At 68.8% G+C, this 108,466-nt stretch carries 113 protein-coding genes and 1 tRNA gene (2 of these 114 cut by a window edge); 67 read left to right on the top strand and 47 right to left on the bottom strand.

The window, feature by feature from the left end; translation table 11 throughout:
- The 16 genes from ybgC to ACTIEW_RS06755 form a co-directional block, all read left to right on the top strand.
- A protein-coding gene (ybgC, locus tag ACTIEW_RS06830) for a tol-pal system-associated acyl-CoA thioesterase (protein ID WP_439477154.1) crosses the window boundary here: on the top strand, positions 1 to 329 show its 3' portion. Its footprint begins 121 nt before the window's first position; the window shows 329 of its 450 coding nt (coding positions 122-450); its start codon lies off the left edge, out of view; it ends in the stop codon at positions 327 to 329.
- Positions 330 to 459: 130 nt separating this feature from the next.
- Positions 460 to 1,188, top strand: coding sequence for a protein TolQ (gene tolQ, locus ACTIEW_RS06825; protein ID WP_439477153.1), 729 nt, complete (start codon positions 460 to 462; stop codon positions 1,186 to 1,188).
- Positions 1,189 to 1,190: 2 nt separating this feature from the next.
- On the top strand, positions 1,191 to 1,658 hold the full coding sequence (locus ACTIEW_RS06820) for an ExbD/TolR family protein (protein ID WP_439477152.1): 468 nt from the start codon (positions 1,191 to 1,193) through the stop codon (positions 1,656 to 1,658).
- A 4-nt stretch (positions 1,659 to 1,662) separates the two neighbouring features.
- Positions 1,663 to 2,436, top strand: coding sequence for a hypothetical protein (locus tag ACTIEW_RS06815; protein WP_439477151.1), 774 nt, complete (start codon positions 1,663 to 1,665; stop codon positions 2,434 to 2,436).
- Between the two features lie 127 nt (positions 2,437 to 2,563).
- Positions 2,564 to 3,934, top strand: a complete 1,371-nt coding sequence (tolB, locus tag ACTIEW_RS06810) for a Tol-Pal system beta propeller repeat protein TolB (protein WP_439477150.1) — start codon at positions 2,564 to 2,566, stop codon at positions 3,932 to 3,934.
- A 123-nt stretch (positions 3,935 to 4,057) separates the two neighbouring features.
- A complete protein-coding gene (pal, locus tag ACTIEW_RS06805) occupies positions 4,058 to 4,612 on the top strand; it encodes a peptidoglycan-associated lipoprotein Pal (protein WP_439477292.1) in 555 nt (184 codons plus the stop codon).
- Between the two features lie 91 nt (positions 4,613 to 4,703).
- Positions 4,704 to 5,600, top strand: a complete 897-nt coding sequence (locus tag ACTIEW_RS06800; protein WP_439477149.1) for a tetratricopeptide repeat protein — start codon at positions 4,704 to 4,706, stop codon at positions 5,598 to 5,600.
- Complete coding sequence (tilS, locus tag ACTIEW_RS06795) at positions 5,597 to 6,946, top strand: tRNA lysidine(34) synthetase TilS (protein WP_439477291.1); 1,350 nt, start codon at positions 5,597 to 5,599, stop codon at positions 6,944 to 6,946. The genes ACTIEW_RS06800 and tilS overlap by 4 nt, the downstream gene beginning before the upstream one ends.
- Positions 6,947 to 6,994: 48 nt before the next feature.
- Positions 6,995 to 8,926, top strand: a complete 1,932-nt coding sequence (ftsH, locus tag ACTIEW_RS06790; protein WP_439477148.1) for an ATP-dependent zinc metalloprotease FtsH — start codon at positions 6,995 to 6,997, stop codon at positions 8,924 to 8,926.
- A gap of 121 nt (positions 8,927 to 9,047) precedes the next feature.
- Positions 9,048 to 10,268, top strand: coding sequence for an acyltransferase family protein (locus tag ACTIEW_RS06785; protein WP_439477147.1), 1,221 nt, complete (start codon positions 9,048 to 9,050; stop codon positions 10,266 to 10,268).
- A 58-nt stretch (positions 10,269 to 10,326) separates the two neighbouring features.
- Entirely contained in the window at positions 10,327 to 10,971 is a 645-nt protein-coding gene (locus ACTIEW_RS06780) for a hypothetical protein (protein ID WP_439477146.1), read from the top strand.
- A gap of 7 nt (positions 10,972 to 10,978) precedes the next feature.
- Entirely contained in the window at positions 10,979 to 11,281 is a 303-nt protein-coding gene (locus tag ACTIEW_RS06775; protein ID WP_439477145.1) for a winged helix-turn-helix domain-containing protein, read from the top strand.
- Complete coding sequence (folP, locus tag ACTIEW_RS06770; RefSeq protein ID WP_439477144.1) at positions 11,281 to 12,096, top strand: dihydropteroate synthase; 816 nt, start codon at positions 11,281 to 11,283, stop codon at positions 12,094 to 12,096. The genes ACTIEW_RS06775 and folP overlap by 1 nt, the downstream gene beginning before the upstream one ends.
- A 36-nt stretch (positions 12,097 to 12,132) precedes the next feature.
- A complete protein-coding gene (thiD, locus tag ACTIEW_RS06765) occupies positions 12,133 to 12,945 on the top strand; it encodes a bifunctional hydroxymethylpyrimidine kinase/phosphomethylpyrimidine kinase (RefSeq protein WP_439477143.1) in 813 nt (270 codons plus the stop codon).
- Positions 12,942 to 13,523, top strand: coding sequence for a nucleotidyltransferase family protein (locus ACTIEW_RS06760; RefSeq protein ID WP_439477142.1), 582 nt, complete (start codon positions 12,942 to 12,944; stop codon positions 13,521 to 13,523). The genes thiD and ACTIEW_RS06760 overlap by 4 nt, the downstream gene beginning before the upstream one ends.
- A complete protein-coding gene (locus tag ACTIEW_RS06755; protein ID WP_439477141.1) occupies positions 13,523 to 14,332 on the top strand; it encodes a PhzF family phenazine biosynthesis protein in 810 nt (269 codons plus the stop codon). The genes ACTIEW_RS06760 and ACTIEW_RS06755 overlap by 1 nt, the downstream gene beginning before the upstream one ends.
- A 66-nt stretch (positions 14,333 to 14,398) precedes the next feature.
- On the opposite strand, the gene ACTIEW_RS06750 is transcribed toward ACTIEW_RS06755, so the two are convergent.
- The gene (locus ACTIEW_RS06750) at positions 14,399 to 14,878 is read right to left on the bottom strand and encodes a hypothetical protein (protein WP_439477140.1); all 480 of its coding nucleotides are present in this window, start codon (positions 14,876 to 14,878) and stop codon (positions 14,399 to 14,401) included.
- A gap of 255 nt (positions 14,879 to 15,133) precedes the next feature.
- On the opposite strand from ACTIEW_RS06750, the gene ACTIEW_RS06745 reads away from it, so the two are divergent.
- The 16 genes from ACTIEW_RS06745 to ACTIEW_RS06670 all read left to right on the top strand — a co-directional run bounded on the left by ACTIEW_RS06745 (position 15,134) and on the right by ACTIEW_RS06670 (position 31,942).
- Positions 15,134 to 15,430 (top strand): hypothetical protein, encoded by a 297-nt coding sequence (locus ACTIEW_RS06745; RefSeq protein ID WP_439477139.1) that lies wholly within the window; start codon positions 15,134 to 15,136, stop codon positions 15,428 to 15,430.
- A complete protein-coding gene (locus ACTIEW_RS06740; protein ID WP_439477138.1) occupies positions 15,431 to 16,111 on the top strand; it encodes a response regulator transcription factor in 681 nt (226 codons plus the stop codon).
- Positions 16,108 to 17,556 carry an ATP-binding protein gene (locus ACTIEW_RS06735; protein ID WP_439477137.1) on the top strand — a complete coding sequence of 483 codons (1,449 nt, stop codon included), beginning with the start codon at positions 16,108 to 16,110 and terminating at the stop codon, positions 17,554 to 17,556. The genes ACTIEW_RS06740 and ACTIEW_RS06735 overlap by 4 nt, the downstream gene beginning before the upstream one ends.
- An 82-nt stretch (positions 17,557 to 17,638) precedes the next feature.
- A complete protein-coding gene (locus ACTIEW_RS06730) occupies positions 17,639 to 19,000 on the top strand; it encodes a hypothetical protein (RefSeq protein WP_439477136.1) in 1,362 nt (453 codons plus the stop codon).
- A gap of 18 nt (positions 19,001 to 19,018) precedes the next feature.
- On the top strand, positions 19,019 to 19,828 hold the full coding sequence (gene ccmI / locus ACTIEW_RS06725; protein ID WP_439477135.1) for a c-type cytochrome biogenesis protein CcmI: 810 nt from the start codon (positions 19,019 to 19,021) through the stop codon (positions 19,826 to 19,828).
- The gene (gene ccmE / locus ACTIEW_RS06720) at positions 19,825 to 20,310 is read left to right on the top strand and encodes a cytochrome c maturation protein CcmE (RefSeq protein ID WP_439477134.1); all 486 of its coding nucleotides are present in this window, start codon (positions 19,825 to 19,827) and stop codon (positions 20,308 to 20,310) included. Before ccmI ends, ccmE begins: the two co-directional genes overlap by 4 nt.
- A complete protein-coding gene (locus tag ACTIEW_RS06715) occupies positions 20,307 to 22,292 on the top strand; it encodes a heme lyase CcmF/NrfE family subunit (RefSeq protein WP_439477133.1) in 1,986 nt (661 codons plus the stop codon). The genes ccmE and ACTIEW_RS06715 overlap by 4 nt, the downstream gene beginning before the upstream one ends.
- Before the next feature lie 167 nt (positions 22,293 to 22,459).
- Complete coding sequence (locus ACTIEW_RS06710; protein WP_439477132.1) at positions 22,460 to 22,951, top strand: cytochrome c-type biogenesis protein; 492 nt, start codon at positions 22,460 to 22,462, stop codon at positions 22,949 to 22,951.
- Between the two features lie 110 nt (positions 22,952 to 23,061).
- On the top strand, positions 23,062 to 24,606 hold the full coding sequence (locus ACTIEW_RS06705) for a S1C family serine protease (protein ID WP_439477131.1): 1,545 nt from the start codon (positions 23,062 to 23,064) through the stop codon (positions 24,604 to 24,606).
- 87 nt (positions 24,607 to 24,693) lie between these two features.
- Positions 24,694 to 25,365, top strand: a complete 672-nt coding sequence (locus ACTIEW_RS06700; RefSeq protein ID WP_439477130.1) for a response regulator transcription factor — start codon at positions 24,694 to 24,696, stop codon at positions 25,363 to 25,365.
- 9 nt (positions 25,366 to 25,374) lie between these two features.
- Positions 25,375 to 26,781: an ATP-binding protein gene (locus tag ACTIEW_RS06695; protein WP_439477129.1), complete on the top strand. Its 1,407-nt coding sequence runs from the start codon at positions 25,375 to 25,377 to the stop codon at positions 26,779 to 26,781.
- Entirely contained in the window at positions 26,778 to 29,666 is a 2,889-nt protein-coding gene (locus tag ACTIEW_RS06690) for a bifunctional [glutamine synthetase] adenylyltransferase/[glutamine synthetase]-adenylyl-L-tyrosine phosphorylase (RefSeq protein WP_439477128.1), read from the top strand. Before ACTIEW_RS06695 ends, ACTIEW_RS06690 begins: the two co-directional genes overlap by 4 nt.
- Positions 29,667 to 29,733: 67 nt before the next feature.
- Positions 29,734 to 30,363 carry an EF-hand domain-containing protein gene (locus ACTIEW_RS06685; RefSeq protein WP_439477127.1) on the top strand — a complete coding sequence of 210 codons (630 nt, stop codon included), beginning with the start codon at positions 29,734 to 29,736 and terminating at the stop codon, positions 30,361 to 30,363.
- Positions 30,364 to 30,429: 66 nt separating this feature from the next.
- Entirely contained in the window at positions 30,430 to 30,993 is a 564-nt protein-coding gene (locus ACTIEW_RS06680) for an RNA polymerase sigma factor (protein WP_439477126.1), read from the top strand.
- A gap of 5 nt (positions 30,994 to 30,998) precedes the next feature.
- Positions 30,999 to 31,427: a hypothetical protein gene (locus ACTIEW_RS06675; protein ID WP_439477125.1), complete on the top strand. Its 429-nt coding sequence runs from the start codon at positions 30,999 to 31,001 to the stop codon at positions 31,425 to 31,427.
- Positions 31,424 to 31,942, top strand: coding sequence for a periplasmic heavy metal sensor (locus ACTIEW_RS06670; protein ID WP_439477124.1), 519 nt, complete (start codon positions 31,424 to 31,426; stop codon positions 31,940 to 31,942). Before ACTIEW_RS06675 ends, ACTIEW_RS06670 begins: the two co-directional genes overlap by 4 nt.
- Before the next feature lie 2 nt (positions 31,943 to 31,944).
- Here ACTIEW_RS06670 and ACTIEW_RS06665 read toward each other — a convergent pair whose 3' ends face one another.
- The 3 genes from ACTIEW_RS06665 to ACTIEW_RS06655 all read right to left on the bottom strand — a co-directional run bounded on the left by ACTIEW_RS06665 (position 31,945) and on the right by ACTIEW_RS06655 (position 35,006).
- On the bottom strand, positions 31,945 to 33,822 hold the full coding sequence (locus tag ACTIEW_RS06665; RefSeq protein WP_439477123.1) for an ATP-binding protein: 1,878 nt from the start codon (positions 33,820 to 33,822) through the stop codon (positions 31,945 to 31,947).
- 106 nt (positions 33,823 to 33,928) lie between these two features.
- The gene (locus tag ACTIEW_RS06660) at positions 33,929 to 34,504 is read right to left on the bottom strand and encodes a hypothetical protein (protein ID WP_439477122.1); all 576 of its coding nucleotides are present in this window, start codon (positions 34,502 to 34,504) and stop codon (positions 33,929 to 33,931) included.
- 91 nt (positions 34,505 to 34,595) lie between these two features.
- A complete protein-coding gene (locus ACTIEW_RS06655; RefSeq protein WP_439477121.1) occupies positions 34,596 to 35,006 on the bottom strand; it encodes a CBS domain-containing protein in 411 nt (136 codons plus the stop codon).
- A 151-nt stretch (positions 35,007 to 35,157) separates the two neighbouring features.
- Between ACTIEW_RS06655 and ACTIEW_RS06650 the strand changes: the two genes are divergently transcribed.
- Complete coding sequence (locus ACTIEW_RS06650; RefSeq protein WP_439477120.1) at positions 35,158 to 35,562, top strand: hypothetical protein; 405 nt, start codon at positions 35,158 to 35,160, stop codon at positions 35,560 to 35,562.
- 101 nt (positions 35,563 to 35,663) lie between these two features.
- Positions 35,664 to 37,187 carry an L-piperidine-6-carboxylate dehydrogenase gene (gene amaB / locus ACTIEW_RS06645; protein ID WP_439477119.1) on the top strand — a complete coding sequence of 508 codons (1,524 nt, stop codon included), beginning with the start codon at positions 35,664 to 35,666 and terminating at the stop codon, positions 37,185 to 37,187.
- Positions 37,188 to 37,342: 155 nt separating this feature from the next.
- Here amaB and ACTIEW_RS06640 read toward each other — a convergent pair whose 3' ends face one another.
- The gene (locus tag ACTIEW_RS06640) at positions 37,343 to 38,533 is read right to left on the bottom strand and encodes a winged helix-turn-helix domain-containing protein (protein ID WP_439477118.1); all 1,191 of its coding nucleotides are present in this window, start codon (positions 38,531 to 38,533) and stop codon (positions 37,343 to 37,345) included.
- A 314-nt stretch (positions 38,534 to 38,847) separates the two neighbouring features.
- Positions 38,848 to 40,728 carry a vWA domain-containing protein gene (locus ACTIEW_RS06635; protein ID WP_439477117.1) on the bottom strand — a complete coding sequence of 627 codons (1,881 nt, stop codon included), beginning with the start codon at positions 40,726 to 40,728 and terminating at the stop codon, positions 38,848 to 38,850.
- A 159-nt stretch (positions 40,729 to 40,887) separates the two neighbouring features.
- Here ACTIEW_RS06635 and ACTIEW_RS06630 point away from each other — a divergent pair, with 159 nt between their 5' ends.
- Complete coding sequence (locus ACTIEW_RS06630) at positions 40,888 to 42,741, top strand: monovalent cation:proton antiporter-2 (CPA2) family protein (protein ID WP_439477116.1); 1,854 nt, start codon at positions 40,888 to 40,890, stop codon at positions 42,739 to 42,741.
- A 41-nt stretch (positions 42,742 to 42,782) separates the two neighbouring features.
- On the opposite strand, the gene ACTIEW_RS06625 is transcribed toward ACTIEW_RS06630, so the two are convergent.
- Complete coding sequence (locus ACTIEW_RS06625) at positions 42,783 to 43,358, bottom strand: DUF4142 domain-containing protein (protein WP_439477115.1); 576 nt, start codon at positions 43,356 to 43,358, stop codon at positions 42,783 to 42,785.
- A gap of 109 nt (positions 43,359 to 43,467) precedes the next feature.
- Between ACTIEW_RS06625 and dusA the strand changes: the two genes are divergently transcribed.
- Positions 43,468 to 44,481, top strand: a complete 1,014-nt coding sequence (gene dusA, locus ACTIEW_RS06620) for a tRNA dihydrouridine(20/20a) synthase DusA (protein ID WP_439477114.1) — start codon at positions 43,468 to 43,470, stop codon at positions 44,479 to 44,481.
- Between the two features lie 110 nt (positions 44,482 to 44,591).
- The gene (locus ACTIEW_RS06615; protein WP_439477113.1) at positions 44,592 to 44,903 is read left to right on the top strand and encodes a hypothetical protein; all 312 of its coding nucleotides are present in this window, start codon (positions 44,592 to 44,594) and stop codon (positions 44,901 to 44,903) included.
- On the opposite strand, the gene ACTIEW_RS06610 is transcribed toward ACTIEW_RS06615, so the two are convergent.
- The 6 genes from ACTIEW_RS06610 to ACTIEW_RS06585 form a co-directional block, all read right to left on the bottom strand.
- A complete protein-coding gene (locus ACTIEW_RS06610) occupies positions 44,900 to 45,526 on the bottom strand; it encodes a DUF4126 domain-containing protein (protein ID WP_439477112.1) in 627 nt (208 codons plus the stop codon). The genes ACTIEW_RS06615 and ACTIEW_RS06610 overlap by 4 nt on opposite strands.
- A gap of 158 nt (positions 45,527 to 45,684) precedes the next feature.
- The gene (locus tag ACTIEW_RS06605; protein WP_439477111.1) at positions 45,685 to 45,972 is read right to left on the bottom strand and encodes a GNAT family N-acetyltransferase; all 288 of its coding nucleotides are present in this window, start codon (positions 45,970 to 45,972) and stop codon (positions 45,685 to 45,687) included.
- 109 nt (positions 45,973 to 46,081) lie between these two features.
- On the bottom strand, positions 46,082 to 46,501 hold the full coding sequence (locus ACTIEW_RS06600) for a hypothetical protein (RefSeq protein WP_439477110.1): 420 nt from the start codon (positions 46,499 to 46,501) through the stop codon (positions 46,082 to 46,084).
- Between the two features lie 11 nt (positions 46,502 to 46,512).
- Positions 46,513 to 47,127: a hypothetical protein gene (locus ACTIEW_RS06595; RefSeq protein WP_439477109.1), complete on the bottom strand. Its 615-nt coding sequence runs from the start codon at positions 47,125 to 47,127 to the stop codon at positions 46,513 to 46,515.
- 70 nt (positions 47,128 to 47,197) lie between these two features.
- Positions 47,198 to 47,590, bottom strand: coding sequence for a dihydroneopterin aldolase (gene folB / locus ACTIEW_RS06590; protein WP_439477108.1), 393 nt, complete (start codon positions 47,588 to 47,590; stop codon positions 47,198 to 47,200).
- Between the two features lie 3 nt (positions 47,591 to 47,593).
- A complete protein-coding gene (locus tag ACTIEW_RS06585; RefSeq protein WP_439477107.1) occupies positions 47,594 to 48,364 on the bottom strand; it encodes an SDR family oxidoreductase in 771 nt (256 codons plus the stop codon).
- A gap of 152 nt (positions 48,365 to 48,516) precedes the next feature.
- On the opposite strand from ACTIEW_RS06585, the gene ACTIEW_RS06580 reads away from it, so the two are divergent.
- The 3 genes from ACTIEW_RS06580 to uvrC are packed head-to-tail and all read left to right on the top strand — an operon-like array spanning position 48,517 to position 51,373.
- On the top strand, positions 48,517 to 48,990 hold the full coding sequence (locus tag ACTIEW_RS06580; protein WP_439477106.1) for an NUDIX domain-containing protein: 474 nt from the start codon (positions 48,517 to 48,519) through the stop codon (positions 48,988 to 48,990).
- Between the two features lie 9 nt (positions 48,991 to 48,999).
- On the top strand, positions 49,000 to 49,446 hold the full coding sequence (locus ACTIEW_RS06575) for a DMT family transporter (RefSeq protein WP_439477105.1): 447 nt from the start codon (positions 49,000 to 49,002) through the stop codon (positions 49,444 to 49,446).
- 16 nt (positions 49,447 to 49,462) lie between these two features.
- Positions 49,463 to 51,373: an excinuclease ABC subunit UvrC gene (gene uvrC, locus ACTIEW_RS06570; protein ID WP_439477104.1), complete on the top strand. Its 1,911-nt coding sequence runs from the start codon at positions 49,463 to 49,465 to the stop codon at positions 51,371 to 51,373.
- A 19-nt stretch (positions 51,374 to 51,392) separates the two neighbouring features.
- Here the strand turns inward: uvrC and ACTIEW_RS06565 are convergent, their stop codons facing one another.
- On the bottom strand, positions 51,393 to 51,794 hold the full coding sequence (locus ACTIEW_RS06565; RefSeq protein ID WP_439477103.1) for a response regulator: 402 nt from the start codon (positions 51,792 to 51,794) through the stop codon (positions 51,393 to 51,395).
- Positions 51,795 to 51,858: 64 nt separating this feature from the next.
- Entirely contained in the window at positions 51,859 to 55,257 is a 3,399-nt protein-coding gene (locus ACTIEW_RS06560; RefSeq protein ID WP_439477102.1) for an EAL domain-containing protein, read from the bottom strand.
- Positions 55,258 to 55,372: 115 nt separating this feature from the next.
- Here ACTIEW_RS06560 and ACTIEW_RS06555 point away from each other — a divergent pair, with 115 nt between their 5' ends.
- From ACTIEW_RS06555 to pgsA, 5 genes are all read left to right on the top strand, one after another.
- A complete protein-coding gene (locus ACTIEW_RS06555; protein ID WP_439477101.1) occupies positions 55,373 to 55,825 on the top strand; it encodes a response regulator in 453 nt (150 codons plus the stop codon).
- On the top strand, positions 55,822 to 57,090 hold the full coding sequence (locus ACTIEW_RS06550) for a TadE/TadG family type IV pilus assembly protein (protein WP_439477100.1): 1,269 nt from the start codon (positions 55,822 to 55,824) through the stop codon (positions 57,088 to 57,090). Before ACTIEW_RS06555 ends, ACTIEW_RS06550 begins: the two co-directional genes overlap by 4 nt.
- Before the next feature lie 12 nt (positions 57,091 to 57,102).
- The gene (locus tag ACTIEW_RS06545) at positions 57,103 to 57,501 is read left to right on the top strand and encodes a hypothetical protein (protein WP_439477099.1); all 399 of its coding nucleotides are present in this window, start codon (positions 57,103 to 57,105) and stop codon (positions 57,499 to 57,501) included.
- 104 nt (positions 57,502 to 57,605) lie between these two features.
- Positions 57,606 to 58,232 (top strand): carbonic anhydrase, encoded by a 627-nt coding sequence (locus ACTIEW_RS06540; protein WP_439477098.1) that lies wholly within the window; start codon positions 57,606 to 57,608, stop codon positions 58,230 to 58,232.
- 68 nt (positions 58,233 to 58,300) lie between these two features.
- The gene (pgsA, locus tag ACTIEW_RS06535) at positions 58,301 to 58,936 is read left to right on the top strand and encodes a CDP-diacylglycerol--glycerol-3-phosphate 3-phosphatidyltransferase (protein WP_439477097.1); all 636 of its coding nucleotides are present in this window, start codon (positions 58,301 to 58,303) and stop codon (positions 58,934 to 58,936) included.
- A gap of 15 nt (positions 58,937 to 58,951) precedes the next feature.
- Here the strand turns inward: pgsA and ACTIEW_RS06530 are convergent, their stop codons facing one another.
- Both ACTIEW_RS06530 and ACTIEW_RS06525 read right to left on the bottom strand, forming a co-directional pair.
- Complete coding sequence (locus tag ACTIEW_RS06530) at positions 58,952 to 61,015, bottom strand: S46 family peptidase (RefSeq protein ID WP_439477096.1); 2,064 nt, start codon at positions 61,013 to 61,015, stop codon at positions 58,952 to 58,954.
- 195 nt (positions 61,016 to 61,210) lie between these two features.
- Positions 61,211 to 63,292 (bottom strand): S46 family peptidase, encoded by a 2,082-nt coding sequence (locus tag ACTIEW_RS06525; protein ID WP_439477095.1) that lies wholly within the window; start codon positions 63,290 to 63,292, stop codon positions 61,211 to 61,213.
- 194 nt (positions 63,293 to 63,486) lie between these two features.
- On the opposite strand from ACTIEW_RS06525, the gene ACTIEW_RS06520 reads away from it, so the two are divergent.
- Genes ACTIEW_RS06520 through ACTIEW_RS06510 form a run of 3 tightly spaced genes read left to right on the top strand, consistent with a single transcriptional unit; the run spans position 63,487 to position 66,445 of the window.
- Positions 63,487 to 64,659, top strand: a complete 1,173-nt coding sequence (locus tag ACTIEW_RS06520) for an ABC transporter permease (RefSeq protein WP_439477094.1) — start codon at positions 63,487 to 63,489, stop codon at positions 64,657 to 64,659.
- Complete coding sequence (locus ACTIEW_RS06515; RefSeq protein WP_439477093.1) at positions 64,656 to 65,408, top strand: ABC transporter ATP-binding protein; 753 nt, start codon at positions 64,656 to 64,658, stop codon at positions 65,406 to 65,408. The genes ACTIEW_RS06520 and ACTIEW_RS06515 overlap by 4 nt, the downstream gene beginning before the upstream one ends.
- Before the next feature lie 20 nt (positions 65,409 to 65,428).
- Positions 65,429 to 66,445, top strand: coding sequence for an HlyD family secretion protein (locus ACTIEW_RS06510; RefSeq protein WP_439477092.1), 1,017 nt, complete (start codon positions 65,429 to 65,431; stop codon positions 66,443 to 66,445).
- Positions 66,446 to 66,459: 14 nt separating this feature from the next.
- On the opposite strand, the gene ACTIEW_RS06505 is transcribed toward ACTIEW_RS06510, so the two are convergent.
- Positions 66,460 to 67,341, bottom strand: coding sequence for a LysR substrate-binding domain-containing protein (locus tag ACTIEW_RS06505; protein WP_439477091.1), 882 nt, complete (start codon positions 67,339 to 67,341; stop codon positions 66,460 to 66,462).
- A gap of 53 nt (positions 67,342 to 67,394) precedes the next feature.
- Here ACTIEW_RS06505 and ACTIEW_RS06500 point away from each other — a divergent pair, with 53 nt between their 5' ends.
- The gene (locus ACTIEW_RS06500) at positions 67,395 to 68,540 is read left to right on the top strand and encodes an MFS transporter (RefSeq protein ID WP_439477090.1); all 1,146 of its coding nucleotides are present in this window, start codon (positions 67,395 to 67,397) and stop codon (positions 68,538 to 68,540) included.
- Here the strand turns inward: ACTIEW_RS06500 and ACTIEW_RS06495 are convergent.
- The 3 genes from ACTIEW_RS06495 to ACTIEW_RS06485 all read right to left on the bottom strand — a co-directional run bounded on the left by ACTIEW_RS06495 (position 68,527) and on the right by ACTIEW_RS06485 (position 69,978).
- Positions 68,527 to 69,324 carry a crotonase/enoyl-CoA hydratase family protein gene (locus ACTIEW_RS06495; RefSeq protein WP_439477089.1) on the bottom strand — a complete coding sequence of 266 codons (798 nt, stop codon included), beginning with the start codon at positions 69,322 to 69,324 and terminating at the stop codon, positions 68,527 to 68,529. The two genes, ACTIEW_RS06500 and ACTIEW_RS06495, sit on opposite strands and share 14 nt — an antisense overlap.
- Before the next feature lie 37 nt (positions 69,325 to 69,361).
- Positions 69,362 to 69,691, bottom strand: coding sequence for a hypothetical protein (locus ACTIEW_RS06490; protein ID WP_439477088.1), 330 nt, complete (start codon positions 69,689 to 69,691; stop codon positions 69,362 to 69,364).
- A 131-nt stretch (positions 69,692 to 69,822) separates the two neighbouring features.
- Positions 69,823 to 69,978, bottom strand: a complete 156-nt coding sequence (locus ACTIEW_RS06485; RefSeq protein WP_292029036.1) for a hypothetical protein — start codon at positions 69,976 to 69,978, stop codon at positions 69,823 to 69,825.
- A 153-nt stretch (positions 69,979 to 70,131) separates the two neighbouring features.
- On the opposite strand from ACTIEW_RS06485, the gene ACTIEW_RS06480 reads away from it, so the two are divergent.
- Both ACTIEW_RS06480 and ACTIEW_RS06475 read left to right on the top strand, forming a co-directional pair.
- Complete coding sequence (locus tag ACTIEW_RS06480; RefSeq protein WP_439477087.1) at positions 70,132 to 70,350, top strand: DUF1289 domain-containing protein; 219 nt, start codon at positions 70,132 to 70,134, stop codon at positions 70,348 to 70,350.
- 161 nt (positions 70,351 to 70,511) lie between these two features.
- Complete coding sequence (locus tag ACTIEW_RS06475) at positions 70,512 to 71,060, top strand: TIGR02281 family clan AA aspartic protease (RefSeq protein ID WP_439477086.1); 549 nt, start codon at positions 70,512 to 70,514, stop codon at positions 71,058 to 71,060.
- A 94-nt stretch (positions 71,061 to 71,154) separates the two neighbouring features.
- Here the strand turns inward: ACTIEW_RS06475 and ACTIEW_RS06470 are convergent, their stop codons facing one another.
- Complete coding sequence (locus tag ACTIEW_RS06470) at positions 71,155 to 71,979, bottom strand: sulfite exporter TauE/SafE family protein (protein ID WP_439477085.1); 825 nt, start codon at positions 71,977 to 71,979, stop codon at positions 71,155 to 71,157.
- Between the two features lie 239 nt (positions 71,980 to 72,218).
- On the opposite strand from ACTIEW_RS06470, the gene ACTIEW_RS06465 reads away from it, so the two are divergent.
- Positions 72,219 to 73,292, top strand: a complete 1,074-nt coding sequence (locus ACTIEW_RS06465) for a hypothetical protein (RefSeq protein WP_439477084.1) — start codon at positions 72,219 to 72,221, stop codon at positions 73,290 to 73,292.
- Between the two features lie 152 nt (positions 73,293 to 73,444).
- Here ACTIEW_RS06465 and ACTIEW_RS06460 read toward each other — a convergent pair whose 3' ends face one another.
- Positions 73,445 to 73,978, bottom strand: a complete 534-nt coding sequence (locus tag ACTIEW_RS06460) for a methylated-DNA--[protein]-cysteine S-methyltransferase (protein WP_439477083.1) — start codon at positions 73,976 to 73,978, stop codon at positions 73,445 to 73,447.
- A gap of 2 nt (positions 73,979 to 73,980) precedes the next feature.
- Positions 73,981 to 74,769, bottom strand: coding sequence for an isocitrate lyase/PEP mutase family protein (locus tag ACTIEW_RS06455; protein ID WP_439477082.1), 789 nt, complete (start codon positions 74,767 to 74,769; stop codon positions 73,981 to 73,983).
- Between the two features lie 174 nt (positions 74,770 to 74,943).
- Here ACTIEW_RS06455 and uvrB point away from each other — a divergent pair, with 174 nt between their 5' ends.
- A complete protein-coding gene (uvrB, locus tag ACTIEW_RS06450; RefSeq protein ID WP_439477081.1) occupies positions 74,944 to 77,298 on the top strand; it encodes an excinuclease ABC subunit UvrB in 2,355 nt (784 codons plus the stop codon).
- Between the two features lie 27 nt (positions 77,299 to 77,325).
- Here uvrB and ACTIEW_RS06445 read toward each other — a convergent pair whose 3' ends face one another.
- The 5 genes from ACTIEW_RS06445 to ACTIEW_RS06425 all read right to left on the bottom strand — a co-directional run bounded on the left by ACTIEW_RS06445 (position 77,326) and on the right by ACTIEW_RS06425 (position 80,881).
- Positions 77,326 to 78,063: a hypothetical protein gene (locus tag ACTIEW_RS06445; RefSeq protein WP_439477080.1), complete on the bottom strand. Its 738-nt coding sequence runs from the start codon at positions 78,061 to 78,063 to the stop codon at positions 77,326 to 77,328.
- Positions 78,064 to 78,291: 228 nt separating this feature from the next.
- Positions 78,292 to 78,588: a hypothetical protein gene (locus tag ACTIEW_RS06440; protein ID WP_439477079.1), complete on the bottom strand. Its 297-nt coding sequence runs from the start codon at positions 78,586 to 78,588 to the stop codon at positions 78,292 to 78,294.
- Between the two features lie 8 nt (positions 78,589 to 78,596).
- Positions 78,597 to 79,976: a hypothetical protein gene (locus tag ACTIEW_RS06435; protein ID WP_439477078.1), complete on the bottom strand. Its 1,380-nt coding sequence runs from the start codon at positions 79,974 to 79,976 to the stop codon at positions 78,597 to 78,599.
- Between the two features lie 258 nt (positions 79,977 to 80,234).
- Positions 80,235 to 80,531, bottom strand: a complete 297-nt coding sequence (locus ACTIEW_RS06430; protein WP_439477077.1) for a helix-turn-helix domain-containing protein — start codon at positions 80,529 to 80,531, stop codon at positions 80,235 to 80,237.
- An 11-nt stretch (positions 80,532 to 80,542) separates the two neighbouring features.
- Positions 80,543 to 80,881: a type II toxin-antitoxin system RelE/ParE family toxin gene (locus ACTIEW_RS06425; RefSeq protein ID WP_439477076.1), complete on the bottom strand. Its 339-nt coding sequence runs from the start codon at positions 80,879 to 80,881 to the stop codon at positions 80,543 to 80,545.
- 467 nt (positions 80,882 to 81,348) lie between these two features.
- On the opposite strand from ACTIEW_RS06425, the gene ACTIEW_RS06420 reads away from it, so the two are divergent.
- Together ACTIEW_RS06420 and ACTIEW_RS06415 are read left to right on the top strand one after the other, a co-directional pair.
- On the top strand, positions 81,349 to 81,951 hold the full coding sequence (locus ACTIEW_RS06420) for a hypothetical protein (RefSeq protein ID WP_439477075.1): 603 nt from the start codon (positions 81,349 to 81,351) through the stop codon (positions 81,949 to 81,951).
- 108 nt (positions 81,952 to 82,059) lie between these two features.
- The gene (locus ACTIEW_RS06415; protein WP_439477074.1) at positions 82,060 to 83,004 is read left to right on the top strand and encodes a DMT family transporter; all 945 of its coding nucleotides are present in this window, start codon (positions 82,060 to 82,062) and stop codon (positions 83,002 to 83,004) included.
- A 17-nt stretch (positions 83,005 to 83,021) separates the two neighbouring features.
- On the opposite strand, the gene ACTIEW_RS06410 is transcribed toward ACTIEW_RS06415, so the two are convergent.
- Together ACTIEW_RS06410 and ACTIEW_RS06405 are read right to left on the bottom strand one after the other, a co-directional pair.
- Positions 83,022 to 83,225, bottom strand: a complete 204-nt coding sequence (locus ACTIEW_RS06410; protein ID WP_292062711.1) for a cold-shock protein — start codon at positions 83,223 to 83,225, stop codon at positions 83,022 to 83,024.
- 202 nt (positions 83,226 to 83,427) lie between these two features.
- Positions 83,428 to 84,186 (bottom strand): extensin-like domain-containing protein, encoded by a 759-nt coding sequence (locus tag ACTIEW_RS06405; RefSeq protein ID WP_439477073.1) that lies wholly within the window; start codon positions 84,184 to 84,186, stop codon positions 83,428 to 83,430.
- Between the two features lie 120 nt (positions 84,187 to 84,306).
- Here ACTIEW_RS06405 and ppk2 point away from each other — a divergent pair, with 120 nt between their 5' ends.
- On the top strand, positions 84,307 to 85,056 hold the full coding sequence (gene ppk2, locus ACTIEW_RS06400) for a polyphosphate kinase 2 (protein ID WP_439477072.1): 750 nt from the start codon (positions 84,307 to 84,309) through the stop codon (positions 85,054 to 85,056).
- On the opposite strand, the gene gluQRS is transcribed toward ppk2, so the two are convergent.
- From gluQRS to ACTIEW_RS06380, 4 genes are read right to left on the bottom strand one after another with little or no spacing between them, the layout of a single operon-like run.
- Entirely contained in the window at positions 85,053 to 85,904 is an 852-nt protein-coding gene (gluQRS, locus tag ACTIEW_RS06395) for a tRNA glutamyl-Q(34) synthetase GluQRS (RefSeq protein WP_439477071.1), read from the bottom strand. The two genes, ppk2 and gluQRS, sit on opposite strands and share 4 nt — an antisense overlap.
- Before the next feature lie 8 nt (positions 85,905 to 85,912).
- Positions 85,913 to 86,539 carry a hypothetical protein gene (locus ACTIEW_RS06390; protein WP_439477070.1) on the bottom strand — a complete coding sequence of 209 codons (627 nt, stop codon included), beginning with the start codon at positions 86,537 to 86,539 and terminating at the stop codon, positions 85,913 to 85,915.
- Positions 86,540 to 86,587: 48 nt separating this feature from the next.
- The gene (locus ACTIEW_RS06385) at positions 86,588 to 87,721 is read right to left on the bottom strand and encodes a JmjC domain-containing protein (protein WP_439477069.1); all 1,134 of its coding nucleotides are present in this window, start codon (positions 87,719 to 87,721) and stop codon (positions 86,588 to 86,590) included.
- A 48-nt stretch (positions 87,722 to 87,769) separates the two neighbouring features.
- Positions 87,770 to 88,900 carry a JmjC domain-containing protein gene (locus ACTIEW_RS06380; protein ID WP_439477068.1) on the bottom strand — a complete coding sequence of 377 codons (1,131 nt, stop codon included), beginning with the start codon at positions 88,898 to 88,900 and terminating at the stop codon, positions 87,770 to 87,772.
- Positions 88,901 to 88,944: 44 nt separating this feature from the next.
- Here ACTIEW_RS06380 and ACTIEW_RS06375 point away from each other — a divergent pair, with 44 nt between their 5' ends.
- From ACTIEW_RS06375 to ACTIEW_RS06360, 4 genes are all read left to right on the top strand, one after another.
- Positions 88,945 to 89,601 carry a DNA-3-methyladenine glycosylase family protein gene (locus ACTIEW_RS06375; RefSeq protein WP_439477067.1) on the top strand — a complete coding sequence of 219 codons (657 nt, stop codon included), beginning with the start codon at positions 88,945 to 88,947 and terminating at the stop codon, positions 89,599 to 89,601.
- Positions 89,598 to 90,248 carry a trimeric intracellular cation channel family protein gene (locus ACTIEW_RS06370; protein WP_439477066.1) on the top strand — a complete coding sequence of 217 codons (651 nt, stop codon included), beginning with the start codon at positions 89,598 to 89,600 and terminating at the stop codon, positions 90,246 to 90,248. Before ACTIEW_RS06375 ends, ACTIEW_RS06370 begins: the two co-directional genes overlap by 4 nt.
- A 133-nt stretch (positions 90,249 to 90,381) precedes the next feature.
- Positions 90,382 to 90,942, top strand: a complete 561-nt coding sequence (locus ACTIEW_RS06365) for an HNH endonuclease (RefSeq protein ID WP_439477065.1) — start codon at positions 90,382 to 90,384, stop codon at positions 90,940 to 90,942.
- Positions 90,943 to 91,353: 411 nt separating this feature from the next.
- Complete coding sequence (locus ACTIEW_RS06360; protein ID WP_439477064.1) at positions 91,354 to 92,130, top strand: transglutaminase-like domain-containing protein; 777 nt, start codon at positions 91,354 to 91,356, stop codon at positions 92,128 to 92,130.
- Here ACTIEW_RS06360 and ACTIEW_RS06355 read toward each other — a convergent pair.
- The 3 genes from ACTIEW_RS06355 to rpmB form a co-directional block, all read right to left on the bottom strand.
- Positions 92,127 to 93,911, bottom strand: a complete 1,785-nt coding sequence (locus ACTIEW_RS06355) for a M1 family metallopeptidase (RefSeq protein ID WP_439477063.1) — start codon at positions 93,909 to 93,911, stop codon at positions 92,127 to 92,129. The genes ACTIEW_RS06360 and ACTIEW_RS06355 overlap by 4 nt on opposite strands.
- Before the next feature lie 202 nt (positions 93,912 to 94,113).
- Complete coding sequence (locus tag ACTIEW_RS06350) at positions 94,114 to 94,728, bottom strand: class I SAM-dependent methyltransferase (RefSeq protein WP_439477062.1); 615 nt, start codon at positions 94,726 to 94,728, stop codon at positions 94,114 to 94,116.
- A 186-nt stretch (positions 94,729 to 94,914) separates the two neighbouring features.
- On the bottom strand, positions 94,915 to 95,214 hold the full coding sequence (rpmB, locus tag ACTIEW_RS06345; RefSeq protein WP_439477061.1) for a 50S ribosomal protein L28: 300 nt from the start codon (positions 95,212 to 95,214) through the stop codon (positions 94,915 to 94,917).
- 219 nt (positions 95,215 to 95,433) lie between these two features.
- On the opposite strand from rpmB, the gene ACTIEW_RS06340 reads away from it, so the two are divergent.
- Complete coding sequence (locus ACTIEW_RS06340) at positions 95,434 to 95,913, top strand: DUF3617 domain-containing protein (RefSeq protein ID WP_439477060.1); 480 nt, start codon at positions 95,434 to 95,436, stop codon at positions 95,911 to 95,913.
- A gap of 3 nt (positions 95,914 to 95,916) precedes the next feature.
- On the opposite strand, the gene ACTIEW_RS06335 is transcribed toward ACTIEW_RS06340, so the two are convergent.
- On the bottom strand, positions 95,917 to 96,303 hold the full coding sequence (locus ACTIEW_RS06335; RefSeq protein WP_439477059.1) for a hypothetical protein: 387 nt from the start codon (positions 96,301 to 96,303) through the stop codon (positions 95,917 to 95,919).
- 132 nt (positions 96,304 to 96,435) lie between these two features.
- Between ACTIEW_RS06335 and ACTIEW_RS06330 the strand changes: the two genes are divergently transcribed.
- Positions 96,436 to 96,798 (top strand): c-type cytochrome, encoded by a 363-nt coding sequence (locus ACTIEW_RS06330; protein ID WP_439477058.1) that lies wholly within the window; start codon positions 96,436 to 96,438, stop codon positions 96,796 to 96,798.
- A gap of 61 nt (positions 96,799 to 96,859) precedes the next feature.
- On the opposite strand, the gene ACTIEW_RS06325 is transcribed toward ACTIEW_RS06330, so the two are convergent.
- From ACTIEW_RS06325 to ACTIEW_RS06310, 4 genes are all read right to left on the bottom strand, one after another.
- Positions 96,860 to 97,423 carry a CarD family transcriptional regulator gene (locus ACTIEW_RS06325; RefSeq protein ID WP_439477057.1) on the bottom strand — a complete coding sequence of 188 codons (564 nt, stop codon included), beginning with the start codon at positions 97,421 to 97,423 and terminating at the stop codon, positions 96,860 to 96,862.
- A 317-nt stretch (positions 97,424 to 97,740) separates the two neighbouring features.
- Positions 97,741 to 98,082 carry a ferredoxin FdxA gene (fdxA, locus tag ACTIEW_RS06320; protein WP_284221922.1) on the bottom strand — a complete coding sequence of 114 codons (342 nt, stop codon included), beginning with the start codon at positions 98,080 to 98,082 and terminating at the stop codon, positions 97,741 to 97,743.
- Positions 98,083 to 98,188: 106 nt separating this feature from the next.
- Positions 98,189 to 98,473, bottom strand: a complete 285-nt coding sequence (locus ACTIEW_RS06315; protein WP_439477056.1) for an RNA-binding S4 domain-containing protein — start codon at positions 98,471 to 98,473, stop codon at positions 98,189 to 98,191.
- Positions 98,470 to 100,953, bottom strand: a complete 2,484-nt coding sequence (locus ACTIEW_RS06310; protein ID WP_439477055.1) for a helicase-related protein — start codon at positions 100,951 to 100,953, stop codon at positions 98,470 to 98,472. The genes ACTIEW_RS06315 and ACTIEW_RS06310 overlap by 4 nt, the downstream gene beginning before the upstream one ends.
- A 298-nt stretch (positions 100,954 to 101,251) precedes the next feature.
- Between ACTIEW_RS06310 and ACTIEW_RS06305 the strand changes: the two genes are divergently transcribed.
- Both ACTIEW_RS06305 and ACTIEW_RS06300 read left to right on the top strand, forming a co-directional pair.
- Positions 101,252 to 101,328, top strand: a tRNA-Arg gene (locus ACTIEW_RS06305).
- Between the two features lie 257 nt (positions 101,329 to 101,585).
- Entirely contained in the window at positions 101,586 to 102,827 is a 1,242-nt protein-coding gene (locus ACTIEW_RS06300) for a FecR domain-containing protein (RefSeq protein ID WP_439477054.1), read from the top strand.
- A gap of 10 nt (positions 102,828 to 102,837) precedes the next feature.
- On the opposite strand, the gene ACTIEW_RS06295 is transcribed toward ACTIEW_RS06300, so the two are convergent.
- The gene (locus ACTIEW_RS06295) at positions 102,838 to 103,245 is read right to left on the bottom strand and encodes a DUF983 domain-containing protein (RefSeq protein ID WP_439477053.1); all 408 of its coding nucleotides are present in this window, start codon (positions 103,243 to 103,245) and stop codon (positions 102,838 to 102,840) included.
- Positions 103,246 to 103,354: 109 nt separating this feature from the next.
- Here ACTIEW_RS06295 and ACTIEW_RS06290 point away from each other — a divergent pair, with 109 nt between their 5' ends.
- Both ACTIEW_RS06290 and ACTIEW_RS06285 read left to right on the top strand, forming a co-directional pair.
- The gene (locus ACTIEW_RS06290; RefSeq protein ID WP_439477052.1) at positions 103,355 to 103,867 is read left to right on the top strand and encodes a CinA family protein; all 513 of its coding nucleotides are present in this window, start codon (positions 103,355 to 103,357) and stop codon (positions 103,865 to 103,867) included.
- 37 nt (positions 103,868 to 103,904) lie between these two features.
- The gene (locus ACTIEW_RS06285; protein WP_439477051.1) at positions 103,905 to 106,751 is read left to right on the top strand and encodes a hypothetical protein; all 2,847 of its coding nucleotides are present in this window, start codon (positions 103,905 to 103,907) and stop codon (positions 106,749 to 106,751) included.
- A gap of 35 nt (positions 106,752 to 106,786) precedes the next feature.
- On the opposite strand, the gene ACTIEW_RS06280 is transcribed toward ACTIEW_RS06285, so the two are convergent.
- The 3 genes from ACTIEW_RS06280 to ACTIEW_RS06270 form a co-directional block, all read right to left on the bottom strand.
- Complete coding sequence (locus tag ACTIEW_RS06280; protein ID WP_439477050.1) at positions 106,787 to 107,068, bottom strand: HU family DNA-binding protein; 282 nt, start codon at positions 107,066 to 107,068, stop codon at positions 106,787 to 106,789.
- Between the two features lie 118 nt (positions 107,069 to 107,186).
- Positions 107,187 to 107,987: a flagellar type III secretion system pore protein FliP gene (gene fliP, locus ACTIEW_RS06275; RefSeq protein ID WP_439477290.1), complete on the bottom strand. Its 801-nt coding sequence runs from the start codon at positions 107,985 to 107,987 to the stop codon at positions 107,187 to 107,189.
- A gap of 20 nt (positions 107,988 to 108,007) precedes the next feature.
- Positions 108,008 to 108,283: a flagellar biosynthetic protein FliO gene (locus tag ACTIEW_RS06270; RefSeq protein ID WP_439477289.1), complete on the bottom strand. Its 276-nt coding sequence runs from the start codon at positions 108,281 to 108,283 to the stop codon at positions 108,008 to 108,010.
- A gap of 127 nt (positions 108,284 to 108,410) precedes the next feature.
- Between ACTIEW_RS06270 and flgB the strand changes: the two genes are divergently transcribed.
- Positions 108,411 to 108,466, top strand: the 5' portion of a protein-coding gene (flgB, locus tag ACTIEW_RS06265; protein ID WP_439477049.1) for a flagellar basal body rod protein FlgB. 352 nt of this gene lie beyond the right edge of the window; the window shows 56 of its 408 coding nt (coding positions 1-56); it begins with the start codon at positions 108,411 to 108,413; its stop codon lies beyond the right edge, outside the window.

Here is a 108,466-nt window from a genome sequence, read left to right as displayed (position 1 = left end):
TCGAGCGCGGGCGGTCCGACTGCCTGCGGCTGATGGGGATCGGCCACGCCGAACTGCTGGACGGCGACCGGCCGATGGCCTTCGTGGTCTCGAAGATGGGGCTGATCTTCCTCAAACCCGCGCGGATCGACGACCAGCTCGTGGTGCGCACCCACTATGACGCCGTGAAGGGGCCACGCCTGCTGATCTCCCAGGCCATCACCCGCGACGACGACCTGCTGTGCCGGGCCGAGGTCGAGGTGGTCTGCATCCATATGGACGGGCGGCCGCGCCGGCCGACGCAGGCCTTGCGGGACAAGATCGGGCCGTGGCTGGCGCGCGAAGCTTGACCATTTCGCCCGCCTGTCACGTGCAGACAGGTGACGTCGCGGCTACACCTCGCTAGACCCGGCTCATACCGCCACACAACGGCCACGCCCGTCCGGTGCACAGTGGACGGACAGACGGAAGGACGCCTGAATGACCACCGCCGCCGAAGCCTCGATGATGAACCCGGTAGCCCTGTTCATGGAGGCCGATATCGTCGTGCAGGCGATCATGATCGGCCTGACGATCGCCTCGCTGTGGTCCTGGGCCGTGATCATCGACAAGGCCATGCGTTTCAGCGCGCTGAACAGCCAGGCCAACACCTTTGAAGACGCCGTCGGTTCGGGCCGGTCGCTGGAGGACATCGCCGCCCAGGCCGGGCCGAATCCGGTGCATCCGCTGCCGCGCATGCTGGTCATCGCCCTGACCGACTGGCGCGAGGCGCGCACCCGCGGGCCGCTGACCGAGAACCAGGCCAATCTGCTGATGTCGCGCATCGACCGCGCGCTGGACAGCCTGATCGCCCGCGAGGGCCAGCGGGTCGAGAACGGTCTGGGCGTACTGTCGGTGGTGGCGACGTCCTCGCCCTTCATCGGCCTGTTCGGGACGGTCTGGGGCATCATGAACGCCTTCGGGGCCATCGCCTCGTCGGGCAACACCAATCTGACCACCGTGGCTCCGGCCATCGCCGAGGCCCTGTTCGCCACCGCCCTCGGCCTGGCCGCCGCCATTCCGGCCTATATCGCCTACAACAAATTCTCGATCGACGCGGGCAAGTTCACCGGCCGTCTGGAAAGCTTCGCCGACGATCTGCAGGCTGCCGTGGCGCGCCGTCTCGGCGGGCCGTCCAGCCCCGCGCCGCAGCCCACCCGGGAGCTCTGAGCATGGCCCTCGCAGGAGGCGGTGGCGGCGGACACGTCCGGGGGCGCAGGCGGCCGCGTAAACGGCCTCTGAGCGAAATCAACGTCACGCCGCTGGTCGATGTGATGCTGGTGCTGCTGATCATCTTCATGATCTCGGCGCCGCTGCTGAACGTGGCCGTGCCGGTTGAACTGCCCAAGACGGACGCCAGCGCGGTCGACGCCTCCGACGATCCGGTGATCATCTCGATCAAGCGCGACGGGGCCATCTATGTCGGCGAGCGCGAGGTCAGCTTCGACCGTCTTGTGCTGACCGTAGCCCAGGAAGGCGGCGATGACGCCCGCGAAAAGCCGGTGTCCGTGCGCGGCGACGGCCGGGCGCCCTATCAGGCTGTGGCCCGCGTCATGGCGCGGCTGTCCTCGGCCGGTTTCACCAGGCTGAACCTGATCACCGACACGGCCGGCGAAGCCGCGACGGACGAGGAGGGCTGACAGCTTGGAGAGGCCCGGTTCCTCCCTCGCTGCATCGATCGCCGTCCACGCGGCGGTGGTTCTGGGCGTGTTGGGCTACGGCCTGCTCGGCTTCACACGTGAGCCGATGAACGTCGAAACCGCCGTGCCGGTGTCGATCATCTCCGACACGATCATCGAGGCCGCCGCCGCCGACAATCCGGACGACGAACTGGTCACCGAGGACGCCTCAACGGCGCCGGTCGCCCCGACGCCGCCCGAGCCGGTTCCGCCCGAGCCCGTTCCACCGCTGCCGACCCCCGCGCCGGTCAAGAAGGCGACGCCTCCGCGTCCGACGCCACCGCGCCCCGCTCCGCCGCCCCGGCCGCAACCGCCGCGCCCGACCCCGCCGCGCGAGCCCACGCTGGATCTCGACTCACTGGCGGGTCCGCCCCGGCCCGGCCCGCGTCCAGGGCCGCGGCCGCCGACGGGACAGACCGGCGCAGGATCAGCGTCCCAGGCGACCGGGCCGCAGATCACGGCGATCTTCAACCAGGTCTATCCGAACTGGACCCTGCCCTGCGACATTCCCGGGGCGGACGATCTGCGCATCCAGATGGATGTGACTCTCGACGAGCAGGGTCGGATCACGGCCGGTCCGACCTTGATCGGCGCTCGTTCTGACCCTGTATGGCGCGCCGCCGCCGACGGCGCGGTCCGGGCGATTCGCCAGACAGCGCCCTTCGACGTTCCGACGGGCTTCCCCGGTGGTCGCTTCAGGCCCACCTTCATCACCGAACGCGCGTGCCGGGGACGGTAACGACCATGCCGCGGAACCTGACAAAGCGTGACAGGGCCTGAAAGTCGCCCCATTCACGGCCATGCTGGCCTTCTGCGCACGGTCTGGCGATAAGGACCGGCGAAGATTGAACTTGCGGGAGCCCTTGATGCGTCTGAACCGACTTCTGGCGAGTGTCGCCATTCTGGCGATGACGGTGAGCACGGCCACCGCCCAGACGCCTCCGGCGCCGCAGCCATCCGGCGATCCGGTCGAGGTCGAGATCGATCAGGGCGTTCTGCGGCCGATGCAGATCGCCGTCGTCAATTTCAACGGCCAGAACGGCGCCGATCTGGGCGGGGTGATCCGCGCCGACCTGCGCCGCTCAGGCTATTTCGAGCCGATGGACCCGGCCGGCTTCGTGGAGACCGGGCTGACGCTGGCCAACGCCCCCAACTTCCCCCAGTGGACCTCGATCGGCGCCCAGGCGGTGCTGTACGGCGCGGTGACGCCCCGGCCCGACGGCCGCAACGACTTCGGCTTCCGGCTCTACGACCCCTATCGCCAGTGCCAGCTGGCTTCGTACCAGTTCACCGCCACGCCCGAGCAGTGGCGCCGCATCGGCCACAAGATCGCCGACCTGATCTATCAGCGCATGACCGGCGAGAGCGGTCTGTTCGACAGCCGCGTGGTCTTCGTCTCGGAGAGCGGCACCCAGCTAAACCGGTTGTCGCGCCTCGCCATCTCGGATCAGGACGGCTTCAACCCCGTCTATCTGACCCAGGGCGACGAGGTGATCATGTCGCCCCGTTTCTCGCTGAACGACCCCAATGAGATCACCTATGTGGCGCTGGGCCGGGACTACAGCCGCATCTATCTGTTCAACCTGTCGACCGGCAGACGCGAAAGCCTGGGCGAGTTCGATGGCCAGGTGCTGGCCCCGCGTTTTTCCAACGACGGCTCGAAAATGGCCTTTTCGATCATCCGGGGCGGCAATACGGACGTCTATGTGATGGACCTGGCCAGCCGCAATCTGCGCCGCCTGACCAGCGACCCGGGCATCGACACCTCGCCCTCCTTCAGCCCCGACAACAGCCAGATCGTCTTCACCTCGGACCGGTCGGGCAGCGCCCGGCTCTACACGATGCGGGCCGACGGCACGGGCCAGCGGCCCATTTCGCGCGGCGGCGGCCTCTATACCGCTCCGAACTGGAGCCCGCGCGGCGACCTGATCGCCTTCACCAAACAGGGCGGCGGCCGCTTCTCGACCGGAGTCATGGCCACCGACGGCTCGGGCGAGCGCATCCTGTCGTCCAGCTATTTCGAGGAGGGGCCGTCCTGGGCCCCGAATGGCCGCTACATCATGTTCGCGCGCCAGTCGCCGGGCGGCGATACGCGCCTGTGGACCGTGGACCTGTCAGGCCGGGTGGTCTCCCAGGCCGGCTATCCGGGTCGCGGCACCGACCCGGCCTGGTCGCCCCTTCTCGACGAACAGCCCGCCAACCTCGGCGGCGGCGGCCCGGACGGCTGCCCCACCTGATAAAAAGGAGCCTTTCGGCTCAAACCCGCGTTATCGCGACTGGCGAAACCGCTGGCGCGTCAGTAGCAACCCTGTACAGCCAAGCTGGAGGCTTCGGCCCCCATTCAAGGAGACGACCCGATGATGAAGCCCTCGACCCTCGTCCGTCTGGCCGCCGTCGGCCTGGCCGTGACCGCGATCGCCGCCTGCACCCCGCGCACGCCGGCTGACAGCGGCGCCGGCAACACCGTTCCGCCCGCCGGGAACGACCAGTACACCGACAACAGCGCCGGTCCGGTTTCGGGCGGCGCCATCGGCGCCGCCGCGCCCGGCTCGGAACAGGACTTCGTCGTCAATGTCGGCGACCGCGTCTATTTCGACCTCGACAGCTATGCGATCCGTTCCGAAGCCTATCCCCGCATGGACGCGCAGGTGGCCTGGCTGCAGCGCTATCCGGGCGTGACCATCCGCATCGAGGGCAATGCCGACGAACGCGGCACCCGCGAATACAACCTGGCCCTCGGCGCCCGCCGCGCTGAATCGGTGCGCAGCTATCTGGTCGAGCGCGGCGTCTCCGCCGGCCGTATCGACACCATCAGCTACGGCAAGGAACGCCCGATCGCCGCCGGCTCCAACGAAGAGGCCTGGGCCCGCAACCGTAACGCCCACACCGCCATCGTCTCGGGCGCCGTGCGCTAGGACGGAATACAGCGAGGGGGCGGCCCGCCGCCCCCTCGTCGACCCTCCCCTTGTCTTGAACCGGCCTCAAATCGGTGGAACGACAACGACCATGCTGAAGTTTCCCGCCGCCCTCCGTTCGCGCAACGCCCTGATCTCCGTTCTGGGCGTGGTCCTGATCGCGGGCACGACCACGGTCGTGGCCCAGACCACGCCGCTCGAGCCGGTGCAGTGGGACAAGCGGCGGCTGGAGCAGCTGGACCGCAATGTGCGCCGCCTCGAGCGCGCCGTGACCCAGCGCAACGCCGCCGGCCAGCCGGTCATCATCGAGCCCGATCCCGAGGTCATCGCCCTGCAGGGCCGCGTCGGCCTGATGGATCGCCGGATCGACGACCTCGAGGCCACGGTCCGGCGCGTGAACGGCGATCTCGAACGCCTGACCTTCCAGCTGGACGAGGTCGGACGCGACAACACCGCGCTGGGAACCCGCGTCCGCGACGCCGAGGGCCGCATCCGCGCCATGGAAGCCGCGGCGGCGCGCGAGGCCGAGCTGAACTCGCCCATCCCAACCACCTCGCCGACCGGCGACGCCGCGCGCGACCTGACCGCCGCGGTCCGGCTGGCGGCTGCCGATCCGGCGCGCGGCGACCGCGCCTTGCAGACGGTCATCGCCGCATGGCCTGACACGCCCCAGGGCCGAGAGGCCTCCAGCCGTCTCGGCGACCTGCGCGTCTCCGCCGGCGATCCCGCCGGCGCCGTCTCCGCCTACGCCACCGCCCTGCAGGGCTGGCCGACAGCTCCCTGGGCCGCTTCGACGACGCTCGAACTGGCCAATGCGCTAAACGCCACGGACCGCAAGACCCAGGCCTGCACCGCCCTGACCGAATTCACCCGGCGCTACGCCGAGGCCGCCAGCCCGGCCTTGCGCACCCGGGCGACCGAGGCCCGCACCCGCATCGGCTGCGCCGCCGTCCCGCCGGCCGCGCCGCCGGCCCGGAGACCGGGCTGACGTCAGACCTCGCCGACTGGACCGGGCCCGTCCGGGCCGACCTGTCCGCGCGGCTGGAACCGAACATCGACCGCCCGCTGGCCCTGGCCCTGTCCGGCGGCGGCGATTCCATCGCCCTGCTGCGTCTCGCCGCTGACTGGGCCAGGGCGAATGGCCGACGCCTGTTGGCCTTGACCGTCGATCACGGGCTGAATGCCGACAGCGCCGAATGGACCGCCTTCGCCGGGCGCGTCGCCCGTGAGGCCGGGGCCGACTGGCGCGGCCTGCGCTGGAACGGCCCGAGACCCGCGACCGGCCTGCCCGCCGCGGCCCGCATGGCCCGCCATCGGCTGATCGCCGAGGCGGCGCGCGCGGCGGGCGCCCGCGTCGTCCTGTTGGCCCACACCGCCGATGACATTGCGGAGGGCGAGGTCATGCGCGCCGAGGGCTCGACCCTCGGCCGCCTGCGCGACTGGGCGCCGTCTCCGGCCTGGCCCGAGGGGCGCGGGCTGATGTTGCTGCGACCCATGCTGGGCGCCGGGCGGGATGAGGTCCGGGACTGGCTGACAGGGCAGGGGGCGGGCTGGATCGATGATCCGGCCAATGAGGATCCCAGGTTTGCGAGGAGCCGCGCCAGAGCTTCCCTTCTCCCGACGGGAGAAGGTGGCGCGCAGCGCCGGATGAGGGTCGATCAGTCGAACGGCGAAGCCGCCCCGGGACACCCGACCCTCACCCTTTCGCGCAAGGACGACGGCTGCGCCGCCGTGCGCTCAAGCCCTCTCCCAGCGGGAGAGGGATCGATCACTATCGACCGAAGCATCCCCCCCCAAACCCTCGCCGCCGTCCTCGTCTGCGTCGGCGGAGGTGACCGGCTTCCGCGCGGAGACCGGCTCTCGGCCATCCGATCACGTCTCCGATCCGGCGAGGCCTTCACCGCCGTCCTGTGCGGCGCCCGGGTCGAGGCCGGTTCCGATCAGGTCCTCGTGACCCGCGAAGCCGGGGAGTTCGTCCGCCGGCCCCGCCCGCCAATGCCGCTGACCGTCGGGGTCGAGTCCGTGTGGGACGGTCGCTGGGCGATCACGGTCGATTCGCCCGGCTGGTTCGTCGTTCCCGCCGCGGGCCGCATGGCCGCCCTGTCCGACACCGATCGGACGGCGCTGAAGCGCCTGCCGCCCGCCGCGCGCGGGTCCGTGCCTGTGCTGATCCGGAACGATGCGACTGCGCCGGTTCTTGCAGGGAAGGCGGGCAGGGCGGCGGCGCTGGTCGAGGAAAGACTGGCGCTGGCGCTGGACCGAATGACGCACGAACGGGACCTTGGCGGCGCCATCCATGGCGCATCGCCCCGGAACCACCTATTTTCGGGCTGATATCACTGACGACCGGGCGCTTCGGCGCACCCAAGGACCGAGACGAGAATGAACCTGCGCAATCTGGCCATCTGGGGCGTGATCATCCTGGGGGCCATGGCCTTCTATGTCGCCGCCAGCCGCCCGGGCGGCCTTACGGCTCCTCCCGGCGCGAACGAGGCCGCGGCTCGCCCGGTGGCGATGAGCTATTCCGACCTGCTCAAGGCCCGCGACGACCGGAACATCGTCAAGATCGAGGTGCGCGGCGAAACGGTGAAAGCGACCCTGCGCGACGGCAAGGTGGTCAATGTCATCACCCCCGTTCCGAACGCGGCCCTGGTCGACACCATCCAGGCGTCCGGCGCCGAGGTGGACGTCAAGACAACGCGCCAGTCGCTTTGGGTCAGCGCCCTGATCGGTCTGCTGCCCTTCGTCCTGATCATCGGCCTGTGGATCCTGATCATGCGCCAGATGCAGGGCGGCGCGCGCGGGGCCATGGGCTTCGGCAAGTCCAAGGCCAAGCTGCTGACCGAGCACAAGGGCCGCAAGACCTTTGACGACGTCGCCGGCGTGGACGAGGCCAAGGAGGAGTTGCAGGAGGTCGTCGACTTCCTCAAGGACCCGGCCAAATTCCAGCGTCTGGGCGGCAAGATTCCCAAGGGCGCCCTGCTGGTCGGCCCTCCCGGCACCGGCAAGACCCTGCTGGCCCGCGCTGTCGCCGGCGAGGCGGGCGTGCCCTTCTTCTCCATCTCGGGCTCGGATTTCGTCGAGATGTTCGTCGGCGTCGGCGCGAGCCGCGTTCGCGACATGTTCGAACAGGCCAAGAAGAACGCCCCCTGCATCATCTTTATCGACGAGATCGACGCCGTTGGCCGTCATCGCGGCGCCGGTCTGGGCGGCGGCAATGACGAGCGCGAGCAAACCCTGAACCAGCTGCTGGTCGAGATGGACGGCTTCGAGGCCAATGAAGGCATCATCCTGATCGCCGCCACCAACCGTCCCGACGTGCTGGACCCGGCCCTGCTGCGTCCCGGCCGCTTCGACCGTCAGGTCGTGGTGCCCAATCCCGATGTGAACGGCCGCGAAAAGATCCTGCGTGTCCACATGAAGGATGTGCCCCTGGCCTCTGACGTGGTGGTCAAGACCATCGCCCGCGGCACCCCCGGCTTCTCGGGCGCCGATCTGGCCAATCTGGTCAATGAGGCGGCCCTGATGGCGGCCCGCAAGGATCGTCGCATGGTCACCCAGCGCGACTTCGAGGACGCCAAGGACAAGGTCATGATGGGCGCCGAGCGCAAATCCATGGCCATGAACGAGGAAGAGCGCCGTCTGACCGCCTATCACGAAGGCGGCCACGCCATTGTGGCCATGAACGTCAAGATGGCCGACCCGGTGCACAAGGCGACCATCGTCCCGCGCGGACAGGCCCTGGGCATGGTCATGCAGCTGCCCGAGGGCGACCGCTATTCGATGAAGTACCAGCAGATGGTCGACCGCATCGCCATCATGGCCGGCGGCCGCGTGGCCGAGGAGCTGATCTTCGGCAAGGAGAACATCACCTCGGGCGCTTCGTCGGACATCCAGCAGGCGTCCAAGCTGGCGCGCCGCATGGTCACCCAGTGGGGCTTCTCCGACATCCTCGGCACCGTCGCCTATGGCGAAAACGAGCAGGAGGTCTTCCTCGGCCACTCGGTCGCGCGCAGCCAGAATGTCTCTGAAGAGACCTCCCGGATCATCGATTCCGAGGTCAAGCGGATCGTCGGCGCCGGCTGGGACGAGGCCCGTCAGATCCTGACCGACAAGGCCGCCGATCTGGAAACCCTGGCCCAGGCGTTGCTCGAGTACGAGACCCTGTCGGGCCAGGAGATCAAGGACCTGCTGGAGAAGGGCCTCGCCCCGAACCGCGACGAGAGCAACTTCCCCAACGCCGGCCCGTCGGTCTCCGTGCCGATCACCCCGGTGTCGGACGGAACCTCGGTCGAGGTCCAGACGGTTCACTGACCGGCTGAAAAGACAGGACCCGCCGTGGGCCATGCTCGCGGCGGGTTCTTTCTGATGAACTTGTTTGCATTACAAACAAGTCTATGAGATATGGCTCTTCATCAAGAGGGGAGCTCCTGTCATGTCGTCATCCGAAACCCGTCCATCCGGGCGCCTGCACGGCCTCGACGCCCTGCGCGGGGCCGCCCTGCTGCTGGGCGTCGTCCTGCACGCCTCCATGTCCTATTTCCCGGTCACGATCTGGATCGTGCCGGACACCGACAACTCGCCGGTCGCCAGCGCCATCTTCTTCGCCATCCACCTGTTCCGGATGACCAGCTTCTTCCTGATCGCCGGCCTGTTCGCCCATATGATGCTCGACCGGCGCGGGAGTTTCGGCTTCATCAAGGACCGGCTGATCCGTATCGCCGGACCGCTCGCCGCCTTCTGGACCCCGGTCCTCGCCGCCATCATCGCTGGGCTCGTCTGGATGGCGGCCATCCGGAACGGCGGGTCCATTCCGACCGACGGACCTCCCCCGCCGCCGCTGACGCTCGAGACCTTCCCCCTGACCCATCTGTGGTTCCTCTGGGTCCTGCTGATTCTCTACGCCGCCACGATGGTCCTGCGTGCGCCGTTCGCGATGGCGGATCGCGACGGCGGCTGGGGCAGGCTCGTCGACCGGATCACCGGCGCCCTGATCGGGCCGTGGAGTCCGGCCCTGATGGGCGCGCCGCTGGCCATCGCCTTCTGGCTGGCGCCCAATTGGACGCCCTTCTTCGGCATACCGACGCCTGACACCGGGCTGGTTCCGAACGCGGTCGCCCTGACGGCGTTCGGGACCGCCTTCGGCCTCGGCTTCCTGCTGGATCGCCGCCGCGATCTGCTGGTCCGCATCGAGCGGCTGTGGCCGGTGTTTACGGTCGTGGCGCTGGGCGTCGGGACGGCGGCCATGGTCATGGTCGGCGGACCGGTCCCGGACCTGGCGCCTGTCACCGATCCGGAGCTGAAGGCGCCGCTGGCGGCGGTGATGGCCCTGGCCGTCTTCGCCTCGACCTTCGCGGTCCTGTCGCTGGCCCTGCGCTTCGCCTCGGGCCACAGCGCCGTCCGCCGCTATCTCGCCGACTCCTCCTACTGGGTCTACATCGTCCATCTGCCGCTGGTCCTGGTCGGACAAATCCTGGTGGTGAACGAGACCTGGCCCTGGTTCGTCAAGTTCGGCGCGGTCATCGGCGGGACCATGGCCGTCAGCCTGCTTACCTACGAACTGCTGGTTCGCCACAGCTTCGTCGGCCGCTGGCTGAACGGCCGCAGCATCCCGTGGCGCCGTCAGCGGGACCCTGAGTTCTCACCCGCCGAATAGCTTGCCAAGACCTCCCGGCTCGTCCACGCCAAGGGCGAGCCGGCTCCGGAGAATCGTCATGCCCGCCAAGCCCCGCCTGCATTCCCCCGAGGACGACCTCGCCTTCATGCGCTCGATCGTCGAGGGCGGGGGCCGGCCGCCGATGACCCTGGCGATCTGTTACCTCGCCGGCGGCCTGCTGTACGGATTGCAGTGCCTGTTCCATGTCGGTCAGGCGACCGGGCTGATCCGCTGGCCCGATCTCGCCAACCTGGCCTTCGTCGTCGGGATCAGCGTCGCCTTTTTGTCGATCCTGACCTGGGCCATCCTCAAGGATCGGAAGGACGGCGGTTCCAATCGTGGTTCGATGGCGACCCGCAGTCTCAACGCGGCCTTCAGCGCCACCGGCATGGCCAACGCCGCCGTCATTATCGTCTTTGGCGTCGGGGCGGTGCGGGATCAGGATTTCGCCATCTGGCTCTACTACGCGGCCATCGTCTTCGCGCTCCAGGCGGCTGCCTGGTACATGGCCTGGATGCTGAAGCGGAAGGGCTGGATGCTGGCCACGGCGCTGGGCGGCTGGGTCACGGCGGTGGCGCTCGGCGTGCTGGTGCGCGAGCCCATGTGGTATCTCGGAGTTTGCACCGTCGCCCTGTTCCTGCTGTTCGCCCTGCCGGGCTGGATCCTGTTCCGCGACGCCCGCGCCGCCCCGAAAGGGGCCTGAGCGCGCCATGGGCCTGGCCGATCTGGGACGGATCGACGAGGTCATCCACGGCCGCATGCGGCTGGGGATCATGGTCTATCTGTCCGACGCTGATACCGCCGACTTCACCGAGCTGAAGACCGTGCTCGAGGCCACCCAGGGCAATCTGTCAGTCCACCTGAAGAAGCTGGAAGAGGCGGGCTTCGTCGCGATCGACAAGAGCTTCAAGGACAACAAGCCCCTGACCCGGGTGTCGATCACCCGCGACGGCCGCCGGGCCTTCTCCGCCTATCTCGACGCCATCGGCAGCCTGATCGGGGGCAAGGACTGATGGCGCCGCCCCGCGTCATGGGCATCATCAACGTCACGCCCGACAGCTTCTCGGACGGCGGACGACTCGACTCGGTCGAAGCCGCGGTGGCGCACGGCCTGCGGCTGGTCGAACAGGGCGCGGACATCCTCGATATCGGCGGCGAGAGCACCCGGCCCGGCGCTGAACCAGTCGCGGAGGCCGGGGAGATCGCCCGCGTCATCCCTGTCATCGAAAGCCTGCGCGCCCGCTGGGACGGCCCGATCAGCATCGACACCATGAAGCCCGAAGTCGCCCGCGCCGCCGTCGCCGCCGGGGCGACGATGTGGAACGATGTGACGGCGCTCGGTTTCGCGCCGGACAGTCTCGCGACCGCCGCCGAACTCGGCTGCGAGGTGGTGCTGATGCATATGCGGGGCGAGCCGCGCACCATGCAGGCCGATCCGCACTATGACGATGTGGTCGCCGAGGTCGTCGACTGGTTGTCCGCGCGGGCTGACGCAGCCATGGCGGCGGGCGTGGCGCGCGAACGGATCTGGCTCGATCCCGGCCTCGGCTTCGGCAAGACGGCCGCGCATAATCTGGCCCTGACGGCGCGGCTGGATCGGCTGGTCGCGACCGGCTTTCCGGTCCTGTACGGGGCCAGCCGCAAGCTGGTGATCCAGTCGATCGACCCGACGGCGACCGACCCGGCCGACCGCCTCGGCGGTTCGCTGGCTCTGGCCCTTGAGGCCGCGCGGCGGGGCGCCTCGATCCTCCGCGTTCATGACGTGCGCGAGACGGTCCAGGCGCTCGCGGTTCAGGCGGCCGTCGGTGGGGCGGCCGCGTGCGACTGACTTGTCCGTCCGGCTGGTCTGCCGCATGGGAAGCCCATGCTTGACCAACCCTCCTTCCGTGGACGCGTCCTGATCATCGCCGGCTCCGATTCCGGCGGCGGGGCGGGGATTCAGGCCGACATCAAGGCCGTGACCATGCTGGGCGGATACGCCGCCACGGCCATCACGGCGATCACAGTGCAGAACACGCTCGGCGTCCACGGCGTGTATCCGCTGCCGTTGGACCTGATCGAGGCGCAAGGACGGGCCGTGCTGGACGACATCGGCGCCGATGCGATCAAGACCGGCATGCTGGGCTCGACGGAGGTGGTCGAGCGGGTCGCGGCGATCCTTGATTCGTCCGACGCCCCCGCGGTGGTTGATCCCGTCATGATCGCCAAGGGCGGCGCGGCCCTGCTGGCGGACGACGCGGTGGCCGCCGTGCGGTCGCTGATGATCCCGCGCGCGGCCCTGCTGACCCCCAATGCGCCCGAGGCCGAGGCCCTGACCGGGATCGCGGTTGCCGACCTCGACGGACAGCGCCGCGCCGGCGAGGCGCTGCTGACCATGGGCGCGCGGGCGGTGCTGATGAAGGGCGGCCATGTGCGGGGCGCGACGGTCGTCGACCTGCTGCTGACCCCGACCGGCGAGACCCTGCTGGAGGGCGAACGGTTCGACACACGCAACACCCACGGCACCGGCTGCACCCTGGCCAGCGCCTGCGCGGCGGGGATCGCGCAGGGCCTGCCGCTCGAGGTCGCCGTGGCCAATGCCTGGGCCTATGTCGCCGAGGCCATCCGGCGGGCCCCGGGGCTGGGCGGCGGGCATGGGCCGCTGGACCACGGCTGGCCGATCCGGGACCGTAAATGAGCGATCTGAACGCGCGACTCGCGGCCATCGTCCGCGCCGACCCCGACCTGATGCACGTCCTGACCACCGTTCGCGGCCTCGGTCTCAACGACTGGCGGGTTTTTTCCGGCGCGATCTATCAGAGCGTCTGGAACGCCGTGACGGGCCGCCCGGTCGGCTACGGCCGCAAGGACTATGACCTCGGCTATTTCGACCCGGACACGAGCTGGGACGCCGAAGACGCCGTCATCAAACGCGTCGCCGCCGCCTTCGAGGAGCCCTTCCGCTCCGAGGTCGAGGTGCGCAACCAGGCGCGGGTACATCTGTGGTTCGCGGATCGTTTCGGCGAACCCTATGAGGCGCTGACGGGCACGGACGAGGCGCTGGGGCGGTTCGTCGCCCCGGCATTCGCGGTCGGGGTGCGGCTGGAGGCTGACGATACGATCAGCATCGCCGCCCCGTTCGGGCTGGAGGATGTGTTCTCGATGACGCTGCGGCCCAATCCGCACCGACCGCTCGCGCGCGGCTGGGACAAGGCCGCGGCCAGTGCGCGGGCGCGGTGGCCGGAGCTGACCGTGATCGAACCGGAGCCTGCCTGATGCGCCAGTGGACCGTCGACGCCTTCGCCGCCGCCCCCTTCAAGGGCAACCCCGCCTGTGTGGTCGAGCCGGTCGACCAGTGGCCGTCCGACAGCTGGATGCAGACGCTGGCGAAGGAGAACAATCAGGCTGAGACGGCGTTCCTGCTGCGCACCGGCGATCCGGCCCGGTTCGGCCTGCGCTGGTTCACGCCGGGGATGGAGGTCGATCTGTGCGGCCACGCCACCCTGGCCTCGGCCCACGTGCTGCTGGCCGAACTGGGGGGCGGGACGACGGCCCTGACCTTCGACACCCGCTCGGGTCCGCTGGTCGTGGCGCGGGCGGTCGAAGGCTATGAAATGGACTTCCCCGCCGATCCGCCTCGCCGATCAACCCCGCCAGCCGGCCTTGCGGAGGCGTTGGGCGTCGAGCCCGTCGAGGTCTGGGCGGGCCGATATCTGGTCGCTGTCCTGGCCGACGCGGCGGCGGTGCGGGCCGTGACGCCCGACATCCGCGCCCTGGGACTCATTCAGGGTGAGGCGGGCGAGATCGGTCAGGTGATCGTCTGCGCCCCGGCGGACGCCTCGGACGATGTCGATGTGGTCGACCGCTTCTTCGGTCCGGGCTGCAGTATAGACGAGGATCCCGCCACGGGCTCGGCCCACTGCATCCTCGGGCCGCTGTATGCCGACAAGCTGGGCCGGGCGACGGTGCGGTTCCGGCAGGTCTTTCCTGGCCGGGGAGGGGACATCGAAACGGAAACCCGCCGCCATCGCGTCCTGCTGCGCGGGCAGGCCGTCACCGTCATCGAGAGCCGGCTCAGGGTTTGAGCCCGGGAAAGGGGCGCGACCCTTTCGGATCGCGCCCCTCGGACTTTCGGGGAGGAAAGTCAGGCCTTAGTGGGGGGAACCGCCGTGGTCCCGACGATGTTCGCGCGTCATGGCCGTCAGGCGGTCATAGCGGTTCTGCAGATCCTGCCGTTCACGCCAGGACAGGCCGCCCTGCTGGTAGCGGTACTCAAGGCGGATCAGCCCATTGACCTCCGTCTGAACATAGCGAGCCTCGCGGCGGCTCAGCCAGCCGTTGCGCAAGCCCCGGTCGATGAGCCGCTGCAGCTGAGCCCTGCGCTGCGCGATAGGTTGCCAGTTGCGATCGTCGCGCCCGTAGCGGTCATCACGGTCATAGCGATCACCGCGGTTGTCCCGGTCACTGCGGTAGTCTCGATCACCGCGGTAATCCCGATCACCCCGATGATCCTGTTCATAGCGGCCGCCGCGACCATCGCGGTCTTGATGACCATAGGACTGGGCCATGGCGGGGACCGCGACGGAAGCCGCGGCCAGGGCGAGGGCGGGGATGAAAAACTTCTTCATCATCTGACTTCTCCTTGAGCGTTCCACGCGGACCGGGCGGCCGGCGTTGACGGGAGAAGACCATTCTCCGGCTGAGCGCCATCTGAACGGGGCGTGTCAGCTTTCATTCATGGGCATGAACAGGTCGCCGCGCCGTTTACGCCGGTCCTGAGGGGCGAATCCTCACCAGGCGCGTGAGAGGGGGCGGCACCAAAGGTGAAATATGTCTACACTCGTCGTTCAGCCGTCGTTCAGAGCCCGGGGCCTAGAACGCTCTTCATGATCCGCCCGTCCGCCATCCTGCTTGCAGCCCTGATCGCCGCCGCGCCCCTGTCGCAGGCGGTTGCGCAGGACCGTGTCCCGCGCGGCGATCGTCCCGAGCGCCAGCAGCAGGAAGACCGCCCCCGCATCAGCGTGGGCGAGGCGGTGCAGCGCGCCTCCTCCGGCCGGCAGGGTCGTTTTCTGGGCGCCAGCAACCGCGGCGACACCGTTGTGGTTCGCTGGGAGTATCCCGGCGGCCGCGTCGCCGACATCATGGTGGACGCCCGCACGGGTCGGGTCGTGGGAGAGCGCTGAATGCGAATCTTGCTTGTCGAGGACGACGTTGACCTGTCGCGCCAGCTGAAACTGGCCCTCGGCGACGCCGGCTATGCCGTTGATCACGCCGCGGACGGCGAGGAAGCCCATTTCCTCGGCGACACCGAGCCCTATGACGTGGTGGTGCTGGACCTCGGCCTGCCCAAGATCGACGGCGTCTCGGTGCTGGAACGCTGGCGCCGCGACGGCAAGACCACGCCGGTGCTGATCCTGACGGCGCGCGGCGCCTGGTCGGACAAGGTGTCGGGCTTTGACGCCGGGGCTGACGACTATCTGACCAAACCCTTCCACACTGAAGAGCTGCTGGCCCGCCTGCGGGCCCTGCTGCGCCGCTCGGCCGGCATCGCCTCGGCGACCCTGGCGTGCGGCGGCCTGCGCCTCGACCCCCGCGCCGCCCGCGCGACGGTCAACGGCGAGCCCCTGCGGCTGACATCGCTGGAGTACCGGCTGCTGCACTATCTGATGATGCACCAGGGTCGGGTGATCAGCCGCACGGAACTGGTCGAGCACCTCTACGATCAGGACTTCGACCGCGATTCCAACACCATCGAGGTGTTCGTCGGTCGCCTGCGCAAGAAGATCGGTCCTGACCGGATCGAGACCGTGCGTGGTCTGGGCTACCGTCTGACGCCGCTCGCCGGGGAGTCCGACGGGACGTGACCGAAGGGGCGGGGGGCGAACCGGCTCCGGCCGACGACAGGTCCTGGGGCCGCTGGTTCGGGCGGCCGGGCCGCAGTCTGACCCGCCGGCTGATCTGGCTGGCGTCCGGCTGGATCGTGCTGGCCCTCGTGCTCACCGGCTGGGCCCTGACCAGCCAGTATCAGGAATCGGCGCTCAGACGGCTGGGCAATATGCTGGGCGACACCATCGACGAGGTGGTGATCGCGACCAACGCCGGGCCCGACGGCGTCGTCGTGGCCGAGATCAGGGACGCCCAGACGGACCGGGCCCTGTCCGGAAAATACTGGGCCGTGGCCGAGCTGGATGGTGCGGGAGGCATGCGTTTCATCGCCGGCTCGCCCTCACTCGCCGGGGAACAGTTGGCCGTCCCTCGCGGTCTGCCGGCCCGGCTGAGAGCCGCCACGGGCACGACGATCAGCTTCAACGATCCCGGTTTCCTGCGTCCGCCGCTGCGTCAACCGCTGCGCGTCGCCGCCAGCCTGAAGTCGCTGCCGGGGCGCAGCGAGCCGCTGGTGTTCATGGCCGCGATCGACCGGACCAATATCGAGAACGACACCCGCCAGTTCGCAACCTTCACCTGGACCTCCCTGCTGATCCTCGGCCTGGGACTGGTCATCGCCGTCTTCCTCCAGGTCCAGATCGGCCTGCGCCCGCTGTTCAGCCTCAGGAACGAGATCGCCGACGTGCGCAAGGGCAAGACCGCCCGCATCGGCCGCACCTATCCGATGGAGATTCAGCCGCTGGCCGAACAGGTCAACCGCCTGCTGGACCACAATCAGGAGACGGTCGAGCGCCAGCGCACGCACGTCGGCAATCTGGCCCATGCGCTGAAGACGCCGCTGTCGGTCATGCTGTCCGAGGCTGGATCGCAGACGGGCGACCTGCCCGACATGGTTCGCAAACAGATCGAGGTCATGAAGGCCCAGGTCGATCACCATCTGCGCCGGGCGCGCGCCGCCGCCCGGGCCCAGCTGCTGGGCGAGCGCACCCCGATCGCCGAGGTGCTGGACGAGTTGTCGGTCATGCTTGAGCGGGTGTTCGAGGAGAAGTCCGTCGAGATCGACTGGCGTGCGCCTGATGAACTCGGATTCCGGGGCGAGCGTCAGGACCTGCAGGAAATCCTCGGCAATCTGATGGAAAACGCCTGCAAATGGGCGAAGCGTCGCGTCCGCATCACCGCCGGTCCGACGGGCCTGGGGCAGATGGTGGTGGTGGTCGAGGACGATGGCCCGGGCCTGCCCGCAGATCAGCGCGAAGCGGCCCTTGAGCGCGGCGCCCGCATGGACGAGACCACGCCGGGCTCCGGCCTCGGCCTTTCGATCGTGGTCGAGCTGACGCGCGCCTACGGCGGCAAGATCACCCTCGCCGACAGTGATCTCGGCGGCCTGAAAGTGTTGCTGGAATTGCCTGCGGCCGAGGCCTGATTTCATCCGTCTGGATAGCGGTTGTTAACCCTGCCTGCCCATAGTCACGCTGGCCGGGTTGGGTCCGGTTCGGGGTTTTCGTATGGCAGGGCTTTCTGTCGCCCATCGCGTCGCGCTCACCGCCCTGCTGGCGCGGTGTCCTGAAGTTGCGCTCAGGGCCGTGTCCGCCGCTGTGGCGCCCATGGGCGGCGGCCGTGCGGCCGAACTGCGGATGCTCATCGGGGAAGAAACCCGCGACCGGCTGCGCCGCGCCAAGGTTCTGGCGCCGCTGGTTCCCATGTTCCGCGCCCGCGCCGACGGCGTCGTCGCCATGACCTTTCCGTCTCACGTCATGGCGCGCCTGTGGCGCGCCGCCAGCGAGCGTGAGCCTGACCTTTTGCTGCATCTGGACCGGGATGATCCCTCGACCTTGGCGGTGGCTGATCGCTTCTGCCAGGCCGCGGCCCTGGTGGTGCGGGACCAGCCCGATCTGGTTTGGCCGCCCGATGGTGACGAAGCGGCGCGTCAGACAGGCCTCGCCGATCTGGCCGCCTGTCTTGATCTGGCCCATCTGGCGCGACGCGGCCTGCCTTCGCTGGAGATATGGCTGAAACGGCCGGACGGCGACCAGATCGCCGAACTGCGGCTGTTGCTCAAGGACTGCGCCGGTGTGCACGTCGATGGCGCCCAGCGGGTGCTCGAAATGCTGTTCGCCCATCTGGACGACGCCGTCCTGATCCTGCGCATTGTCATCCAGACGTCGCTGGCGGCCGGACGCGAGGGCTTCCTCAGCGAGTCGGAACTGGCCGGCTTCGTCGATCGGTTGATCGCCGGCGTCGATGTCCGCGCCCGCAAGATCGAGGTGTTCAAGCCCGGCGCCGATCTGGACCATGTCGAGACGGTCATCGCTGATCTCAACTGGTGCGCCGGCGTGCTCGGCGAACTGGACGTAACCCTGACTCTCAATCCACAAAGCGTATGGGGCAAGTCGGTGCGGGACGCGCGCGTCGCCATCGCCCGGCGCCTGTCCGGCCTGCTGCGAGCGGCGGACAAGGCGGTGGATGAGGCCCTCCCGCTGGAGCGGGTGCAGATCGCCGGCCGTATGACCCGCAAGGCGCCCCGGTTGTCGGCGCCGGTGGACGGACCCAAGGTCGACGCCGCCCTCAGCCTGTTGAAACTGGTCGGATCAGCGCGCGGCCCGGCCTCGACCTATGGCTGCGAGGCCGACCGCAAGACCCTGGTCGACGCCCTGACCGACCGGCTGTTGGACCATGCCGACCAGACGCTGCGGATGATCAACGACGGTGAGGTCGAGGACGAAGCCCACGCGCTCGGCCTGGTCGAACTGGTCGCGGTCTGCCTCGATCACATCGACGCCGTCGAGCCCGCCCGCACGGTGCGGCGTCGGGCCGCGGTCGCCGGCGCCCCTGCAAAGGGGTCCGAGGCCTCGTCGCGGGCCGCCTGATCGGCTACATCGCCGGTGATGACGGCATTCTGGATCATGGCGGCGCTGCTGACGGCCCTCGCAGGCCTGTGCGCGCTGTCGGGCGCGCGCCGGGGCGCTGACGCCGACGAGACCGTTTCCGCCGCCGCTGAATTGGCCGAGCTGGATCGGCTGAAGGCGCGCGGACTGCTCGACGAGGCCGGCTGGACGGCGGCCCGCGCCGAGGCCGGCCGCCGCATCCTTGTCTCCGATCGGGAAACCGCTCCGGTCCGGGCCGGGACGAAGGACCGGTTCTGGGTGTTGGCCGGGCTGGGAACGACGGCCGCCGCGGCGCTGGGCCTCTATGCCGTGGTCGGCGCTCCCGGCCTGCCGGATCAGGCGTATGAGCGCCGGGTGGACCAGTGGACGACCGAGCTGGAGACGCTGGAGGCGCCGCAACTCGCCGCCGTGGCCGCGCGCGTGGTCCGGGATCGGCCGAACAATCATCAGGCCTTGACCATGCTGGGCGCCGCGCGGTTCGAGGCCGGCGATCCGATCGGCGCGGCCTCGGCCTTCCGTCGGGCCGTGGCGCTGCAACCTGACGACGCCCAAAGCTGGTCGCGGCTGGGCGAAAGCCTGACGCGAGCCAATGGCGGCGTGGTCGGCGGCGACGCCGAGGCGGCCTTCGCCCAGTCCCTGCGCCGCGATCCGGGCCAACTGGGCGCGCGCTATTTCCTCGGTGAGGCGGCGCTGGCCCGCAACGAGGCGGCCATGGTCCGGGCCATGTGGGGGCCGTTGATCGCCGCCCTCGATCCGGCTGATCCGCGCCGGGCGGACTTGCAACGGCGAATGCCGGGGGAAACAGAATGAACTGGCTGCCCAAATCGCCCAAGGCGCGTCGCCGTCTGTGGGTTGTCGCCGCGGTCGCTCCGGTGCTGGCGCTGGCGGTCGGCCTGTCGCTGTACGCCATGCGCGACAACGTCACCTTCTTCTTCTCGCCGTCCGAGGCGACGGCCGAGACCGCGCCCACAGGCCGGGTCATTCGTCTGGGCGGGCTGGTCGAGGCCGGCAGCGTGGAGCGCGGCGCCGACGGCGAGGTCGCCTTCGCGATCACTGACAATGCCGCCACCACCCGCATCATCTATCAGGGCGACCTGCCCGACCTGTTCCGCGAGGGTCAGGGCATCGTTGCCCAGGGCGCCTTCCAGCCTGATCGCAGCTTCCGCGCCACCCAGGTGCTGGCCAAGCACGACGAGAACTATATGCCGCGCGAGGTCGCCGACCGGCTCAAGGCCAAGGGCGAGTGGCGGCCCGAGGGCGGAGCGCCCGCCGCCGGAGCCGCAACCCGGTGATTGTCGAACTGGGCGCCTTCGCCCTGATCCTGGCCCTGGCGCTGGCGGCGCTGCAGACTGGCATGGCCGTCGCCGGCCGCCTGCGCCGCAGTCCCGTGCTGGCCGGCGCTGCAGAAGGCGCGGCCCTCGCCTGCGCGGTCGCCGTGGCCCTGGCCTTCGCCGCGCTGATCTGGGCCTTCGCGGTCTCGGATTTCTCGGTCGCCAATGTCGCGGCCAACAGCCACACCGACAAGCCGATGCTCTACAAGGTCGCCGCCGCATGGGGCAGCCACGAGGGCTCGCTGGTGCTGTGGTGTCTGGTCCTGACCGGGTTCGGCGCGGTCCTGACGCGCGCCCGCGGCCTGCCGTTCGGGCTCAAGGCCTCGGCGGTGGCCACCCAGGGACTGCTCGGCGTCCTGTTCCTCGCCTTCGCCGTCTTCACCTCCAATCCGTTCGAACGGCTGGACCCGGCTCCGTTTCAGGGCGGCTCGCTGAACCCGCTGCTGCAGGATCCGGCGCTCGCCTTCCATCCACCGCTGCTCTACGCGGGCTATGTCGGATTTTCGGTCTGTTTCTCGCTGGCGGTGGCGGCCCTGATCGAGGGTCGGGCCAACTCCAGCTTCTGGCCGGCATGGGGCCGCTGGGTCCGACCGTGGGCGCTGGCCAGCTGGGCCTTCCTGACCGTCGGCATCACGCTCGGCGCCTTCTGGGCCTATTATGAGCTCGGCTGGGGCGGCTGGTGGTTCTGGGACCCGGTCGAGAACGCCAGCTTCATGCCTTGGCTGGCCGGCGCCGCCCTGTTGCACTCCGCCGTGGTCACCGAGCGGCGCGGCGCGCTGGCGGGCTGGACCACCTTCCTCGCGTTGGCGGCCTTCACCTTCTCCATGTTGGGGGCCTTCCTCGTCCGGTCGGGCGTGCTGACGAGCGTCCACGCCTTCGCCGTCGATCCCGAGCGTGGCCTGATGCTGCTCGCCATTCTCGGCGCGACATCAGGCGCGGCCTTCGCCCTGTTCGCATGGCGCGCGCCCCGGCTGAGGGGCGGGGGGATGTTCGCCCCGGTCAGCCGCGAGGGCGCGTTGGTGCTGAACAACCTGTTCCTGACCGCGGCCTGCGCCACCGTCCTGCTCGGCACCCTCTATCCGCTGATCCTCGAGGCGGCGAACGGCGCGACCATCTCGGTTGGACCGCCGTATTTCGCCCTGACCTTCGTCCCTCTGATGGCCGCCGCCTTCCTGATCCTGCCCGCCGGGCCGCTTCTGGCGTGGAAGCGCGGCGACCTGAAGGGCGTGGGCCAGCGGCTGGCCGTGGCCGCCGGTCTGGCCATCCTGATTGCGTTGCTGGGCTGGATGGTTTTCGAGCCGAAGAAGGCCCTGTCCGCCGCCGGGATCGGGCTCGGCGCCTGGCTGATCCTCGGAACCCTGGCCGAGGTCGCCGAGCGGGTTCGCCTGTTCCGCGTTCACCCGGCCGAAAGCCTGCGCCGCGCGCGCGGCCTGCCGCTCGGCGCCTGGGGCACGACCCTGGCCCACGCCGGACTGGGGGTCTTCGTCCTGGGGGCGGTGGTCGAGACCGGTTACCGCGTCGAGGCCGCCCGTCCGCTGGCCCCCGGCCAGACCATTGAGGCCGGCAAATGGGCCGTACGGCTGGATTCCGTGCGTGTGGTCGAAGGGCCGAACTATCTGGCCGAACAGGGCCGGCTGACCGTGACCCTGCGCGACGGCGGCGCCCCGAGGACGGTCACCGCCGAGCGCCGCTTCTTCCCGACCGGCGGCCAGACCACGACCGAGGTCGGGCTCGATTTCCGCGGGCTGGACGACGTCTATGTGGTGCTGGGCGAGCGCGGACGGACCCCCGCCGACGAACTGGCATGGAATGTCCGCGTCTGGTGGAATCCCTGGGCGCGGCTGATCTTCCTCGGCCCGGCGATCATGGCCCTGGGCGGCCTGCTGTCGCTGCTGGATCGCCGCCTGCGGCTGGGCGTGAACCGGCGGAAGGCGGAGTCATGATTTCCCTCACGTTCCGCTCATCCCGGCGAAAGCCGGGACCCAGTCCTTTGGGTGAAAGCGGGAGCGGGCCTGACGCTCCAAACCCGATCCGGAACCACCGGCGTCTCGCTGGACAGAACTGGGTCCCGGCTTTCGCCGGGATGAGCGGATTATTTGGATGGCCGCTCTTGCTGACTGCGGTCGTGCTTTTCCTGATCGCAACACCAGTTGCAGCGCAGGAACCCGCCCCGGCGCCGGACCGGCCCCTGCCTGACGCCGCCCAGGAAGCCCGCGCCCAGGCCCTGTTCGACGACATCCGCTGCGTCGTCTGCCAGCACGAGGCCATCGCCGACAGCCCCGCCGGGATCGCCGCCGACATGCGTGGTCTGGTGCGCGAACAGATCGCCGCCGGACGATCCGACAAGCAGGTCCGGGACGATCTGGTCCGCCGCTATGGCGACTTCGTCCTGTTCACTCCGCCGCTGCGAGGAGGGACCTGGCTGCTGTGGTTCGGGCCGCTCGCGGCGTTGGGGGCCGCAGGCGCCGGTCTGTGGTTCGCGTCGCGCCGCCGCCCGACCGGGACCGAGCCTTTGTCAGCGGCTGAAGAGGCCGATCTGGCGCGGATACTCGCCGATCAGGCGGTTCGCCCCGATCCTGACGCAAAGCCATCTGACCACTAGGCGATGCGGACCCTTCATCGCGCCGCGGCGTTGGTGAAACGGGCCGCAGGTCTATATTATAAGGCCGAACGGGCGTTCGACGCCCGACGAGAGGATCGCAAGACACGCCTATGATGAAGCGCAAGGAATTCATGCTGGGGGCCATCGCGGGCCTGACCTTCGCCGCTGCGGCGACCGCCGGCGGCGTCATCGACTGGCCCTCGGCCCAGGCGGGTCCGGTGGCGGGCTTCACAGGCCGCCTCTCGCCCGACGCCGGCGGCTCCGGCCTCGCCTTCGCCCCGCCGCAAGGCGCGCCCCTCAGCTTCGCCGACATCTTCGAACAGGTCGCCCCGGCGGTGGTCCAGATCGATGTGAAGACGCGGGTGCGTCAGCCGAGCATGATCCAGGTCCCCGGCCTGCCCTTCGCCATTCCCAATCCCAACGGGCAGGAAGAGGGCGAGGGAGCCCCCGGCGCGGTCGCCATGGGCGCCGGCTCCGGCTTCTTCATCGCCGCCAACGGCTTCATCGTCACCAACAATCATGTCATCGCCGACGCTAGCGAGATCATAGTCAGGCTGGCGGATGGCCGCGAGCTGGAAGCGCGCCTCGTCGGCCGTGACGAGAGCACCGATCTGGCCGTCATCAAGGTCGAGGGGACGGACTTCCCCTTCGTCAATTTCGAGGAATCGGCCCAGCCCCGCGTGGGCGACTGGGTCATCGCCGTGGGTAACCCGTTCGGCCTGGGCGGCACCGCCACGGCGGGTATCGTCTCGGCGCAGGGACGCAGCATCCCGGACCCGACCGCCAGCTATGTCGACTTCCTCCAGATCGACGCGGCGATCAATCGCGGCAACTCGGGCGGCCCGACCTTCGACATCTATGGTCGGGTCATCGGCGTGAACTCGGCCATCTATTCGCCGACCGGCGGCTCGGTCGGCATCGGCTTCGCCATCCCGGCGTCTGTGGCCAAGCCGATCACCGATCAGCTGATGCGCGGCGAGTCGGTGGAACGCGGCTACGTCGGCGTCACGATCGGTCCGGTCAGCGCCGACATCGCGGCGGCGCTGGGAATGTCAGCTGCCGCGGGCGCCCTGGTCGTTGACTACACCCCGGATGCCCCGGCGCAACGCGCCGGTCTCCGGTTTGGCGACGTAGTGACGAAGATCGACGGCCGCCCGGTCGCGAGCAGCACCGAATTGACCCGCGCCATCGCTTCCGTGCGCCCCGGCGGCCGCACCCGGCTCACGATTGTCAGGGACGGTCGCGAGTCGGTCGTCACCCTGTCGCCTGTCCTGCGTCCCTCGCAGGCCGATCTGACAGCCAACCAGGGCGGAGCTTTCGCGGAGCGAACGGCGTTGCGAGGTCTGCGCAGCCTTGGCGAGTCCATCCTCGGCCTTTCGCTCGCCGACTCGACCGAGGCATTCCGCAAGACGGCCGGGATCGCGGATCGTTTCGTCGGTCCGGTGGTCGTCGCTGTGGCCCCTTCGGAAGCGTCCGACGCCGGGGTCGAGCCCGGAATGCTCATCCTGGCCGTGAACAGCACGCCGGTCGCTTCGGTTTCGGAGGTCCGGGCCGCGGTGCAGGCCGCGCGCCGCGCGGGTCGCGAGAAAATCCTGCTGTTGGTGGGCACCTCGAACGGTTCATCGCCGCTGGTGGTTGACCTCGTGTCGGAATGATCCGCCGATCCTGAATAAGCCTTAACTGCCCCCATCGCCGCCGATGCGCTACCATCGGCGGCGATTCACGTTCGAGGGGCTGATTCCATGCGCATTCTGGTGGTCGAGGACGACGCCGAGGCCGCGACCGCCATGGTCCGGGGACTGACCGAGGCCGGGCACGAGCCGACCCACGCCGTCGACGGCGCCTTCGGCCTGCTGGAGGCGCAGAAGGGCTGCTATGACGTCTATGTCGTCGACCGGATGATGCCGCGTCTGGACGGCATCGGCATGGTCGAGACCCTGCGCCGCGACGGCGACCAGACCCCCGTGCTGTTCCTGTCCGCCCTCGGCGAGGTCGAGGACCGCGTTACGGGGCTCAAGGCCGGGGCCGACGACTATCTGGTCAAACCCTACGCCTTCTCCGAGTTGATCGCCCGGGTCGAGGCCCTGTCGCGCCGCCGCGAAACCGGCAGCGTCGCCACCATGCTCAAGGTCGGCGACCTCGAGATGAACCTGATCGCCCGCACCGTGCACCGCACCGGCAGGGAGATCGACCTGCAGCCGCGGGAGTTCCAGCTGCTCGAATTCCTGATGCGCCACGCCGGCCAGTCGGTGACCCGCACCATGCTGCTGGAGAAGGTCTGGGAATATCATTTCGACCCCCAGACCAACGTGATCGACGTCCACATCAGCCGCCTGCGCGCCAAGATCGACAAGGGCTTCGACCACGCCATGCTGCAGACCGTGCGCGGGGCGGGCTACCGGCTGGAGCCATAAGCGACGTCGATGCGTCTGCCCTCGCTCCTCCGCCGCACGCCCTTCCGCCTGACGCTGCTGTTCCTCGCCCTGTTCGCGGCGGCGGCCAGCGCCATCCTGGCCTGGGTCTATTTCGCCTCGGCCTCGGAGGCCCGGACCAAGGCCGAGCGGGACGTGCGGGGCGAGATGCAGGTGCTGACCGGCATCTATGAAGCGCGGGGCTTGGATGCCCTGAACCGGGCCGTCATCGATCGCACCTCGCGGGACGGCGCCTTCCTCTACCGGCTGGAGCCGGCCGATGGCGGCTGGTCCGCCGGCAATCTGACCATCCTCCCGCTCGAGACCCTGGAGGAAGACCAGCAGTGGACCACCTTCCCCTTCACCGAAACCGACGCGGAGGGCCGGGTGCGACGACCCCAGGTGCGGGGGGTCCAGACCCGGCTGGCGGGCGGGGGCATGCTCTTCGTCGGCCAGTCGCTCAGCGACACCGAGGCCTATCTGGCGCGCCTGACCCAGGCCCTGTGGACCGCCATGGGCATCGTGCTCCTGCTCGGCCTGGCCGGCGGGGTGCTGGTCAGTCGCAACCTCGAACGCGCCATGGGGCGGCTGACCAAGGTGGTTACGGCGGTGCAGGAGGGCGACCTCAAGGCGCGCGCCGTGGTCAGGAACTCCGGCGACGAACTGGACGAGCTGGGGGCCGGGCTCAACACCATGCTCGATCGGCTGGAAGGATCGATGGCCTCCATCCGCCACGCCGGCGACGCCATCGCCCATGACCTGCGCTCGCCCCTGACCCGGATGCGCGCCAAGCTGGAGGTGGCGCTGATGGACGCCGAGGCCGGCAAGATCGACGGCGTCGATGCGGTGCAGCTGGCCCTCGACGAGGCCGACAGTCTGCTGAAGACCTTCAACACCGTCCTGGCCATCGCCCGGCTGCAGGCCGCGGCGGGTCGCACCCCGGATCCGAAGGTGTTCGACGCCGCCGATCTCGCCGCCGACATGGCCGAGCTCTATGAGCCCGCTTCCGAGGACAAGGGACTGGAGTTCTCCGCCGAGATCGAGCGCGGGCTGATGATCGAAGGCAACCAGCCCTTCCTGGCCCAGGCCCTGGCCAACATCATCGACAACGCCATCAAATACACCCCCAGCGGCGGCGCCGTGATGCTGCGTGCGCGTCGGCGCTCGTCGGGCGAGATCGAGTACTCCGTCACCGACACCGGCCCCGGCGTGCCCGAGGCGGACCGCGAGCGGGTCATCGAACGCTTCGTCCGTCTCGACAATAGCCGCACTGAAGCCGGCTCGGGCCTCGGCCTCGCGCTGGTAGGAGCCGTGATGGAGGCCCACGGCGGGCGCATCCTGCTGGATGAAGGCCCCGGCGAATACGGCGGCTTCGGCCCCGGCCTGCGGGTGGCGCTGGTTCTGCCGGCGGCGGAATGACCGGCCCGCTCGGCGCCCGGCTCGCCCCCTGTGGCCCGGTCGTCGATGTCGCGGCCGCCGACCGCGTCCATGAGCGCCTGTCAGGGGCGGCGAGCGAAGGCGGATGGACAGAAGGGTTTGAGGCCGCCTGGCCGGCGCTTGCCCCCGTCTTCGCCGCCTCGCCCTATCTGGCCGGTTTGGCGCGCCGCTGGCCCGAGCGGCTTCGGCTGACGCTGGAGGCGGCGCCAGGGGACCGGCTGGCCGCCATCCTGTCCGCGACCACCGCCCTGGGCGGGGGCGCCGACGACGTCCGCGCGCCCCTTCGCTGTCTCAAGGCTGAACTGCACCTGCTGACGGCGCTCGCCGATCTCGGCGGCGTCTGGGATCTGGATGCTGTCACCGACGCGCTCAGCCGCTTCGCCGACGCCTCGACCCAGTCCGCCCTGCAGGCTGTGGCCCACGACCAGCGCGAGCGGGGCAAGCTGATCTCCGCGGCCGACGACCCACGCGGCCCCATCCCCGGTCTGTTCGGCCTGGCCATGGGCAAACACGGCGCCTTTGAGCTCAACTATTCCTCCGACATAGACATCAGCCTGTTCTGGGAGCCCGAGGCGCTGGAGAGCGCCCTCGCCGAGGGCGTCGAGCCGCAGAAATTCTGCGACCGCGCCGCCCATGCCCTGGCGTCGCTGATGCAGGAGCGGACCGGCGACGGCTATGTCTTCCGCTTCGACCTGCGGTTGCGGCCTGACCCGTCCTCCACCCCGCCCGTGGTCGCCGCCCCCATGGCGCTCGCCTATTACGAAAGCGTCGGCCAGAACTGGGAACGCGCCGCCTTCATCAAGGCCCGGCCGGTGATCGGCGACCTCGCCGCCGGTGCCGACTTCGTCAAGGCGCTGAGGCCTTTCATCTGGCGACGCAGCCTCGACTATCCGGCCATCCTCGACATCCAGTCGATCAAGCGCCAGATCCACGTCCACAAGACCGGCGAGGCCATGGACGCCGCCGGGGCCAATCTTAAACTGGGCCGGGGCGGCATCCGCGAGATCGAATTCTTCGTCCAGACCCAGCAGTTGATCCTCGGAGGCCGCGACCCCGGCCTGCGCAGTCCCCGCACGGTCGACGCCCTCGCCGCCCTGCGCGACGCCGGCCATGTGACGCCGGAAACCTGCGCCGGACTGACCGCCGCCTATGTGGAATTGCGCGGGCTGGAGCACCGGGTGCAAATGCTCGACGACGAACAGACCCATATCCTGCCGACCGACCCCGCGCGGCGCGCGGCGGTGGCGGCGCTGGCGGGGGAAGACGATCGCGCCGCCTTCGATCACGGGGTCGAGGCCCTGCTGGTCGGGGTCAACCGCACCTATGGCGAACTGTTCGAGGGAGAGGAGGCCCTGTCTTCGCCCTATGGCTCGCTGGTCTTCACCGGCGTCGAGAACGATCCCGAGACCTTGGCGACGCTGGAGCGGATGGGCTTCACCGAACCGGCGGGCGTGGCCGATACGATCCGCAGCTGGCACCACGGCCGCATCCCGGCCACCCGCTCGGCCCGGGGGCGCGAGCTGTTCACCCGCCTGGCCCCCCGCCTGCTGACGGCGCTGGCCGACACTGGCGCGGCCGACGCCGCCTTCCGCCGCTTCGCCGTCTTTTTCGCCGGTCTGAACAGCGGTGTGCAGGTCCAGGCCCTGTTCCTGGCCCAACCGAAACTGTTCGAGCTGGTAGTTGGCGTCACGGCCTTCGCCCCCCGGCTGGCGCGCACCCTGGGCCGCTATCCGGCGGCGCTGGACAGTATGCTGGACGCCCGTTTCGGGCGCGCGATCGACGAGGATTCCGGCCTGGTCGCCCAGATGCAGGCGGACGCGGCCGCCGCGCCCGACTTCGAGACCGCCCTTGATATCGCCCGCCGGGTGCACCGCGAACAGATGTTCCGCATCGGCATCCAGACCCTGACGGGCCACGCGGGTCCGGAGGCCGCAGGCCGGGCCTACACAGCCCTGGCCGACGCCGTCATAGCCGCACTGGCCCCCGCCGCCATGGTCGAGGCCGTTCGTCAGGGCGGTGTCCTGCCCGGCGGCGCCGTCGCCGTGGTCGCGCTCGGCAAGGCCGGGTCGCGCGAAATGACCGCCGGCTCCGACCTTGATCTGATGACCCTCTATGAGGCCCCGCCCGAGGCCGTGTCCGACGGCAAGGGCTGGGCTCCCGGCGTCTTCTACTCGCGCTTCACCCAGCGGCTGATCGCCGCCCTGTCGGCGCATACGGCCGAGGGCGGGCTGTACGAGGTCGACATGCGGCTCCGGCCCGGCGCGGCCAAGGGGCCGGTCTCGCTGCGATTGTCTGCGGTTGAGGACTATTACGCGACCGAGGCCGACACCTGGGAGTTCATGGCCCTGACCCGCGCGCGGGTGGTCTGGACCGATGATCCGGCGTTCGGCGCCCGGGCCGCCAAAGCGCTGGAGGCCATCCTGCGTCGGCCCCGGCCGGGCGTGGACGTCGCCGCCGACGCCCGCCGGATGCGCGATCTGATGGCGCGCGAGCGGCCGGGGCAGGGGGCATGGGACCTCAAGCTCGCCCCCGGCGGTCAGGTCGACGCCGAGTTCGTCGCCCAGGTGCATCAGTTGAAAGCGGCTTCCACGGGCGGCCCGCTGACCGTCTCGACGCTGGAGGCGCTCGCGGCCGAACCGGCCCTGGCCGAGGCTTGGCGGCTGCAGCAGGCGCTGGGACAGGTTTTCAGCGCGGCCTTCGACGACAAGCCGGACCCGGAACAGGAACCCGAGGGCTTCCGCCGCCGTCTCGCCGAGGCCGCGGGTCTAACTGATTTCGAGGTCCTGAAAGACCGGTTGGCCGAGGCCCGGACGGCCGCCCGCGCCGCCTTCGAATCGATCCTGCCGCCGCTGCGCGACGGAGACTGACGGCAACGCCGTTTCACTCTCCAGACAGGGACTGAGGCCGCGTTCGGCGGCCATGGAGATCATCAAGATGCACAAGACCCTTCTCATCGGCGGCCTCGCCGCCCTCATGCTGGCCTCGGCCGGCGTCGCCGTCGCCCAACAGGCTCCGGCCCGGCCCATGCGCGCCGACGCCGATGGCGACAGCCGCCTCAGCCAGGCCGAGTTCGTCGGACAGCGCGTGCAGCGCCTGACCGCCATCGACGCCGACCGCGATGGTTCGGTCACGGCCGAAGAGCGCCGCGCCGCGATGCAGGCCCGCATGGCCGGCCGCGCCGACGCCCGTTTCGACCGGCTGGACGCTGATGACGACGGAGCCGTCAGCCGCGCCGAGTTCGACGCCGCCCGCGAGACCGGACGCGAAGCCCGCGCCGACCACCGCGGTCCCCGTGCAATGCGCGCCCATCGCGGCCCCGCTCGCGGCCAGCGCGGCATGGCCCGGGCGGAAGCCCGCGGTCCCGTCGTGATCGCCGACGCCCAGGCCCGGGCGGAACAGGCCTTCACCCGTCTTGACGCCGACAACGACGGCTTCGTCACCGCCGCCGAGGGCCGCGCCGGTCGTCAGGCCATGCGCGAGCATCGCCGCGAGCGCATGACCGAACGCCGCGCCGCGCGTCAGGCGCAACGGCAGGCGTCGCCTCAGGCGCCCGCTTCGGAGTAAGGACCATGTCAGGGACGGCGGTCATGAACCGGGCGACCCTTTCGGTAGCAACGGAAGAGGGCCGGATTGGCGCTGATCGCCGACCCCGACGAAGAGCTGGTGCGTCGCGTGGGTCAGGGCGACCCGGCGGCGATCCAGGCCATGGTGGCGCGCAAGCTGCCGCGTATGCTGGCGCTCGCGCAACGGATGCTCGGCGATGCCGCCGAGGCCGAGGACGTGGCCCAGGACGCCATGTTGCGGGCGTGGAAACAGGCGCCGCAGTGGAAGCCGGGTCAGGCCAAGTTCGACACCTGGCTGCATCGGGTCGGGCTGAACCTCTGCTACGACCGGCTACGGCGCCGACGCGAGACGGTTACGGCGACGCCGCCGGACCGACCCGACACCGGCCCCGCGCCGGATCGGGGACTGCTGGCGGCGGACGTGGGGGCGCGGGTCGACGCGGCCCTGACCCGACTGCCGGACCGTCAGCGCGAGGCCATCGTCCTGTGTCACTATCAGGAGTTGACCAATATCGAGGCCGCGGCCCTGATGGAGGTCAGCGTCGATGCGCTGGAGAGCCTGTTGTCGCGTGGACGACGGGCGTTGAGACAGGCCCTGGCCGATATCCGGCCGGGTGCTGAGGGAGCATGAGTGTGATGACGTCGCAAAGGTTCCTCGCCCTGGTCGCGGCCTATGGCGCCGACGCACGGCGTTGGCCCGAGGCTGAACGCGCGGCGGCACAGGCCTTCGCGGCGGCTGAACCGGCCGCCGCCGGCCCGGCCCTGATCGAGGCGGATGCCGCGGACGCCCTGCTGCACGCCTCCCGCGTGGCTCATCCGTCCATGGCCCTGCGCGACCGGGTCATCGCCTCGGCCGCCGATGCCGGGCTGAAAGCGCGTCGCGAGGGGCGCCGCTGGCTGGATCGGCTGGCGTTGACGCTCGGCGCCGGCTGGGCGGCCGCCGCCTGCGCCGGCATTGTCGCGGGCGTCATGATGACCACATATCTGACCGCCGACGCCCAGGCGGAGGCCGTCCTCTATCAGGCCTCCCTGCTCGGCGTGGACGATGCCGAGGTGCTCGGATGAGCCCCAAGGCCCTGAAGATCGCCCTCATCGGCTCGGTGGCGCTCAACCTGTTCGCCGTTGCGGCGGGGGCGACCCTGCTCGTCACCCGCGCCCAGGTCGAGGACCGGGTCGAGGCCCAGCACCGCCCGGCCCGGGCCGGCTCGCCGATGCGGCTGGTCGATCAGCTCGATCCTGCCGTGCGTGAGCGAGTGCGCGAGACCTTGCGCGCCTCCGCCCTCGCGGCCCGTCCCGATTTTGAGGAAGCCAGGCTGAAGCGGCGTCAGGCCGTCGAGATGGGGCGGTCCGCGACCTTCGACGCCGTCCGGGCCGAAGCGCTTCTGGAGGAATCCCGCAATGCGGAGCTTCGTGGCCGGGCGCGGCTGGAAGCCGACGCCGTGGCGCTGCTGGCGACGCTGGAGCCGGACGACCGGCGGGCGCTGTCTGAAATTCTGACCCGTCGGGGCCGCGCCGCCGGTCGGGATCATGGTGGGCGGCATGGGCGCCAGGACGCATCGAAGGCGACGCCTCCGGCGTGACTTCAGGCCGCGCGCGCCTGAACCTCGGTCGGTTGCGTCTTCGCCGGCTGCCCCGGCCGCCGGATCGGCAGGTCGAAGCCCACGGTCGTGCCCCGGCCCGGCTCGCTCTCGATGCTCAGCGTGCCCCCGTGCAGTTCGATCAGCGACTTGGTCAGGGCCAGACCCAGGCCGGTGCCCTGCGTGGTCTTGGAGTGCTGCCCCTCGACCTGTTCGAACGGCCGCGCCAGCCGGTTCAGGTCCTCGGCGGCGATGCCGATGCCGGTGTCGGTGACCGCCACCTTCAGCCGCTCGTCGTCCTCGCGTGAGATGGCCACGACGATATGCCCGCCTTCGGGCGTGAATTTCACCGCGTTCGATATCAGGTTCAGCACCACCTGTTTCAGGCCGCGATAGTCGGCGTCGATGTCGGGCAGATCCGGCGCATCGACCAGCAGGATCAGCCCCGCCTCCTCGATCTTGCCGCGCATCAGCCGGGCGGCGTCGTCGACCACCTCCTTCAGCGACACGGTCTCATAGTGCAGCGTCAGCTTGCCGGCCTCGATCTTGGCCATGTCGAGCACGTCGTTGATCAGGGACAGCAGGTGTTGGCCCGACTTGAGGATGTCGGCGGCGTATCCCTTGTATTTCGGATCGCCCAGCGGCCCGAACATCTCCCCCGCCATGATCTCGGAGAAGCCGTTGATGGCGTTCAGCGGCGTGCGCAACTCATGGCTCATATTGGCCAGGAATTCGGACTTGGCCTGGTTGGCCGCCTCCGCCCGCGTCATGGCCACCTCGTATTTCCGCGCCAGCAGCGACAGCTTCTCCTCGCGGTCCTCCAGCTCGGTGATGGTGACGTGCAGCCGTTCGGTGGCGCGCTGGCGCTCCGCTTCCTTGTGCTTGATGGCGGTGATGTCGGCCGCCGTGACCACCGAGCCGCCATCGGAGGTGAAGCGCTCCATCAGCTGCAGCCAGCGCCCGTCGTGCAGTTCGATCTCGCGCGCGCCGGCCCGCCCGCCCGTTGCCGGCTGGTCCGACTTGATGGCGAGGGCGGCGATCTGGTTCAGATCCTGTTTGAACACGCCCCGCCGCAACACGCCGGGCGCGAAGGCGAAGGCGTCCTGGAACGCCTGGTTCGACAGGATCAGCCGGCCCTGCTTGTCGAACAGCACGAAGGCGTCCGACACGCTTTCGATGCCGTCGCGCAGTCGGCTCTCGGCCGCCTGGGCCTGGGCCTTGGCCCGGCGCGCCTCGGTGGTGTCCAGAGCCACGCCCAGCACGCTGGTGAAGCCGTCGTCGCCCCGGTCGCCGCGCGCCTGGCCCCGGGCGTCGATCCAGCGCGCCCGTCCCTGGGCGTCCGGCACCGGAAAGCTGACGTCGAAGGCGCCGAAGGTCTGGGCCTGACGCAGCGCATGCAGCACCGTTTCATGATAGCGCGGATGGATCCGGGCCAGGATTTCCTCGGACGGAATGGGCCCGCTGCGGTCCAGTCCCAACAGCTCGGCCATATAGTCCGAGACCGTGATCTGATCCGTATCCGTGTCCCACTCCCAGACGCCGCAGCGCGCGGCCTCGACCGCGCCGCGGAAGCGCCGCTCGGACGCGGCCCATTCGCGGCTTATGCCCTGTTGACGCCTCTGCAGGTACAGAACCAGGCTCAGCGTAAACAGGCCGATGGCGATGGGAGGGCCCAAAACCCACAACTCGCTCCAGCCCACGCCGACAAGCAAGGTCGAGCCCGCCGTCAGCGGCCGATCGATGGTCCGCGCGACCAGCAGCACATGGGCAGTGATCGCCAGCGCGAGCGTCAGGGTGGCGATGCGGATCCACGGGGGAGGCCCCCGGTATCGGTCCGCCGTGCGCCGTCCCTCGCTGGTTATGCGGCGTTCTTCACCCCGCAAGGCGCTCTCCCCAAGGTTTCGACGTTGAAGGACGAATCTAGGCTGCGTCGCGGATTCCTGTCGAGGCCTGGTTGGAAATCATCAACCATTTGTCGCGCAGGCGAGCCTAGGCGGCCTGCGATTCACGCGGCCCCGCGGCGGCGGCCTGGGTTGGTGCAGCCAGCACGTCGGTGATCGACTTCAGTACGGTGCGGGCCTCGCGGGCCAGCATCTGCATTTCGGGCGGCGCGTCGTCCGGTGCCTCATCGACCGAGGCGGCCAGCCGCTCGGCCAGCGCCATCAGACTTGGGGCGGCGGCGATCAGCCGGGCCTGGAATTCGATCTGGTCCGGATCGCGGTCGTATTCCGCGCCGGGCACTCGCCAGCCGCCCCAGTCGGCCTGATCGGTCACGACGACCGGATAGGTGCCGGGGAAGGGGTGGTGCGGACAGTCGTCAGCGGTCTGCCATTTGTTGCGCGCCCGCATCAGCCGCCAGGTCTCGCCGGCGTTCACGGCCGGATCCTCTGTCGGCAGCAACAGCTCATGGCCGAGGAACTCGCGGCCCAGTCCGACGTCATAGGTGACGCGGACCGGCTCTTCGAACCCCTTGGCCCAGACGGGCTGGACCTTCTCGATCTGGGCCCATGCGCCGACGCATTCGACCCAGACCTTCTGTCCCTTCTGGAACTGCGCGCGCGCCATCGGCGTCTCCCGTATTCGACGGGAACCCTGTCACGGTCGGATGAACACCCGGTTTGGCGAGAGGGTGAAGCAGACCTTAACGCGCGCGCCGTCAGGTGCGCGAGATGTCTTCCAGCGCCTCGCCGGCGTATTTCTCCTTCACCCGCGTCGACAGGTCGCCCAGCGACACGACCCCGACCAGGCGATCATCCTTGTCCAGCACGGGCAGGCGGCGGATCTGCTTCGTTCCCATGGCGTCCAGAACGGTCTTCAGGTCGTCGTCGGCGCGTGCGGTCTGGGGTTCGCGCGAGATATATTCCACCACGGGCGAGGTGCAGGCGGCGCCGCCGGCCACGGCCCGCACGGCGATGTCGCGGTCGGTGATCGTGCCGATCAGGGTATCTCCGTCCGCCACCGGCATGAAGCCGAAATCGCCGGCGCTCATCCGCGCAGCCACGTTCTGCAGGGTGTCGCCGGGGCGGGCGACCTGCACGTCCTTGCTCATTACGTCGCGAACTTTCATCGGGAGTCTCCTTCTGCGGTTGCCGTCAGAACACCCGCCCACCGCGCGAGGTTCCTGACTGCCAGACAACGAACCCCTCAGCCGGGGGTCAGGCCCGGTGTGGTCTTCTGCCTCCATCGACCGGGATGGTCCCGGCAAGAAAGGAACTGCAATGAAGACCGCCACGATCAGGAAAGCCCTGCTCCCCGTGTTGGCGGCGTCCGCGGTCATGGTTTCGACCCCGGCGTTGGCCCAGAATTTCGGGGTGACCCTCAGCTTCGGCTCGCCGGGCTATAGTCAGCCCTATGGTTATGGCCACGGCTATGACCGCGGCTACAGCCCGCGCAACCTTCAGTACCGGGCCCATGTGCTGTCGCAGCACATCGACCGCCTGGGCTGGGATCGCTCGGTCAGCCGCTACGAGGCCCGCAGCCTGGCTGCCCAGATGAACCAGTACCGGCATCTGGAGTATCGCTACGCTCGCAACGGCCTGACCCCGCGCCAGTACCGCGCGCTGGACGCCCGGTTGGACCGGATCCAGTATCAGCTTCAGCGGATCCAGCACGTCCGCTGGTGATCCGAGGCCGATGAGCCAGGGAGGGCCGCCCCGATGACGGGGCGGCCCTTTCGCTTTGGCCCCGGCCCCGCTAAGCCGCGCGGGCCAGCCGGAGTCCGCCGATGAACAACCCGACAACCGCCGCCGCCGCCGAAAGCCGTGAGATCCTGACCCGCCTCGGCGTTCCGGCGTCCATCTGGAGTTCGGACGGGTTTGAAGCCCGCTCGCCGATTGACGGCTCGGTCGCCGGTCGCGTGGCCGAGACAGCCGACCTCGACGCCATCGCCGTCCGCGCCACCGCCGCATTCCACCAGTGGAAACGCATGCCCGCCCCGCGCCGCGGCGAACTGGTCCGCCTGCTCGGTGAGGAGTTACGCGCCTCGAAGGACGACCTCGCCCGGCTGGTTACGCTGGAAGCCGGCAAGATCGTCTCCGAGGGCTTGGGCGAGGTTCAGGAGATGATCGACATCTGCGACTTCGCCGTCGGCCTGTCGCGACAGATCTACGGCCTGACCATCGCTTCCGAACGGCCGGGCCACCACATGCGCGAGACGTGGCAGCCGCTCGGCCCGGTGCTGGTCATTTCGGCCTTCAACTTCCCGGTCGCCGTCTGGGCCTGGAACGCTTGTCTCGCCCTCGTCTGCGGCGATCCGGTGATCTGGAAGCCGTCGGAAAAGACCCCCCTGACCGCCCTCGCCACCCACGCCGTTCTGGACCGCGCTATCGCCCGGTTCGGGGATGCGCCTGCGGGTCTGTCCCAGCTCGTGATCGGCGGGCGCGAGGCCGGCGAGACCCTGGCCGCCGATCCACGCATTCCGCTGGTCTCCGCCACCGGCTCCACCCGCATGGGCCGCGCCGTGGCCCAGACCGTCGCCGCCCGCCTCGGCCGCAGCCTGTTGGAGCTCGGCGGCAACAACGCCATGATCGTGACGCCCAGCGCCGACCTCGACATGGCCGTCCGCGCCATCGCCTTCTCCGCCGTCGGGACCTGCGGCCAGCGCTGCACCACCCTGCGCCGCCTGCTGGTGCATGAGAGCATCGCCGACGGTCTGATCGCGCGCCTCAAGGCCGCCTATGAGACCCTGCCCGTCGGCGACCCGCGCGCGGACCGCATCCTGATCGGCCCGCTGATCGACGATGCGGCGGCGCACGGCTTCGAAACGGCGCTCGCCCAGGCCGTCGAACAGGGCGGCCGGATCGTCATCGGCGGCGACCGGGTAGCCTCTCCGAACGACACCGAAGGCGTCTACGTTCGCCCCGCCATCGTCCGCATGCCGGCCCAGAGCGCGGTGGTGCAGCACGAGACCTTCGCCCCCATCCTCTACGTCCTGACCTGGTCCGACTTCGATGAAGCCGTGGCGATGCAGAACGCCGTGCCGCAGGGGCTGAGCTCCTGCGTCTTCACCGACAGCGTCCGCGAGGCCGAGGCCTTCCTCTCGGCCTGGGGCTCGGATTGCGGCATCGCCAATGTCAACATCGGCCCGAGCGGCGCCGAGATCGGCGGGGCCTTCGGCGGAGAAAAGGACACCGGCGGTGGCCGCGAATCCGGCTCGGACGCCTGGAAGGCCTATATGCGCCGCCAGACCCAGACGGTGAATTTCAGCCGCGACCTGCCGCTGGCCCAGGGGGTGAAGTTCGACGTGTAGCGGCATCCTCAAGCTATCGTCATCCCGGCGAAGGCCGGGACCCAGCGGCGCCGAAGGCGATCTGTTCAGGCAGGGCGACCGCGACAGCTTCGCGCTCTCGCGCGCCACTGGGTTCCGGGTCTCCGCTGCGCTGCGCCCGGAATGACGAAAGCGGGTTAGAGCGCCTCTTCCAACGCCTCTGCCAGATCGCCCTTGCCGACGACCTCGACGTTCTCCAGCCCCAGCCACCCGGCCATCCGCCGCAGCTCCGGGGCCAGCCGCGCGGGCGTTTCCGCCGTTGCGTCCGGCTCGCGCCACGCCGCCTGGACCAGCAGCCGCCCGGCCTTGCGGTCCGACTTCAGATCGACCCGCGCCGTGATCGCCTCATCCTCCAGAAGCGGCAACACATAGTAGCCGTGGGCCCGCTTGTGGGCCGGGGTGTAGATCTCCAGCCGCACCTTGACCCCGAACAGCCGCTCGGTCCGGTCGCGGGTCCAGATCAGATTGTCGAACGGCGACAGCAGGGCCGCGCCCGCCATCTTGCGCGGCGACCGTGCCCCGGCGCTCAGATACGCCGGTTGCCGCCAGCCCTTGACCACAACGGGCGCCAACTCTCCCGCCTCGACCAGTTCCGCTACCCGCTCGCGCGCATCGGCCAGCGGCAGGCGGAAATAGTCTCTCAGGTCCGCCGCCGTCGCCACCCCCATGGCCCGCGCGCCGATCCGGACCAACTCGCGCTGGGCGTCGGCGTCGGTCGGCGTCGGCAGGTCGACGATCCGGGCGGGCAGGGCGCGTTCGGTCAGGTCATAGACGCGCTCGAAACCGTTGCGCGTCTTGGTGGTGATCAACCCGGCCCAGAACAGCCACTCCAGCGCCCGCTTGCCGTCCGACCATGACCACCAACCGGGCGCGCCGCGAGGCCCCGTGGCGAAGTCGCCGCCGGTGACCGGCCCGCGCCGTTCGATCTCGGCCAGCACGCCATCGATATAGTCCCGCTTCTCGCGCCCGAATCGCGACAGTCCGGTCCACATCGCCCCGCCCCGCGCCCGCTCCATCCGCCAGCGCAACAGAGGCTGCATCTCCAGCGGCAGCAGCGACGCCTCATGGCCCCAGTATTCAAACAGCCCCCGCCGCGCGCCCCAGGCCTCGGTCTCCAGCGCCTCGCGCGGATAGTCGCCCAGCCGCGAGAAGCCGGGCAGATAGTGGGTCCGCGTCACCACATTGACGCTGTCGATCTGGATCACGCCCAGCCGCCGGGCGACGTCGCGGACATGGCTGCGGCCGGGCGCAGCGGGCTGCGCACGGCCGAACCCCTGGGCGGCCAGGGCGATGCGGCGGGCGATCCTGGGGGAGAGGGTTTCGGTCACGGGAGCACCATGCCGCGATCCCTCTCCCTTTGGGAGATGTCGGGCGCCACCAGGTCCGAAATACGCTCGACAACGGCCGGCGCCTTGTCATCCCGGACGTCGCGAAGCGGCGATCCGGGACGCTCAAGTGCCGGGATTTGATCCTCCCGGAAGCTGCGTCAGCAGCTATCCGGGAGACGGGTCAGGACACAGCGCGGCGCCCACCCGTCTCCCGGACAATCGCGCTGCGATTTCCGGGAGGCCAGACTGATGGCCAGTCCCCGTCCCGGCTCTTCGCTTCGCTTCGGCCGGGATGACAAGGACCGCGCCAGACCCTACGGCGCCGCTCGCGCCGGCAATCCCCGCGCCGCCCGGACCAGCTGCACGAACTCGGCGCGCTCCCCGTACGGATCCTCGCCGCGAGCCCCCTGCGCCTGCTCCAGAACGGCGTCCCAGTCGAACCCGTCGCCCAGCCACGGATCGCCGCGCAGGCGCTGGCCGAAGGCGGCCACCGCGATGGCCCAGCGCGTGCTCTCCGGCGGCCGGGCGCTGACCCGGGCGCCGCCCGCATTGGACAGGACCCGCTGCATCAGCTGCGAGTCGCGCTCGCCGGGCAGCTTGTAGCGGACCTGCACGAAGCCGACCTCGCCGTCCGGATCACCCCCGCCGACGCCGAGGCTGTTGCGGTTCTCGGGATAGCGCCGCTCGCCCATCTGGCTGGGACCGCCCACCGGGGTGATCTCGTACAGGGCTGTGACCGCGGCGCCCGACCCGACCTCGCCGGCGTCGACGCGGTCGTTGTTGAAGTCGGCCTCGTTCAACAGCCGGGTCTCGTAGCCGATCAGGCGATATTCGCTGACCCGCGCCGGGTTGAACTCGACCTGGATCTTGACGTCGTCGGCGATGGGGAAGGCCCCGCGATCAAAGGCTGGACCGAACAGCCGCCGCGCCTCATCGAGGTCGTCGACATAGGCCGCCGTGCCGTTGCCGGCCTGGGCGATCATCTGCATCCGCGCGTCCTGATAGTTGCCGCGCCCGAAGCCGTAGACCGACAGATAGACGCCGGTTTCCCGCTTGGCGGCGACATAGTCCTCCAGCCGCAGATTGTCGGTGACGCCGACGTTGAAGTCGCCGTCGGTGAACATCAGGATGCGGTTGACCCGCTCGCGGGCGAAGCTGGCCTCGGCCTGCTGATAGGCGTTGGTCATGCCCGTTGCCCCGACCGTGCCGCCCGAGGCGTACAGACTGGCCACGGCGCAGCGCAGCTTCAGCTTCTGGTCGCCGGACGTCGGCGCCAGACGCGTACCTGCGCCCTCGGCGTAGAAGGTCACCGCCGCCGTGTCCTGCGGACGCAGCCGGTCGATGATCAGGTTCATCGCCTTCTGCGCCAGGGCCAGCTTGTCCGGACTGTTCATCGAGCCGGACACATCGACCAGGAAGGTCAGGTTCAGCGGGCGTCGCTCGCTCTCGGGCAGCTCATAGCCCTGCAGCGCGACATGGACGATCTGCCGCCCCGGCGCCCACGGAGACTCGGTCACCGCCGTGGTGATGGCGAACGGCTGGGTCGCCGACGTCGGCCGCTCATAACCATAGTCGAAATAGTTGATCAACTCCTCGACCCTCACCGCATCGGCGGGCGGGGCGCGGCCCTCGTCGATGAAGCGCCGGACGTTGGCGTAGCTGGCTGTGTCGACGTCGATCGAGAAGGTCGAGACGGGCTCGTCCGTCACACGGCGCACCGGATTGGGCGTGGCGTCGGGATAGCGTTCGGTGTCGACGGGGCGGGGCGGGGCGATGATTCCGGGCGGCGGCGCGCTGGAAGCCATGACGCCGCCGGTCACCACTGGCGACGCGGTTACCACCGACCCGCGGGGAACCCGGCTCCCGGTGACGACGACGTCGTTCACCTCCGTGGCGGCGGCGACCGGTGGAGGAGGCGGTGGTGGCGCGGTCGGGGGTGGAGGCGGCGGCGGCGGCGGGCCCCCCACATAGGCCGGCGCGCCGCCGCTGCGTGCGGCGTAGTTCACCGGGACCCGCTCTTCCGGCAGGGTGAAGCCGAACACCCGGCAGGCTGCGGGCGAAACCACGCCGTCCGACGGCTTGTCGGGGTCTATCGGCCGGCCGTCCTGGGCCATGACGGGCAGGGGCCCCATCGGGGCGGCGAGGGCAAGGCTGACCAAGCCTACCAGGCCTCGTTTCAACGGACGTTTCGACATCGCGCATCTCCCCTTGGTTGTGTGGACACCATGAGGCCGCCCCGCCTCGGGCGAAACTGTGGCGCTCGGTTCTGACGAAGCCTGACGGTCGATGACGGCTCCGGGGTGGCGCATCGGCGTCTCACCCACCAATATCCGGCGACACCGCAGGGGATGCAGATGCACGAGACGACCAGTATGGGGCTGGGCCACGCGGTGGCGTTGCTGGCTGCCATGGTCGTCGCCGCCACCCTGTTCCGCCGCTTCGGCCTCGGCGCCGTGCTCGGCTATCTCGCCGCCGGCCTGCTGATCGGGCCGTCCGCGCTCGGCGTGGTGGATGATCCCGAGTCCGTGCTGCACGTGGCCGAGTTCGGCGTCGTCATGTTCCTGTTCATCATCGGTCTGGAAATGCGGCCCGCCCGCCTGTGGAGCCTGCGCAAGGAGATCTTCGGCCTCGGCGCGGTGCAGGTGCTGGCCTGCGCCCTGTTGCTGACCGGGATCGCTCTGCTGGCCGGACTAGCCTGGTATGCGGCCCTGATCGCCGGCTTCGGCTTCGCCCTGTCGTCCACCGCCATTGTCATGCAGCTGCTGCAGGAGCGGAACGAGAATACCGGGCCGGGCGGCCAGCGCGTGGTCTCCATCCTGCTGTTCGAGGATCTCGCCATCGTGCCGCTGCTGGCGATGGTGGCGGTGCTGGCCGGCGCCTACGGCTCCTCCATCGAGACCGGCTATCCGATCTGGATGACGATCGGCTTGGCCATCGCCGCCGTAGCGCTCGTCTATGTTGCGGGCCGCTGGATCGTGAACCCCTTCTTCCGCCTGCTGGCCCGGTACGGCGGCCGGGAGGTGATGACGATGGGCGCCCTGTTCGTGGTTCTGGGCGCGGCGTACGCCATGAACCTGGGCGGGCTGTCGATGGCCATGGGCGCCTTCCTCGCCGGGGTGCTGCTGTCGGAATCGACCTTCCGGCACCAGCTGGAAGCCGACGTCGAGCCCTTCCGCGGCCTGCTGCTGGGTCTGTTCTTCCTCAGCGTCGGCATGTCGCTGGACCTGCGCGTCGTGGTCGCCGACTGGGCGTGGGTGCTGGGCGGACTGGCCGCCTTCATGACTGCCAAGATGGTGGCGGTCTACGCCGTTGCCCGGATCCGGCAGAAGCATGGCGAGGGCCTGCTGCGCGCGGCCCTGATGGGCGAGGGCGGCGAGTTCGCCTTCGTTCTCTACGCCACCGCCTTCGCCGCCGGCCTGTTCGACGCCCGCACGGCCGCCATCCTCTCGGCCGTGGTCATCCTGTCCATGGCCCTGACCCCCCTGCGGGTCAGGCTGGCCGACCGGCTGCGCCCGAACGAGGACTTGTCGCCCGATGACGCCGACGGCGTGGACCGAGCCGACAACCTGCGAGAACGGGTGCTGATCATCGGCTTCGGCCGCTTCGCCCAGGTCGTGTCCCAACCCCTTCTGGCCCGCGACGTCGACGTCTCCATCATCGACACCGACGTCGAGATGATCCAGGCCGCCGGCAATTTCGGGTTCAAGGTCTTCTATGGCGACGGTTCGCGCCTCGATGTGCTGCGCGCCTCGGGGGCGGAGAACGCCGAGACCATCCTCGTCTGTGTCGACAAGCCCGAGGTCGCCGACCGGATCGTCGAACTGGTCAAGGCGGAGTTCCCTCTGACCAAGCTGTTCGTCCGCGCCTTCGACCGCGGCCATTCCCTGCGTCTGGTCGAGGCCGGGGTCGAATACCAGCTGCGCGAAACCTTCGAGAGCGCCCTGGTCTTCGGCCATCAGGTGCTGATCGACCTCGGCTTCTCGGACGAGGAGGCGCGCGAAACCATTGAGGACGTCCGCCGTCGTGACGAGGAGCGATTCACCCTGCAACTGTCCGGAGGGCTCCAGGCCGGGCGGTCCCTGATGCGCGGCAACATCGCCACGCCCCAGCCCGCGCCCTATGTCAAACCTCGTCGCGAGGGTCAGGCCCTCAACGAAGAAGCGGCCGAGGTGCTGGAGGACGAGGCGCACGAAAAAGCCGACGCCTGACGGCGCCGGCTTCCTCTGTTCCAACCCGGAAGGTCGGAAGACTACATCCCGGACTTGATCTGCTCGGCCATGCGCAGGTGGCCTTCGATCTTGGGAACGACGGTGCGGGCGTGGGCTGCCAGACCCGGCGCGGCGCTGTTGTCCGAGAAGCCGCGATGCAAGGTCAGGGCCTCGCCGTGCGCGGCGATCTGCTGATCCACAAACACCCGGTCGAAATCGGCCGCCGAGGCGGAGTTCAGATTGTCGATCATTCCTTGCCGGCGTTCATCCAGCGCGGTTGGCAGGGCGACGGCGGAAGCATCCGCCGCGGCCGGGGCCTTGAACAGGTTCGAAGCAGCCGTGTGATCGGTGCGCAGCATGGTCGCCAGTTCCTTGACGCTGGCGTTCGTCGAGCGGCGCAGGGCGATCTCCGCCGACTGGATTTCGTACATGTCGCCCATGGCGGCGTTGGGCACATAGCCCTCGATGGTGTTGGCGCCGAGCGTGGCGGCCGATGCCTGGCCGACCGGGACGGCGGCCATATCCTGGGCCTTGTCGACAGCGGGCGAAGCGCCACGGTCGTTGCAGGCGGTCAGCAGGGCGAGGCACGCGGCCCCGGCGAGAAGCGGTCTGATCATGGTGATTCTCCGTTAGGCTCGGAGAACCATCCGGATGACCGCCGGTTCCATCATTGGCGCGCGGCCCGGGTTTCGGGGTTATTGGGTTTCGGTGTAGAAGCCCCGCGCCATGAACCGCCGCCTCTCGATCGCACCCATGATGGACTGGACCGACCGGCACTGCCGGGCGTTCCACCGCGCCCTGACGGCCGAGGCCCTGCTCTATACGGAGATGGTCACCGCCCCGGCCGTGGTCCACGGCGACCAGCAGCGGCTGCTGGGCTTCGACGCCGTCGAACATCCGGTCGCCCTGCAGCTGGGCGGCTCCGACCCGGTCCAGCTGGCCGAGGCCGCGCGGATTGGTCAGACCTTCGGCTATGACGAGATCAATCTGAACGTCGGCTGCCCCTCCGACCGGGTCCAGTCCGGCCGTTTCGGCGCCTGTCTGATGCGCGAGCCTTCGCTGGTCGCCGACTGTATGGCCGCCATCAAGGCGACGGTCTCCATCCCCGCCACCGTCAAATGCCGCATCGGCGTGGACGATCAGGATCCGCAGGTCTCCCTGTTCGCGACCGTGGACGCCTGCGCCGCCGTCGGCATCGAGGTCTTCATCATCCACGCCCGCATGGCATGGCTGAAAGGTTTGTCGCCCAAGGAGAACCGCGACGTGCCGCCACTCGATTACGGGCTGGTGCGCCGGCTGAAGCGCGAGCGGCCTCATCTGTCGGTCTCGATCAACGGCGGCATCGCCTCGCTGGATGAGGCGGAAGCGCATCTCGATGGCAGCGACGGCGTACAGCTGGACGGCGTCATGCTGGGCCGCGCCGCCTATCATGAGCCGGCCATCCTCGGTCAGGCCGACCGCCGCCTGTTCGGCGCCGCGACGCCCGACGTCGACGCCTTCGCCGCCATCGACCGCTACCGCCCCTATCTGGCCGCGCGGCTGGAGGAGGGCGTCCATCTGCCGGCCATGACCCGGCACATGCTGGGCCTGATGCACGGCCGGCCCGGCGCCCGCGCCTTCCGCCGCATCCTGACGGTCGAGTCCATCCCGCCCGGCGCCGGTCTCGAGGTCGTCGATCGCGCTGTGGACGCCGTGCGCGAAGCCGAAGCACGGCTGGAGTTGCGCGGCGAGGCGGCCTGATCGGCCCCCTGTGATTCAGAGGCCACACCGCCGCGACAACCCACAGCCGCCTCGCCCGAGCAGGGAACGTCCCGGCTCCGCTTCGCATTGGTTGGCGAGGAGTCGTTTCCATGCCCAAGACCCCGCCCACCAAGCCCGATCTGCGCCTCGTCTCCGCCGAGGCCGAAATCTACGACCTGATGCGCACCCCCGTGACCACCGCGGATCGGGTCAAACGGCTCCAGATGGAGGCCCGCGCCCTCGCTGTCGAACAGGTCGACGCGCTGGAGAAGCTGCTTATGCAGGCCTCGGCCATGGCCCAGGAAATCGCCGACGGCGGCGACGCCTATCCGGTCGGCGCGCGCGAACTGGCCGGTCGTCTGGCCGCCGACCTTCCCGCCAAGGCCCAGACGCTAAAGGCCATCGTCAGCCGGACCCTCTAGGCCGTTCGCGGCTCGTTCCGGTCGCGGATGCGTCGCGCCAGCCGGAAGACCCCGACCGCCAGTACGATCAGCACTATCGGGATGAGGATCGGGGCCAGGAAGGCGACAACTACGGTCAGGAAGGCCAGCATGTCCTCGACCAGCGACACCAACGGATTGCCCAGGCCGCCGGTGGTCGCCGTCGATCCGACCCTCACCCCCGTTTGCGCCGCATTGAAGGCCAGGGCCGCCGGCGCGCCGACGATCAGGCCCGCGATCGCCGCCGTCGATGGATCGACGTTCCAGAATACGCTGCCCGCCGCTACCGCCCCCGCAATCGGCCGGGTGAAATAGCCGATGGCGTTCAGCCCGTGATCGATGGCCGGCACCTTGTCGCCGAGGAATTCCGCCGTGGTCGCCGTCGCCAGCGCGGCGATGGCGGGCCATGAGACCAGCCAGTCCATCTGGTCGATCAGGCGCACGCCGAACATCTCGAACTTCGCCGACAGCGCCAGCATCAGCAGTGGCAGGAAGGTGCGCAGCCCGGTCGCGGAGGCGAGACCCAGCCCCAGCAGCGCCGGCAGCACCCAGGTCTGCATCGGCCCGGCGGCCGCGCTGATGGCTGACAGGTCGAGATCGGGCATGGGTCGGCTCCGCGTCGTTCCTCACACAATGCGCGGGAAGGCCTGTGCGCTCCATCGGCTTTTCCGCTCAGGTCGCCCCCGGGTCCGACCGTCGGTCGGCCCGAGGACAGGCTCCGGGTCGAGAAGGCGGAGCCTTCTGACCGCGGCCAACAAAAATGTCAGGCCTTGATGTCGTCGAATTCCGGATGCCGTTTCAGCCAGGCGACGGCGTAGCCGCATCGCGGCGCCAGCTTCAGTCCCTCGGCCCGCGCGTGCTCGCCCAGCGCCTGCATGAACCGTCCCGCCGCGCCCGTGCCGCGCAGGACCGGATCGGCCTCGACGTGCAGGATCAGCCGGGTCGTCCCCTGCACCGCATAGTCGGCGAAGACGGTGCGCAGCTGTCCTTCGGGATCGGCGAACCCCTGTTCGAACCGCTGGTCGGCGCGGACGTCGCGAAAATCGGTCATGGGCTGCCTCGGCGGTGTCAGGAAGCGGACATCCAGCCAACACGGCAATTAACGAACGTGTTCCCCGAAAACCGGCGAAAGCTGGCTTCCGTCAGGAACCATGGCTGCCTCAGGGAGCCTTGTCGCCCAGCAGGTTGAACAGGCCGATCAGGCTCTTGATCGTGAACCAGACGGTCATGAACAGCAGCGCCAGCAGTAGAATTATGGCCAGCGGGACAAGCGCCACGCCCATCGCGGGAACTGTGAAGACCCCGACAACACAGGCCCAGAATCCGAACCACAGCAGGATGGTCCACCAGAACACCGACCAGAACAGGCCGATCTGGGCGTCGATATGAGCTCGCGACAGGCCGTCCGATCCACCGCGCCCGGCATAGGCGACAATGAGGCCCACGATGACCAGCAGGTTCGCGCTGGGCAGGGACAGGATGTACAGGCCCCAGGCGATCAGCGCCGCCGGCCGGCCTTCGGACTCATGGCCGGTGGCGAAGCGCGGCTCCCTGGGCGCGTCGGGCAATGTCGCGGCCATGCGTCTCTCCGTCAGATCCACCAGCCGCGTGGATCGGCGATCGCGCGGCCGGACTTCAGGGTCCAAACGCCCGAAGCGCCGCGAAGCACCATCCAGATGGCGAGGGCGAACAGGATCGGCACACCCAGCGCGAATGGCGCGGCCAGCAGGATCACTCCCGCCACCGCCGCCACCGCCGCCGCCCACAGGGTCCGGCGCTGATAGATGAAGTGCGAAGCCGACAGGTCGTCCTCCGGCCCCGCCCGTCCGGTGACGGCGAACAGGCCGATCGCCGCAGATACGCCGACCGTCGGCACAGCGAACAGGATCAGGGCGTAGACGGCGTACAGACCCAGGCCGCCGCCCGGGATCGCGGCGACCTCCACGCGCCGGCGTCGGCGCGTGGAGAACTGGCGCGATGGCGCAAAGATCGAACCGGCCTCGATCGGAGCCGGCTCCGGGAGGGGTTCGTCCTCGAACGGCTCTTCCTCCGGTTCGGGCTCCGGCTCGGGTTCCGGTTCCGGCTCCAGACGAAGCCGGCCTTCCAGCGACGCCGGAGAGGCGAAGCCGATCACGTCGTCGTCGTGGTCGTCCACAGGGTCTTCCACAGGGTCGTCCGCGTGGGGGGGATCGCCGGGTTCGGCCATCGGATATCCTTCAGTCCGGTCCAAGTAATGACCGCGCCTCGCTTTCGGCGCAACCGCGCAGGGCCGCTTGTCAGCGCACCAGCACCACCTCGCAGCCGGCGGCGGCGGCGCCGTCCAGCGCGCCCGGCTTTTCGATCCGCACCGTGCAGCGCCGCACCCGGCCGTCATTCAGGCAGGCTGTGGCCAGCCGTTCGGCGAAGGTCTCGACCAGTCCGACATGGCCCTCGGCTATGATCGCCCGGGCCGCCGCGGCGACGCTCTCATAGTTGATGGTGTCCGCCAGCCGCTCGACCGGCGCGGGCGTCAGCTCCAGCGTTACATCGATGACCAGGGTCTGCAGACGCCCCTGTTCGTGGTCATGCACGCCGATGCCGGCCTCGACCCTCAGGCCGCGCACGAACACGATCAGGCCCTCGCGATGGGGGCCGTCAGCGGCAGGGAAGGGCAGGGGCGAAACGGTCAAGGCCTACTCCACGATGTCCGGGGTTTGCCAGGCCAGGTGCTGGCCCCCGTCGACGGCGATCATCTGGCCGGTCACCTGCCGCGCGTCCACCAGCCAGCGCACAGCCTCGGCGACAGCCTCAGGGCTGCCGGCGCGTTGCAGCGGCGTGGCCCGCGCCTCGGCCTCGAACTCACCCGCCGCCTGATGCACCGAGGGCAGGGTCGGTCCGGGGCCGACGCCATTGACGCGAATGCGCGGCGCGAGGGCCTGGGCCATGGTCCGGGTCGCGACCCACAGGGCCGACTTGGACAGGCCGTAGGAGAAGAAGCGCGGATCGGGCTTCAGCACCCGCTGGTCCAGAATATTGACGATGGCCGAGCCGTCCGGGGCCTGGGCCGCGAACACCTGGGCCAGCAGCACCGGCGCGCGCAGATTGACGTCCAGATGCGCGGACCAGCTCTCGCCGGTGATGCTCTCCAGCCGGTCGTCGGCGAACACGGAGGCGTTGTTGACCAGCACCGACAGCGGGCCGAGGGCCTCGACGGCGCGGCCGATCAGGGCGTGGGTCGCGACCACGTCGGCGAGGTCGGCCGAAAGACAGACGGCGCGCCGGCCCATGGCCTCGATCTCGCCCGCGACCTCTGCGGCCTCCGCGTCCGAGTCACGGTGGTGGATCGCCACGTCGAATCCGGCGGCGGCCAGTTCAAGACAGATCGCCCGGCCGATGCGCTTCGCCCCGCCCGTGACGAGGGCGGCGCCGCGCCGTTCACCGTTGCGGGCCGGAGCCTCAGTCAACCCGGCCGAACTCGATGAAGTTGATCGCGGCGAAGACGGCGACGAAGCCGAGGATGATGTAGAGGGCCAGCATGGAAACGCTCCTTTAGCGCGCCCGCAATAAAGCGCCCCGTCCTGCTGTTCAAGAACGCACGACGGCTTATCGTCGTCCCATGACGACGTGGCGCACCCGCATCGAACCCTTCACCCGTCCGCTGTTCTTCGCCTGGTCGCGGATCAGCCGCGGCATGACCCTGGGGGTGCGCGGCGTGACGGTGGACGGCGACGGCCGGGTTCTGCTGGTGAAACATACCTATCTGCGCGGCTGGTGGCTGCCCGGCGGCGGCGTCGAGCGGGGCCAGACCTGCGAGGACGCCCTGATCCGCGAGATGCGCGAGGAGGCCGGCGTCATCGTCCAGGGCCGCCCGACCCTGATCAGCGTCCACGCCAATGAGCGCTTCTTCCGCGGCGATCACGTGCTCGTCTATCGCATCGACCGCTTCGCCCTGACCGACCGCACCAGCCACGGCGAGATTGCGGAGGTCGGCTGGTTCGACCCGGCCGAACTGCCGGAGGACGCGCACCGCGCAACGCGAGACCGACTGGCGGAAATCTTCGGCGGTGCGGACCCCGCGACAAGCTGGTAGCCAGAACCCATGAACCCCAACCTCATCGCCATGATCGCTGTCGTCTTCGGCGGCGCCGCCACCGCCCTGCAGGCGCCGACCAATGCGAAGATGATGACCGCCGTCGGCTCGCCGGTGAACGCGGCCTTCGTCTCCTTCGCGGTCGGGACGGCGGCGCTGGGCATTCTCGCCGTCATCCTCCAGACCCGGCCCGACATGGCCGCCTCGCGCGCCCTGCCCTGGTACGCCTGGGTCGGGGGCCTGTACGGCGCGATCTTCGTGGTGGCGGCGGCCTGGGGCGTGCCGCGGCTGGGGGTGGCCACGACCATCATCCTGATGGTGGCCGGCCAGCTGCTGCTCAGCGTCGTGCTCGACCATTTCGGGGCCATGGGCATGCCGAAACAGCCGATCAGCTGGGGCCGCGTCGCCGGCGTCGGCCTGGTGGTGGCCGGCGTCCTTATGGTTCGCCGCTTCTAGGCCTATATCGGTCCCGATGACCGAGGCCCCGATTCCCCAAACCGCGCATGAGGCCGGCGCCCTTCAGGCCGCCGACCTGATCCGGGACGAGGCCCGGCGCGCGCCGGACAAGCCGGGCGTCTATCGCATGTATGGCGAGGACGGGACCTGCCTCTATGTCGGCAAGGCGCGCTCCATAAAGAAGCGCATCCTCCAGTATGCGCAGGGCCGCTTCCACACCCAGCGCATCGGCCTGATGGTGTCGCTGACCCGCTCGATGGAGCTGGTCATCACCGCCTCCGAGACCGAGGCCCTGCTGCTCGAATCCAGCTTCATCAAACAGCTGAAGCCGCGCTTCAACGTTGTGCTCCGCGACGACAAGTCGTTCGCCGAACTGATGATCCGCAAGGACCATCGCGCCCCCCAGGTCCGCAAGCATCGCGGGGCCCACACCACGCCGGGCGACTATTTCGGCCCCTTCGCCTCGACCTGGGCGGTGAACCGGACGCTGAACACCCTGCAGAAGGCCTTCCTGCTGCGCTCCTGTTCGGACAGCGTCTACGAGACCCGCACCCGGCCCTGCATGCTGCACCAGATCAAGCGCTGCTCGGCGCCCTGCACCGGCCTGATCTCGCTCGAGGACTACGCCGGTCTGGTCGACGAGGCCTCGGCCTTTCTGAAGGGCAAGTCGCGCGCCGTCATCGCCCGCCTGTCCGGCGAGATGAGCGCCGCCGCCGAGGCCATGGACTATGAACAGGCCGCCCGCGTCCGCGACCGCATCCGCGCCCTGTCGGCGATCTCGATGGAGAATTCTGTCAGCGCCGACAGCGTCGCCGAGGCCGACGTCTTCGCCCTGTACTCCGAGGGTGGTCAGGCCTGCGTCCAGGTCTTCTTCTACCGCGGCGGCCAGAACTGGGGCGGCCGCGCCTATTTCCCGCGCGTCGACAAGACCGACACCGATCCCGAGATTCTCGCCGCCTTCCTCGGCCAGTTCTACGAGGACAAGCCGATCCCGCGCCTGATCCTGTCCAACGTCCGGCCGCATGAGCTGGAGCTGCTGGAAGAGGCCTTCTCGATGAAGGCCCAATCTTCTCGGGAAAGAGGGGGCAAGGTCGAGATCGCCAATCCCCGGCGCGGCGACAAGCTCGGCCTCGTCGACCATGCCCTGACCAACGCGCGCGAGGCGCTGGGCCGCAAGATGGCCGAGGGCTCGGCCCAGAGCAAAATCCTCGACGAAGTCTGCGAGGCCTTCGGTCTGGATGCCCGCCCCGAGCGGATCGAGATCTACGACAACGCCCACATCCAGGGCACAAACGCCGTCGGCGGCATGGTCGTGGCCGGGCCCGAGGGTTTCCAGAAGTCGCAGTACCGCAAGTTCAACATCCGCGGCGAGGACCTCACCCCCGGCGACGACTACGGCATGATGCGCGAGGTCATGCGCCGCCGCTTCGGTCGTCTGGTCAAGGACGAGGATGCGGGCGAGGAAGTGGTCCGCCCCGATCTGCTGCTGATCGACGGCGGCGCCGGCCAGCTGGCCGAGGTGCTGGCCGTTCTGGCCGATCTGGGTCTGGACGACATCGTCGCCGTCGGCGTGGCCAAGGGTCCCGACCGGGATGCGGGCATGGAGCGGTTCTTCATGCCGGGCCGCCCGCCCTTCATGCTGCCGCTGAAATCGCCGGCCCTCTACTACATCCAGCGCCTGCGCGACGAGGCGCACCGCTTCGCCAACGGCGCCCACCGCACCCGCCGGTCGATGGACATCAAGAAGAACCCCCTCGACGAGATCGAGGGCGTCGGCCCGGGCCGCAAGAAGGCCCTGCTGCACGCCTTCGGCTCCGCCAAGGGCGTCGGCCGCGCCTCGGTGGCCGATCTGGTCAAGGTCGAGGGGATCAACCAGCCCATGGCCGAACGCATCCACGCCTTCTTCCATCCGGAGACCCGGCGCTAGGTCCGGGCCCGGCCCGCGGTCAGCGCATCTCCATCGCAGAGGTGGCCTGGCTCGTTTGAGTCAGAAGCCGGGCGACCGCTTGAGAAAAGGATGGTAGCCGCAAGGGCTTCTGCAGGCATTCGTCGGCGCCGAACAACATGGCGGTGCGGAGCAGGGGCCCAGGCTCCATGCGGCCGCCCGACGAGATGGCGAGAATCCGGATGCCGGGATTGAAGCGGCGGAGCTCAACGATGGTTTCCAGACCGTCCTTGTTCGGCATGAGCATATCAAGGACCACGAGATCAACCGCCATTGAGGCGACGATCTTCAGCGCTTCATCGCCGTCTGCCGCTTCGACGATGGCGTAGTCCTCACCGCGGAGAAGCTCGCCGGCGATCAGCCCGACAGTGGGGTCGTCGTCTACGATCAGGATGATGGCCATTACAAAACTCCAAATGAACTGTAGGCGGCGTCATGATTAGGAATTGATAAGCAAACTGACGAATTCACGCGGCTGCCTGCGCTTTTCCCGCCGGCAGATCGGCGAAGGCCCCCGGGCGGGCGTAGACATAGCCTTGGATGTAATGGACCCCGGCGGTGCGCAGGAACCGGGCCTGGTCTTCGGTCTCCACACCCTCGCAGACGATCTTCATTCCAAGCGCCCGGCCAACGCCGATGACGGCATGGATGATCGCGGCCGAGGCGGTGTCATCGGTGCAGCGGGTGACAAAGCTTCGATCAATCTTGAGCGTCGAGAAGCGCAACCTGCGAAGCGCATGCAGACTGGTGTAGCCCGATCCGAAGTCATCGAGCGCAACGTCGACCCCAAGGTCCGTGAGACGCGCCAGCGTAGGTTGGGCCAACTCGATGTCGAGGATAGCCGTCTCCGTCACCTCGATTTCCAGTCGCTCCAGAGGAAAGGCTGCAAGGCGGGCTGCCTTGGCGACCCGGTCAGCGAAGTCGGGCCGTTGGAACTCAGTCGCGGAAGCGTTGACGGAAATGCAGACATCCTCGCGGCTTGCGCCGTCCCGCATTGCCCGCGCCAGTACGAAATCGGTCAGGCTGGCGATGACGCCGGCGGCTTCCAGCTCGGGCACAAATTCATCGGGCCTTCGGGCCCCACGGGTGGGACAGTTCCAGCGAACTAGAGCTTCAGCCTTGTTCGCAAACGATCCGCTCCGCTCCATCATCGGTTGATAGACCAGGGCCAGATGTCCTGCCTCGACGGCCCTGGCGAGGTCTGCTGCGGCGTTGTCGGACGGAGTGACCGCCATCAGCGGAGCGGCGTTCGGGGTGATGGCCGCCGCAAGGGTCCGGTCCAGCAGCGATGACAGGCCTGCAAGGTCGATCCCCGAGGCGTCGCCGGCCCGGGCGGCGCTTTCGGCTCCTGAGGTCGCGCGGGCCACCGCCGCGGCGCCAAGGCTCAAGCTCATGGACTTCAAGGCGTGCGCGGCGCGCGCGGCGGCGTCCAGATCTCCGGCTGAAACGGCGTTCCTGAGGTCCTGCAGGCGCGCGGGCGCATTGGCGGCATAGAGGGCTTCAACCCTCGCGACGAAATCGGGTCGACCGTTGCGGGCCATTGACGCGAGCTCGTCCCTGATCACCGGATCGAACAGGTCGTCGTCCGCGCGGTCTCCCGGAGCCGGGACAGACGGGACCGGAGCGGACGCTTCCCGGGCGAATTGGCCGCAATGACTGTTCAGGGCCCGGGCGAGATCGCTCACGGTGAACGGCTTGTGGATGACCCCGTCCATGCCGGAGTCCCGCCAGGCGTTCGCGGCCGAGCCCACGACGTGGGCGGTAAGGGCGAGGATCGGCGTGCGCCCCCGGTCCCCCGCAGCTTCCTCGGAGCGGATAACGGCGGTCGCCTCGAAACCGTCCATCACGGGCATGGACCCGTCCATGAGCACGAGATCGAATGTTTCGACGCGAAGCCGTTCCACCGCTTCTGCGCCATCTCCCGCCAGGGACGGCGTGACGCCGAGCCGTTGCAGGGCTTCGGACGCCACCTCCCTGTTGACCTCGGAATCGTCGACCACCAGCACCCGCGCGCCGGTGAAGACCATGGAGGGGATGGCTCCGGCGACGTTCTCGTGGATCGCCAGCGGTTCACCGGCCCGAATCTGGGCGGCCAAGGCCATGACGTCACAGCGGCGGACAGGCTTGGACAGGAGGCAGGATCCCGGCGCGACCTCCATCTCGGTGGAACTCACCACCACGGTGGGTCCGCCCCTGCACGGGACGGAGGGTCCACAGAACAGGGCGGCCAGTCCGTCCGGCTGGTCGGTCACGCCCAGGCCGAACAGGTCCAGATAGCGCGCCAGCGCCCGGCCGGTCATCGGGCCGACGGCCTCGATGGCGACCGTGAGGCCCTCGACTCGCGCGTGCGGCCCCACGGCCTCGCCGGCGGCGGGGAGGCTTGCCTCGAAGGCGAAGGTCGATCCCTGGCCGACGATGCTGGAGAGCTTCCATTCGCCGCCCATGGCCTTCACCAGCCGGTCGCAGATGGTCAGGCCCAGACCGGTGCCGCCGTGTTTCCGGGTCGTGCTCTGATCTTCCTGCGAGAAGGCCTCGAACAGCCGCGGAAGCTTGTCTTCGGGAATGCCGGGGCCGGTGTCCGTGACGCCGAATACGTACAGGTCCGGCGCGTCGGGACTGGGCTCGATGCTGAGCAGCACGCCCCCCGTCTCCGTGAACTTGATCGCGTTGTTGGCCAGATTGCTGATCACCTGACGCAGACGGGTCGGGTCGGCGGTGACCGGAGGAATGCGCGGATCGACGAAGACCGCGAGATCGAGGCCCTTCTCCAGCGCGCGCTCGGCGAACAGGCTGGCCACGTCCTCGGCCACTTCGGCGAGGTCGACCTCGACGGCTTCCAGCTCCAGCTTGCCCGCCTCGACCTTGGAGAAGTCGAGGATGTCGTTGATGATCCCCAGCAGCGACTTGCCCGACTTGGCGATGACGTGGGCATAACGGCGCTGACGGGGCGGCAGGTCCGAGCCTGAGAGCAGTTCGCTGAGCGCCAGAATGCCGTTCATCGGCGTCCGGATCTCGTGGCTCATGACCGCGAGAAAGTCCGATTTGGCCGAGGTGGCGGCCTCCGCTGCGTCCTTGGCGATGGAGAGTTCGGCGGTTCGCGCGGACACCTGCTCCTCAAGCCCGGCGACGTGGGCCGCGATCCGCTCATCCCGGATGTTGATGCCGGTCATCATCGCCTGGAATCCGGACACCAGATCGCCGACCTCGCCGTCGGCGTTGATGTCGGGCAGTCGGGCATAGTCCCCGGACTCGCGGACGGCGTTGGTGAAGGCGGCGAGTTGGGTGATGGGCTGGCTGATGCGGCGGGCCATCCGGAACGCAATCAGGAGGCCGGCCAGCAGGGCGATTCCCGTGCCCGCCAGACTGATGAACACTGCGCCCAGAATGCGAGCCTTCAGGCCGGGGGTTTCACTGAGAAGCGTGATCTCTCCGACGCGGTCCCCTTCGCTCAGGATGGGCGCCGAAACCTGCAGCGTGCCGCTGTTCAGAACCGACCAAAGGGAGGCGTCGTCGTCGTCGGCGAGATGGGCGTCGGAGTTGAGGCGCACGCCCCCGCCGGTTTCCGCCAACAGGCGCCCGTCCGCGCCCGCTATCCGTGCATAGGTGACGCCCGGCATCTGGCTGATGGACCGGATCGCCACGAACACGCCGGTCGTATCCCCTCGCCGCACAGAATCCGCCGCCTGGGACCCGATCACCCGCGCCGTCTGGGTCAGGCGGTCTGTCTCAAGGGCTGACTGGCGACGGGCATCGATCCATCCGGAAAGCGTTGCAGTAACGATGCAGGTGGTCACCAGAGAGGCGAAGACCAGGCCCACCAGCTTTCGCCGGATGGATGAGCCGGAAAACAGTGTCGAACGAGCCAATGCTCTGCACCTCTTGTCGTGTTATGACAGTGATACAGTCGCTTAATGACTTATGCCTTAAAGATGCATCTATCGGGGACCGCGGCAGGCCGTTTTGGCCTCAAGGGGGAATCCAGTGAGCGGTTTTTTTTACGTCCTGGACGAGACCGCGCGGATTCTGTTCGTGGACGACGATCCGATTTTGCGCGAGTTCGCCCAGGTCAATCTGGCCTCGCCCAAGGCCGCGGTCGATGTGGCGGCGGACGGCGCCGAAGCTCTGCGCAGCCTGGCTCACTGCCATTACGACATCGTCCTGCTTGATCTCGAAATGCCGGTGTTGAACGGTTTCGATACACTCGCCCGAATTCGCGCCGATCCGCGCACCCGGGACCTGGCTGTCATTGTCCAGACGGGACGCGAGGATGTCGAAGCGATCGACAAGGCCTTCCGGCTCGGCGCGACCTCATTCGTCACCAAGCCGCTGAACTGGCGTTTGCTGACATACCAGATCCTCTACGTCCTGAGAGCATCGCGGGCCGAACGCAATCTGCATTCGGCTGTGGCGACCGGCGCGTGCCAGGCCGCATGAAAGCCGCCGACGGCATTCTTCGCGCCCTGGGCGCATGGTTGGCCCGGTTCCGCTCGGACGTCGGAGGCAACATCGCGCTTGTCACCGCCCTCGCCGGGCCCGCGGTAATTCTGCTCGGCGTGGGGGCGATCGACCTGCTGGCGGTGAGTTCCGCGCATGGAAGGCTCCAGAGCATCGCCGACGCCGGCGCGCTGGCGGGCGCCCCCCATCTCGCCCTGGCGACCGACGGGGCCGGCGCAAAGGAGCGGGCGGCGTCCTTCGTCGCCGGCGAAATCAGCCAGTGGGAGGGCGCACCCGCCTACACGGGGACGTATGAGGTCGTCGAACAGGGCGGCCAACGCGCCATTCGGGTCGTGCTGCGGGGCCACCGGCCGTCGTTCTTCGCGAATATGCTACCGCCGGGCGGCTGGAATTTCGTCGGCGACGCCACCGCCACCTCGGTCGGACTCGTCCCGCTCTGCGTCCTGATCACCGGGAATGACCGGGTCCGGATGCTGCACGTCAGGAATTTGAGCCGACTGGCCGCGCCCGCCTGCATGGTCCACTCCAACCACGACATCATGGTCGAGGGCGGGTCGATCACGGGGGCGGCGGTCCAGGCCGTCACCTCGGCCCGCGGGTCGATCTCTCCGTCTCCCGGCACGGGCGCGGCCCCGATCGACGATCCGTTCGCCAATCTCGACCTCGACCACGAACGGAGGCTGGACTGTCCGGTTGGCCGCGTGCTGGAGCCCCTCAGGCTGGCCGCGGGCAGCCGGCGCATTCCGGCCGGCGTGCATTGCGGCGGTCTGGACATTTCCGGATCAGCCACGGTCGTCCTCGAGCCCGGCGAGCACTGGTTCCTCGGCGGCCACCTGACCGTCAGGCAGAACGCCCGGCTGGAAGGCGACGACGTCGTCCTGTTCTTCGACACGGCGTCGAGATTCGCGTTCACGGAGAGCGCCCTCGTGAGGCTGTCGGGTCGCACCACCGGGGCCTACGCCGGCATCGTCATGGGGGCGACGCGTGACAACAGGCAGGACTTCGTCATTTCCAGCGACAATGTCGAGAGCCTGCTGGGCGTCGTCTACGTCCCCGCCGCCCGGATGATCGTCGAGGGTCGGGCCGATGTAGCGCGGGACAGCGCCTGGACCGTGATCGTGGCGCACGCCCTGCTGATGAGAGGCTCGCCGTCCCTCTACATCAACGCCGATTACAACGCGTCGAGAGTGCCGGTGCCGGCCGGCGTGGGCCCAAGGACCGGCGGCAGCCGGCTTGTCGAATGAGGGAGGTGGATCATGGCCATGGAAGCTGAACTGCTGGCGGACCGCGATGACACGCCGGCACCGAAAGAACGTCGGGCGCGGGCCGAACGGCGGGGTCGGGATCGCCGTCGGGACGGCAGCCGCATAAATCCGGACGCCCCGCGGCGGTCGTTGCTGAAACCCCTCGGCGCCTTCGGGGTGGCTTTCAGCGCGGCGACTTTCATTCTTACCCTGATCGCAGGGGAGGCGGCAGGGGCGCGGGCGACGATGGGCATCATCGCCTTCGAGGCCGCCATCCTCCTCACGTCCATCATCCTGCTCGCCATGGGCGCCATCGAATCGCGGCTGATCGAGATTCGCCTGGAGCTGATGATGTTGAACGGCGGCACGCGGGGGGCGGATCGCCGCGGCCCCGATCGCCGGGACGAGTAGGGCCGGGACTCCTGACCGCCACGCGACCATGGCTTCGAGGGCTATGGCTTGCGCCGCGTCGCTCCCCTCTCCCCCCACGAGAGCGGATTGTCTATATCGATGCCATGACCGACGAATCCCGCGACGCCCTGCTCTCCGGCTATCGCCGCTTCCGCGAGGGCCATTGGCCCGAGGCCAGGGCCCAGTATGAGGCGCTGGCCACCGACGGCCAGAAGCCCCACACGCTGGTCGTCGCCTGTTCCGACAGCCGCGCTGATCCGGCCCTGATCTTCGACACCGCGCCGGGCCAGCTGTTCGTGGTCCGCAACGTCGCCAATCTGGTCCCGCCCTATGAGCCCGACGGCCATCTGCACGGCGTCTCGGCGGCGCTCGAGTTCGGAGTCAAGGTGCTGAACGTCTCGCGCATCATGGTCATGGGCCACGCCCACTGCGGCGGGGTCAACGCCATGCTCCACGGCGCCCCCGCCGACTGTCAGGACTTCGTCGCCCCCTGGGTGCAGCTGGGCGCGCCGGTCGTGCGCCGCATCGCCGAGGCCTGCGCGCCCGGGGAGGTCGAGCAGCTGGCCGAGGAGGCGGTGGTCCGCCTGTCGCTGCAGAACCTGCGCACCTTCCCCTGGATCGCCGAGCGGGAGGCCGCCGGGACGCTGGCGCTCAGCGGCGTCCATTTCGGCATCGCCGACGGCGTCCTGCGCTCGCTGCGCGACGGCGCGTTCGTCTCTCTGGCCGAGTAGCGCCAGGCAACCGTCTCGCTTCAGGGAGCGAAGCGTGGCAGATCGCGTTTGAGGTATCGGAGCGCCCCATGACCCCCAATCCCCACGCCAACCCCATCCCCAACATCCTGACCGGCCTGCGGCTGGTCGCCGGGGTGATCATGTTCCTGATCCTGGCGGGGGCGGCGCCGCAGGGCATTCCCTTCATGTCCAACTATCTGAGTCCGGACGACCAGTTCCGCTTCGGGCGGACGGCCTTCGTCATCTTCATGGTCGCGGCCTCGACCGACTGGGTCGACGGCTTCCTCGCCCGGCGCTGGCACGCCACGACCCGCTGGGGCGCCATCCTTGATCCGATCGCCGACAAGGTGCTGATCACCGGCGCCATTCTCGGCGTCCTGGCGTGGGGCGCCCTGCCGCAGATCGCCATCCCCTGCGGCCTGATCCTGTTCCGCGAGTTCGCCGTCTCGGCCCTGCGCGAAACCGTCGCCGGCAAGGTCAAACTGCCGGTCACCCTGCTGGCCAAATGGAAGACCGTTCTGCAGATGGTCGCGCTGGGCGCCCTGCAGCTGGTGCTGCTGTGGGACGGCTTCGGCCTGCCGCTGGAATGGCAGCCCCATTTCCAGACCTTCGCCTACGTCCTGATCTGGGCCGCCGCCATCGTCACCCTGTGGACCGGCTGGCAGTATTTCGCCAAGGCCCAGCAGAAGATGAGCCAGATCTAGGAGCGGGCCGGGGGCCTAACGGACCCCCAGCTCCGCCACCAGCCCGTCCATCCCGTACACATCGCGCAGCGCCGTGGTCACCGCGCCGGTGGTCACGATCACCGAGCGGTTGACCCGAACGTCATAGCCATAGGCGTTACGCTGGGTCAGGACGGTGGAGTCGAAATTGGCTCCCAGAATTTCACCGGCCGCATTGACCACCGGCGAGCCCGACGAGCCGCCGATGGTGTCCGATGACACCGCCATGTTCAGCACGGTGTCGCCGTCGATCTGCTCGCGCGCGGCCAGCAGCTTCGGCGCGACATCGAACGGCGCCGAACCGGTCGCCCGGTCCCACAGGCCGTCGAAAGTCGTGAACGGGCCCCAGCGCTGGCCCGGAACGTCCGTGCCCTCGATCCAGCCATAGGTCAGCCGCAGGGTGCCGGTCGCATCCGGATAGACGGCGTCGCCATAGGCGGCGAAGCGGGCGGAGGCGAGCCGCTCCGAGGCGCGGTCGGTCGGCGCCTGAACCCGCGCCTCCCAGTCCGAGCGGATGGCGCGGCTGTCATCCTGCAGGGCCAGAGCGAACAGGATCATCGGATCGTCGGAGGCGCGGATGGCGTCCATGCCGCCTTCCCACAGGGCGCGGCGCACGGCCGGGTCGCCCAGCGTCGTGCCGCCGGTCAGGCGCGCCGACAGGGCCTCGGGCGATTCCCGGCCCAGCAGGCCGCGCACGCGCGGATCATCGACCGTCAGCCATTCGCGGGTCTTGGACAGCCACCATTCCATCCGGACCTGATCCAGCGTCGGATAGACCGGCCGCTCGGCAAACAGGCCCGACTGGACGGCGGCCAGCCGGCTGTCAGCGAACTCGGGCAGGCGCTCGGCCGAGGGTTTGGCCCGCTCCTGCGCCCCGCGCACCAGCGTCCGGGCCCAGCTGAACAGCTGCGATCCGCCGCCGGCCTGGCCTTCCAGCATGGCATAGGCCGGATAGAGTTCGCGCTGGATCGGCTGCACCGCCGCCAGATCGGCCCAGGGATCGCCGACCCGCGCGGTCAGGGCGGCGTCCCCCGCCACGCGCCGGCGGAAGTCCGCCTCGCCCTCGGCGCGCGTCGCCATGAAGGCCGGGTCGATAAGCGCCCGCATCCGGCCGAGGCCGCGCTTGTAGGTGTTTTCCAGACCGACGATCGGGTCCATGGCGATGAAGGCGTTCTCCTCGCTCTCCTCCGAGAACCGGATCAGCCGTCCGCGCAGTTCCGAGGCCAGCAGCTGGTCCATCGGCAGGACCACATCGCGGATCGTGAACAGCTGGTCCTGGGTCAGCAGCCTCTGGGTCGCTCCGGGGCTGCCCGAGACGAACACCGGCGTGCCCTCGACCGGCCGGGAGGCGTTCCAGACGAAATGGGTCGGCGTCGCCGCGGGGGCGTCGTTCTCGTACAGGCGGATGAAGGCCGCATCGATAGCGAAACGCGGGAAGCTGAAATTGTCCAGATCGCCGCCGAAGGTCGCCGCCCGGTCCTCGGGCGCGAAGGCCAGCCGGACGTCGGAGTATTTCTTGTAGGTGTAGAGCTTGAACTGGCCGCCCCGGTACAGGCTCACGACCTGACAGCGTTTACCGGCGTCGCCGCCGCAGGCTTCCTGCTCGATCCGGCCCGCCTCGGCGTCCCGCGCCCGGGTGAAGGCCTGGCCCTCAAGCCCCGCGCCCGCCGCGTGCATCCGCTCGGTCACATCATCGATGCCGGTCAGGATTTCCGCCGTGCCGCCGGGGCATTTGCGCTCTTCCTCGCGGGTGCGCGGGGTGAAGCCGGTCTCGGCGTAGTTGACGGCCTGGGTCGACAGATTGGCCACGCAGGTGGCGACGCAGTGGTTGTTGGTCATCACCAGCCCCTCGGCCGAGACGATGCCCGCCGAACAGCCGCCGAACTTGACCGAACTCAACCGCACCCGGTCCAGCCAGGCCTGGTCGATATTCGTCCCCAGCGTGGCGTTGGCGCGGGCGATAGGGAAGTTGTCGAACGTCCACATGCCTTCTTCGGCGCGGACGGCGGAGCCGGCGGCGAGGGTCAGCAGGGCGGCGGCGAGGGCAGGGGTGAGGCGCATATCTTGTCTCCTCCCCATCGCCCGCGATGGGGAGGGGGACCACGAAGTGGTGGAGGGGTCGACGCCGTGCGCGGACCCCTCCGGTTGGTTCAGGATTTCACGCTAGCCCACGACGCGCGGATGGGGAACCAGCCCCTCCACCGCCGTGCCGGCGGTCCCCCTCCCCATTGGCTTCGCCAACAGGGAGGAGACAGGTTACCGAACCCCCAGCTCTTCCAGCAGGTGCGGGCTTGGATAGATGTTGCGGAACGCTTCCGTGATCGCCGCCGTCGACACCGACACCGTCCGGTTCAGCGCGCCGTCATAGCCATAGGCGCCGCCCAGCGAGTGGATGTTGCCGTCGAAGGCCGCGCCGATGACCTCGCCGGCGGCGTTGATCACGGGCGAACCCGAGTTGCCGCCGATGATGTCGTTGGTCGAGGTGAAGTCATAGACCGTGTCCTTGTTCACCCGGCTCTCATTGTCGATGAAGGCCTGGGCCGCGTTGAACGGCTCGGCTCCGGTGGCCCGCTCGTACAGACCGCCCATATAGGTGAAGGCCGGCACGGTGACGCCGCGATAGGTCCAGCCCTCGACCCGGCCGTATGACAGGCGGAGCGAGAACGTCGCGTCCGGATACTGGTTGACGCCATAGACCGCGAACCGGGCCTGGGCGACCTTTTCGGCCGCGCGGGCGGTCGGGGCGTTGACCTCGGCGGCCCAGCGCGCGCCGATCGCCGAGGCGGCGGCGTCGTTGGCGATGATGAAGGCCAGCAGCGGATCGGCCGCGGCCAGCTGCTCGGTCGTCATCGCGGCGGCCTGGGCGCGGAAGGCGGCGTCGGCCATCCGGGTGCCCGAGATCAGCCGGTCGGCGAGAGCCTCGGGGCTCTCACGGCCCAGCATCGCCTTCACTTCGGGATTGTCGACCGTCAGATATTCCCGGGTCTTGGACAGCCAGTAGCGAAGGCGGATCTCTTCCATGTCGACGGCGATCGGCGTCTCGGCGCCCACGGCCGCGACCAGCCGCGCGCGCTGCGCCTCGGTCATCGTCGTGTTCTTGGACGCCCGAACGATGGCGCGGGCCATCTGGTACAGGGTCGAACCGCCGCCGGCGGCCTGTTCGAGCTGACGGACCGGCAGATACAGCTCGCGGGCCGTGGCCTGGACGCGCTCGAGGTCGCCCCAGGGATCGCCGATCTGCTGCACCAGCGACGGATCAGCGGTCACGCGGGCGCGCAGCTCCGTCTCGGCGTCGCGACGGGCGCCGAGGAACTCGGGGTCCAGCAGCGCCTGATGCTGCCCGTACTGGGCCTTGAAGCTGTTCTCCAGGCCGAAGACCGGATCGAACGAAACGCGCTTGGCCTCGTCGCTGGTCAGCGAATACTCCAGCAGGCGGCCACGAAGCTCCGAGTTCTGGATCAGGGTCAGCGGCAGTTGCTGGTCGCGCAGCCGCTCCAGCTGGCTCATCGTCAGCAGACGCGAGGTCGAGCCGGGATTGCCGGCCACGAAGACCGGATCGCCCTCGGCCGGGGCGTTCGGGTTCCAGCGCAGGAAGCCCGGGCTCTCGACCGGACGGCCGTCCTCATAGGCGCGCAGGAATCCGGCATCGAGGGCGTAGCGCGGGAAGTTGAAATTGTCGGGGTCGCCGCCGAAGAAGGCCGCCTGGTTCTCGGGCGCGAAAACCAGCCGGACGTCTTCATACCGGCGGAATTTGTACAGGGCGAACCGGCCGCCGCGGTAGAAGCTGATGACCTGGCAGTTGAATTTCGGATCGGCGGCGCAGGCCTCGGTCTGAATCGCATTGGTCTCGGCCGTGCGCGCGGCGTTGAAGGCCGCGCCCTCAAGGCCGGCGCCGGCGCCCAGCACCCGGTCGGTCACATCGACGATGTCGACCAGCACTTCGGCGGTCTGGCCGGGGCAGCGACGCTCCTCCTCGCGGTTTGCGGTCAGGAAGCCGTTCTTCACATAGTCCTGCTCGGGCGAGGACAGTTCCTGCACACAGCCGACGACGCAGTGCCAGTTGGTCAGGATCAGACCTTCGTCGGACACGAACGAGGCCGAACAGCCCTGGATGCGGACGGCGGCGTTGCGGACCCGGTCCAGCCACGCCTGATCGATCCGGGTGCCGTATTTGTCGTTCACCGTCTGGATCGGGAAATTGTCGAACGTCCACATGCCTTCGTCGGCGCGGGCGGTGGAAGGCGCGGCCATGATGGCCAGCGCGCCGGCCCAAAGCGCCGACGTGGCGGCGATCGAGGCGGTCGCCGACACGGCGGCGCGGAGCGAACGAAGCAGCATTCTGCGAAATCTCCCAAGGTGTCGGCGGATGTCGCCGATCGTTGCCATCTGCATAGACACGATGAACGGTTTGCGTCCATCGCCACGCGGTCGGCTTACAAATCCGTAACGGTGATCGCCTTACCCCGATTTAACTTGGCCCCGCTCCCTTGCATCGTCAGATAGCGGTCAACGTCAGGGGTCTTTCCGTTTCCATGTCGCTTGCACTTTCAACCCTCCTCTATGAGTGGCGGCGCTACATGGCCGCCGTTATGGCGCTTGCCCTGTCGGGCCTGCTGGTGCTCGCCATGACCGGGGTCTTCATCGGCATCGGCAAAGGTTTCACCGCCACCATCGAGCGTTCCAGCGCCGACATCATCATCATGCAGCCCGGCGCCACCAGCCTGATGGGCGGGCCCTCGGGCGTACCGCGCCGCTTCATCCCGATGGCCTACCGCAATCCGCAGGTGATCGAGGTCCAGCCGCTGGACGGGGCCGGCGGCTCCTTCCAGTCGGTCAAGAACGTCGACCCGACCATGTCCCAGGCCGAACGCGCGCGGCAGGGCGCTCCGAAGCAGGAGTTCGTGCAGGCCAGCATCATCGACACCACCCCGGGCGCGGTCACCATTCCGACGGACTATTCCGAGGAGCTGGTCGACGCCCTGCGCCAGCCCTACACCGTCGCCATCGACGAGACCGCCGTGACCAAGCTGGGCGTCAAGCTTGGCGACAAGGCCTTGTACAACGGCCAGACGGTGACCGTGGTGGGCATCACCCGCGGCTACCCCAACATGATGTCGTCCACGATCGTCATGTCGCGCGATACGTTGCGGATGCTCGGCCAGGCCGACACCGGCCCGCGCGTCGGCCCCCTGATGATCAAGCTGCGCGATCCGGCCCAGGCCGAGCGCGTCGCGGCCCAGCTGAACACCCTCGGCGACGGTCAATGGAAGGCCTGGACGCGTCAGGAGCTGGCTGACGCCAACGCCGGCGCCATGTTCGAGGAGGGCATTCTCGTCATTATCATCGGCGGCTGCGTGGTGCTGGGCACCATCATAGGCGTGGCCATCACCTGGCAGACCCTCCGCGGGGCGATCATGGCCAATATCAAGGAGTTCGCCTCGCTGCGGGCCCTCGGCGTCGGCATGGGATCGCTGAACCGCATCGTCATGGAGCTCAGCTTCTGGGTCGGCCTCGTCGGCGTCGCCGCCGCCATCGGCCTGACCATGCTGGTGCAGATGCTGGCCATGGCCAACGCTGTCATCATCGCCCTGCCGCCCGTCCTGCTGATCATCGTCGGCGGCGGCCTCGTCGTCATCGCCATGCTGTCGGGTCTGCTGTCCCTCGGCATCCTCAAGAACAGCCAGCCTGCGGACCTGTTGCGATGAGCAAGACCAGGACTCACGGCAAACACGGCGACTTCGCCATCGAGGCCAAGGGCCTGGTGAAGCGCTTCAAGTCCGGCAAATCCTTCATCGAGGTGCTGAAGGGCGTGGATTTCGATGCCCGCCACGGCGACCTGACCATGGTCATGGGTCCGTCGGGTTCGGGCAAGTCGACCCTGATCGCCGCCCTGTCCGGCCTGCTGCGGCCGGAAGAGGGCCGGGTCGACACGCTGGACGTCGACGACCTCTGGAAACTGTCCGCCGGAAAGATCGACCGCTTCCGTCTCGACAACTGCGGTTTCATTTTCCAGGGCTTCAACCTCTTCCCCGCCCTGACCGCCCTGCAACAGGTCGAGGTGGTGCTGAAGTTCCAGGGCCTGTCCAAGGGAGACGCCCGGCGCCAGGCGAAGGCGACCCTCGAGGAGGTCGGCCTCGGCCCGCGCCTGCATCAGCGGCCCTCGGCCCTTTCGGGCGGCGAGAAGCAGCGCGTCGCCATCGCCCGCTGCCTGGCCAAGAACCCGCAGATCCTGTTCGCCGATGAGCCGACCTCGGCCCTCGACGGCGAGAACGGCCAGATCGTCATCCGCCTGCTGCGCCGCGCCGCCACCGAACACGGCGCCGCGGTCATCTGCGTGACGCACGATCCTCGCCTCGAGGAATGGGCCGACCGCGTCATCAAGATCGAAGACGGCGTGATCATTGACGATCAACGCCGAACCCCCAATCCCGACGCCACGCTGGCGTCGCACTGAACCGCCTTAGGACCTACGCCATGCCCGCCTTCTTGAAGAACAAATGGCTCTGGATCGGCCTCGTGCTGATCGTCATCATCGCCGTCGGCTTCATGTTCATGCAGAACGGCGCCAAGGCGAAGAAGGCCGAGGAGGAGAAGGCCGCGGCCACCCGGGTCGAGAGCCCCTATGCGGCCATCGCCAACGGCAAGGTCGATGTCGAGGGCGGCATCATCCAGATCGCGGCCCGTCGCGGCGGCGTCGTCCGCGAGGTGCTGGTGCAGGAAGGCGACCGCGTTGTCGCCGGCCAGATCCTCGCCCGTCAGGAAGACGACGAACCGCGCCTGGCCCTGCAGAGCGCCAACGCCGACGTCGCCCAGGCCGAAAGCCAGCTGCGCCTGATCCAGGTCGATATCCGCACCGCCCAGCGCGAGCACGACCGCCTCGCCCGGCTGGTCGATTCCAACTTCGTCGCCGCCTCGCGCATGGATCAGGCCCGCGACGCCATCGCCCAGGCCCAGGCCCGGCTCAACTCGCAGCAGGCGGCCGTCCAGACCGCTCGCGCCCGCCGCGACCAGGCCGCCTACAATGTCGAGCTGACGGTGATCCGCGCGCCCCAGTCGGGCCGGATCGTGCGCCGTTACGCCAACCCCGGCGCCGGCGCCTCGACCCTGAACGTGTCCAACATGTTCGACCTCGAGCCCGACGCCCCGCGCATCGCCCGCGCGGAGATCGTCGAGAGCGACATCCCCAACATCACTCCGGGCCAGGCCGTGGAGATCACGCCCGAGGGCGATCCGTCCAAGGTCTATGTCGGCGCCGTCCTGCGCCGCGCGGCGGTCTTCGGCGCCCGCAAACTGGCTTCCGACGATCCGTCGCAACGCTCGGACGAACGGGTCATCGAGGTCGTCGTCACCGCCGGCGACGCCCCCCTGCTGATCGGTCAGCGGGTGCTGGTGAAATTCATGAAGCCCGGCGAGACCGCCGGCGCCCCGCGTGCGGCCTCGACCGGCGTCCCCGCCGGCCGCGCCATGCGTGAGCCCGCGCAGGCGGGCTAAGGACCCGGGTCAGATCAGGCGGCGGTTCGAGCCGTCGCCTGCGCCTGTTCGCCCAGCCAGCGGATTACGGTCCGCACCGCCCGCCCGGTTTCCCCGCCGCTCCGGATCGCGGCCAGCGCCCCGCCATCGGCGGCGAAACCGAAAGGCGCGACCAGCCGTCCCGCGGCGATGTCTTCGGCCACGATTATCCACGGCAGCACTGCGGCCCCCAGTCCCGCCGACGCCGCGTCCAGCACGAAATGCAGATGGGTCAGGATGCGGGTCGGCCCGCGAGGCTCGGCCTGGCCCGTCAACCTCGACCATTCCGCCCAGCCGCCCATTCGGGTGCGCGCCACCAGACGCGGGGCCGTGGAAAGATCGACGGCCGCCAGCGCTGGCGTGCAGACCAGTCCGATCCGGTTTTCCGCCAGCCGCTCCACCCCCGCGTCGTTCAACGCGGAACCGTCCAGATAGCGGACCATCAAATCGGCGCCACGCTGTCGGGTCGCCGTGGGCGCCAGGTCCGTAAGGTGCAGTACGATGCCCGGACAGTCCCGCTCGAAGGCGCCCAGCCGTGGGATCAGCCATTTGACCGCCAGACTCTGGTGGATCGCCAGATGAACCTCGGCGGCGTCGCGCGCCGCGCGCACTGCTTCTGTCAGGGTGTCGAAGCCGGACCCCAGTCCCGCCCTCAACGCCTCGCCCCGGACGGTCAGGCGCAATTGGTGTTTCGGCCCCTCGAACAGCCGAACCCCCAACGCTGACTCCAGCGCCTTCACCTGCCGGCTGATCGCGCTGTGGGTGACATTCAGTTCCGCCGCCGCTCGCGTCGCGGAGCCGGTTCGCCCCATCGCCTCGAACGCCCGCAACGCATTCAGCGAGGGCAGGGCCGTCCGGGGTGTGAGGTTTTCGAACATGCGAAGCTCGATATGTCGCTTTCGGGCCGGGCGCAATCCGGCGATTCCGGCCCATGTCCCTGCGCGCCCGTTTGATCGTTCCCGTTCTCGGCCTGGGGCAGGTCGTGGCCTTCGCCTCCAGCTACTACCTGCTGGGCGTCCTCGCCGATCCTATGGCGCAGACGCTGCGGATTGAGCCATCCGTCCTTTTTACCGCCCTGTCCGCCGCCTTCCTGATCTCGGCGGTGCTCTCGCCGTCGGCGGGGCGATGGATCGAACGCAGCGGCGGGCGTCGCGTGCAGGCGTGGGCGCACCTCGCCTTCGCCGCCGCCCTGCTGACGATGGCCCTGTCGCCCTCAGCCGTCGTTCTGGTCGCGGGCGTCGCCGCCCTGGGGATCGGGATGGCCATCGGCCTCTACGGCACCGCCTTCGCCGTCCTGGTCGAGTTGCACGGCGCGGGGGCCCGTCGCTCGATCACCGCAGTCTCGCTGATCGGCGCGCTGGGCGGCGGTCTCGGCTGGCCTGTCAGCCGCCTGATCGTCGAGGCCTGGGACTGGCGCGTCGCCTGCGCCGCCTGGGCGCTGGCCCATCTGGCGCTGTGCCTTCCGCTCACCCTGACGGTCCTGCCGCGGCCGCACGCCGCGACGACGGCAAAAGCCGCACTGGAGCCGATCCGGTGGGACCGGCGCATGGTGCAGATCGCCGCCGTCTTCGCGGGGGGATGGATGGTCTCCACCGCCATGGGCGCGCACCTGCCTCGTCTGCTGGGCCAGCTTGGTCTCGGCCCCGAACAGGCCGCCTGGGCCGCGGGACTGATGGCGGCCAGCGCTATCGCCGCGCGTTTGTTCGACCTGGTGGTCCTGCACCGGTCGCATCCGGTGGCGACCTTGCGGCTGGCCTGTCTGTTCCATCCGCTGGGAGCGGGGCTGGCGGCGTGGGGCGGCGCGCGTCTGGCCCCGCTGCTCGCCGTGGGGCAAGGCGCGGGCAACGGTCTGCTGTCCGTGGCCGCCGGCGTTCTGCCGCTGCACGTCTTCGGGCCCGAACGATACGCGGCCCGGCAGGCGCTGTTGCTGACGCCGGCGCGCTATCTCCAGGCGCTGGCCCCCGCCGCCTACGCCATCGCCCTGGACGCCTCGCCTGGCGTGGCCCTGGCCGCTTCCAGCCTTGTGTGCCTCGCCATGTGCGCCCTGACGTTCGGACTGCGCCCTAGCGGCCGGTGAACGCCGCCCCCCGCTTCTCCAGCGTCGCCGTCACCCCTTCCAGATGGTCGTCGCTGAGGTGCGCCAGCGCCTGCATCGAGGCGGTCATCTCAAGGATCTGGTCGAAGGTCGCGTCGCGGCCCTGACGCAGCAGGGCCTTGGTCATGCGCAGGGCCTGGGGCGCCTGGGCTGCGACCTCTCCGGCGATCGCCATGGCCTCGTCCATCAGCCGCTCCGGCGCGACCACCCGGCTGACCAGCCCCCATTCCATCGCCGTCCGGGCGTCCAGCACCCGCGCGGTGAACAGCATCTCGGCGGCCCGGGCATAGCCGATATTGCGCGGCATCAGCCAGGCCCCGCCGTCGCCGGGCAAAATGCCCAGCTTCAGGAACGGCACGCCGAACGTCGCCGTCTCCGAGGCGATGCGGATGTCCGCCAGCCCGGCGATGTCGCAGCCCAACCCCATGGCCGGGCCGTTCACCGCCGCGATCAGCGGAACCTCCAGCCCGTAGAGCGAGCGCACGATGCGGTGCACCACACGGCGATAGCGTTCGCGGATCTCGGCCCCCGAGCCGGCGAACATGTCGCGCCGGTCCTTCATCGCCTTCAGGTCGCCGCCCGCCGAAAACGCCCGCCCGGCTCCGGTCAGGACCACGCAGCGCACGCCCTGGTCGGCGTTCACCGCCTCGCAGGCCGCCGCAAAGGCTTCGCCGTCCTCCAGATCGGGCAGGGCGTTCAGCCGGTCGGGCCGGTCCAGGGTCCAGAGTTCGATATGGTCGCGGCGGTCTCGGCGGATCAGGGTCATGCGACCGATGTGCCGCAGGCGCGCGCCCGCCGCAATATCAGGTCCGCGACGGCTTGCCCGACAGCGACCACCAGGCCCGCATGCCGCCAGCGTCCGAGGCGTCCTCGGGCGGCGGTTCGATCGCCGCCTCGGCCGCGGCCAGGCTGGCGAAACTGCGCACCACCGTGGCGCACGGCGGCACGACCCAGTCCTCGTCGATGAAACAGGCGGGTTCTGCAGCGGGCGTCTCGTCGCGCGCCACAGGCGGGGCGGTTGTCGGTCGCGCCGCCGCGGCCAGCGAAAAGTTCACGCCGCGGTCCTCGGACCAGCCGGTGCGCCAAGGCCGCATGAGCGTCGTGGCGACGAGCGTCGCCTTCAGCCTGAACATGGTCCCCACCCCTCGAGCAATTACTCTGACACAGGTTGAGCGACCGCGCGAATGACGAACCCTGACGGGTGAATTGCAAAGCCCCGGACCTTGCGGACCGGGGCTGGGTCATCTGCGTAGCTGCGTGCCGTCTAGTCGCGCTTGCGAAGCTTGATGGGCACGAAGTTCGACGGGTGGCTGACCACGCGGTCGCCGGCCCCATAGCCGTTCTTCGTATTCACCAACATCCCGCCCCACAGGGCGAAGGACATCATGGCGTGCTGCAGATTGCGGTCTCTGTCTTTCATCTGGCGTCTCCTTTCGAGTGAATGATGAAAAGAGACACGTCGTGCTTTTCGGGAATCTCACCGTCATAGTCGTTTCGCGTCAGGGTCCGTCTAATGCCGTGATGCGAAAATTGCAATCAGTTTTACTCCGCTACCGGACCATATTTCGCATTCATGTCATCAACCGTCGCCCAAAAAACACATAACCCACAGGGCCCGCCCCGCAGCATCGCCACGCCCTGCGTCAAGGTCTGCGTCGTGGACGGCGCTACCAGCCTCTGCCTCGGCTGCTGGCGCACCCTGTCCGAGATCGGCGGCTGGAGCGGATTCACCGACGCGGAACGGGCGGCGATCATGGCGGAACTACCGGGCAGAGCAGGGGCTGGGGACTAGGTTCTAGGTTCTAGGTTCTAGGTTCTAGGGTTTCGGAATTAGAGGCGGGCCAGCCTCCCTAGCCCCTAGAACCTGGTCCCTAGAACCTCCCCTTAACCCCCCGCAAACCATCCCCCTTCACCGCATCCCAACCGCCGTGTGCGACAAGGGAGGGGCCGCACATGCGGCGCGTTCACGGCGAGCTTCGTATGCGTTTCGACCTTTCCTCTCTCGGAGTCATGGCCCTGGCCGTGGCGTCCGCCCTGACCACCGCCTGGTGGCTGAATCACGCCGACGCGCGGGGGGAGGCGCATGCCGCCACGCCCGCACCCATCCACGCCCCCGCTCATGCCCCGGCTTTGGGCGCGCCCGCTCAGGTGCTCAAGGCCGCCGACGGCCACTACTGGACCGACGCCCTGATTGACGGCAAGGCGGTGCGCGTCATGGTCGACACCGGCGCCAGTGTCGTGGTCCTGACCCCCGCTGACGCCGTCCGTCTGGGCCTGCGGCTCGAGGCCGTCGACTTCTCCGCCACCGTCATCACCGCCTCAGGCCCCGTCCGCGCCGCCCCGGTCGCCTTGGGCGCCGTCGCCGTCGCCGGCGCCCGCGTCGAACGGGTCGAGGCCCTGGTCGTCGAACGCGGCCTGCCGCACAGCCTGCTCGGCATGAGCTACCTCGGCCGCCTGTCGTCGTTCAGCGCAACGCCGGTGGGGCTGACGCTGCGGCCGTAGAGGAGGGACGAGGGGCGAGGGGCGAGGGTCGGAAAAAAGCGACCCGATCTTCCTCATCCCTCATCCCTCATCCCTCGACCCTCACCCCTCGCCCCTACAAAGCCTTCACCACCACCGCCCCGGCCGTCAGCAGCAGCCACACGGCGAACGCTCGTCTCAGCACGGCCCGGTCCAACGAATGCGCCAGCTTCGCTCCCCACGGCGCCACCGCCGTGGTCAGCACCGCCATCACCACCGCCCCGGGCACGTTCACATAGCCCAGCGACAGCGGCGGCCGCCCGCCCGCGTCCCAGCCGAACACGATGAACCCCAGCGTCGCCGCCGCCCCAATGGCCAGGCCGAAGCCCGAGGCCGTCGCCACCGCCTGATGGATCGGCCGCCCGCACAGGGTCATCATCATCCCGCCGAAACTGCCGCCGCCGATCCCCATCATGGCCGACAGCCCGCCGATCACCGTCCCGGTCACGCGCCGCCCCCAGCCCACCGGCAGGTCGCGCCGCAGCGTCACCCGCTCGGGCAGCAGCCCCATCTGCGCCGCCACCGCCAGCAGGCAGACGCCATAGACGATCGCCAGCCCCTGCATCGAGGTGAACCCCGCCACCGCCGCCCCGATCAGCGCCCCCGCCGCCACCCACGGCGTCCAGGTCTTCAGCACCGTCTCATCCACCGCCCCGTGCGCCCGATGCGCCCTCAGCGACCGCCACGCGGTCGCGACGATGGTCAGCAACGAGGTCCCGATCGCCGTATGCAGATTGCCCTCGCCGCCCACACCGAGCACCTCGAAGGCATAGAACACCGCCGGCACAATCACCGTCCCGCCCCCGACCCCGAACAGCCCGGCGACGAGGCCGCCGACCAGCCCGGCCGCCGTCAGCGCCGCGAGCAGCAGGAGCAGGTCGGGGAGGGGGAGGGTGGTCATGGGTCAGGTCTAGCGCACACTGAACCCCTCTCCCATGGGGAGAGGGGCAGGGGTGAGGGGTTACGGCGCCGGCCGCGTTAAACCCCGTAACCCCTCACCCGCCCGCGCCAGAACGGATGCTGGCGCATCCGTGCGCGGCCTCCCTCTCCCGTCGGGAGAGGGCGCCGGATGGCGCAACCTTTCCCCGCTGACTCCCGTTCTTCCGGCAACAGGGCAACCTCCACCGGAAAGACACTCCCATGACCGCAATCCCCCACACACTGTCAGCGCTCGCCGCCGGCGCGCTGCTTTTGTCCGCCGCGGGCGCCGCCCAGGCCCAGACGCCCTACACCGCCTACAGCCAGGCCCGCGAGATCCCCAACTCCTGTCGCAATGTCGAACAGTTGGCTAACGGCTATGTCTCGGCCGAATGCCAGGCCGACGGCGGCTGGCGCTGGAGCTCGCTGCGGCCGGTCGATTGCCGCTCGTCGATCTCCAACCGCGACGGCGTGCTGACCTGCACCGGCGCGCGCGCCACGGTCGGCGCCCTCTACCCGGACGACGGAGGCTACAGCGGCCAGACCACGCAACAGCCGGGCGGCATCATCGGCGCCCTGTTGGGGGCCGTGTTCGGCGACGCTTTCGGCAATGACCAGCAGGTCGAGCAGGACTACAACCAGGGCCGTCGTCCGCTGGCCGAGCGCCGCGAGGCGCTGGAGGCCCGGATCGACGCCGGGATCCGCGACGGCTCGATCAGCCGCACCGAGGCGACCCGGCTGCGCTCGGAATACAATTCCCTGGTCCAGCTTGAGACTCGCTACGCCGCCGACGGCCGGCTGACGACCCAGGAACGCACCGACCTGCGCGCCCGCTATCAGGCCCTGTCGCGGCGCGTCGGCGACGCACGCGATGACGGCGGCTATGACGATGACTACGGCTGGCGTTCGCTGGCCGACCAGCGCATCGCCTTCAACGCCCGCGTCGATCTGGCCCTGCGCGATCGCCGCATCAGCCGCACCGAGGCGAACCGGCTGCGCACTGACTTCGACGCCCTGGTCCGGGTCGAGACCAGCTATGAGCGCGACGGTCTCAGCGACCGCGAGCGTGAGGACCTGACGACCCGCCTCGCCGACCTTGACCGCCGCATCGGCGACGTCGCCTGGGACGGCGGCTACGGAACCGACGGACGCGCCGTGGCGCTGGAGGCCCGTATCTCCGCCGGCGAGCGCAACGGCTCGATCAGCCGCACCGAAGCCGCCCGCCTGCGCGAGGAACTCCGCGACCTGACCCGCCGCTGGGCCGACCTCGAGGCCCGCGTGCAGCTGCGCCGCTAGCCAAGAACCCTCTCCCACTGGGAGAGGGGCAGGGGGTGAGGGGTTACGGTGTTCGATAGGTTCAGCGCCGTACGCCCTCACCCTTTCGCGCCAGAACGACCGCTTCCCGCTCGTGCGCTCAAGCCCTCTGCCCATGGGAGAGGGTGCGCCACTCAGATCAATAACGCCCCCTCGTGCCTGAGCAGCCAGCCCTTGCGCTCCAGCCCGCCGCCGAAGCCGGTCAGCGACCCGTCGGCGCCGATCACCCGGTGGCAGGCCAGCACCAGCGGGATCGGATTGCGGTTCAGCGCCGTCCCCGCCGCCTGGGCCGCCGTCATCCTCGGGCTTGGCCCGGGGGCGGGCTCGCCGGCCCGCTTGGCCATCTCACCATAGCTGATGGTCACGCCCGCCGGTACGTCCGCCAGCGCCCGCCACACCCGCGCCTGGAAGCCGTCGCCCGCGGCCGCGCCGTCCAGCGACCAGCTCACCCGCGTGAGGGCCTCGCGGTCTCCGTCGAAATAGGCGGCGATTTCGCCTGCGGCCGCCGCCGGCGCGACGCCGTCGCTCAGGGCCGCCTCCGGATACTCCCGCCGCATCGCCCCGATCAGTCCGTCGCCGAACGACAGTCCCCGCACCGCGCCCGCATCGTCGCACGCCAGCGCCAACGGCCCGATCGGACTCTCGAGCCAGGAAAGGGTCAGGTTCATGCTCAGCCCTGCGCCGGCATCAACGCATTGACCTCGCCCCACCCCAGCGCCCCGTCGCCCAGCGGTTCCGAGCGGCCGTCCGCCAGAAAGCCCTCGGTCAGCGCCGCCGCCCGGCCCCAGGTCGCGCCGCAGATGCCCGACCCCGCGCTCAACCGCCGCACGCCCAGCGCCTCCAGCGCCTTCGCGTCCGGCAGGCCCGGAAACGCCAGCAGGTTCAGCGGCAGGGGCGTGGCCGCGACCATGGCCGCGATATCGGCGGCGTCTGTCAGTCCCGGGGTGAACAGCCCGTCCGCCCCCGCCGCCGCATAGATGCTTCCGCGCCGCGCCGCCTCGGCCACCCGCGTCCCGGCCTCGCCGACGCCCCTCAGCCAGACGTCGCAGCGGGCGTTGATGAACAGGTCCGGCCCGACCGCCGCCCGGATCGCCGCGATCTTGCCCGCCAGCCGCTCCGGTGGCCCGCCGCCGTCCTCGATATTGATGCCCTGGGCGCCGGCCTCGACCAGACGCTTCGCCTGCGCCGCTACCTCGGCCGGATCGTCGGAATAGCCGCCCTCGAAGTCGATCGACACCGGCAGGCCCCGCGCCGCCCGCACCACGTCGCGCGTGACCTGCACCAGCCGTTCGACCGGCAGGGCGTCCCTGTCCGGCCAGCCCAGCGCCCAGGCCACCCCCGCGCTGGTGGTTGCGATCGCCTTCGCCCCCAGCGAGGCCATAAGCGCTGCCGACCCCCCGTCCCAGGCGTTGGGCAGGATCAGGAGGCCGTCGCGGTGCAGGGCGTAGAAGGGGGGCATGGCGAACTCCGTGGAAGCCGCGATACTGCCGCGCTTGCCCCGCTCCGTCTCGCGGTTTTCGGACCGTCACAGCCCGTCCTGCCGCCACCCTGCTGTCAGCAGCCGCCCGGCCGCATCCCCCGGGCAGGCCACACGTTGTGGCGTTAGCGCCTCCCGCCCCCTAGATTGCTGTTCATGGCCCGTTCCCCCCAGTCACCCGGCAAGCCCGTCCACGTCCCCGGGCAGTCGTCGGAGATGTCCGCCGGCCTGTCCGAGGCGCGCGCCCCCTTCATCTTCGACCCGGCGACGGCGACCAACCGCATGCCGATGTTCGCCCCCGTCACCGGCCCGCGCCTGACCCCCGAAGAGGCCCCCGGCAAGCCCTCCGACTGGACCCCGCACCGCCCCGACCGTCCCGCCGGCCGCAAGCACATCCCCTTCCGCCTGCACTCCGAATACAGTCCCGCCGGCGACCAGCCCGCCGCCATCAGGGAGCTCGTCGCCACCGCCAACACGGGCGAGCGCGATCAGGTCCTGCTCGGCGTCACCGGCTCGGGCAAGACCTTCACCATGGCCAAGGTCATCGAGGCCACCCAGCGCCCGGCCCTGATCCTCGCCCCCAACAAGACCCTCGCCGCCCAGCTCTATTCCGAGTTCAAGTCTTTCTTTCCGGATAACGCCGTCGAATACTTCGTATCGTATTATGACTATTATCAACCGGAAGCATATGTTCCCAAATCCGACACCTACATCGAAAAGGACTCGTCCATAAACGAGCAGATCGACCGCATGCGCCACTCGGCCACGCGGGCGATCCTGGAGCGGGACGATGTGATCGTCGTCGCCTCGGTCAGCTGCATCTACGGCATCGGCTCGGTCGAGACCTATACCGCCATGACCTTCACCCTGAAGGTCGGCGACCAGATCGACGAGTCCAAGCTCCGCGCCGACCTGATCGCCCTGCAGTACAAGCGCAACGACCTCAATTTCGACCGCGGCATGTTCCGCAAGCGCGGCGACGTGCTGGAGATCTTCCCCGTCCACATGGAAGACCGCGCCTGGCGCATCCAGCTGTTCGGCGACGAGCTGGAATCGATCCAGGAGTTCGACCCCCTGACCGGCAAGAAGACCGCCGACCTGACCGAGATCACCGTCTACGCCGCCAGCCACTACGTCACCCCGCGCCCGTCGCTGAACCAGGCCGTCACCGGCATCAAGGCCGAGCTGAAGGAGACGCTCGACTGGATGATCGAGAACGGCAAACTGCTGGAGGCCCAGCGCCTCGAACAACGCGTCCGCTTCGATCTGGAGATGATGGAGGCCACCGGCTCCTGCGCCGGCATCGAGAACTACAGCCGCTGGCTGACCGGCCGCAGCCCCGGCGAGCCGCCGCCGACCTTCTTCGAATACATCCCCGACAACGCCCTGCTGTTCGTCGACGAGAGCCACGTCACCGTCGGCCAGATCAGCGGCATGTACCGCGGCGACTACCGCCGCAAATCCACCCTGGCGGAATACGGCTTCCGCCTGCCCAGCTGCATCGACAACCGCCCGCTGAAGTTCGACGAGTGGGACGCCATGCGGCCCCAGACGATGTTCGTCACCGCCACCCCGGGCCCGTGGGAGATGGAGCGCACCGGCGGCGTCTTCACCGAACAGGTCATCCGCCCCACCGGCCTGATCGACCCCCCGGTCGAGATCCGCCCGGTCAGCGGCCAGACCCGCAACCAGGTCGACGACGTCATCGACGAGGTGAAGGCCGTCGCCCGCGCCGGCTACCGCTCCCTGGTCACCGTCCTGACCAAGAAGATGGCCGAGGACCTGACCGAATACATGCACGAACAGGGCGTCCGCGTCCGCTACATGCACTCCGACGTCGACACCCTGGAGCGGATCGAGATCCTCCGCGACCTGCGCATGGGCGCCTTCGACGTCCTGATCGGCATCAACCTGCTGCGCGAGGGCCTCGACATCCCCGAGTGCGGCCTGGTCGCCATCCTCGACGCCGACAAGGAGGGCTTCCTGCGCTCCGAGACCAGCCTGATCCAGACCATCGGCCGCGCCGCGCGCAACGTCGACGGCCGCGTCATCCTCTACGCCGACCGCATGACCGGCTCGATGGAACGCGCCATCGCCGAGACCAACCGCCGCCGCGAAAAGCAGGAGGCCTACAACGCCGAACACGGCATCACGCCGGAGTCGGTCAAGCGCGACATCCGCGAGATCATGGCCAGCCCTTACGAGAGCCGCGCCCTCGACAAGCTGACCGCGCCGGGCATGAAGGAGGAGTCCAGACCCTTCACCGGCTCCAACTTCCAGGCCGCCCTCAAGGACATCGAAGGCCGCATGCGCAACGCCGCCGCCAACCTCGAATTCGAGGAGGCCGCCCGCCTGCGCGACGAGATCAAGCGCATGAAGCTGATGGACCTGGAGTTCGCCAACGAGGTCCTGACCGCCGAGGGCGAGACGATCGACAAGGCCGCGCCGAAGCGGTGGCGGGCCGATGCGGCGGCGGAGAAGGCGGAGGCGTTTAGGAAGGGCAGGCTGTAGGGGGAAAACGAGCTAGCTGGCGTTGCGCTATCGAGGCTCAATCGACGCCAGTCTTCGTCTTAGTGCACGTCGTTGAACTTGTCTGGTTACGGCCCTCACGTCTGCAGACCGATAAATTTGGCCGCCCTGCACAGACTCGACGAGGGGGGATAGCCCCAGCGAAGTGCAAAGATCGGCCCCAACCTCCGAAAATCCGTTGGCGTAAATAGCGTCAACCTTGATGCCTTGGGCTGGGAGCGATGTGGCGAAATCGGATAGAGAATCCAATATCTTTCGAAATATCTGCTTCCGGCACCATTGGAAGCCGGGATGAATCCCGATCATTTCGAAGTACAGGGAGTGCGGAGCTTTTTCCGATAGTGGTCGGACCTCTGATTCCGTGATTTCAGAATCATACATCTCGCCCTTGTTGAGGCGGTCTAACAGTTTTTGCGACAAAGAGAAGCAAGACCAGTATCCTACTATCATGCTGTTCTTGAAAACGACCAGTGCCCAAGTTTCCGGGCTTTTTTCAAACACATCAGCTTTTACTTCAGCGGTGCCGCCTGTAATATCAGTCAACCCGGCCAGTGCGGCCCTATCAAGGCTTATCAAGCCACGAAGCAGCTCCTCGTAGGTCATGCCTTGCTCGAGAACCCAGTCGATACTCTCGATGGACAATTCGGGATCTTTGCCCGCAGCGTTCCTATGATCGATCCACCATAGGATCGCAGGAACGCCGCCCGCTATCGCTGCAACGACAACGCCAAGTGCCACCCAGTCCAAACGTCCCCTCCCGACAGCGGTCAAGATCAGGCTATCGCTTCGGACCAGATTTTGCCAATCACCGGTTTGTAGAGGGGGCGCGATCCGTCGCGGACTATCGGAAGTGGGGACGCTTCTTGCCCACGTTGGTGATCCTCTCCCGCGACTCCCGGTGAATGGCTTGGCGGCGGGGCCGGGTCGAACCCCCGCCGCCAAGCCCTTCTGTGGCAGCCTACCCCCGTTGGGGTTCTACTTGAGCATCTGCTCGGCTCGAACCAGCGCCGATTTGGCTTCTTCTAAAGCCTTCAGGGCAACCATCGACTCGCGGCCACTGAGATATGGTCCAGGCGGGGGCAAGAGGCTTTCTTGGGCTGGCGCTACGTTCCGGAACTTGCGCCTCGCCGCTATCTCACCGATCCGGCCGCCATTGACGCCGAACCAAGCGGCGATGTCATGTTGGCGATCTCCTCGGGCAAGCATGCCCTTGACAATTGCCGCATCGGTTTCATCCAGCGTCACGCCGCTGGGAGGTGCACGATATCCCATTTCGCACCTCACGCTGCAGCTGCTGAGCGCTTGAGGAGCTCAGTCTCGAACGCGTCAATAACAAGGTCGTAGGACCCTTCGTTCTTACCGATCTTCTGCGGATCCGCTCGGAACGCGTCCATGATCACGCGATACTTTTTTACGATTGCTGGGAAGCATTCATCGAGGAACTGGTAGGGGTCCGCTTTCCACCGGAGTCGGCCCTCAGGTCCGCGTTCGATCAGGCTTTTCAGGCCGTAGACCAGCGGCATGATCAGCCCGTCGGGATAGCTGAAGTTCACGGGCTGATCCGTGAAATGGGTCGTTGGTTTGGAGCGCATATCTTTGGCCGGCTTGACCACAGCCAAGCCTCCGAAGCGACCGGTCCCGTCGTTATAAGTGTCGGGAAAAATGCGATAAATTCGGTCGTAGAGAAGTGGGATCTGGGCAGCAAGTTCCAGAGCGCTTCCGACCTGCGTGTTGTGCAGTTCGTGCTTGTATTCGCCGCCGGTTTGTTTGGATACGGCAGGGCTACTCATGAGGCGATCGAATAGCTTCACGCATTCGCCCTTGTTCCTGTAAATGTTTTGCGGGACTGGAGCCTCTACCTGACGGCCGTCCTCATCTTCTGGCAAATCGACCACCGACAGGGGAATCCACGCGAGGGCGATCAGGTCACGCACTCGGATGTCACCACCATCGTTGGTTTTCCATTCCACCCTCTCGGAGATCTCCGGCGGCAGGAACGCGCGGAGTTCTTCGTAGAAGCCTTTTTGATTGGAGCGCGTCTCGGCCCGGAGTTCGACGTTATTGTTACGGGCAGCGCAGATATCGAGCAACGAACTGGAGAATTCGTTCATCACCTCGGGGTCGTCCAGGTCGGATGGGACTAGGATTTCAAGTGGGACGAGGAAATTCAGCATCCCGTCGCCGCCGTCTTCGGCGGTGGATTCCTTCAAAGTGGTGATTAGGTCTCGGTTTTTCACCCAAGCAGCTTTGAAGTCAGGCCAGCGAGGCATCTTCAGTTTGGGGTTGCCGGTAGCCAGCCGCACGATGTGGCTGCCAATGGCCAGCATATTGTGACCCCCATCAAGAATCCCCTCGATCCGGGTATTCTCGAAGTTCAGCTCGTAGCGATTACGCTCAAGCTTTTCGTAGTCGGAGGCTCCCACCAGCACCCCCTTGGTCTTGAATGGGAAAGTGTCAGGCGTCTCGACGATGCTTTCGATTATCGCATCAGTGACGGGACCCGCCTTGGCTGATCGTGGATTGGCTTCGAGGTCGGCGGCGTCGAATAGGGCCAGCATATTGCGGGCCTTAACGAAGCCAACAATCCGGCGGACGGGGCCTTCGACCTGTTCAGCAACTTGGCCTTGGTCAAAGCGGACGACAATACGATCGGGATTCATGCTCAGTATCTCCTTCAGTGAGGAGAACTGCTTCGGTTGAAGATCCCGCAAACCGGGTGCGTGCACCCGACATCCGACACGTTCCGAGCCTCCGGCCCGCCTCGTCTTCGGTAGCCGCTATCCAGCAGCAGGATCTGGCCGAAACCGCTCTCGGGTTTCATTCCGGCCCCTTCCAGGAGCCGTGGCCAAAATGTGGTCCAGCGTCGCCGTTGTCAACGGGTAAATCAGTGTTCGTCTAACTGAGGGTTGAGGGTGCGCTCAGACCAGCTCCACCTTCAGCCCCCGCCCCACCACCTTCGCGGCGCGGCTCAACGTCTCCAGCGTCACGTTGAATTCCTCCGGGTCCAGCACCCGGTTCAGTTGCGCCCGGCTGGTGTCCATTTCGGCGGCCATGGCGGACAGGGTCATCTTCCGCTCGACCATGGCCTGACGGAGTTGGAGCGCGATCACGCTCTTGATGGCGCGCAGGGTGACCTCTTCCCGGATGCCGTCCTCGTCGAGGAAGTCGTCCAGGGAGCTGAACTCGGAAAGGTCGCGGGGTCGGATATCGCTCATGGACTGCCCTCCTAGGGTCTGCACTCCTTCATTCGCCGATACGCGAGGTCGAGGTCGGTCTTCGGAGTCTTCTGTGACTTCTTGAGGAAGCCTTGCACCACGACCAAGGCCTTGGCCTCCAGATCGTGGAAGAAGATCATCCGCACCTCACGGTTCCCGCTAAGGCTCGATCGAACCTCCCACAGTCCGCCGCCGAGTGAGCGGCACAGCGGGAGGCCTATCGGAAAGCCGATCTGGATCCGCTTGAGGTCGTGACCGAGGATCGCGCGATCCTGCCTGTCAAAAGAACGCAGCCACTCCCTGATTACGTCTCGACCCGCAACGGTCTGATAGAAGAGGACCCTGTGCATGTGCAGCTCCACCGTGCATAGTTATACAACCCTGCATGGCGGACACAACGCCCTTCCGTAGCCTCGGCCAACGCCAAGGCTTGCGGATAGCAATGTACCATAAATGATCCGACACGCAAGTCGGCGGACAATGGCTGGATGCGAAACCTGCTCTCAACGCACGGACGACCGCACGTGCTGATCCTTCTCCCATTGGGAGAAGGTGCCCCGGAGGGGCGGATGAGGGTCGGCTGGTGGAGCGGCGAAGCCGCCCCCGGACGGCGAACCCTCACCCTTTCGCGCAAGAACGACCGCTTCGCGCTCGTGCGCTCAAGCCCTCTCCCAATGGGAGAGGGGGCGGGACTCTGACGCTCGACGTCCCACCCCTCCCGCTCCCGAATTTCGCCCGACCCGCCCCCGGGTACGACCAATCCTGACGCATCCAGCCCCCATGATCCGCGCACGAACGGAAGGGGGACTGCCACATCATGCAAACACACCAACCGCCCGCTGCCCGCTACGTCACCGTCAGCCCCGACTGCTGGAGCCTGATCCGCGGCGCCTATCTGTCGGGCCTGTCGGCGCGCACGGTCGCCGGCCGGTTCGGGGTCTCCGAGGGGGCGTTGCGCAAGCGGGCCGCGCGCGAGGGCTGGACCAAGCGCGCCTTCGCCGCCCGCGCCACGCCCTGGCCCGGGGCGCCGGAGCCGCCGGCGCAGAAACAGCCCGGCGAGGCCGAGCCGCCCCTGACCGAGGACGACATCGTCGCCGCCTGGACCGCGCCGATCCAGATCCGGCCCGGCGACCTGGCCCGCCGCGCCCTCGCCGGGGCCGCCGAGGCGGTCCGGGGCGGCCACGGCCTGACGGCCCTGCGGCTGGCCCGGGCGGCGTCCGAGATCGCCCGTCTCGACGCCCTGTTCGAATGGGTCGAACTCGACCCCGCCGAACAGGAGGCCCGCAGCGAGGCCGGCCAGCGGATGGCCCGCCGCTTCCTGCGCGAACGCGCCCTGAACCTGGCCCGCGACCTCGCCCTGGGCCGCCCCCTCCCGCCCGAATACGACGAGTTCGCCGCCGTTCCGGAGGCGGGGGCATGAGGGGCGAATGTCTCGACTTGGGCGGGTTTTGCGAATTTGCGTGGGCCGACCCAACACGCCCTTCTCTCCCCGACTTCCGCCCACACCGGCTCGGCGCTAAACCGCCCCATGCCCGCCACCCGCACCGCCGCCCTGATCGTGCTGATCCTCGCCGCCATGGTGCTGGGCTTCGCGCCCATCCTCGTGCGCCTCTCGGACGCCGGGCCGGCGGCGGCGGGGTTCTGGCGCTTCGCCTTCGCCCTGCCTTTGCTGCTGATCATGACCGCGCGGCCCGGCGGGGAGGGGATCGGACGGCCGTCCGGCTGGATGGCGCTGGCCGGCGGGATGCTCGTGCTCGACCTGGCCTTCTGGCACTACAGCATCGCCCTGACCTCGGTCGCCAACGCCACCACCCTGACCAATCTGACGCCGGTGGTGGTGACCCTCGTCGGCTGGTGGCTGTTCCGCGACCGGCCCCGGGCCCTGTTCCTCGTCGCCCTCGCCGCCGCCATCACCGGAGCGGTGGCCATGTCGCTGGGGGCCGACGGGGGGCAGGGGACCAATCCGCCGCTGGGCGACGCCTTCGCCGCCATCACCGCCCTTTGGTACGCGGGCTATTTCATCGCCGTGAAGGCGGCGCGCGGGCGGTATTCGGCGGGGCGGGTGATGCTGTGGTCGACCGCCATCGCCGCGCCCGGCCTGCTGATTGCGGCCTTCGTGCTGGGCGAGCAGGTCCTGCCCGGCTCATGGGGCGGCTGGGCCGCCTGCGCGGGCCTCGGCCTGATGCACGTCGTGGGACAGGGCGGGGTCGCCTGGTCGCTGGGCCGGCTGCCCGCGGCCCTGACCGCGGTCACCGTCCTGATCCAGCCCGTCGTCGCCGCCCTGCTCGGCTGGCTGATCTTCGCCGAGACCCTGACCCCCGTGCAGGCGCTGGGCGGGGTCGTGGTGCTGGCGGCGATCGTGCTGGCGCAACTTTCATCGGGCCGCGTCGGGTCGGGAGGTCCCGAAGGGCCGACGACCGCGGCCCAAACAAAAAAGGACGCGGAAGCCGAAGCCGCCGCGCCCGTCTTGTAGAAGGTCGGTGTCCGAACCTAGAGGACTTTCAAGTCGATCGCCGAGGTCTTGCCGCGCTGGGATTCCAGCTCGTATTCGACCTTGGCGTTTTCATCCAGGCCTTGCAGGCCCGCCTTCTGAACCGCGGTGATGTGGACGAAAACGTCCTGACCGCCGCCATCGGGCTGGATGAAGCCGAAACCCTTCGTCGGGTTGAACCACTTGACCGTGCCGGTCGCCATATTGCGTCTCCTAAACGCGCTTTCCAGGCAGACGCCCCTCGAAGGGCGCCCGTCAGTCTTGCTGGACGGCTCGTTCAGGCGAAGGAGCAGGCACGGGTGTGGAGGCCGCGCGAAATCCGGACTGCGCCGACTTTCTCTCGCGCAATTTCGGGACGGTCAACCGCAAACCGTTTCGCGCGCCGGGCGAACATGGTTTCCGAAATCAGGTGCAGAGCGGCCGGGGCGCGCCGTCCAGATGCAGGTGATTGGCGTGCGCCTCATTGTAGCCCGGGCCCAGCACGGTCGAGAACACCCGGCAGGCGCCCTCGCGGATCCGGGTCAGGAAGCGCCGCCCCTCCGGCCCGCGCGGGCCGTCTCCCGGCCAGTCCGTCAGCACCGAGACGCGCCGCCCGTCCGCCAGCGTCACCCCGCCGATATCCAGCGCATTGGCCCGCGCATGCTCGCTGGGCCGGGCGGTCAGGTCGGTCTGGCCATAGATGCGGCGACAGCTGTAGGTGCCGACATCGTTCAGGCTGGCGACCCGGCTGCCGAAGGTCTGCTGGGCCGCGGGCTGCAGCACCTGGCGCTCCCAGATGACGTACCGTACCGCCAGCGGGCACTGCATGACCGGATCGCCCGGCAGGCGCGTCGTCGCGCCGCCGGTGATGCGGATGGCTCCCCGCACGACGCAGAAGCCGCCGTCGTCCCGGTCCGGCGCCCGCTCCACCTGCACCCCGGCCTCGCGCAGCACCTGCATACAGGCCTCGGTGACGGCGGCGGTCTCTTCCGGGGCGGCGGTCGCAGGCAGGACGAAATCGGCCACCTTGGCCGCCGTCGCCGTGCCGATCGGGTGGCTGAGGTCCAGCGGTTTCCACGGCAGGTCCTGCTGCGGGGCGAACAGGTTCAGCATGGCGAACGCCGCGCAGACGCCGAGCGCCAGCTCCCACAGCAGGTTCCAGAAATCGGCGAAATCACGCTTCATACCGGAACAGCCTTACGCGGCGGCGGTGACCTCCGCCAGCGGGTCTCCCCGCCCCGGCGGCGGGGCCGCTGCCGCCCCTGCGCCATTGCCCCGGCGGCGGGCCGGGCGCATCGTCGATCCATGGGCAAGACATCAGACAAGTATGACGCCGAGCTGGAGCGTTTGCAGATCCTGCTGGTCGAGACCCAGCACTGGACCATCGACCAGGGTCGCAAGACGGTCATCGTGTTCGAGGGCCGCGATTCCGCCGGCAAGGACGGGGCCATCAAACGCATCACCGAATACGCCTCGCCGCGCCAGACCCGGATCGTCGCCCTGCCCAAGCCGACCGAGCGCGAGACCAGCCAGTGGTATTTCCAGCGCTACGTCCCGCACCTGCCGGCCGACGGAGAGACGGTGCTGTTCAACCGTTCCTGGTACAATCGCGCCGGGGTCGAGCCGGTGATGGGCTTTTGCAAGCCGGAGCAGCATGTCCAGTTCCTCGTGGACGCGCCCGCGTTCGAGCGCATCCTGTCCGACGACGGGATCGTCCTGATCAAGCTCTGGCTCGACATCTCCAAGGCCGAACAGGCGCGCCGTCTGGCCGAGCGGATCGAGGATCCGCTCAAACGGTTCAAGGTCTCGCCGCTGGACGCCGAGGCCCAGGCCCGGTGGGAGGACTACAGCAAGGCGCGCGACCGGATGCTGGACGAGACCGACCACAACCATGCGCCCTGGACGGTGGTGGCCACCGACGACAAGAAGACCGCCCGCCTCAACATCATCCGGCACATCCTGCGGTCTGTCGGCGGTCCCGGGGCCGCGGCGGACGCTCCCGACGCCGACGTCCTCTTCCCCGCCTCCAAAGCGAAAGGACGTCTCGCGCCCTAGAACCCCAGCTCCGCCCTCAACGCCTCCGGCGTCACGCCCCCGGCCCGCAGCTCCGCCAGTGTCACCGACCGGTCCCGCTTGGCGTACCGCCGCCCGTCCGCCCCGAGCAGCAGCCGGTGGTGGCGATAAACGGGGATCGGCCAGCCCATCAGCGTCTGGATCAGCACCTGCACATGGGTCGCCTCGAACAGGTCCTCGCCGCGGATGACATGGGTCACCTGCTGCAGGGCGTCGTCGTGGGTGACCGCCACATGATAGGCCGCGCCCGCGTCCTTGCGGGCCAGCACCACGTCGCCCGCCGTCTCCGGCCGGGCCCTGATCAGGCCGCGCTCGCCCTCCGGGCCGAGCCCCTCCTCGACGAAGGCCAGTGCGTCCCACCGCGCCTCGCCGAGTGCCTCCCGCGCGCGCTCCAGCGACAGCCGCCAGGCGAACGCTCGCCCCTCCGCCAGCAGCGCAGCCTCCTCGTCCGCCGGATGGGAGCCGGGCCGCGCCGCCTCGACCGGCCCATGCGGCGCGTCGCCGATGCGGTCGAGGATGTCCTTGCGAGTGCGGAAGCAGCGATAGAGCAGACCCTGTCCATTCAGCGCGTCAATCACGGTCGCGTAGTCGGCCAGGTGTTCGGACTGACGCCGCACCGGTCCGTCCCAGTCCAGCCCCAGCCATGTCAGATCTTCCAGGATGGTCTCCTCGAACTCCGGCTTGCAGCGGGTCGGATCAATGTCCTCGATGCGCAACAGGAAGCGTCCGCCGACCTCGCGCGCGGCGCGCCAGGCGGCCAGGGCGGAAAAGGCGTGGCCGCGATGCAGCCGACCGGTCGGCGACGGGGCGAAACGGGTGACGTACGCCACGACCGCTCTCAGACCCGCTGGACGGCGCCGGCCTGTTCGGCCCCCGCCAGGGCGCTGCGGATATCAGTCTCCGACAGGGAATCCATATCCGCGATAAGGTCCTCGACCGCGAACTGTCGCTCCTCGATCATCCAGCCGTAGGCCCGGCGCGCCATCGATCCCATGTCGGGGAAGGCCCGGCCGGTGACGCGGTACAGGGTGGCGGGCTTGCGCACGGGCAGGGTGAAGACCTCGTCACGGAAGGCGGGCGAGGCGACGATCCCGGCCAGCCGCGTGGCCAATTCCGACAGCCGCGTCTCAAGCAGGACTCCGCCGTCAGCCATTGGCCAGGATGCTGGCGCCGGCCGACAGACCCCGACCTTGGCCGGCGCCGGTCGCCAGATCAGGCCTTCCGGCGTCCGCGTCCGCCGACAATACTGTTCTGGCGGAACGGCGTCGTCGTGGCGCATCAGTTTGAGGTGCTCCGAGTCCCAGACGTTGCTCTGGTTGAGCAGGCCGTTGAACGCGTCCCAGGTCAGAAGCGCGCGCTTGTCCGATCCTTCCGCGGCCGGAATATGCAGCGGCTGGCAGCCCTCGTAGTCCGCGCGGAACTGCGCCGGGGTGACGGGATGCAGGATCTCTTCGAGCGTGCACATGGGTTGAGGTTTAAGGCGGCCTCCGCACCCTGTCGATGCGTCGCCGGCTTACAGTCGCTGCACCGCCCCGGCGGCTTCGGCCGCGGCGACGCCCGCGCGAACATCACCCTCCGACAACGACTGGAAATGGGCGACCATGTCCTCGAGGGCGAACTGGCGCTCCGCGATGGCCCAGTCGTAGGTCTCGCGCACGGTGGTCGAGCAGGCGGGGAAAGCCTTGCCCGTGGTCCGGTACAGGGTCACCGGCTTGCGCTCCGGCAAGGTGAAGGATGGGGGTCGGGGCGTCATCCGGGTCTGGGACCTGGCGACCTCCTCGCCGAACGCCGGGGAGGCGGCGATACGCGCGAGGATCTGACCATAGGTCGCAAGGTGGGCCGCCAGGGCCGCGCCACCGTCTTCGTGCGCCGGCGGCGCGAAGGCGCGATAGGCCGGGTCCTTCATCGCCTCGATGTTCAGCAGGGCCAACAGGGTGCGTCCGTGCAGGGGCGTGATCGCGAAGGTCACATGCAGCGAGGGGCCATCAGTCGCCAGGGCGTCATGGTACCAGCCGCGCGGGAGATAGAGGACGTCGCCGGCCTGCATCGTCACCTGCTGCATCAGGGCCCCACGACTCTGTTCGAACCACCGTCGGGTGGCGGTGTCGTCAGGGAAGTTCTCGATCGGATTGTCGGCGCGGTTTTCGTACAGGTTCCAGACCTTGGCGCCGTCTGTTTGGATGACGACCACGTCGTGGTTGTCGAAATGGGTGCCGAAGGCCTGAATGCCCTGGAAGGAGCAGTAGATGTTGGCCCCGATGCTGGCCCCGAACGTCCGCCCCAAGGTCTCGCCGATCTGCATCAGCGGTTCGTGGATGGTCAGGACGTCATTGGCGATCAGGCTGGCGCCGGCAGACAGGAACACCTCGACCTTCTGCGGCCAGGGCCGCATGACCTCGCCATGCGGCGTCGCGACCGGGTGGCAATATTGGTCCGGCGGGACGGCCACATAGTTCCGCATCAGCCGCAGATGTGCCGCGCTCCACAGCGAGCCCTGACCCAGCAGACGGTTGAAGTCGGCCCAGGTGAGGATCGCCGCCTTCCGGTCGTCGCCCCCAGCCGGGATGTGCAGCGGCTTGCGACCCACGTACTCAGCGCTGAAGTCCGCCGGCGAGATGGGATACAGAAGGTCGTCCAGGCTGTGCATGGCCGAACAAGTATGACGGTCGCCGCCCGCTGTCGATGCGGCGTGCGTTCATAGCGGCTTGAAGACGCCGAGGCGGATGGCGGCCTCGAAGGCCTCTTTCAGCGCCGGCTCGGAGACGAAGTCGAACTGGGCGATAACATCTTCAAGTGCGAATTGCGGCTGGCCCAGCGCCCATTCGACCGCGACGCGCGCCGGACCTGCCACGCGAGGCGGGGTAAGGCCGGTGGGTCGAAACAGGGTCAGTGCCCTGCGTTCCGGCAAGGCATAGGGCGCCGAGCGAGGAATGAGGCGTTCCTGGGCCATCAGCACCTCGTCCCGGAAGGCGGGGAGGGCGGACAGATCGGCCAGCCGCCGGCCGAGATCCGCAAGCTGCTTGCCGAGCCGGTCGCCGTCGGTGTCTCCGGGTGCGAGCCATTCCCGAAACGCCGGATCCTGCATCGCCGCCGATTCGAGCAGCCGGAACAGGATTCGCCCGTAGAGCGGGGTCACCGAGAATGTCACATGCAGCGACGCGCCTTCGGTCGTTATGGCGTCGTGATACCAGCCGCGCGGCAGGTAGAGGACATCGCCCGGCCGCATCCGCACCTCGGTCTTCAGCTTCCCGCGCGTTTCCGCGAACCACAGGCGAAGCTCGGGGTCTTCGAGGGGGTAGCTCACCGGCGTTTCGGCGCGGTTCTCGTACAGCCGCCAGGTTTTCTCGCCTTCGAGCTGGACGGCGAACACATGGTGCAGGTCGAAATGGGTGTCGAACGCCTGCACCCCGCCGAAGGAGCAATAGATGTTGGCGCCGACCAGCCCCGCGAACTCCCGGGCCAGCCTGTGCGACAGCGCGCGTAGCTCGGGCGTCAGGTCCTGGACGTCGCCCGCGATGACGCTGGCGCCCATCGCCAGCAGGGTCTGAACCTTGGCGGGCGACGGGTGCACGACCGGCCCCGACTGTGACCGGGTCTCGACGCAGTATTGCTCGGGCGGAATCGGCTGGCCGTTGAAGACCAGCTTCAGGCTTTGCGCCGTCCAGATCGAACTCTGGTCCAGGAGGGCGTTGAACCCGTCCCAGTCGAGCAGGGCCCGCTTGGGCGCCCCCTCGCCGACGGGAATGTGCAGCGGTTTTCGGTCGTTGTAGTCCGCGTCGAACTGGTCGCGCGTGATCGGATGCAGAAGTTCGTCCAGGGTGATCATGCCGAAAAGCTAGAACGGGCGTCCGCCCCTGTCGATGAGACCGCATGCCCATTCCACCCACTCCCGTCGAGATCGCCGCCGCACGGGAGGCGTTGATCGCTCTGGACCCCGCGCTCGCCCAGGCTCACGCCCGGACGCCCGTCTTTGAATGGCGGGCGCGGCCCGGCGGCTATGAAGGCCTGTTCCGCATGATCGTGGACCAGCAGGTCTCGGTGGCGGCCGCCGCCGCGATCTGGAAGCGGGTGGTCGAGGGTCTCGACGGGGAGGTCACGCCGCAGGCCGTACTGGCGTGTGACGCGACGCGGCTGCGCACCTTCGGCCTGTCCGGACAGAAGGCGAAATACGGCCATGAGATCGCCTTCGCCCACACCGAAGGCCGGATCGACTTCGACCATCTGGAGGGGTTGTCGGACGAGGAGGCGATCGCGCGGCTGGTCGCCATCAAGGGCGTCGGCAAATGGACCGCCGAGACCTTCCTGATGTTTTGCGAGGGGCGTCAGGACGTCTTTCCCGGCGGCGACATCGCCCTGCAGGAGGCCATCCGTTGGGCCGACGGCGGGACCTTGCGACCGACCGAGAAACAGGCCTGGGCTCGCGCTGAAATTTGGCGGCCCCATCGCAGCGTGGCGGCGCATCTGCTGTGGGGATGGTATGGAGCGGTCAAGCGCGGCGAAGTCGTGCTGGAGACCCCGCTATCGTGACACCGATTGTCGATCCCGCGCTGACTGATCCCGAAACCGTCCTCGGTGCGCTCGACTTCGCCGGCGTGGCCGTGTTCGCGGCAACCGGCGCCCTGGCGGCGGCGCAGCAGCGGCATGACCTGGTCACCTTCGCCTTCTTCGGGGCCATCACCGGGGTCGGCGGCGGGACCCTGCGCGACCTGCTGATCGGGGCGCCGGTCTTCTGGGTGCAGGACTGGCGCTATATCGCCGTCTGCCTGCTCGCCTCGCTCGCGGTCTGGATGGTCGGAGCCCGGGCGTGGCGGTTCCGGGCCCTGCTGTGGCTCGATGCGATCGGCCTGGCCGCCTATGGCGTCATGGGCGCGGCCAAGGCCGAGGCCTTTGAGGTCGCGCCGCTGATCTGCATCGTCATGGGGGCCCTGACCGCTTGTTTCGGCGGCGTGGTGCGCGACCTGCTGGCGGGGCAGCCGTCGATCCTCCTGCGGCGTGAGATCACCGTCTCCGCCGCCCTGCTGGCCGCCACCGTCTTCGTCGGAGCGCGCGCCCTGGGCCTCGACGCCTGGCCTGCCGCCCTGATCGCCGCCCTCTGCGGCTTCGCCCTGCGCGCCGGGGCCCTGGTCTGGGGTTGGAGCCTGCCCGCCTTCCCGGGGACCCCGCCGAGGAGCTGAGCGTTACGGAACCGTCGTTTCGCAGTCATCGCCAAGCCGTCGAATCACGGCTAGGCTTTCTCCACAGCCAAGGAAGGAGACGTGTCTTCAGTCCGGTCGCGTCGATGATCCTCTCCCGAACGGCGAGGGCCTGATGCAGGTCCAGAGCCGTCCCCCGTCCGGCTGGCCCGCGCTGGTGCTGAACGCCGACTTTCGCCCGCTCTCCTACTATCCGCTGTCGATCTGGCCGTGGGAGGAAGTGGTCAAGGCGGTCTATCAGGACCGCGTCGATGTCGTCTCGACCTACGACAAGGTGGTTCGCAGCCCCTCCATGGAAATGGTCCTGCCCAGCGTCATCGCGCTGAAGAACTATGTCGATCAGGATCGCCAGCCCGCCTTCACTCGCTTCAACGTCTTCCTGCGCGACGGCTTCGCCTGCCAGTATTGCAGCGCCACCGCCGAACTGACCTTCGACCATGTGATCCCCCGTTCGCGCGGCGGCCGCACCACCTGGGAAAACATCGTCGCCGCCTGCTCGCCCTGCAATCTCAGAAAGGGTGGGCGCACGCCGCAGCAGGCCGGCATGCCCATCCGCCGCGCCCCCCACCGCCCCAGCGCCTGGCAGCTGCAACAGTTCGGCCGGCGCTTCCCGCCGCACTATCTGCACCAGAGCTGGATGGACTACCTCTACTGGGACATCGAGCTGGAGCCCTAGGCGGCCCGTTCGGAGCGCCTTCCTGCGCGGGGTTCCAATGTGCGGATGTCGACACAGGAACGGGCGTCGAGATCTGTCGTTTCCGGCGGGGAGGTCGCTCGGGAATGAACAGCGCGGAGAAACAACGAATCCTCGCCGCCTACGATCGTGCGGGCCTTGTCGCCGCGCTCGCGAGCCGGGGCTTCTATGTGATCGGAGAGGTCTGGCGCGACCAGGCCTGCGGTTGTCCGGCCCGCCCCGGCGAGGCCGTAGAGGTCCATGCGTTTTCCGGGGATGATCAGCCAAGGCCGGCCGCGAGGGATCGCGACCCGCGGTCGCGACGACCTGAGGGCGAGCGGGCGGTCCGGCCGGCGGAACGGCGGCGAGCCCACGCCGTTGACGACAGGCCCGTCCTGCTTCAGTCGAGCCCTCATGAAAATCCGCGTCAGCGCTGAACTGGTCTATCGCTTCGATCCGCCGACGGACGCCATCTACAAGATTCAGGTCGCCCACTGGCCGGGCCAGACCATTCTTGAGGAAAGCCTGACCACAACCCCCGCCATCGACTTCGTCGAGAACGAGGACGAGGAGTTCGGCGCCCGAACCCTGCGGGCCCATCTGTCGGGCGAGGTGGCCCTGACCTATCGGGCGGTGGTCGACAACGGCGTGCTCAAGGGCCTGCCGCCGGTCACGATCCAGCACGACTGGGGCGAGCTTCCGGCCGAGGTGCTGACCTATCTCTGGCCCAGCCGCTACTGCCCCTCGGACCAGTTCGGAAGGTTCGCGGAACGTACGTTCGGCGGCACGGTCGGCGGCGATCGGGTGCTCAAGATCCTCGACTGGATCAAGGCCGAGATCGACTATGAGCCGGGCGCCTCGGACAGCGAGACCACGGCCGCGCGCACCTTCATCGACCGCGCGGGGGTGTGCCGCGACTTCACCCATATGGGCATCACCCTGTGCCGCGCCTCGGGCATTCCGGCCCGCGCCGTCAGCGCCTTCGCCCACCAGCTCAATCCACCGGACTTCCACGCCATCTTCGAGGTCTGGCTGTCGAACGGCTGGTGGCTGGTCGATCCGACCGGCCTGGCGCCGGTCGAGGGGCTGGTGCGGATCGCCTGCGGCCGTGACGCCGCCGACATCGCCTTCCTGACCACCCAGGGCTCGTGCCAGCTGGTGCGCCAGTCGGTGACGGCCGAGGCGGTCTAGTCCGGCGAACCCGCCGCCTTCCACTCCTCGAGGAAGACATCCCGGCGCAGGATCTTGTTCTGCGGATCGATCAGCACGTGCGCATCCGCCCGCACGGCGAGCACGCCCCGGCCGCCGGTCATGGGCACGGTGGAGAGGGTGTCGCCGTCAATCTCGACCTCCACAGGCATGGGGAAGGCGGCGCCGTCGCCGGTGACCCACTCAAGCTCGAGACGGCTTCCCTCACGGGTCACGCGCAGGTCGGGCAGGGCGGCCTGATAAAGGTAGCCGCGGAAGAACCAGGTCAGGTCCTGCTCTGACTCCTCGTTGACGATGGCCAGGAATTCGTCGGTCGTGCCGTAGCGCGGGGCGAACCCGCCGGGGCGGGGGTCGGGGGACCCGTAGACCAGTCGCGTCACCGAGCTGAAGAAGGCCTCGTCCCCGATCAGCATGCGCAGCGAATGGGCGATCAGCGAGCCCTTGTTGTACAGGTCCAGCCCCGGACCGACGTCGCTCTTGTAGACCTCGTCCTCGGCACGGTCAGTCCCCGAGACGACCGCGAACCGGTTGATCAGGTCGCGGCGCTGCTCCTGCAGTTCGGCCTGCATATAGCGCTCGCCATGCAGCCAGCGCAGGTAGAGCGGCTGCATATAGCTGCCCAGCCCCTCGTGCAGCCACATGTCGTCCGAGTTGCGGTTGGTCATCTGGTTGCCGAACCACTCGTGGGCCAGCTCGTGGTGCAGCAGCCAGTCATAGCCCTTGCCGTCCAGCTTGTAGGCGTTGCCGTAGGCGTTGATGGTCTGGTGCTCCATGCCCAGATGGGGGGTCTCGACCACCCCCATCTTCTCGTCGCCGAACGGATAGGGACCGACCGTGGACTCGTAGAAATCCATCATCGGCGGGAACTGGGCGAACAGGGCCGCGACCTTGGTCGGATCGTCGGACCGCAGGTGCCAGTAGGAGATCGGGATCACATTGCCGAACCGGCTCTGATAGTCGCTGCGCATCTCGTCATACGGCCCGATGTTCAGGGCGATCGCATAGGTGTTGGGATTGGCCGCGCTCCAGTTCCAGGTGGTCCAGCCGTCGCCGTGATCGACCGTGCCCATGAACCGCCCGTTCGAGGGGGCGGCCAGGTTCGACGGCACGGTGATGTGCAGGTCCACCCGCTTCGGCTCGGCCAGCGGATGGTCGATACAGGGCCAGAAGATGTCGCAGCCCTCGGGCTGGACGGCGGTGGCGATCCACGGCGTCCCGTCCGCCGTCGTGGCCCAGACGAAGCCGCCATCCCACGGCGCATGCGGCGCCACGCGCGGCGCGCCGGCATAGGCGATCCGCACCGACACCGTCCCGCCGGTGGCCAGCGGCTCGGCCAGCGGTATGGTCATCCGCCCCTCGGGATTGCTCCAGCCGTCCGCAGGCAGCTCCCGCCCGTCGACCTGCACCGACGACACGGTCAGCAGGGTGTCCAGCTCGACCACCACGGCTGTCAGCGGCGCGGTGGCGGTGAAATCCAGCACGGCGACGGCGTCGATGGTCTTTGTCTCGGGCATGACCCTGATCGACAGATCGGCTTTGTCGAACTGCATGGCCAGCTGTTCGGGCGTGCGGGGCTGATCGGTGCCCAGGGTGAAGGCGGTCGATTCGCGGACAGGCGCGGCCTGGGGCGCCGGGGATGCTTCGGGCTCGACATAGGCCGGCGACTCCGAGGTCATGACCATGTCGCCGGGGCCCGCGGCGCAGGCGGCGAGGGCGAGCATCGATACGCCCGTCAGGACGGCGCGGCAGGCTTTGAAGGACACGGCGGACTCCCCGGGACGACAAACTCAGCCTAAAGGCGGCGACGGCCCGCGCAACCCGAAAGCCTCACAGTACCCACGCCTTGCGCTGGACCTTGGTCGCGCGCCGCGCAGGCCTTGTCGAGATGTTCTCACAGGCGATCATCGTCGGCGGCCTCGTATCGCACTGTCGACGGAGGCCGCGCGCCGAGCGGATGTCGCCCTCTCACTCCACCCGGCAGAAGCAATACATGAACTCTTGAGGCGTCCCCCAAGGCGTCTCGTGCAGCTCTGTGACGCTATCCAACAGACGAAACTTCGGCCCGAACTCGCCGTGCAGATTTTCGGCGTCGTAACGAACGACATCCAGTCCACTGCACTTCTCCGGCCCCTCCAGGCCGAAGGTTGCGACAATGACATGACCGCCAAGCTTAACCGCGCGGGCGACCTGACGCACGTATGCGGCTCTGTCATCTGCACTCGTCAGAAAGTGGAACACGGCCCGGTCATGCCAAACATCGTAACGAGCGGCTTCCAACTCCACTGCCGTGATATCGCCGGTGATCCAGTGCACCGAGGCAGCAGAAGCACCCAGTCGGCCTTTCGCCACCTCAATCGCCGCTGGGGAGATGTCGAGCACCGTCACGTCGCTGTAACCGCCCTCAACAAGATCATCGACCAAAGTCGCTTCCCCGCCACCGACGTCAATGACCGCGCTGCCGGTGTCCGGCGTCGCGTGTTCGATGAGCCTCAATGAAACCTCCAAGTGGGGACGGTACCAACTTACCTCGTCCACTGCCTTGGTTTGATAGACGTTTTCCCAATGGGCCTTGGTCGTCATCGCCGCCACTCCCGAACCGTCCTTGAGAGCTGGGGTCTGGGCGATGTGAACGCTAGAGGGGCAGTTCGAATGTCCGCACGGGGTCGGTCGCGAACCTTGATCCAGAGCCGGTCGACACGACCAACCGCGCAAACAAAAAGGCCGGCGTTTCCGCCGGCCTTTTCAGATCTTGATGTCGTCGCCCGATCAGGCGGCGGCGGCTTGCTCGGCGATCCTGGCCTTGACCTGGCGCTTGATGCGCTGGGCAGCCAGCGAGAGCTGCTCGTCCTTCGCCTTGACGATGAACGGGTCCAGGCCGCCCTTGTAGTCGAGGGTGCGCAGGGCGGCGTTCGAGATACGCAGGCTGAAGGTCTGACCCAAGGCTTCCGAGGCGACCTTGACCGTCTTCAGCGACGGCAGGAAGCGGCGCTTGGTCTTGACGTTCGAGTGGCTCACGCTGTGGCCGACCATCGGGCCGATACCGGTGAGTTCGCAGCGACGCGACATCTGACTATCCTTGGGCAGGAGCGGGCCGCGAAACAGTGCGGACGCATGAAACAGAGGCGCGCAGGGATGGGGTCCCCGCGCGAGAGGGGGCCGTATAGTGGAAGTCACCGCGCCCCGTCAAGGCTTGAGGCGGACCAAGGGCCGTTCAGCCGCCGTTCAATTCCCGCCATATATCGCTTCTATTCATGCGGTGAAGCTCCGCCGTCGAAGGTCCGTGTCATGAAGTCGTCCGCCCTGATCCGCCTCGTTCCCGTCCTGGCCGGCGCCCTGTTGCTGGCCGCGCCCGCCACCGCGCCGTTCGCAGGTCCGGCGGCGCCGGCCCAATCGGACCCTCCGCCCGTTCTGGCCGGCTATTGGGAATACACGACGAGCGCCCTCGGCCAGCGCGACACCGAGACCAAATGCGTCCGGCCCAGCGAAATCAACCGCTTCTTCGGCGGCCTGTCGACACGCCATTATCAGTGCACCTATCCGGTGCGCGTGGTCGGAAACGGCAACGCCCGCTTCGAGGGCAATTGCACCAGCCGCAGCGGCCGGCGCGTGCGGGTGCGGCTGAACGGGACCTATCAGCCGGAACAATTCACTTTCCGCGGCGGCGCCTCGATCCGCGCCGCCGGCGTCTGGAGCCCCTATATCCCGGCGACGATCAACGCCCGCCGACTGGCCGCCCAATGCCCGGCCGGCGCCGAGTATTTCTAGGGATCAGACCTCGACGACGCGCGCCACGATATAGGTGTGCTGCTTGCCCGAGGGCAGCGACAGGCTGACATATTCCCCGGCGACGAAGCGCTCGTCGCCGAAGCGGAAGCCGATGGCGTCTTCCCCTTCGCCCTGGTCCATGTCCAGCATCCAGCGCCCGCTTGGCCCGTGGCGCAGCCGTCCCGCGCTGACGGTCTCGTTCCGGGAGAAGCGTCGGACGTGGCCACGGTCCGGTTGGGCGCGCTGGGCGTCCCCGTCCAGTCGACCGTCGGCGTCCAGCGGGGCGACGATGTCATAACCCTCGTCCGGCGCCCCGTCGGGATGGCCGGGCTCGCGGGCGAGTTCGAGGCGGATATGGTGGAACTGGGTCATCGCGTCGCTCTCGTTCAACAGGTTTCCGATTCCGACACCTACCGGAACAGGACCAGACCCGCTTTGTCATGGAACAACGCCCGGAACGCATTTGCGGTCCAGGCAGGCGCGGCTCGTCCTTGCGGCGACGCTCGCACGGAGGGTCAAGACATGACAGGTCGACTGATCGCCGCTCTGGCGGCCCTGACGCTCGGCGGCTGCGCCGGTGAGGCCGTCCGGCAGAACGGGACCGAGCCCGTCATCATGGGCTCCGCGGATCGCGGCGCGATGCTCGTCCAGCAGAAATGCGCCGGATGTCACTCCGTCGAGCGATCCGGCGACAGTCCCATGCGCGCCGCCCCGCCGTTCCGCTCCATGGGCGTGCTGTATCCCGTGCGGGACCTTGAGGAAGCCTTCGCTGAGGGCCTGGTCACCGCCCACCCCGCCATGCCGGCCTTCGAGCTCCAGCCGACGGAAATCGCTGACCTGATCGCCTACCTTGAACGCGTCTCCGGGACCGGCCCGGGGGTCTGAATTGCGGAAGGCCCGGGAGCGATCCCGGGCCTTCCTTTTCGTTCGGCGATGCGCCTGGCTATCAAGCCGCTTCGGCTTCTTCCGCAGCTTCTTCAGCGGCTTCGGCCGCGGCGATGACGGCCTTCTTGGCGCTCAGCGACTTGGAGAGCAGCTGGACGGCGGCGTCCTTGTCGATGCGGTTGGCGGCGGCGACCTCGCGGGCCATGCGGTCCAGGGCCGATTCATAGAGCTGACGCTCCGAATAGGACTGTTCCGGCTGGCTGTCGGCGCGGTGAAGGTCGCGGACCACCTCGGCGATCGAGATCAGGTCGCCCGAGTTGATCTTGGCTTCGTATTCCTGCGCGCGGCGCGACCACATGGTGCGCTTGATGCGGGCGCGGCCCTTGAGGGTCGTCAGCGCCTTGGTCACGACATCGTCGGCGGCCAGCGAACGCAGGCCCGCCGTCTTGGCCTTCTTGGTGGGGACGCGCAGGGTCATCTTCTCGTGGTCGAAGGTGACCACATAGACTTCCAGCGACATGCCGGCGACTTCCTGGACCTCAACCGCCGCGACCTTGCCGACGCCATGCGCCGGATAGACGACCGCGTCGCCAACCTTGAATTCCAGAACGCTCTTGATGGTCATGTCATTCCTTTCCCGGCGCAGGGAGGGCGAGACGCAAACACCGAAGACACCTGTGCGCTCTCCGAAGACGGCTTCCCGTCGGCGGCGCTGCAATTTCAGGCTTCAACTGCGGAAACGGATCACCAAACCTCTGGCCGACTCCGCCTTCGTGGGCGGAGTTCTGTCGCAAACGCGGGCGGCGCGAGAAAATCGCTTACCGCCCGACCCAATGACAGGAACCTATCACAAAATTGCAGAAATTCAAAACGTCCACAGCGTTAGCGCGTGCGGGACTGGAAATCCCGACCGGACGGGGGCAGGCGCGCCGAAGTGTCGGCTCAAGAACCCTTGCCGGGTTTCTCCGAGAAGTATTTCTCGAATTTGCCCGTCTCACGTTCAAACTTCTCGGCGTCGGCGGGGGGCGTGCCCTTGACCGTGATGTTCGGCCAGACCTTGGCGTAGTCGGCGTTGACCATCAGCCATTTTCCGTCCGGCTCGTCCTCGGTGTCGGGCTTGATGGCGTCCACCGGGCATTCGGGTTCACAGACGCCGCAGTCGATGCATTCGTCCGGCGCGATGACGAGGAAATTCTCGCCCTCATAGAAGCAGTCGACCGGGCAGACCTCGACACAGTCCATGAACTTACATTTCACGCAGGCGTCGGTGACGATGTAGGTCATGGGGCGGTCAGGGGCGCAATCGGCTGGCGGGAGGGGCGGGCAGCGCAAATGACCCCGCCGAGGGGTGCTGTCAACCGAGGGCTTGCCGCAGAAGCGCCCACGAGCGTCAGATCTCCGGCCCGGAAAGGCTGTAGAGCGCCCGCGCCTCCTCTGCCGGACCCCGCCGCTCGCCGAGCGCGGCGACGGTCAACACCATCAACCGACCGCCGAGGGCGAACACCAGCACATCGCCGACGTGGACGGGGCGTGCAGCCTTGTCGAGCCGGGTCTGGACGCCGTGGTGGGTCAGCCGCACCGCGCCGCGCTCGACCATGACGGCGGCCAGCGTGCGGGTCTTCGCGAACCGCGCCCGCCACAGCCAGACATCGATGCGGCAGCCCGTCTCGCTCATCCGGGTGCGCGGGTCCGGCGGGGGCGATTGCGTTTCGCCCGGGCCGGGGCGGGCGGCGAGGTCAGGGCCGAAAGGGCGGCGAACGGCGAGTCCTTCACCGCCTTCGGCCGGTCATCGCGGTCGGGCTTTTGTGCACGCAAGGCCTTCAGCGTCGCGGTCAGGGCTTTGGCTTCATCGAGCAAAACGCCCAGCGCCGCCAGATCGGCCTCGGTCAGCACCCCCTTGCCGGCGGCCTGCCGTTCAGCGAGCGCCTCAAGCATTTCGACCCCGGCCGCGACCTTGCCCACGGCGCGCAGGCCGAACGCCGACAGCAGGCGCGGTGACGGCGGCGGCTCGGGCAGGGCGGTCAAGGCGGTCGCGCCCGGGCGGAACGGCTCCCGGGCGACGAAGGCCTGGGCCAGGGCTCGCGCCCGCGGCTTCAACACGCCGGGCAGCCAGACCGAATGGGCGCCCATCCGCACGGCGAAGGTTCTCAGCGTGCGCCGCTCGACCTGGCTCAGCGCCGCCAGATCGCGCTCGACCGCGCGCCGTTCAATGACGCCGCCGGCCTCGATCAGGCGGAAGGCGATCCCGCGCGGCAGGCCCCTCAGCGTCCCGCTCTCGACCGCCGCCTTCAGCCGCGCCAGCGGTTTCAGCGCCCGCCCGGCCTCGCCGGCCAGCCAGGCCTCGAGCCGCCGCTGCGCCCGCTCGCGCGCCGCCGCCGGCCCCAGTTCGCCCAGCAGCCGGACTCGCGGCGCGAACCAGTCGCCGCCCGTCACCTGCCCGGCCGCCACACCGCGCCACAGCACCGCGCCGTCCGGCGTCACGGCGAAGGCCGCGTCCTCGTCGGCCGCCAGCCGACCCAGCCGCCGCGCGATCTCCGGCGTCACCGCCTGCCGCGCCGCGTGGCGCAGCGCCCGGTCCTCGAGTGCGCTGGAGCCCTTGTCGATCTGGAACTCCACGCCGGTCAGTCGCCCGACCGCATGGCCCTCGACGATGACCGCGCCGTCGGCCTCGACCTCGGCGACTGCGTCCTCGGTGACATTCAGGGCCCGCATCAGGGCGGTGGTGCGCCGGTCGACGAACCGCGCGGTCAGCCGCTCGTGCAGCACGTCCGACAGCCGCTCCTCCAGCGCCTTGGTCTTGTCGCGCCAGCCCTGCGCCTGATCCAGCCAGTCGGGCCGGTTGGCGATATAGCTCAGCGTGCGCACCCCGCTCAGCCGCGCCGACAGTTGGTCGATCTGTCCGTCGTCGCGGTCCAGCTCGGCGAAGCGCGGCGCGATCCAGTCGGTGGTCAGCCGCCCCCGCTTGCCGGTCAGCGCCTGGAAAATCTCTTTCGAGAGCCGCCCGTGCTCATCCAGCGTCGTCTTCTGGAAGTCGGGCAGCTGGCACGCCTCCCACAGCCGCATGATCGCCCCGCGCGACCGGCCGACGCGGGCCACCTCCTCGTCCTTGATCAGCCGCCGCAGCAGGGTCTCGTCCAACGCCGGCTGCGTCAGGTTCAGCCCGCGTACCCCCGGCGTCACCGTCAGCGAACGCAGCAGGTCGGGCAGCGCATCAAAATCCAGCCGGGCGTTGCGCCACTCGGCCGCCTCGACCGGTTCGAACCGGTGCTCCACCACCTGTTCGACCAGATCCTGATCCAGCTCCACCGCCTCGCCGGTCACGCCGAAGGTGCCGTCCCTCAAATGCCGCCCGGCCCGCCCTGCGATCTGGCCGATCTCGTGGGCGTGCAGCCACCGCGTCCGCCGCCCGTCGAACTTGCGCAGCCCGGCGAAGGCGACATGGTCGACCTCCATGTTCAGACCCATACCGATGGCGTCGGTGGCGACAAGGAAGTCGACCTCGCCGGACTGGAACAGCTCGACCTGGGCATTGCGAGTGCGCGGGCTCAGCGACCCCATCACTACCGCCGCCCCGCCGCGCTGGCGCCGGATCAATTCCGCGATGGCGTAGACCTGCTCCGTCGAGAAGGCGACGATCGCGGTACGGGGGGGCAGGCGGGTCAGCTTCTTCGAGCCCGCATAGCTCAGCGTCGACAACCGTTCGCGCGACACGATCTCCACATCGGGAACCAGCGACCGGATCAGCGGCGCCATGGTCCCGGCGCCGAGGAACATGGTCTCGAACCGGCCGCGCGCATGCAGCAGACGCTGGGTGAAGACGTGGCCGCGCTCGGGATCGGCGACCAGCTGGATCTCGTCCACGGCCAGGAACTCGACCTGACGCTCCAGCGGCATGGCCTCGACGGTGCAGACGAAATAGACGGCCCGCGGCGGGACGATCTTCTCCTCGCCGGTGACCAAAGCGACGGCCGACGCCCCGCGCCGCTTGACGACCCGGTCATAGATCTCGCGCGCCAGCAGCCGCAGCGGCAGGCCGATCATGCCCGAGGCGTGACCCAGCATCCGCTCGACCGCCAGATGGGTCTTTCCGGTATTGGTGGGGCCCAGAACCGCGACGACGCGCGAAGGGGCCTGTCCGGCGCCGCGATCACTCATAATGCTGAAAAGGTGGCGGTTCCCGCCGGGTTCCTCAAGCGGCGCCGCGATGATTATTCCCGACCGTAAACGGCGTCGCCCGATCCGGCGGAACAGGGGCGAAACGAATCAGGACCGAATCACCGACACGGCCCGATTCGGGGTTTGTTCACCCCAACATATTGTATCTTAAGACGGATTAACCACAATCGATAACCGTGGTGTTCCAGCCTCCAACGCGGCCGGATCAGAAAATCGGAAAGGGCGGAGCCCGCAGACGCTTCCCCGCCGCCCCGTCACCCGCTAGGTCAGCCTGCGTGGCCCCGTAGCTCAGCCGGATAGAGCAAGGCTTTCCTAAAGCAGAGGTCGGGGGTTCGAGTCCCTCCGGGGTCGCCATCTACCGCTTGCGCTTGAAGATCATCACCGCCGCCATCGTGAGGATGACGGCGGGTACGAGGATCAGCAGCCACGACAGAATGCGTTCGATGTCCATGGCCGCGCCCCTCCCCAGGGCCGGCGCAAGGGGCGCGTCATTACATTGGAAGTCAAACGGACCCGCCCCGTTTTCCGCCCCCCGTTTGCCTCCCTGGGCGAAGGCTTTGGCCTCCCGGCGGGAAAGCGCTACGGTATCGCCGGTCGCGCGGGAGGCTCCAATGCGGACGAAGATCATCTGGACCGTTCTGGCCGTCGTTGTGGCCCTCGTCGCCTGGGCTCTGCTGACGCCGCCGGCGGCGCCGGGCCGGGTCGGGGTCAACCGGCTGGTCGAGAATGCGGTGACCACCACCCCCGCCGGACAGACCGAATGGCGGCCTTCGGTCACCGGGGCCGACGTGAATTTCGGCGACCGGGTCGCCACCGCCGCCGCCAGCCGTCTGGAGGTCAGTCTTCTGGACCGGTCGCTGCTGACCGTCGGGGCCAATGCGCAGCTGGAGATCGACCGCTTCGTCTATGACCCCGGGCGGGGCGTCGCCGGGGTGGCGGTCTCGGTGCTGCGCGGGGCTTTCCGCTTCGCCTCGGACAATCGCGGCGCCCAGCCCGAAGCCATCGCCTTCCGCACGCCCGGCTCAGCCATCGGCGTCCGCGGCACCGTCATCGAGGGCGTGGTGGGACCTGAGGCCGTGGCCTTCCTCGCCGGAATCCCCGGTGCGCCGGATCTGTCGGCGGAGTCCGACAGCGCGGCGGTGATCATTCTCAGGGAGGGGGCGATCGGGGTCGCCGTCAACGGCCAGAGCGTGGTGCTGGATCGGCCGGTGCAGATGGTCGCCCTGACCCGGACCCGGCTCTACCCGCCCTTCGGCGCGACCGATGAGACCAACCGCCGGTTCGAGGTCCTGTTGCCGACGCGCACGGGGACGTCCGATCCGCCCGTTGCGCCGCCGCCGGTCGATCCCTCCAGCGATGCGCCGCCGCCGACCGGTCCCGTCACGCCTCCTCCGACAGACCCGAACAACAAGCCTGAGGGGCCCGCGCCGCCGCCACCGCCGACGCGAGAGCCGCCTGTCCGCGCTCCCCCCGTTCGTAAGGCGCCCGTTCGTGATCCCGCCGTCCGGCCGCCGCTGACCCGGGCGCCGACAACGGTCGTGACGGCGCCGCCCGCGGCATCCGCTCCGGTCACAGCCGCGCCGCCTGCTCGTGATCCGCCAGTGGGCCCACCCCGGACCCGGCAACCGGACCCTGCCGTGACCGCTCCACCCGTGAATTCAACGCCCGGGACGGCAGCCCCGTCGACGCGTGATCCGCCGGTGCGAATGTCGCCGGCCCCGCGCCAGCCCTCGACCACGACGGCCACGCCGACACGCGCGGTCCCGATCGAGTCCCGCCTCCGGCAGCCGGTTCAGCCCCTGACCCAGCCCCCGCGCCAGACAACGCCGGCCGCCGCGCCCCCTCAGCAGTAGCGGCCGGACGTCAGCGCCATTTCGAACCTTCGCCGTGTTTGCCGTTGCTCTCGAATACCGGCGGAGCGGCCTTGTGGATGAACTGTTCCGACACCAGCCAGCCCTTCAGCGGCCGCAGCACGCCCAGACAGCCGAGAACAAGCAGGGGCATGGTCACGACCATATGCACCCAGATCGGCGGGTGGACGGCGAACTCGAACCACATGAACAGGGCCATGCCCACGATCCCGACGACGCTCATGCCGAAGAAGGCCGGGCCGTCCGCTGGTTCGGCGAAACCATAATCCAGACCGCAGGCGGGGCAGGCGTCGCGGATGGTCAGAAACCCCTTGAGCAACGGCCCCTCGCCGCAACGGGGACAGCGGCAGCGCAGGCCGGTCGAAAGGGTGCTCAAACGGGGATACTGGGGCTCGGTCACAACGGGATCCTGACAGGAAGGCCGCACGGCATGTCGGCTTGCCGGAACTCCGCCGCAACCGGCCTTGATGTCGCGGGAACACGCCGGCGAACGGGGCCGTTGCAGTCGCATGACTGAAACCCTCAGCCCCGCCCTGCCGAACGACGTCGAAGCCCTGGTGGAGGCGGTGCTGACGGCGGCTGACCAACGCGAGGTCAGCCTGGCCACGGCCGAGAGCTGCACCGGCGGACTGGTCGCCTCGGTCCTGACCGACGTCGAGGGTCGTTCGCACGTCTTCGAGCGGGGCTATGTCGTCTATACCGACAACGCCAAGGCCGACGAACTCGCCGTGCCGCCAAGGTTGCTCCAGGAACACGGGGCCGTGTCAGAACCCGTCGCCCGCGCCATGGCCGAGGGCGCGCTGCGGACCTCGGGCGCCGGCGTGGCCGTGGCGGTCACCGGCTTCGCTGGACCCGCGGGGCCTGATGATGAGACGGGCCGGGTGCATTTCGTGGTCGCCGCCACGGGCGCTCACACGATCCACGAAGAGCATCATTTCGGCGACATCGGCCGCGGTCCCTGCCGTATCGAATGCCTGCGGGTGGCGCTACGCATGCTGCATTCGGCGGTCACCAACCGTTAACCGCGTTGAAAGGCCGGCCGCGCGAGGGTGCGCGCGTATGTCCGGGGCCTCCGCCAGCAAGCGCATTCTCAAGACCTCCGTGGCCGCCGCCGCGGCGGGCGCGGTGCTGTTCGCGCCCCTGACTCCGCTGGCTCAGGAGGTCGCGGCGCCGCTGGATCCGGTCTCGATCCGCATCGGGTCAAACACCGAGTACACCCGCATCGAATTCGCCGGCGTCATCGGCGCCCGGTCGCAGGTTCGCCGTGACGGTCGCGACGTCATCGTCCGCATCGGTTCGACCGCCGCGCCCGATGTCTCGCGCCTCAAGGTCGATCCGCCGCGCGGCGTCGACAAGGTCGAGACCCGGGCGATCCGGGGCGCCACCGAACTGATCCTGACCCTCGCCGAAGGCGCCGACGCCAGCACCGGCTCGGCCGACGGCGCGGTCTGGCTCAATCTCTACGCCACCCCTCCGGCCGCCGCCCCGCTCGAGACGCCTGCTGTGGCGGCCCGGACCGTGCCGGTCACGGCCGTCGCCACCCCCGCCAAGGTCAGCCTGTCTTTCGCCTGGTCCACGCCGGTCGGGGCCGCCGTCTTCCGCCGCGGTGAGGCCGTTTGGGTGGTGTTCGACACCACCGCCCGCCTCGACATGCCGGGCGCCGGACAGCTCGGCCCCGTTTCCGACGCCCGCTGGACCGCCGGCCCTGATCACGTTGCGGTCCGCATTGCCGCCCCCGAAGGCCTCGCCGTCTCGGCGGCCGCGCGGGGTTCCACCTGGACCGTGACCATCGGCGGCCAGCCCATCGCCGTCGAAGGGGTCGCCATCGACCGTCAGGACGACGGGGAACCGGCCCTCGTCGCCCGCATGGCAGGCGCGACCCGTGCCGTCTGGCTGACCGATCCGCTGGCCGGCGACCGGTTCGCCGCCGTCACCGCCCTCGCTCCCGGAAAGGGCTTCGCCGACCGCCGCCGTACCGTCGATCTGGCCCTGCTGCCGACCGCCCACGGTCTGGCCGTGGAGACGCTGGCGAACGACCTCGCCATCCAGGCCGAGGGCGATCTGGTCACCCTCAGCCGGCCGGGCGGCCTGATCCTTTCACCGCCGTCCGCCGCCCTTGACGCCGCCTCGGCCGAGGACGGCGCGCCCCGGCGGGCGAAACACCCGTCCCTGATCCTGGCCGAGTGGGCCGAGCCCGGCCACGACGGCTTTTCCGCCCGCTATCGCCAGCTGCAGGATGCGGCCGCCCGGGAGTCGATGGCCGCCGGAGACGATCCCCGCGCTCCGGCCGAGGCCCGCTTCGCCCTGGCCCGGTTCCTTGTGGGCTCCGGCCTCGGCTATGAGGCCGTCGGCGTCCTGAACAGCATCGTCATCCAGGCCCCGAATATGGCCGGCGAGCCCGAACTGCGCGGCCTGCGCGGCGCCGCGCGCGCCTCGATCGGCCGGATGGCGGAGGCCCAGGGTGATTTCGCTTCCGCCGCTGTCGCGTCGGACCCCGCCTCGGCGGTCTGGCGCGGCTACATCGCCTCCACCCAGGGCGACTGGGAGTCGGCCCGACAGGCCTTCGCCGCAGGCGCCGCGGCGGTCGATGAGTTCCCCGCCCAGTGGCGCGCCCGCTTCGGCGCCGCCCACGCCATGGCGGCGCTGGAGACCGGCGATCTCGGCGCCGCCCGCGCCCTGCTGGCCTACAGCTTCAGCCAGAACGCCCCCGCCGCCGACCAGCTGACCGCCCGTCTGGTGCAGGCCAGATTGTTCGAACTGGATGGCCAGTCCGACCGGGCGCTGGCTGTTTACACCGCCATTGGCCGCGCGCCGCTGGACGCCGTCTCTGTGCCCGCCAAACTGGGCGTCGTCCGCCTGTCGCTGGCCAAGGGGACCATGAAGGCCGATGCGGCGGCCAAGGAGCTGGAGAGTCTGCGCTGGCGCTGGCGCGGCGACGCCACCGAACTGGCCGTCATCCGCCAGCTGGGCCAGCTCTATCTGTCACAGGGCCTCTATCGCGAGGCACTGACCGCCCTGAAGGGCGCCGGGCCCAATCTGAACCGTCTTGAGGGCGCCGCCGAAATCCAGGCCGATCTGGGGGCCGCCTTTCGCATGCTGTTCCTTGAGGGTGGGGCCGACGGCCTTCAGCCCGTGCAGGCGCTGGGCCTGTTCTACGACTTCCGTGAACTGACACCTATCGGCGCCGACGGCGACGAGATGGTCCGCCGTCTTTCGCGCCGTCTGGTCGATGTCGATCTGCTGGATCAGGCCGCCGAACTGCTGAAATACCAGGTCGAGAACCGACTGGAGGGCGTGGCCAAGGCCCAGGTCGCGACCGATCTCGCCGCCCTCTACCTGATGGACCGCCAGCCCGAGCCGGCCCTGCAGGCCATCTGGAACTCACGGACGACCATCCTGCCATCAGTCCTCAACACCGAGCGCCGCGCGCTGGAGGCCCGCGCCCTGATGGATCTGGGCCGGTTCGACCATGCACTCGAGGTGCTGGGCGCCGACGCCTCGCCCGAGGCCCGCGAGGTCCGCGCCGAAGTCCTCTGGAAGCAGCGGAGCTGGGCTCCGGCCGCCGCCCTCTATGAGGCGCTGCTGGGTGAACGCTTCCGGAATCCCGCGGCCCTGACGGTCGCCGAGGAGGCCCGGCTGATCCGCGCCGGGGTTGGCTATTCGCTGGGCGAGGACGCCGCAGCCCTGACCCGCCTGTCGCGCAACTACCGCCCGTTCGTGGCCGGGGCGCGGGCGAAGACGGCCCTGTCGATCGCCCTGGACGACGGGGTTGGCGGCGGCGCCTCACCGGGGGACTTCGCCGGCCTCGCCGCCTCGGCCGACACCTTCGCGGGCTGGGTCGCGGCCATGAAGGCCGAACTCAGAACGAAAACGGGCGGGAACCGACCCGCGGCGCCCGCCCGTTGAATACAGCCCTTCTCCCCGGGGGGAGAAGAAATATCCTACTTCTTGTTCACCGCATCCTTGAGCGGCTTCGAAACGCGGAAGCGCACGGCCTTCGAGGCGGCGATCTTGATGGTCGCGCCGGTGGCCGGGTTGCGGCCTTCACGGGCGGCGCGGGCGGCGGTGTCGAACACGCCGAGGTTCGAGATGCGTACGTCCCCGCCGCCGGTCAGCGACTTGTGGATGTTCTTGACGAGGGCGTCGAGCATACGGCCGGCGTCGGCCTGGCTGACACCGGCGTCCTTGGCGACGGAGGCGATGAGTTCTGCTTGGGTGGTCATGTGGGTCGTTTCCCGATGTGAGCTCGCCCCGATTCAGGGGCGATGACGGACGGATTGACGCCGCTTTTTATTCCCTTGGCAAGCGACTTCGCCGCTGTAACCCCCACGGGGTGGGGAATTATCCGGTACCGGAGGCTCTCTGGAAGCTCTCGACCAGGCTTCCGGCGACCAGTCTCCAGCCGTCCACGAGCACGAAAAAGATCAACTTGAACGGCAGTGAAATCACCACCGGAGGGAGCATCATCATACCCATGGACATGAGCACGCTGGCGACCACCAGATCGATCACAAGGAACGGAACGAAAAGGAGAAATCCGATTTCGAAGGCCCGCTTCAACTCGCTGATCATGAAGGCCGGAGTGACCACCCTCAGGGGCAGGTCGGCGGCCGCCGTGGGGGCCTCCAGTTGGGACAGCCGGACGAACAGCGCCAGGTCGTCCTGGTCGACCTGACCCAGCATGAAAGTCTTCACAGGTTCAGACGCCGCATCGAAGGCCTGGGGCAGCTCCATCTGCTGATCCAGCAGGGGTCGGATGCCCGAATCATAGGCGTCCTGCCAGGTCGGGGCCATGACGATGGCGCTCAGAAACAGGGCCAGGGACACCAGCACGGCGTTCGGCGGCGACTGCTGCATGCCCAGCGCCGTGCGCAGCAGCGACAGCACCACGATGATCCGGACGAAGCTGGTGGTCATGATCACGATCGACGGCGCCAGCGACAGCACGGTCATGAGTCCGACCAGCTGCACCACCCGTTCGGTGAGGCCCGAGCCTGTCCCGAGGTCGACATTGATAGCCGCGCCGGGTCCGCCCGCCGCCGCCACGTCCTGGGCCAGGGCCGCCAGCGGCCACAGCAGACAGAAGCCGGTGGTGATCAGCGACAGGATCACCGCGCGCTTCAGCTCGGCGCGAGTGGGCATGACGAAGACGCCCTTCAGGTTCACTTGGCCGCCTCCGGCCCGCGAGGTTCGATCAGCTCCCGGCCGTCGCCGAGAATCAGCAGCCGCTCCTCGTCATCAATCTTGACGAGAACCAGCCGCCGCGCCGGATCGAGCACCAGAGTCTCGACCACAGTCATCCGCCGTTCGCCGCGCTCGGCGCTGATCCGGGCCAGCAGCTGCGGCAGGTATCGCCGTGAGGCCCATGCGGCCAGGCCGATAATCCCGAGGGTAATGGCGAGCGCGAGGATCGCCCGGGCGAGGTCGAGGAAATTCATGCGGCAGACTTCGCCCGACATGGTTAACGCCGCATTGAGATAACCCCCCGTTAACCATGCAGGCGGCAGTTTCTGCCCATCTCAGAGGGGCGATCCGCGCCCCGACGCATCGAACTGGGAGGCTCGCATGGGCTTCACCGACCTGCCGCTGCTCAGCCAGATCAAGGGCCGCCTGTCCTGGCT

The organism is Brevundimonas sp., assembly GCF_051860745.1.
GTDB lineage: Bacteria > Pseudomonadota > Alphaproteobacteria > Caulobacterales > Caulobacteraceae > Brevundimonas.
The sequence above is the reverse complement of the archived record's forward strand: the minus strand, read 5'-3'. Positions and strand labels throughout refer to the sequence as shown.

Bases quoted from the DNA above. Each gene is read 5' to 3' on its own strand.
- tolQ (WP_439477153.1), top strand. From the start codon at position 460: ATGACCACCGCCGCCGAAGCCTCGATGATGAACCCGGTAGCCCTGTTC.
- ACTIEW_RS06820 (WP_439477152.1), top strand. From the start codon at position 1,191: ATGGCCCTCGCAGGAGGCGGTGGCGGCGGACACGTCCGGGGGCGCAGG.
- tolB (WP_439477150.1), top strand. From the start codon at position 2,564: ATGCGTCTGAACCGACTTCTGGCGAGTGTCGCCATTCTGGCGATGACG.
- pal (WP_439477292.1), top strand. From the start codon at position 4,058: ATGAAGCCCTCGACCCTCGTCCGTCTGGCCGCCGTCGGCCTGGCCGTG.
- ACTIEW_RS06800 (WP_439477149.1), top strand. From the start codon at position 4,704: ATGCTGAAGTTTCCCGCCGCCCTCCGTTCGCGCAACGCCCTGATCTCC.
- ftsH (WP_439477148.1), top strand. From the start codon at position 6,995: ATGAACCTGCGCAATCTGGCCATCTGGGGCGTGATCATCCTGGGGGCC.
- ACTIEW_RS06785 (WP_439477147.1), top strand. From the start codon at position 9,048: ATGTCGTCATCCGAAACCCGTCCATCCGGGCGCCTGCACGGCCTCGAC.
- ACTIEW_RS06780 (WP_439477146.1), top strand. From the start codon at position 10,327: ATGCCCGCCAAGCCCCGCCTGCATTCCCCCGAGGACGACCTCGCCTTC.
- ACTIEW_RS06775 (WP_439477145.1), top strand. From the start codon at position 10,979: ATGGGCCTGGCCGATCTGGGACGGATCGACGAGGTCATCCACGGCCGC.
- folP (WP_439477144.1), top strand. From the start codon at position 11,281: ATGGCGCCGCCCCGCGTCATGGGCATCATCAACGTCACGCCCGACAGC.
- thiD (WP_439477143.1), top strand. From the start codon at position 12,133: ATGCTTGACCAACCCTCCTTCCGTGGACGCGTCCTGATCATCGCCGGC.
- ACTIEW_RS06760 (WP_439477142.1), top strand. From the start codon at position 12,942: ATGAGCGATCTGAACGCGCGACTCGCGGCCATCGTCCGCGCCGACCCC.
- ACTIEW_RS06755 (WP_439477141.1), top strand. From the start codon at position 13,523: ATGCGCCAGTGGACCGTCGACGCCTTCGCCGCCGCCCCCTTCAAGGGC.
- ACTIEW_RS06750 (WP_439477140.1), bottom strand. From the start codon at position 14,878: ATGATGAAGAAGTTTTTCATCCCCGCCCTCGCCCTGGCCGCGGCTTCC.
- ACTIEW_RS06745 (WP_439477139.1), top strand. From the start codon at position 15,134: ATGATCCGCCCGTCCGCCATCCTGCTTGCAGCCCTGATCGCCGCCGCG.
- ACTIEW_RS06740 (WP_439477138.1), top strand. From the start codon at position 15,431: ATGCGAATCTTGCTTGTCGAGGACGACGTTGACCTGTCGCGCCAGCTG.
- ACTIEW_RS06730 (WP_439477136.1), top strand. From the start codon at position 17,639: ATGGCAGGGCTTTCTGTCGCCCATCGCGTCGCGCTCACCGCCCTGCTG.
- ccmI (WP_439477135.1), top strand. From the start codon at position 19,019: ATGACGGCATTCTGGATCATGGCGGCGCTGCTGACGGCCCTCGCAGGC.
- ccmE (WP_439477134.1), top strand. From the start codon at position 19,825: ATGAACTGGCTGCCCAAATCGCCCAAGGCGCGTCGCCGTCTGTGGGTT.
- ACTIEW_RS06705 (WP_439477131.1), top strand. From the start codon at position 23,062: ATGATGAAGCGCAAGGAATTCATGCTGGGGGCCATCGCGGGCCTGACC.
- ACTIEW_RS06700 (WP_439477130.1), top strand. From the start codon at position 24,694: ATGCGCATTCTGGTGGTCGAGGACGACGCCGAGGCCGCGACCGCCATG.
- ACTIEW_RS06695 (WP_439477129.1), top strand. From the start codon at position 25,375: ATGCGTCTGCCCTCGCTCCTCCGCCGCACGCCCTTCCGCCTGACGCTG.
- ACTIEW_RS06690 (WP_439477128.1), top strand. From the start codon at position 26,778: ATGACCGGCCCGCTCGGCGCCCGGCTCGCCCCCTGTGGCCCGGTCGTC.
- ACTIEW_RS06685 (WP_439477127.1), top strand. From the start codon at position 29,734: ATGCACAAGACCCTTCTCATCGGCGGCCTCGCCGCCCTCATGCTGGCC.
- ACTIEW_RS06675 (WP_439477125.1), top strand. From the start codon at position 30,999: ATGACGTCGCAAAGGTTCCTCGCCCTGGTCGCGGCCTATGGCGCCGAC.
- ACTIEW_RS06670 (WP_439477124.1), top strand. From the start codon at position 31,424: ATGAGCCCCAAGGCCCTGAAGATCGCCCTCATCGGCTCGGTGGCGCTC.
- ACTIEW_RS06660 (WP_439477122.1), bottom strand. From the start codon at position 34,504: ATGGCGCGCGCGCAGTTCCAGAAGGGACAGAAGGTCTGGGTCGAATGC.
- ACTIEW_RS06655 (WP_439477121.1), bottom strand. From the start codon at position 35,006: ATGAAAGTTCGCGACGTAATGAGCAAGGACGTGCAGGTCGCCCGCCCC.
- ACTIEW_RS06650 (WP_439477120.1), top strand. From the start codon at position 35,158: ATGAAGACCGCCACGATCAGGAAAGCCCTGCTCCCCGTGTTGGCGGCG.
- amaB (WP_439477119.1), top strand. From the start codon at position 35,664: ATGAACAACCCGACAACCGCCGCCGCCGCCGAAAGCCGTGAGATCCTG.
- ACTIEW_RS06635 (WP_439477117.1), bottom strand. From the start codon at position 40,728: ATGTCGAAACGTCCGTTGAAACGAGGCCTGGTAGGCTTGGTCAGCCTT.
- ACTIEW_RS06630 (WP_439477116.1), top strand. From the start codon at position 40,888: ATGCACGAGACGACCAGTATGGGGCTGGGCCACGCGGTGGCGTTGCTG.
- ACTIEW_RS06625 (WP_439477115.1), bottom strand. From the start codon at position 43,358: ATGATCAGACCGCTTCTCGCCGGGGCCGCGTGCCTCGCCCTGCTGACC.
- dusA (WP_439477114.1), top strand. From the start codon at position 43,468: ATGAACCGCCGCCTCTCGATCGCACCCATGATGGACTGGACCGACCGG.
- ACTIEW_RS06615 (WP_439477113.1), top strand. From the start codon at position 44,592: ATGCCCAAGACCCCGCCCACCAAGCCCGATCTGCGCCTCGTCTCCGCC.
- ACTIEW_RS06610 (WP_439477112.1), bottom strand. From the start codon at position 45,526: ATGCCCGATCTCGACCTGTCAGCCATCAGCGCGGCCGCCGGGCCGATG.
- ACTIEW_RS06605 (WP_439477111.1), bottom strand. From the start codon at position 45,972: ATGACCGATTTTCGCGACGTCCGCGCCGACCAGCGGTTCGAACAGGGG.
- ACTIEW_RS06600 (WP_439477110.1), bottom strand. From the start codon at position 46,501: ATGGCCGCGACATTGCCCGACGCGCCCAGGGAGCCGCGCTTCGCCACC.
- ACTIEW_RS06595 (WP_439477109.1), bottom strand. From the start codon at position 47,127: ATGGCCGAACCCGGCGATCCCCCCCACGCGGACGACCCTGTGGAAGAC.
- ACTIEW_RS06580 (WP_439477106.1), top strand. From the start codon at position 48,517: ATGACGACGTGGCGCACCCGCATCGAACCCTTCACCCGTCCGCTGTTC.
- ACTIEW_RS06575 (WP_439477105.1), top strand. From the start codon at position 49,000: ATGAACCCCAACCTCATCGCCATGATCGCTGTCGTCTTCGGCGGCGCC.
- uvrC (WP_439477104.1), top strand. From the start codon at position 49,463: ATGACCGAGGCCCCGATTCCCCAAACCGCGCATGAGGCCGGCGCCCTT.
- ACTIEW_RS06565 (WP_439477103.1), bottom strand. From the start codon at position 51,794: ATGGCCATCATCCTGATCGTAGACGACGACCCCACTGTCGGGCTGATC.
- ACTIEW_RS06550 (WP_439477100.1), top strand. From the start codon at position 55,822: ATGAAAGCCGCCGACGGCATTCTTCGCGCCCTGGGCGCATGGTTGGCC.
- ACTIEW_RS06545 (WP_439477099.1), top strand. From the start codon at position 57,103: ATGGCCATGGAAGCTGAACTGCTGGCGGACCGCGATGACACGCCGGCA.
- ACTIEW_RS06540 (WP_439477098.1), top strand. From the start codon at position 57,606: ATGACCGACGAATCCCGCGACGCCCTGCTCTCCGGCTATCGCCGCTTC.
- pgsA (WP_439477097.1), top strand. From the start codon at position 58,301: ATGACCCCCAATCCCCACGCCAACCCCATCCCCAACATCCTGACCGGC.
- ACTIEW_RS06530 (WP_439477096.1), bottom strand. From the start codon at position 61,015: ATGCGCCTCACCCCTGCCCTCGCCGCCGCCCTGCTGACCCTCGCCGCC.
- ACTIEW_RS06525 (WP_439477095.1), bottom strand. From the start codon at position 63,292: ATGCTGCTTCGTTCGCTCCGCGCCGCCGTGTCGGCGACCGCCTCGATC.
- ACTIEW_RS06520 (WP_439477094.1), top strand. From the start codon at position 63,487: ATGTCGCTTGCACTTTCAACCCTCCTCTATGAGTGGCGGCGCTACATG.
- ACTIEW_RS06515 (WP_439477093.1), top strand. From the start codon at position 64,656: ATGAGCAAGACCAGGACTCACGGCAAACACGGCGACTTCGCCATCGAG.
- ACTIEW_RS06510 (WP_439477092.1), top strand. From the start codon at position 65,429: ATGCCCGCCTTCTTGAAGAACAAATGGCTCTGGATCGGCCTCGTGCTG.
- ACTIEW_RS06505 (WP_439477091.1), bottom strand. From the start codon at position 67,341: ATGTTCGAAAACCTCACACCCCGGACGGCCCTGCCCTCGCTGAATGCG.
- ACTIEW_RS06500 (WP_439477090.1), top strand. From the start codon at position 67,395: ATGTCCCTGCGCGCCCGTTTGATCGTTCCCGTTCTCGGCCTGGGGCAG.
- ACTIEW_RS06495 (WP_439477089.1), bottom strand. From the start codon at position 69,324: ATGACCCTGATCCGCCGAGACCGCCGCGACCATATCGAACTCTGGACC.
- ACTIEW_RS06490 (WP_439477088.1), bottom strand. From the start codon at position 69,691: ATGTTCAGGCTGAAGGCGACGCTCGTCGCCACGACGCTCATGCGGCCT.
- ACTIEW_RS06485 (WP_292029036.1), bottom strand. From the start codon at position 69,978: ATGAAAGACAGAGACCGCAATCTGCAGCACGCCATGATGTCCTTCGCC.
- ACTIEW_RS06480 (WP_439477087.1), top strand. From the start codon at position 70,132: ATGTCATCAACCGTCGCCCAAAAAACACATAACCCACAGGGCCCGCCC.
- ACTIEW_RS06475 (WP_439477086.1), top strand. From the start codon at position 70,512: ATGCGGCGCGTTCACGGCGAGCTTCGTATGCGTTTCGACCTTTCCTCT.
- ACTIEW_RS06470 (WP_439477085.1), bottom strand. From the start codon at position 71,979: ATGACCACCCTCCCCCTCCCCGACCTGCTCCTGCTGCTCGCGGCGCTG.
- ACTIEW_RS06465 (WP_439477084.1), top strand. From the start codon at position 72,219: ATGACCGCAATCCCCCACACACTGTCAGCGCTCGCCGCCGGCGCGCTG.
- ACTIEW_RS06460 (WP_439477083.1), bottom strand. From the start codon at position 73,978: ATGAACCTGACCCTTTCCTGGCTCGAGAGTCCGATCGGGCCGTTGGCG.
- ACTIEW_RS06455 (WP_439477082.1), bottom strand. From the start codon at position 74,769: ATGCCCCCCTTCTACGCCCTGCACCGCGACGGCCTCCTGATCCTGCCC.
- uvrB (WP_439477081.1), top strand. From the start codon at position 74,944: ATGGCCCGTTCCCCCCAGTCACCCGGCAAGCCCGTCCACGTCCCCGGG.
- ACTIEW_RS06440 (WP_439477079.1), bottom strand. From the start codon at position 78,588: ATGGGATATCGTGCACCTCCCAGCGGCGTGACGCTGGATGAAACCGAT.
- ACTIEW_RS06435 (WP_439477078.1), bottom strand. From the start codon at position 79,976: ATGAATCCCGATCGTATTGTCGTCCGCTTTGACCAAGGCCAAGTTGCT.
- ACTIEW_RS06430 (WP_439477077.1), bottom strand. From the start codon at position 80,531: ATGAGCGATATCCGACCCCGCGACCTTTCCGAGTTCAGCTCCCTGGAC.
- ACTIEW_RS06425 (WP_439477076.1), bottom strand. From the start codon at position 80,881: ATGCACAGGGTCCTCTTCTATCAGACCGTTGCGGGTCGAGACGTAATC.
- ACTIEW_RS06420 (WP_439477075.1), top strand. From the start codon at position 81,349: ATGCAAACACACCAACCGCCCGCTGCCCGCTACGTCACCGTCAGCCCC.
- ACTIEW_RS06415 (WP_439477074.1), top strand. From the start codon at position 82,060: ATGCCCGCCACCCGCACCGCCGCCCTGATCGTGCTGATCCTCGCCGCC.
- ACTIEW_RS06410 (WP_292062711.1), bottom strand. From the start codon at position 83,225: ATGGCGACCGGCACGGTCAAGTGGTTCAACCCGACGAAGGGTTTCGGC.
- ACTIEW_RS06405 (WP_439477073.1), bottom strand. From the start codon at position 84,186: ATGAAGCGTGATTTCGCCGATTTCTGGAACCTGCTGTGGGAGCTGGCG.
- ppk2 (WP_439477072.1), top strand. From the start codon at position 84,307: ATGGGCAAGACATCAGACAAGTATGACGCCGAGCTGGAGCGTTTGCAG.
- ACTIEW_RS06390 (WP_439477070.1), bottom strand. From the start codon at position 86,539: ATGTGCACGCTCGAAGAGATCCTGCATCCCGTCACCCCGGCGCAGTTC.
- ACTIEW_RS06385 (WP_439477069.1), bottom strand. From the start codon at position 87,721: ATGCACAGCCTGGACGACCTTCTGTATCCCATCTCGCCGGCGGACTTC.
- ACTIEW_RS06380 (WP_439477068.1), bottom strand. From the start codon at position 88,900: ATGATCACCCTGGACGAACTTCTGCATCCGATCACGCGCGACCAGTTC.
- ACTIEW_RS06375 (WP_439477067.1), top strand. From the start codon at position 88,945: ATGCCCATTCCACCCACTCCCGTCGAGATCGCCGCCGCACGGGAGGCG.
- ACTIEW_RS06365 (WP_439477065.1), top strand. From the start codon at position 90,382: ATGCAGGTCCAGAGCCGTCCCCCGTCCGGCTGGCCCGCGCTGGTGCTG.
- ACTIEW_RS06360 (WP_439477064.1), top strand. From the start codon at position 91,354: ATGAAAATCCGCGTCAGCGCTGAACTGGTCTATCGCTTCGATCCGCCG.
- ACTIEW_RS06350 (WP_439477062.1), bottom strand. From the start codon at position 94,728: ATGACGACCAAGGCCCATTGGGAAAACGTCTATCAAACCAAGGCAGTG.
- rpmB (WP_439477061.1), bottom strand. From the start codon at position 95,214: ATGTCGCGTCGCTGCGAACTCACCGGTATCGGCCCGATGGTCGGCCAC.
- ACTIEW_RS06340 (WP_439477060.1), top strand. From the start codon at position 95,434: ATGAAGTCGTCCGCCCTGATCCGCCTCGTTCCCGTCCTGGCCGGCGCC.
- ACTIEW_RS06330 (WP_439477058.1), top strand. From the start codon at position 96,436: ATGACAGGTCGACTGATCGCCGCTCTGGCGGCCCTGACGCTCGGCGGC.
- ACTIEW_RS06325 (WP_439477057.1), bottom strand. From the start codon at position 97,423: ATGACCATCAAGAGCGTTCTGGAATTCAAGGTTGGCGACGCGGTCGTC.
- fdxA (WP_284221922.1), bottom strand. From the start codon at position 98,082: ATGACCTACATCGTCACCGACGCCTGCGTGAAATGTAAGTTCATGGAC.
- ACTIEW_RS06315 (WP_439477056.1), bottom strand. From the start codon at position 98,473: ATGAGCGAGACGGGCTGCCGCATCGATGTCTGGCTGTGGCGGGCGCGG.
- ACTIEW_RS06310 (WP_439477055.1), bottom strand. From the start codon at position 100,953: ATGAGTGATCGCGGCGCCGGACAGGCCCCTTCGCGCGTCGTCGCGGTT.
- ACTIEW_RS06300 (WP_439477054.1), top strand. From the start codon at position 101,586: ATGCGGACGAAGATCATCTGGACCGTTCTGGCCGTCGTTGTGGCCCTC.
- ACTIEW_RS06290 (WP_439477052.1), top strand. From the start codon at position 103,355: ATGACTGAAACCCTCAGCCCCGCCCTGCCGAACGACGTCGAAGCCCTG.
- ACTIEW_RS06285 (WP_439477051.1), top strand. From the start codon at position 103,905: ATGTCCGGGGCCTCCGCCAGCAAGCGCATTCTCAAGACCTCCGTGGCC.
- ACTIEW_RS06280 (WP_439477050.1), bottom strand. From the start codon at position 107,068: ATGACCACCCAAGCAGAACTCATCGCCTCCGTCGCCAAGGACGCCGGT.
- fliP (WP_439477290.1), bottom strand. From the start codon at position 107,987: ATGCCCACTCGCGCCGAGCTGAAGCGCGCGGTGATCCTGTCGCTGATC.
- ACTIEW_RS06270 (WP_439477289.1), bottom strand. From the start codon at position 108,283: ATGAATTTCCTCGACCTCGCCCGGGCGATCCTCGCGCTCGCCATTACC.